This is a genomic window from Enterocloster sp. HCN-30185 (assembly GCF_037890305.1).
In the GTDB taxonomy this organism is placed as follows: Bacteria; Bacillota; Clostridia; order Lachnospirales; family Lachnospiraceae; genus Enterocloster.
Window position 1 is genome coordinate 1 of record NZ_JBBKBT010000007.1, and the last position, 115343, is coordinate 115343.

General features: G+C 48.7%; 110 protein-coding genes, 3 tRNA genes, 2 pseudogenes and 1 riboswitch (1 of these 116 running past the window's edge). Of the genes and pseudogenes, 23 read left to right on the plus strand and 92 right to left on the minus strand.

Annotated features, from left to right (window positions below; genetic code table 11):
• Positions 1-142: 142 nt before the first annotated feature.
• Positions 143-430: a hypothetical protein gene (locus WKT10_RS09070; RefSeq protein WP_340276781.1), complete on the minus strand. Its 288-nt coding sequence runs from the start codon at positions 428-430 to the stop codon at positions 143-145.
• A gap of 268 nt (positions 431-698) precedes the next feature.
• Between WKT10_RS09070 and WKT10_RS09075 the strand changes: the two genes are divergently transcribed.
• Together WKT10_RS09075 and WKT10_RS09080 are read left to right on the plus strand one after the other, a co-directional pair.
• A complete protein-coding gene (locus tag WKT10_RS09075; protein WP_337933866.1) occupies positions 699-1028 on the plus strand; it encodes an AAA family ATPase in 330 nt (109 codons plus the stop codon).
• Between the two features lie 40 nt (positions 1029-1068).
• A complete protein-coding gene (locus WKT10_RS09080) occupies positions 1069-1485 on the plus strand; it encodes a DUF3592 domain-containing protein (protein ID WP_337933868.1) in 417 nt (138 codons plus the stop codon).
• Positions 1486-1612: 127 nt separating this feature from the next.
• Here the strand turns inward: WKT10_RS09080 and rlmD are convergent, their stop codons facing one another.
• From rlmD to WKT10_RS09095, 3 genes are all read right to left on the minus strand, one after another.
• Positions 1613-3016 carry a 23S rRNA (uracil(1939)-C(5))-methyltransferase RlmD gene (rlmD, locus tag WKT10_RS09085; RefSeq protein ID WP_337933869.1) on the minus strand — a complete coding sequence of 468 codons (1404 nt, stop codon included), beginning with the start codon at positions 3014-3016 and terminating at the stop codon, positions 1613-1615.
• A 106-nt stretch (positions 3017-3122) separates the two neighbouring features.
• On the minus strand, positions 3123-3464 hold the full coding sequence (locus WKT10_RS09090; protein ID WP_066550662.1) for a hypothetical protein: 342 nt from the start codon (positions 3462-3464) through the stop codon (positions 3123-3125).
• Positions 3465-3640: 176 nt separating this feature from the next.
• Complete coding sequence (locus tag WKT10_RS09095) at positions 3641-6001, minus strand: ATP-dependent helicase (RefSeq protein WP_340276784.1); 2361 nt, start codon at positions 5999-6001, stop codon at positions 3641-3643.
• Between the two features lie 163 nt (positions 6002-6164).
• On the opposite strand from WKT10_RS09095, the gene WKT10_RS09100 reads away from it, so the two are divergent.
• Complete coding sequence (locus WKT10_RS09100; RefSeq protein ID WP_066547144.1) at positions 6165-6788, plus strand: DUF1836 domain-containing protein; 624 nt, start codon at positions 6165-6167, stop codon at positions 6786-6788.
• 115 nt (positions 6789-6903) lie between these two features.
• On the opposite strand, the gene xdh is transcribed toward WKT10_RS09100, so the two are convergent.
• The 4 genes from xdh to ssnA form a co-directional block, all read right to left on the minus strand.
• Complete coding sequence (gene xdh / locus WKT10_RS09105; protein ID WP_066547142.1) at positions 6904-9582, minus strand: selenium-dependent xanthine dehydrogenase; 2679 nt, start codon at positions 9580-9582, stop codon at positions 6904-6906.
• Entirely contained in the window at positions 9566-9805 is a 240-nt protein-coding gene (locus WKT10_RS09110; protein ID WP_337933513.1) for a DUF3343 domain-containing protein, read from the minus strand. Before WKT10_RS09110 ends, xdh begins: the two co-directional genes overlap by 17 nt.
• A gap of 153 nt (positions 9806-9958) precedes the next feature.
• Entirely contained in the window at positions 9959-12946 is a 2988-nt protein-coding gene (gene ygfK, locus WKT10_RS09115; protein WP_340276790.1) for a putative selenate reductase subunit YgfK, read from the minus strand.
• Positions 12947-13099: 153 nt separating this feature from the next.
• Positions 13100-14431: a putative aminohydrolase SsnA gene (gene ssnA, locus WKT10_RS09120; protein WP_340276792.1), complete on the minus strand. Its 1332-nt coding sequence runs from the start codon at positions 14429-14431 to the stop codon at positions 13100-13102.
• 234 nt (positions 14432-14665) lie between these two features.
• Here ssnA and WKT10_RS09125 point away from each other — a divergent pair, with 234 nt between their 5' ends.
• The 6 genes from WKT10_RS09125 (at position 14666) to WKT10_RS09150 (ending at position 21771) form a co-directional block, all read left to right on the plus strand.
• Positions 14666-15319 carry a helix-turn-helix transcriptional regulator gene (locus tag WKT10_RS09125; RefSeq protein WP_066547132.1) on the plus strand — a complete coding sequence of 218 codons (654 nt, stop codon included), beginning with the start codon at positions 14666-14668 and terminating at the stop codon, positions 15317-15319.
• A gap of 28 nt (positions 15320-15347) precedes the next feature.
• Entirely contained in the window at positions 15348-16556 is a 1209-nt protein-coding gene (gene dpaL / locus WKT10_RS09130) for a diaminopropionate ammonia-lyase (RefSeq protein WP_066547130.1), read from the plus strand.
• Positions 16557-16587: 31 nt separating this feature from the next.
• A complete protein-coding gene (locus tag WKT10_RS09135; RefSeq protein WP_066547127.1) occupies positions 16588-17904 on the plus strand; it encodes a YgeY family selenium metabolism-linked hydrolase in 1317 nt (438 codons plus the stop codon).
• A 91-nt stretch (positions 17905-17995) separates the two neighbouring features.
• Positions 17996-19189, plus strand: coding sequence for a knotted carbamoyltransferase YgeW (ygeW, locus tag WKT10_RS09140; RefSeq protein WP_337934212.1), 1194 nt, complete (start codon positions 17996-17998; stop codon positions 19187-19189).
• A 168-nt stretch (positions 19190-19357) separates the two neighbouring features.
• Positions 19358-20320, plus strand: a complete 963-nt coding sequence (gene arcC / locus WKT10_RS09145; protein WP_066547119.1) for a carbamate kinase — start codon at positions 19358-19360, stop codon at positions 20318-20320.
• Positions 20321-20439: 119 nt separating this feature from the next.
• Complete coding sequence (locus tag WKT10_RS09150; protein WP_337934062.1) at positions 20440-21771, plus strand: uracil-xanthine permease family protein; 1332 nt, start codon at positions 20440-20442, stop codon at positions 21769-21771.
• 109 nt (positions 21772-21880) lie between these two features.
• Here WKT10_RS09150 and WKT10_RS09155 read toward each other — a convergent pair whose 3' ends face one another.
• The 7 genes from WKT10_RS09155 to WKT10_RS09185 form a co-directional block, all read right to left on the minus strand.
• A complete protein-coding gene (locus tag WKT10_RS09155; RefSeq protein ID WP_445293009.1) occupies positions 21881-22615 on the minus strand; it encodes an SIMPL domain-containing protein in 735 nt (244 codons plus the stop codon).
• A 159-nt stretch (positions 22616-22774) separates the two neighbouring features.
• Entirely contained in the window at positions 22775-23641 is an 867-nt protein-coding gene (locus tag WKT10_RS09160; RefSeq protein ID WP_066547113.1) for a TrmH family RNA methyltransferase, read from the minus strand.
• A gap of 129 nt (positions 23642-23770) precedes the next feature.
• Entirely contained in the window at positions 23771-26161 is a 2391-nt protein-coding gene (locus WKT10_RS09165) for a DNA internalization-related competence protein ComEC/Rec2 (RefSeq protein WP_340276801.1), read from the minus strand.
• Positions 26162-26170: 9 nt separating this feature from the next.
• Positions 26171-27127: a GerMN domain-containing protein gene (locus tag WKT10_RS09170; protein ID WP_066547109.1), complete on the minus strand. Its 957-nt coding sequence runs from the start codon at positions 27125-27127 to the stop codon at positions 26171-26173.
• Positions 27124-28593, minus strand: a complete 1470-nt coding sequence (locus WKT10_RS09175; RefSeq protein ID WP_296038372.1) for a sensor histidine kinase — start codon at positions 28591-28593, stop codon at positions 27124-27126. Before WKT10_RS09175 ends, WKT10_RS09170 begins: the two co-directional genes overlap by 4 nt.
• Before the next feature lies 1 nt (position 28594).
• The gene (locus WKT10_RS09180) at positions 28595-29464 is read right to left on the minus strand and encodes a DegV family protein (protein WP_337934055.1); all 870 of its coding nucleotides are present in this window, start codon (positions 29462-29464) and stop codon (positions 28595-28597) included.
• A gap of 14 nt (positions 29465-29478) precedes the next feature.
• Complete coding sequence (locus WKT10_RS09185; RefSeq protein WP_340276806.1) at positions 29479-31254, minus strand: ABC transporter ATP-binding protein; 1776 nt, start codon at positions 31252-31254, stop codon at positions 29479-29481.
• Positions 31255-31430: 176 nt separating this feature from the next.
• Between WKT10_RS09185 and WKT10_RS09190 the strand changes: the two genes are divergently transcribed.
• Positions 31431-32315, plus strand: a complete 885-nt coding sequence (locus WKT10_RS09190; protein WP_066547103.1) for a DMT family transporter — start codon at positions 31431-31433, stop codon at positions 32313-32315.
• A gap of 106 nt (positions 32316-32421) precedes the next feature.
• On the opposite strand, the gene gpmI is transcribed toward WKT10_RS09190, so the two are convergent.
• The 4 genes from gpmI to gap form a co-directional block, all read right to left on the minus strand.
• A complete protein-coding gene (gpmI, locus tag WKT10_RS09195; RefSeq protein ID WP_337433460.1) occupies positions 32422-33963 on the minus strand; it encodes a 2,3-bisphosphoglycerate-independent phosphoglycerate mutase in 1542 nt (513 codons plus the stop codon).
• Positions 33964-33985: 22 nt separating this feature from the next.
• Positions 33986-34741, minus strand: a complete 756-nt coding sequence (gene tpiA, locus WKT10_RS09200; RefSeq protein ID WP_066547098.1) for a triose-phosphate isomerase — start codon at positions 34739-34741, stop codon at positions 33986-33988.
• Between the two features lie 95 nt (positions 34742-34836).
• Positions 34837-36060: a phosphoglycerate kinase gene (locus WKT10_RS09205; RefSeq protein ID WP_066547096.1), complete on the minus strand. Its 1224-nt coding sequence runs from the start codon at positions 36058-36060 to the stop codon at positions 34837-34839.
• Positions 36061-36144: 84 nt separating this feature from the next.
• A complete protein-coding gene (gap, locus tag WKT10_RS09210) occupies positions 36145-37176 on the minus strand; it encodes a type I glyceraldehyde-3-phosphate dehydrogenase (protein ID WP_296038380.1) in 1032 nt (343 codons plus the stop codon).
• 267 nt (positions 37177-37443) lie between these two features.
• On the opposite strand from gap, the gene WKT10_RS09215 reads away from it, so the two are divergent.
• Positions 37444-38253: a histidinol-phosphatase HisJ family protein gene (locus tag WKT10_RS09215; RefSeq protein ID WP_066547092.1), complete on the plus strand. Its 810-nt coding sequence runs from the start codon at positions 37444-37446 to the stop codon at positions 38251-38253.
• A gap of 33 nt (positions 38254-38286) precedes the next feature.
• Here the strand turns inward: WKT10_RS09215 and WKT10_RS09220 are convergent, their stop codons facing one another.
• Together WKT10_RS09220 and WKT10_RS09225 are read right to left on the minus strand one after the other, a co-directional pair.
• On the minus strand, positions 38287-39039 hold the full coding sequence (locus WKT10_RS09220) for a peptidoglycan recognition protein family protein (protein ID WP_334302654.1): 753 nt from the start codon (positions 39037-39039) through the stop codon (positions 38287-38289).
• 137 nt (positions 39040-39176) lie between these two features.
• Complete coding sequence (locus tag WKT10_RS09225; protein ID WP_340276813.1) at positions 39177-40757, minus strand: glucose-6-phosphate isomerase; 1581 nt, start codon at positions 40755-40757, stop codon at positions 39177-39179.
• A 271-nt stretch (positions 40758-41028) separates the two neighbouring features.
• On the opposite strand from WKT10_RS09225, the gene WKT10_RS09230 reads away from it, so the two are divergent.
• Both WKT10_RS09230 and WKT10_RS09235 read left to right on the plus strand, forming a co-directional pair.
• Positions 41029-41529 carry a sigma-70 family RNA polymerase sigma factor gene (locus tag WKT10_RS09230; RefSeq protein ID WP_066547090.1) on the plus strand — a complete coding sequence of 167 codons (501 nt, stop codon included), beginning with the start codon at positions 41029-41031 and terminating at the stop codon, positions 41527-41529.
• Between the two features lie 13 nt (positions 41530-41542).
• Positions 41543-42430 carry an RsiV family protein gene (locus WKT10_RS09235; protein ID WP_337433458.1) on the plus strand — a complete coding sequence of 296 codons (888 nt, stop codon included), beginning with the start codon at positions 41543-41545 and terminating at the stop codon, positions 42428-42430.
• 83 nt (positions 42431-42513) lie between these two features.
• Here WKT10_RS09235 and WKT10_RS09240 read toward each other — a convergent pair.
• The 10 genes from WKT10_RS09240 to yqeC all read right to left on the minus strand — a co-directional run bounded on the left by WKT10_RS09240 (position 42514) and on the right by yqeC (position 50486).
• Positions 42514-42602 (minus strand) — tRNA-Ser (locus WKT10_RS09240).
• 94 nt (positions 42603-42696) lie between these two features.
• Positions 42697-44046, minus strand: a complete 1350-nt coding sequence (locus WKT10_RS09245; protein WP_066547085.1) for an MATE family efflux transporter — start codon at positions 44044-44046, stop codon at positions 42697-42699.
• Between the two features lie 158 nt (positions 44047-44204).
• Positions 44205-44561, minus strand: coding sequence for a 50S ribosomal protein L20 (gene rplT / locus WKT10_RS09250; RefSeq protein ID WP_021869087.1), 357 nt, complete (start codon positions 44559-44561; stop codon positions 44205-44207).
• 29 nt (positions 44562-44590) lie between these two features.
• Positions 44591-44788, minus strand: a complete 198-nt coding sequence (gene rpmI / locus WKT10_RS09255; protein ID WP_021869086.1) for a 50S ribosomal protein L35 — start codon at positions 44786-44788, stop codon at positions 44591-44593.
• A 31-nt stretch (positions 44789-44819) separates the two neighbouring features.
• Positions 44820-45314, minus strand: a complete 495-nt coding sequence (infC, locus tag WKT10_RS09260) for a translation initiation factor IF-3 (protein WP_066547082.1) — start codon at positions 45312-45314, stop codon at positions 44820-44822.
• Positions 45315-45623: 309 nt separating this feature from the next.
• The gene (locus WKT10_RS09265; protein ID WP_066547079.1) at positions 45624-45938 is read right to left on the minus strand and encodes a DUF1540 domain-containing protein; all 315 of its coding nucleotides are present in this window, start codon (positions 45936-45938) and stop codon (positions 45624-45626) included.
• 104 nt (positions 45939-46042) lie between these two features.
• Entirely contained in the window at positions 46043-47686 is a 1644-nt protein-coding gene (locus WKT10_RS09270) for a hypothetical protein (protein WP_340276821.1), read from the minus strand.
• Positions 47670-49046, minus strand: coding sequence for an MATE family efflux transporter (locus WKT10_RS09275; RefSeq protein WP_340276822.1), 1377 nt, complete (start codon positions 49044-49046; stop codon positions 47670-47672). Before WKT10_RS09275 ends, WKT10_RS09270 begins: the two co-directional genes overlap by 17 nt.
• Complete coding sequence (locus WKT10_RS09280; protein ID WP_340276828.1) at positions 49030-49653, minus strand: nucleotidyltransferase family protein; 624 nt, start codon at positions 49651-49653, stop codon at positions 49030-49032. Before WKT10_RS09280 ends, WKT10_RS09275 begins: the two co-directional genes overlap by 17 nt.
• A gap of 26 nt (positions 49654-49679) precedes the next feature.
• Positions 49680-50486 (minus strand): selenium cofactor biosynthesis protein YqeC, encoded by an 807-nt coding sequence (yqeC, locus tag WKT10_RS09285; protein ID WP_340276830.1) that lies wholly within the window; start codon positions 50484-50486, stop codon positions 49680-49682.
• 550 nt (positions 50487-51036) lie between these two features.
• On the opposite strand from yqeC, the gene WKT10_RS09290 reads away from it, so the two are divergent.
• On the plus strand, positions 51037-51333 hold the full coding sequence (locus WKT10_RS09290) for a DUF2325 domain-containing protein (protein WP_066547061.1): 297 nt from the start codon (positions 51037-51039) through the stop codon (positions 51331-51333).
• On the opposite strand, the gene WKT10_RS09295 is transcribed toward WKT10_RS09290, so the two are convergent.
• The 5 genes from WKT10_RS09295 to WKT10_RS09315 are packed head-to-tail and all read right to left on the minus strand — an operon-like array spanning position 51330 to position 55403.
• Complete coding sequence (locus WKT10_RS09295; protein ID WP_337433453.1) at positions 51330-52481, minus strand: aminotransferase class V-fold PLP-dependent enzyme; 1152 nt, start codon at positions 52479-52481, stop codon at positions 51330-51332. The genes WKT10_RS09290 and WKT10_RS09295 overlap by 4 nt on opposite strands.
• Positions 52482-52493: 12 nt before the next feature.
• On the minus strand, positions 52494-53318 hold the full coding sequence (gene yqeB / locus WKT10_RS09300) for a selenium-dependent molybdenum cofactor biosynthesis protein YqeB (protein WP_340276833.1): 825 nt from the start codon (positions 53316-53318) through the stop codon (positions 52494-52496).
• 10 nt (positions 53319-53328) lie between these two features.
• On the minus strand, positions 53329-53964 hold the full coding sequence (gene yedF / locus WKT10_RS09305; RefSeq protein WP_337934064.1) for a sulfurtransferase-like selenium metabolism protein YedF: 636 nt from the start codon (positions 53962-53964) through the stop codon (positions 53329-53331).
• A 28-nt stretch (positions 53965-53992) separates the two neighbouring features.
• Positions 53993-55015 (minus strand): selenide, water dikinase SelD, encoded by a 1023-nt coding sequence (gene selD / locus WKT10_RS09310; RefSeq protein ID WP_340276835.1) that lies wholly within the window; start codon positions 55013-55015, stop codon positions 53993-53995.
• The gene (locus WKT10_RS09315) at positions 55008-55403 is read right to left on the minus strand and encodes a winged helix-turn-helix domain-containing protein (RefSeq protein ID WP_340276837.1); all 396 of its coding nucleotides are present in this window, start codon (positions 55401-55403) and stop codon (positions 55008-55010) included. The genes selD and WKT10_RS09315 overlap by 8 nt, the downstream gene beginning before the upstream one ends.
• 194 nt (positions 55404-55597) lie before the next feature.
• On the opposite strand from WKT10_RS09315, the gene WKT10_RS09320 reads away from it, so the two are divergent.
• Positions 55598-56434, plus strand: a complete 837-nt coding sequence (locus tag WKT10_RS09320) for a dipicolinate synthase subunit DpsA (protein WP_337433449.1) — start codon at positions 55598-55600, stop codon at positions 56432-56434.
• Positions 56435-56467: 33 nt separating this feature from the next.
• On the plus strand, positions 56468-57055 hold the full coding sequence (locus tag WKT10_RS09325; RefSeq protein WP_337934040.1) for a dipicolinate synthase subunit B: 588 nt from the start codon (positions 56468-56470) through the stop codon (positions 57053-57055).
• A 12-nt stretch (positions 57056-57067) separates the two neighbouring features.
• Here WKT10_RS09325 and WKT10_RS09330 read toward each other — a convergent pair whose 3' ends face one another.
• The 11 genes and pseudogenes from WKT10_RS09330 to WKT10_RS09380 form a co-directional block, all read right to left on the minus strand.
• Complete coding sequence (locus WKT10_RS09330) at positions 57068-57829, minus strand: 4Fe-4S binding protein (RefSeq protein WP_340276841.1); 762 nt, start codon at positions 57827-57829, stop codon at positions 57068-57070.
• Between the two features lie 4 nt (positions 57830-57833).
• Positions 57834-58973 carry an XdhC family protein gene (locus WKT10_RS09335; protein ID WP_337433446.1) on the minus strand — a complete coding sequence of 380 codons (1140 nt, stop codon included), beginning with the start codon at positions 58971-58973 and terminating at the stop codon, positions 57834-57836.
• Positions 58970-59914 (minus strand): NTP transferase domain-containing protein, encoded by a 945-nt coding sequence (locus tag WKT10_RS09340; RefSeq protein ID WP_340276844.1) that lies wholly within the window; start codon positions 59912-59914, stop codon positions 58970-58972. Before WKT10_RS09340 ends, WKT10_RS09335 begins: the two co-directional genes overlap by 4 nt.
• Before the next feature lies 1 nt (position 59915).
• Positions 59916-61067 carry a sulfate/molybdate ABC transporter ATP-binding protein gene (locus WKT10_RS09345; protein ID WP_340276846.1) on the minus strand — a complete coding sequence of 384 codons (1152 nt, stop codon included), beginning with the start codon at positions 61065-61067 and terminating at the stop codon, positions 59916-59918.
• The gene (gene modB / locus WKT10_RS09350) at positions 61057-61734 is read right to left on the minus strand and encodes a molybdate ABC transporter permease subunit (RefSeq protein WP_340276848.1); all 678 of its coding nucleotides are present in this window, start codon (positions 61732-61734) and stop codon (positions 61057-61059) included. The genes WKT10_RS09345 and modB overlap by 11 nt, the downstream gene beginning before the upstream one ends.
• 27 nt (positions 61735-61761) lie before the next feature.
• Positions 61762-62652: a molybdate ABC transporter substrate-binding protein gene (gene modA, locus WKT10_RS09355; protein WP_296038417.1), complete on the minus strand. Its 891-nt coding sequence runs from the start codon at positions 62650-62652 to the stop codon at positions 61762-61764.
• Between the two features lie 55 nt (positions 62653-62707).
• Positions 62708-63205 (minus strand): annotated as a pseudogene (locus tag WKT10_RS09360) (MogA/MoaB family molybdenum cofactor biosynthesis protein); the annotation flags it as partial.
• A 31-nt stretch (positions 63206-63236) separates the two neighbouring features.
• Positions 63237-64292 (minus strand): GTP 3',8-cyclase MoaA, encoded by a 1056-nt coding sequence (gene moaA / locus WKT10_RS09365; protein WP_066547021.1) that lies wholly within the window; start codon positions 64290-64292, stop codon positions 63237-63239.
• Positions 64293-64295: 3 nt separating this feature from the next.
• Entirely contained in the window at positions 64296-64784 is a 489-nt protein-coding gene (moaC, locus tag WKT10_RS09370; protein ID WP_066547020.1) for a cyclic pyranopterin monophosphate synthase MoaC, read from the minus strand.
• A 5-nt stretch (positions 64785-64789) separates the two neighbouring features.
• A complete protein-coding gene (locus tag WKT10_RS09375) occupies positions 64790-65848 on the minus strand; it encodes a molybdopterin-binding protein (protein ID WP_066547017.1) in 1059 nt (352 codons plus the stop codon).
• A gap of 140 nt (positions 65849-65988) precedes the next feature.
• Positions 65989-66120 carry a hypothetical protein gene (locus WKT10_RS09380; RefSeq protein WP_278283996.1) on the minus strand — a complete coding sequence of 44 codons (132 nt, stop codon included), beginning with the start codon at positions 66118-66120 and terminating at the stop codon, positions 65989-65991.
• Between the two features lie 84 nt (positions 66121-66204).
• Between WKT10_RS09380 and WKT10_RS09385 the strand changes: the two are divergent.
• Positions 66205-66615 (plus strand): annotated as a pseudogene (locus WKT10_RS09385) (transposase); the annotation flags it as partial.
• A 263-nt stretch (positions 66616-66878) separates the two neighbouring features.
• Here WKT10_RS09385 and WKT10_RS09390 read toward each other — a convergent pair.
• The gene (locus WKT10_RS09390; RefSeq protein WP_066547016.1) at positions 66879-67187 is read right to left on the minus strand and encodes a YerC/YecD family TrpR-related protein; all 309 of its coding nucleotides are present in this window, start codon (positions 67185-67187) and stop codon (positions 66879-66881) included.
• Positions 67188-67382: 195 nt separating this feature from the next.
• Between WKT10_RS09390 and fumC the strand changes: the two genes are divergently transcribed.
• Together fumC and WKT10_RS09400 are read left to right on the plus strand one after the other, a co-directional pair.
• Positions 67383-68747 carry a class II fumarate hydratase gene (gene fumC, locus WKT10_RS09395; protein ID WP_296038708.1) on the plus strand — a complete coding sequence of 455 codons (1365 nt, stop codon included), beginning with the start codon at positions 67383-67385 and terminating at the stop codon, positions 68745-68747.
• A 47-nt stretch (positions 68748-68794) separates the two neighbouring features.
• A complete protein-coding gene (locus WKT10_RS09400; protein WP_337934029.1) occupies positions 68795-69964 on the plus strand; it encodes an NAD(P)-dependent malic enzyme in 1170 nt (389 codons plus the stop codon).
• Positions 69965-70066: 102 nt separating this feature from the next.
• Here WKT10_RS09400 and eutM (WKT10_RS09405) read toward each other — a convergent pair whose 3' ends face one another.
• From eutM (WKT10_RS09405) to WKT10_RS09520, 24 genes are all read right to left on the minus strand, one after another.
• Positions 70067-70351: an ethanolamine utilization microcompartment protein EutM gene (eutM, locus tag WKT10_RS09405; protein ID WP_066547012.1), complete on the minus strand. Its 285-nt coding sequence runs from the start codon at positions 70349-70351 to the stop codon at positions 70067-70069.
• Between the two features lie 84 nt (positions 70352-70435).
• Positions 70436-71086 (minus strand): phosphate propanoyltransferase, encoded by a 651-nt coding sequence (locus WKT10_RS09410; protein WP_066547009.1) that lies wholly within the window; start codon positions 71084-71086, stop codon positions 70436-70438.
• An 11-nt stretch (positions 71087-71097) separates the two neighbouring features.
• Positions 71098-72729: an acetaldehyde dehydrogenase (acetylating) gene (locus WKT10_RS09415; protein WP_066547006.1), complete on the minus strand. Its 1632-nt coding sequence runs from the start codon at positions 72727-72729 to the stop codon at positions 71098-71100.
• Between the two features lie 35 nt (positions 72730-72764).
• A complete protein-coding gene (locus WKT10_RS09420) occupies positions 72765-73511 on the minus strand; it encodes a BMC domain-containing protein (protein WP_340276858.1) in 747 nt (248 codons plus the stop codon).
• A 12-nt stretch (positions 73512-73523) separates the two neighbouring features.
• Positions 73524-74162, minus strand: a complete 639-nt coding sequence (locus WKT10_RS09425; protein WP_066547000.1) for a cupin domain-containing protein — start codon at positions 74160-74162, stop codon at positions 73524-73526.
• A 26-nt stretch (positions 74163-74188) separates the two neighbouring features.
• Positions 74189-74458: a EutN/CcmL family microcompartment protein gene (locus WKT10_RS09430; protein ID WP_066546992.1), complete on the minus strand. Its 270-nt coding sequence runs from the start codon at positions 74456-74458 to the stop codon at positions 74189-74191.
• A complete protein-coding gene (locus WKT10_RS09435) occupies positions 74452-74757 on the minus strand; it encodes a BMC domain-containing protein (protein ID WP_296038710.1) in 306 nt (101 codons plus the stop codon). Before WKT10_RS09435 ends, WKT10_RS09430 begins: the two co-directional genes overlap by 7 nt.
• A 5-nt stretch (positions 74758-74762) precedes the next feature.
• Positions 74763-75605 carry an ethanolamine utilization protein EutJ gene (gene eutJ, locus WKT10_RS09440; protein ID WP_066546984.1) on the minus strand — a complete coding sequence of 281 codons (843 nt, stop codon included), beginning with the start codon at positions 75603-75605 and terminating at the stop codon, positions 74763-74765.
• Positions 75590-76294, minus strand: coding sequence for a hypothetical protein (locus WKT10_RS09445; protein WP_066546981.1), 705 nt, complete (start codon positions 76292-76294; stop codon positions 75590-75592). Before WKT10_RS09445 ends, eutJ begins: the two co-directional genes overlap by 16 nt.
• A complete protein-coding gene (locus tag WKT10_RS09450; protein WP_066546978.1) occupies positions 76291-77433 on the minus strand; it encodes a 1-propanol dehydrogenase PduQ in 1143 nt (380 codons plus the stop codon). The genes WKT10_RS09445 and WKT10_RS09450 overlap by 4 nt, the downstream gene beginning before the upstream one ends.
• Positions 77434-77435: 2 nt before the next feature.
• Entirely contained in the window at positions 77436-77915 is a 480-nt protein-coding gene (locus WKT10_RS09455; protein ID WP_066546975.1) for a EutP/PduV family microcompartment system protein, read from the minus strand.
• Positions 77912-78247 (minus strand): BMC domain-containing protein, encoded by a 336-nt coding sequence (locus WKT10_RS09460; protein WP_066550651.1) that lies wholly within the window; start codon positions 78245-78247, stop codon positions 77912-77914. The genes WKT10_RS09455 and WKT10_RS09460 overlap by 4 nt, the downstream gene beginning before the upstream one ends.
• Before the next feature lie 31 nt (positions 78248-78278).
• On the minus strand, positions 78279-79205 hold the full coding sequence (gene cutD / locus WKT10_RS09465; RefSeq protein WP_296038712.1) for a choline TMA-lyase-activating enzyme: 927 nt from the start codon (positions 79203-79205) through the stop codon (positions 78279-78281).
• A gap of 30 nt (positions 79206-79235) precedes the next feature.
• The gene (gene cutC, locus WKT10_RS09470; RefSeq protein ID WP_066546971.1) at positions 79236-81791 is read right to left on the minus strand and encodes a choline trimethylamine-lyase; all 2556 of its coding nucleotides are present in this window, start codon (positions 81789-81791) and stop codon (positions 79236-79238) included.
• 29 nt (positions 81792-81820) lie between these two features.
• Positions 81821-83191 (minus strand): aldehyde dehydrogenase family protein, encoded by a 1371-nt coding sequence (locus WKT10_RS09475; RefSeq protein WP_340276865.1) that lies wholly within the window; start codon positions 83189-83191, stop codon positions 81821-81823.
• A gap of 25 nt (positions 83192-83216) precedes the next feature.
• A complete protein-coding gene (locus tag WKT10_RS09480) occupies positions 83217-83528 on the minus strand; it encodes a BMC domain-containing protein (protein WP_066546963.1) in 312 nt (103 codons plus the stop codon).
• A 35-nt stretch (positions 83529-83563) separates the two neighbouring features.
• A complete protein-coding gene (locus tag WKT10_RS09485) occupies positions 83564-83860 on the minus strand; it encodes a BMC domain-containing protein (RefSeq protein WP_066546960.1) in 297 nt (98 codons plus the stop codon).
• 17 nt (positions 83861-83877) lie between these two features.
• Complete coding sequence (locus WKT10_RS09490; RefSeq protein WP_066546957.1) at positions 83878-84162, minus strand: hypothetical protein; 285 nt, start codon at positions 84160-84162, stop codon at positions 83878-83880.
• A gap of 1 nt (position 84163) precedes the next feature.
• Positions 84164-85165, minus strand: a complete 1002-nt coding sequence (locus WKT10_RS09495) for a DMT family transporter (protein ID WP_296038720.1) — start codon at positions 85163-85165, stop codon at positions 84164-84166.
• Positions 85166-85183: 18 nt separating this feature from the next.
• Positions 85184-85471, minus strand: coding sequence for an ethanolamine utilization microcompartment protein EutM (gene eutM / locus WKT10_RS09500; RefSeq protein ID WP_066546952.1), 288 nt, complete (start codon positions 85469-85471; stop codon positions 85184-85186).
• A 333-nt stretch (positions 85472-85804) separates the two neighbouring features.
• Positions 85805-86641 carry a MerR family transcriptional regulator gene (locus tag WKT10_RS09505; protein ID WP_066546949.1) on the minus strand — a complete coding sequence of 279 codons (837 nt, stop codon included), beginning with the start codon at positions 86639-86641 and terminating at the stop codon, positions 85805-85807.
• Positions 86642-86661: 20 nt separating this feature from the next.
• A complete protein-coding gene (locus WKT10_RS09510) occupies positions 86662-89067 on the minus strand; it encodes a DUF4125 family protein (protein ID WP_340276869.1) in 2406 nt (801 codons plus the stop codon).
• Positions 89068-89167: 100 nt separating this feature from the next.
• On the minus strand, positions 89168-89872 hold the full coding sequence (locus WKT10_RS09515; RefSeq protein ID WP_337433437.1) for an LrgB family protein: 705 nt from the start codon (positions 89870-89872) through the stop codon (positions 89168-89170).
• 4 nt (positions 89873-89876) lie between these two features.
• A complete protein-coding gene (locus WKT10_RS09520; RefSeq protein WP_066546927.1) occupies positions 89877-90239 on the minus strand; it encodes a CidA/LrgA family protein in 363 nt (120 codons plus the stop codon).
• A 192-nt stretch (positions 90240-90431) separates the two neighbouring features.
• Between WKT10_RS09520 and WKT10_RS09525 the strand changes: the two genes are divergently transcribed.
• Positions 90432-91169, plus strand: a complete 738-nt coding sequence (locus WKT10_RS09525) for a GNAT family N-acetyltransferase (RefSeq protein ID WP_337934010.1) — start codon at positions 90432-90434, stop codon at positions 91167-91169.
• 16 nt (positions 91170-91185) lie between these two features.
• Here WKT10_RS09525 and WKT10_RS09530 read toward each other — a convergent pair whose 3' ends face one another.
• The 10 genes from WKT10_RS09530 to nifS all read right to left on the minus strand — a co-directional run bounded on the left by WKT10_RS09530 (position 91186) and on the right by nifS (position 102755).
• The gene (locus WKT10_RS09530) at positions 91186-91899 is read right to left on the minus strand and encodes a GTP pyrophosphokinase (RefSeq protein WP_066546921.1); all 714 of its coding nucleotides are present in this window, start codon (positions 91897-91899) and stop codon (positions 91186-91188) included.
• Between the two features lie 23 nt (positions 91900-91922).
• Positions 91923-92759 (minus strand): P-loop NTPase, encoded by an 837-nt coding sequence (locus WKT10_RS09535; protein WP_340276873.1) that lies wholly within the window; start codon positions 92757-92759, stop codon positions 91923-91925.
• A gap of 130 nt (positions 92760-92889) precedes the next feature.
• On the minus strand, positions 92890-94014 hold the full coding sequence (gene fliB / locus WKT10_RS09540; RefSeq protein ID WP_340276875.1) for a flagellin lysine-N-methylase: 1125 nt from the start codon (positions 94012-94014) through the stop codon (positions 92890-92892).
• 42 nt (positions 94015-94056) lie between these two features.
• Entirely contained in the window at positions 94057-96786 is a 2730-nt protein-coding gene (locus tag WKT10_RS09545; RefSeq protein ID WP_340276877.1) for an NYN domain-containing protein, read from the minus strand.
• Entirely contained in the window at positions 96783-97601 is an 819-nt protein-coding gene (locus WKT10_RS09550) for an SseB family protein (protein ID WP_066546911.1), read from the minus strand. Before WKT10_RS09550 ends, WKT10_RS09545 begins: the two co-directional genes overlap by 4 nt.
• A 138-nt stretch (positions 97602-97739) precedes the next feature.
• The gene (locus WKT10_RS09555) at positions 97740-98576 is read right to left on the minus strand and encodes a DUF6612 family protein (RefSeq protein WP_066546905.1); all 837 of its coding nucleotides are present in this window, start codon (positions 98574-98576) and stop codon (positions 97740-97742) included.
• A gap of 156 nt (positions 98577-98732) precedes the next feature.
• Positions 98733-100031, minus strand: coding sequence for an N-acetylmuramoyl-L-alanine amidase (locus WKT10_RS09560; RefSeq protein ID WP_331624589.1), 1299 nt, complete (start codon positions 100029-100031; stop codon positions 98733-98735).
• Entirely contained in the window at positions 100028-101104 is a 1077-nt protein-coding gene (gene mnmA / locus WKT10_RS09565) for a tRNA 2-thiouridine(34) synthase MnmA (protein WP_081422916.1), read from the minus strand. The genes WKT10_RS09560 and mnmA overlap by 4 nt, the downstream gene beginning before the upstream one ends.
• A complete protein-coding gene (nifU, locus tag WKT10_RS09570) occupies positions 101101-101538 on the minus strand; it encodes a Fe-S cluster assembly scaffold protein NifU (protein WP_066546899.1) in 438 nt (145 codons plus the stop codon). The genes mnmA and nifU overlap by 4 nt, the downstream gene beginning before the upstream one ends.
• Before the next feature lie 32 nt (positions 101539-101570).
• Positions 101571-102755: a cysteine desulfurase NifS gene (gene nifS, locus WKT10_RS09575; protein ID WP_066546896.1), complete on the minus strand. Its 1185-nt coding sequence runs from the start codon at positions 102753-102755 to the stop codon at positions 101571-101573.
• Positions 102756-102911: 156 nt separating this feature from the next.
• On the opposite strand from nifS, the gene WKT10_RS09580 reads away from it, so the two are divergent.
• Complete coding sequence (locus WKT10_RS09580) at positions 102912-104492, plus strand: oligosaccharide flippase family protein (RefSeq protein WP_340276883.1); 1581 nt, start codon at positions 102912-102914, stop codon at positions 104490-104492.
• Between the two features lie 74 nt (positions 104493-104566).
• Here WKT10_RS09580 and WKT10_RS09585 read toward each other — a convergent pair whose 3' ends face one another.
• The 3 genes from WKT10_RS09585 to WKT10_RS09595 form a co-directional block, all read right to left on the minus strand.
• A complete protein-coding gene (locus WKT10_RS09585; protein ID WP_066546891.1) occupies positions 104567-105418 on the minus strand; it encodes a sugar phosphate isomerase/epimerase family protein in 852 nt (283 codons plus the stop codon).
• Between the two features lie 14 nt (positions 105419-105432).
• Positions 105433-106002 carry a folate family ECF transporter S component gene (locus tag WKT10_RS09590; RefSeq protein ID WP_066546889.1) on the minus strand — a complete coding sequence of 190 codons (570 nt, stop codon included), beginning with the start codon at positions 106000-106002 and terminating at the stop codon, positions 105433-105435.
• Between the two features lie 72 nt (positions 106003-106074).
• A riboswitch (THF riboswitch) is annotated at positions 106075-106191 on the minus strand.
• A 132-nt stretch (positions 106192-106323) separates the two neighbouring features.
• On the minus strand, positions 106324-106554 hold the full coding sequence (locus WKT10_RS09595; protein WP_337433428.1) for an HPr family phosphocarrier protein: 231 nt from the start codon (positions 106552-106554) through the stop codon (positions 106324-106326).
• A 280-nt stretch (positions 106555-106834) separates the two neighbouring features.
• Here WKT10_RS09595 and WKT10_RS09600 point away from each other — a divergent pair, with 280 nt between their 5' ends.
• Positions 106835-108382, plus strand: coding sequence for a response regulator transcription factor (locus WKT10_RS09600; protein ID WP_337933989.1), 1548 nt, complete (start codon positions 106835-106837; stop codon positions 108380-108382).
• Positions 108382-110226, plus strand: coding sequence for a sensor histidine kinase (locus tag WKT10_RS09605; protein WP_340276888.1), 1845 nt, complete (start codon positions 108382-108384; stop codon positions 110224-110226). Before WKT10_RS09600 ends, WKT10_RS09605 begins: the two co-directional genes overlap by 1 nt.
• 27 nt (positions 110227-110253) lie before the next feature.
• Here WKT10_RS09605 and WKT10_RS09610 read toward each other — a convergent pair whose 3' ends face one another.
• The 7 genes from WKT10_RS09610 to WKT10_RS09640 form a co-directional block, all read right to left on the minus strand.
• Positions 110254-110379, minus strand: a complete 126-nt coding sequence (locus WKT10_RS09610) for a hypothetical protein (protein WP_337433425.1) — start codon at positions 110377-110379, stop codon at positions 110254-110256.
• Positions 110380-110479: 100 nt separating this feature from the next.
• The gene (locus WKT10_RS09615; RefSeq protein ID WP_340276890.1) at positions 110480-111355 is read right to left on the minus strand and encodes a MerR family transcriptional regulator; all 876 of its coding nucleotides are present in this window, start codon (positions 111353-111355) and stop codon (positions 110480-110482) included.
• A gap of 145 nt (positions 111356-111500) precedes the next feature.
• Positions 111501-111584 (minus strand) — tRNA-Leu (locus tag WKT10_RS09620).
• A 3-nt stretch (positions 111585-111587) separates the two neighbouring features.
• A tRNA-Leu gene (locus tag WKT10_RS09625) sits at positions 111588-111671 on the minus strand.
• 100 nt (positions 111672-111771) lie between these two features.
• Complete coding sequence (locus tag WKT10_RS09630) at positions 111772-112905, minus strand: hypothetical protein (RefSeq protein WP_337433423.1); 1134 nt, start codon at positions 112903-112905, stop codon at positions 111772-111774.
• A complete protein-coding gene (locus WKT10_RS09635) occupies positions 112902-114089 on the minus strand; it encodes an ABC transporter permease (RefSeq protein ID WP_340276892.1) in 1188 nt (395 codons plus the stop codon). Before WKT10_RS09635 ends, WKT10_RS09630 begins: the two co-directional genes overlap by 4 nt.
• 13 nt (positions 114090-114102) lie before the next feature.
• Positions 114103-115343, minus strand: the 3' portion of a protein-coding gene (locus WKT10_RS09640) for a hypothetical protein (protein ID WP_066546871.1). Its footprint extends 397 nt past the window's final position; 1241 of the gene's 1638 nt are visible here — the last part of the coding sequence; its start codon lies beyond the right edge, outside the window — the gene reads right to left on this strand; it ends in the stop codon at positions 114103-114105.

The following is a 115343-nucleotide window of genomic DNA, read 5'->3' on the forward strand; positions in this document are numbered from 1 at the left end:
ACACTTTATTCATTCAGGATGACAGCATCTCAGATGCGAAAAAGAAAAATCTGACTCCCTTATCTTCGGCCGCCACTTTCAAAATCCGATGCGTCCTCTTTTGTGATTCGTCCAGAAGCCCCCTGCAGTCAGAATGTTCCGTCTAATGCCCGTCCCAGGTTATTACAGTAAACCTGACCGCAAATATCTGCCTCATAACTTTCACTTCCCATCCAAAGCTGTGGCCGTTCCCATAGTACAGCTTGCTTGTTCCTTTATTGATGAACTTCGCATTATATGCAATCAGGTTGTCTTTCGACTGCCGAAAAATCTGATCCAAAACGGCAACTGGAATCAGCCCGCACTGGATCAGTTCATGAAACACATTGCCAGCCATATATCCACCATAGAAAATCGCACAGAGCCGTACAACTGCTCCCCATTTCTGCAATCATCCGCTTGGATCTTATCATCGAGTAAATAAAAGCGGCTGAGGGCGTGACAAAAGGAATGAAGCCACAAAATCAGATGACATGGAATAGAGAGCCATAAACAGTATCCGTAAGCCGGCTGGCCAATGCTTGATTTCTTATGCTATGAAAAATCGAAATTCACGCTTTATTCACCGTAAAAAGCGTAATTATTCTCCTAAAACTCGTTGTAATTTTTTGTAATTATACATTATACTATATTTGCATTATAAGGACGAAGGTGTGTATATGTACCGAATTGCTATTGAAAAGCTATTAAAATGGAAACAAAGCAAATACCGTAAGCCTTTGATGATCGAAGGGGCACGTCAAGTCGGTAAGACCTGGCTTATGAAAGAGTTTGGCCGACAGGCATATGCGGATACCGTATATATCAATATAATGGAAGTTTTAGAAGAAAAAACCTATCCCTTTCAGGTAAATCAGGATAATCCGAAAATATTCTTTATAGAAAATCAGCGGATAATAATGCAGGAAACAACGTGGTTTGTTATAGGCAGTGTAGTCCTGATTTTAAGTTTCCTGTCAGGACTGCTCTCGCATTTTACGGGGGATTAGAACATTGAAGAAAATTTGAATACAGCAAGGAGGGAAACGTATGGCAGGTTATATTTGTGCCCTTGCAATCAGCTTGTTTGCAGTTATAACAGGGATCATTTTCATGATTTATCCGCTGTATCACAAACATGTCTGCAACGAACCGGCAACGGCAAACGTAATTGATATTCATATGGAGTGGAGGGATGATCACTGGCACTCCTATCCAGTATTTCAATATCAGGCCGATGGAAAAACGGTCATAATACAGCACAATGTCAGCCCCACCTCCTATGAGATTGGGGATCAGGTCGAACTGCGGTATAACCAGAAAAACCCAGAGCAGTATTACATTCCCCATGCGTCCGGTGGGAATTGGATGTTCCTGTTTGGCGGGTTGTTTTTCTTTTTGATGGGGTTTGGCTTTACCGCACTGATCATAAAGGTATGGCTGCTTCCGCTGATTTTGAGAATTTAAACTAATGTAAGATCAGACAAAACAGTTCACTTTAAAAAAACAGCAACCATTTGTCAACCGCTCAAAAAAGGGTTGACAAATGGTTGACAAATCGACAATTATGTATTGCAGCTTCCCCTGTAAACACTTATTTTACGTGGGAAAGGAGGCACACAGTTTCTATCCCGCTCGTAAATGGAAACATATCCACGCAGCACACCTTTTCAACCTTATATCCGCCCTCCTGAAGAGGCACCAGATCTCTGGCCAGGCTGGTAGGTTTGCAGCTGATATAAACCATCCGATCTACCCCAAATTCAATGATCTTTCCAATAGCCTTTGGGTGAATGCCATCCCTTGGCGGATCCAGGATAATAATATCCGGGCGGTCGGTAAGTTCATCAATAACCTTTAATACGTCTCCTGCAATAAATTCACAGTTTTCCAGACCATTGAACGCCGCATTTTTTCTGGCAGCTTCCACTGCCTCCTCCACGATCTCCACACCTACTACCTTGTCAGCCACCGGTGATGTGATCTGGGCAATGGTTCCGGTTCCGCTGTAGAGGTCAAATACTACCTTGTCCTTTGTCTCCCCTATGTAGCTTCTGGCTGTTTCATAGAGAACCTCGGCCCCCAGTGAGTTGGTCTGGAAGAAGGAAAAGGGGCTGATGCGGAAGGTAAGGCCCAAAAGCTCCTCATAAAAATAGTCCTTTCCATAAAGTACCTGTGTTTCATCGCTCTGAACCACATCTGCCAGACTGTCATTGCGGATATGGAGAATCCCTGCAAAGCTTCCCTCTAAAGGCAGTTCCTTAAGCGCCTCCATCCATCCCTTTAACAGTTCCTGCTCCTGAGCCCGTCCGTCTCCCTGAGTATCCCCGGCAAAAACCTCTGTCTGGCCTGAGGTTACAAGAGCGGTAAGGATTTCTCCTGTTTTTACAGCCCTGCGCACCAGCAGATGACGCAGATAGCCTGTATGCTGCAGCTTTCTGTAATATCCGATCTTTCGACTGGAAAAATATTCCAGAGTCGCCTCCAGAATCTGGCAGAAATCAGGATGTACGATTCGACACTCTGGTGTAGTCACAATATCATAAAAGCTTCCTCTGCGGTGCATTCCAAGAGCCAGAGGCCCATCCTTATACTCATCCCCAAAGGAAAATTCCATCTTGTTGCGGTAGCCTTCGTATATGGGACTTCCCTTAATTCCCTGAAATTCGTAGGAATCACAGACCTCATCAATCAGCCCCTTTACCTGCTCTGCCTTAATCTTTAGCTGCTCCTCATAGGGAAGCCCCTGATACAGGCAGCCGCCGCAGATGCCGCCATGGGGACAGGCCCTATCCGGCTGCTCAATCGGTGAGTGCTCCACCACCTCCAACAGGCGGCCTTCACACTTTCCCTTTCTTTTTTTATTGATCACAAAACGAACCTTCTGACCGGGAACTGCATTCTTTACAATGACCCGCTCTCCATCCACATGAAGAATCCCTTTATTTGGAAAATCAATTTTTTCTACAACTGCTTCGCAGATATCTCCCTTTTTCAATACGTTTACTCCTTACTTCTTATGTCTGTTTCAAAGAAACAGCCGGAAACGGATCCGGCTCTTTTCGCCTTTTGTTCCCGGCTGTTACGCGCTGTTTGGAGGATAATTATGCTTCCTGATCCTCTTCTTTTTCTTCCTTCTTTTCCTCTGCCTTCTTTACAGACTCCTCATCCTCGAAGAAATCATCGTCGAAATCGTCGTCGAAATCATCCTCAAAATCTTCCAGATAATCAGGTGTAAAGAAACGGTATACGGCATAGGCAATACCGGCTACGGCAGCTACAGCTCCGATAATAGCCAGAATCCAGAGAATGCAGTTTCTCTTTTTTTCATCCTCTTCTCTTTTGTGCATCAGTTCGTTGATCCGGCTGGTATTCATCAGCTCCTCTACACGGCTTAATGCTTCTTTTCCCATGGCATCCAGTCTGTCTCTGTCAAAACGATTCATGGCATATCCGTCCTTTCTTGCAATAACGGGAAGCCGGGATTTAGAACGGTTCATCCGCACGCAACCCCATTTTAGCTGCCCGGCGCTTCGCTATAACTTATTATAGCATGGAATCATTGTTTTTACTATCCCATTTCTTTTCAGTTTTTCCAATTTTCTGCCAGATATCTGAACATTTATATTTTTTTCAGCTTTGCAAAGCAGGCCATCATTTTTCTCTGACCACCTGTATCAAATTCTACTGTCACCTCGTAATCTCTGGCTCCGTCCACAATTTCCTTTACTGTGCCGTCTCCGAACCGGTCGTGGTGAACCCGGTCGCCCTCTTTATAATCCAGTGACGCTGCCTTTTGAACTGTAAATGACTTTCCAAAGCCGGGGTTCGTCCCAAAGCTCTGACCGCTGCCAAGGCCGCCTTTACCACCTTTAAAGCCCGCATTTGCCGTTCCAAAACCTGTCGTTTTTGAAGCATAGGCATTGTACCCCTTTCCAAAGGTGCTTACCGTGCCGCTTCCCGGCTGATTCCAGGGAAGTCCCTCTTCTCCAGCTCCAAATCGTCCTGACGCTCCGCCAAAACTATCTGCCCCTCTCGCACTTCCAAGCACCGGCTCCAGCCTCTCCTCCTTAAGAAGCTCTGCCGGGATTTCCTCCACAAAACGGCTGGGTTTACAGTAGCGCGTTTCTCCGTGGGTCATCCGCTTTCTGGCCGCAGTAATCACAAGCTCCTTTTTGGCTCTGGTAATCCCCACATAGCACAGCCTCCGCTCTTCCTCCATATCCGTGGGGTCATCCGAAGAAACGGCCATCATTCCCGGAAACAGTCCGTCCTCCATACCTGCCAGATATACTTTGGGAAACTCCAGTCCCTTGGCGCTGTGAAGGGTCATAAGCGTTACCCTGTCTTCTGAGGAATCTACATTATCAATGTCAGCCACCAGAGCTACCTGCTCTAAAAATTCATCCAGAGAAGGATGCTGTGAATCCTCCTCATAGGCGGCTGCCTTATTGATCAGCTCCTGGATATTTTCCATACGGGTCTCCGCTTCAATCTCACCCTCTGCCTTCAGCTCCTCCTCATATCCCGTTTCCTCCAGAATCGCCTCAATCAGATCCTGAATGGAATATTCTTCCGACTGGGCCATTGCCCGAAAGCACTCCATCTGAGAAATAAAACGACCGATTTTCTCAACTGCTTTTCCAAGCCCAGGCACCATTCTCGCTTCCCTAAGAGCACTGTAAAGGCTCATGCTATGTTCTGAGGCAAACATCGTCACCCTTCCCATGGATGTTGCTCCAATTCCTCTCTTCGGCACATTAATAATTCTCAGAACGGAAAGATCGTCTACACCATTGGCAACCGTCTTTAAATAAGCCAGAATATCCTTGATTTCCTTTCTCTGGTAGAAATTCACGCCTCCCACCAGCCGGTATGGCACATTGTAAAAAATACACCGCTCCTCTAACAGACGGGACTGGGCATTGGTACGGTAAAGTACCGCCTGATCCTGATAGGAAAACTCACTGTCTCTGATCTGACGGGCAATATAATCCGCCTCATCCCTTGCATCATCAAACTGTTTAAACAGGATCTCATCTCCTGTTCCGTTGGCTGTCCACAGGGATTTTTCCTTTCTTCCTCTGTTGTGGCGGATCACACCGTTAGCCGCATCCAGAATATTCTGGGTAGACCGGTAATTCTGCTCCAGCTTAATCACTCTGGCGCCGGGAAATGTCTGCTCAAAGCTTAAAATATTTTCAATATCCGCCCCTCTGAACCGGTAAATGGACTGGTCATCATCACCTACCACACACAGATTCCCATATTTGGATGCCAGAAGGCTGATCAGCTTAAACTGAGCCGTATTGGTATCCTGATACTCATCTACCATAATATATCGGAACCGTTCCTGGTAGTAATCCAGAATCTGGCTGTCATTTTGAAATAACTCCACTGTTTTTACAATCAGATCATCAAAATCCAGAGCATTGTTCTTTTTCAGCTGATTCTGATATTCCCTGTAGATCTCCCCTACCTTTTTCTGGCGGAAATCCTGTCCTGCATTCAGAAGAAATTCCTCCGGAGAGATCAGCTTATCCTTGACAGAGGAAATAATTCCCAGTACCGAACGTTCCTTATACTGCTTTGTATCAATATCCAGCGTCTTAAACACCTGCTTCATCAGCGTCTTCTGGTCGTCGCTGTCATAGATGGAAAAGCTGGTGGTATATCCCAGATGTTCAATATAGCGCCGCAGAATCCTCACACAGGTAGAATGAAAGGTGCTGACCCAGATGTTTTCCGCTCCAAAGCCCACCAGAGAATCCACTCGCTCCCGCATCTCTCCCGCTGCCTTATTCGTAAAGGTAATAGCCAGGATATTCCAGGGATTGACCTCTTTTTCCTCGATCAGGTATGCAATCCGGTGGGTCAGTACCCGGGTCTTCCCCGATCCGGCTCCCGCCAGAATAAGGAGAGGACCTTCGGTGTGAAGCACTGCCTCCTTCTGCATGGGATTTAATGTATCATAAATACTCATAAATGTACCGCCTTTTTATTTCTGTCATTTTCGCCTCCAAACAGTATAGCATAAGTGATGACCCAGGAAAAGTCCTTTCGCGATTCCTCTTGCCATCTGGTTTTTAATACTATATAATAGATACAGCAATACAACATCATGTGTCAAACCGAGGTGAATATAGATGAAATCAAACGCTGAACAGCTCTCAGGCCTTATGGAATTTCTAAACTCCCAGACTCATGTAACGCCTGAGGAAATTCCGAACATTGACCTGTATATGGATCAGGTAACTACCTTTATGGAGGAGCATTTAAAGGACTCCAAGCGCTATGAAGAGGACAAGGTCTTAACAAAGACCATGATCAACAATTACGCCAAAAACAACCTTCTGCCTCCTCCGGTAAAGAAAAAATATTCCAGAGATCATATGCTGATGCTGATCTTTATCTACTATTTTAAAAGTCTTCTGTCCTTCCATGATATCGAAACCTTTTTCGGCCCCATTACGTCCAGACATTTTTCTTCCGGAAGCCAGTCCTCCGGGCTTTCTCTGGAAGATATTTACCGTGAGGTCTTTTCTTTGGAGGAGCGTGAGATGGAGCACTTAAAGGCAGATGTTTCCGCCAAATTTTCCCGTGCTATGGACACCTTTAAGGACTGTCCCGCCAGGGAAGGAGAACAGGAGTATCTGCGTCTTTTTTCCTTTATATGCGAACTGTCCTTTGATGTATATCTGAAAATGCGCCTGATCGAAAAAATTGCAGATCAGCTCCGTGAGGACGAACCGCCTCTGAAAAAGAAATAAACCACAGCCGAAAACCGCCCCGGTCTTTGACGGATCATTCATCCGACAGCAAGACCGGGGCGGTTTTCCTATCATCACATATTCACATCATTTATCTGCATCATATTGCAGGATTTCACTTCTTTTTTGCATATGGCGTATTCTTAAGGGGCAGTTCTGTCTCAAAAATCTGATTCCACTTATAGTAAGCGCCTGCCACTGCGGGAGCTGTAGGAATAGAGGTAATCTCACCGATACCGATGGCTCCGAAGGCTACATCCACTCCCGGTTTTTCAACAATTATAGACTCTACCTCAGGAGCCTTATCTGCACGGAACAGTCCCAGAGTTCCATACTTGGCTGTAGGTACGCAGTCTTTTAAGGGATACTGCTCTGTCAGCGCATAGCCGCAGCCCATAACGATTCCGCCTTCTACCTGCCCCTCTGCACTCTTTGGATTTACAACTTTTCCCACATCATGGGCGCCCACCATTTTTTCAATGGTTCCGTCCTCTTTTAAGATGCACAGCTGGGTCGCATAGCCGTAAGCCACATGGGATACCGGATACTCTACATCAGCGCCCATCTTATCTGTCTTTGCCAGATATTCGCCGTAGAATTCTTTTCCATTTAACAGAGCCACTTCTTCAGCCGTAAAGGTAACAGCCGCCGTCTCCGGGCTTTCCTTTGCCACCATTACATTGGACAGGTATGCGCTTGGCATCTCCGTTGCTTCATAACTGCGTCCGGTTGCCTCAAAAAGAGCCCTTCTTAAATCCTTGGCAGCCCTTCTGCAGGCTTCTCCTGTTACCAGTGTCTGTCTGGAACCTGAGGTAGTTCCCGAATCAGGAGCCATGGAGGTATTTGGACGGTGATACTCAATCTCATCCATACTGATGCCTGCACTTTCTGCCAGCATCTGTACCAGAACCGTTCCAACGCCCTGTCCGATACAGGAGGCGCCAGAATGGATATGAACCTTTCCGCCCTCTACGATCAGACGTACACGGCCTGTATCCGGAAGTCCCACTCCTACGCCGGCATTCTTCATGGCACAGCCGATTCCCACATAAGGATGGCTGTAGTAAATATCCTTTACTGCCTCCAGGGTCTCTGCCAGACCGGTAGAAGGATCTGCAATCTGTCCATTCGGCAGCACCTGTCCCGGACGGATTGCATTCAGGTAACGGAACTGCCAGGGATCCATACCGCACATCTCTGCCAGAAGATTGATATTCATCTCCGTTGCAAAACAGGTCTGTGTCACGCCAAAGCCTCTGAAAGCTCCCGCAGGCGGATTGTTGGTGTAAACTGCCTTTCCGTCAATGTCGATCACCTGATAATTATACGGTCCTGCTGCATGGGTACAGGCTCTCTGGAGCACCGGCCCTCCAAGAGATGCGTAAGCTCCCGTATCAGCCACTACCACAGCCTTCATAGCTGTAAGACGGCCGTTTTCATCACAGGCAGTTGTCAGGTCAATGCTCATGGGATGACGCTTTGGATGCACCAGAATACTTTCCTTACGGGTCAGCTTTACCTTAACGGCCCTCTTTGTAATATAGGCAATCAGCGCTGCCTGATGCTGAACCGTTACGTCCTCCTTGCCGCCGAAGCCGCCGCCTACCAGCATATTTTCTACGATTACCTTTTCCGGAGGAAGGCCCAAAAGGATAGAAGTTTCATGACGGGTATCGTAGGTACCCTGATCGGTAGAATAAATCAGCACGCCGCCGTCAAATGGCATGGAAACTGCACATTCAGGCTCCAAAAATGCATGCTCTGTCCAGGGAGTCTCATAATGGCGGGTTACTTTGTATTTGGATGCAGCAATCACTTCATCTGCATTTCCCCTCACCAGATGCTCATGGCTTAAAATATTTCCTGTGGAATGTACAAGGGGAGCTCCCTCTTCCATAGCCTCTGCCGGACAGGTCACAGGTTTTAACTTCTCATACTCCACCTCTACCAGAGCCTTTGCCTGCTCCAGAATCTCCGGTGTCTCAGCCGCTACGAGGCAGATTGCGTCTCCCAGATACCGTGTGGTATCTCCCACTGCGATCATGGTATCCCAGTCCTGCTTTAAGTGACCTACCTTGTTCTTTCCGGGAACGTCATCAGCTGTCAGCACGCAGACAACGCCGGGAAGGGCTTTTGCCTTCTCCGTATGAATAGCCTTTACAATGGCTCTGGGATATTTGGAGCGTACAGCACTTCCGTAGATCATTTCCGGAAAATCCACCTTATCCAGATCATCTACATATTTTCCTGTTCCCAGTACCTTTCCCTCAGCATCGATCCGGTGGACCCTGCTTCCCACCCTGATCATCTTCTCCTGCTCCGCCGGAGCGATATCCTCCCGCAGCATCTTAGCTGCCAGCTGGATCGCATCTATAATCTTTTTATATCCGGTACACCGGCAGTAGTTATTGCGGATCGCATAGGCAATCTCCACACGGCTGGGATCGGGATTTACATCCAGAAGCCCTTTGGCGCAGATTACCATTCCCGGAATACAGAAACCGCACTGAACCGCTCCCGTTTCTCCAAAGGCATATACATACACATCCTTTTCTCTCTGGCTTAAACCCTCTACCGTTAAAATGTGTTTTCCCGCCAGACGGCCCATCTTCTGTACGCAGGACTTGGTAGCTTTTCCGTCAATCAAAACAGTACAGGTACCGCAGGCGCCCTCAGAGCAGCCGTCCTTTACAGATTTCAAACGAAGATCATTTCTTAATACGTCCATCAGCTTCCGCTCTTCATCCGCTTCCACTTCCTGGCCATTAATCCATACTTTACAATAAGAGCTCATAAACTCCCTCCACTTCTACATCTGACAAACGAATTTCTTCATCTGTTCTTGCTTTTGCTTCAGCCGGAGCCGCCCATGCCATCCCGCAGCCTGCGCTGATCTGCCGGGGAACAGGGATCAGACGGCCGGGAATCCCATGCTCCCTGGCGCACTGCTCCATTTTCATGGCTTCTGTTGTAGTGTGAAATGTATACACTGCCTTTAATGTCCTTTCCCTTGCCATGGCTTCTCCTTTCTTTCGTTATATCCTCTCGAATATAACGTTACTTTTTTAACAAACGTCTTGTGTATCAGGCCCGGAGGGAAATCCTCCTCCCCTCCGGGCCTGCTTTCAGCTTTACATCGAAGCTCTGTCCTTTTTCCCAAATATCACGAATTACAGAATCAGATAGCTGTAATCCCGGATTACAGTTTCAATGATCTTTGCAATTCCCTCAGGAACTCTCTCATCTGCTGTTCCGGTCTGGTAAGCAAACTCATTTCCCTGAAGCCGTACCTTACATGCTCCCTTTTCAGCATCTAACACAGCAAAGCCCTGATTGGTGCTGTCTGCCATGTCGGCCTCATTTGCAAAGAGAGTAAACTTGTCAAGATATGGAGCGCTGTCCCATGGACAGAAGCTGCGGCAGTTTCCGCACTCGTTACACATATAGTCCACATGGATAATCTGATGCTTCTCCATGCCCGGAACTACAAGGGCAATATTTGCACGGTTGGGGCAGACCTCCATACAGTTCTCACAGTAGCTGTTGCAGGAAAGGCATCTTCCGCTGTCTGTTCTGCTTTCATCCTCTTCTGCCAGATTTCCCTTACGGTACGTGATAACCTCTTCATCAGACATCTTAAAGATATCCTCGGAAAGATCTCTTCCGATAATAGCCTCTGCAGCCTTCTTTCCGTCCCGGATGCCTTCTACTACAGTAGCAGGTCCGAAGAGGCCGTCTCCCACTGCATACACGCCCTTAAGGGAGGTTTCCAGTGTATCCTGATTTACCTGAGGACGCTTTCTGGAATCCAGGGCAATACCGTTTGCTTCATAGAAGCCGGAAGGAACCTTCTCGCCTACTGCTGCGATTACAGTATCTGCCGGAACCTCTACGATCTCATCTGTCTCAACAACGCCTCTGCGGCCGCTGGCATCAATATCGCCCAGAACCATCTTTTTACAGATGAGTACACCGTTTTCCTGACGGACCGGAGAGAGAAGCTCTGCAAACTCTACGCCGTCCTCGATTGCCATTACCAGCTCTTCCTCATCCGCAGGCATATAGCGTCTGGTTCTTCTGTATACCAGAGAAACCTTTTCAACGCCTGCGTTGCGCTTTGCAGCTCTTGCTGTATCCATAGCTGTATTTCCGCCGCCGATCACTACTACGTTTTTGCCCAGGTCAACCTTTCCGTCGGTTGCCTTAAACTGTGCTAAAAATTCAAGGGCATTAACCGGCTCGCCTGCCTCTAACTTCAGTACGCCCGGCTCAGAAGCTCCCAGAGCCAGAACCACATAGTCGTAATCCTTCTTAAGCTCTTCAACAGACTGGATCTCCCTTCCGGTTACCAGCTCTGCTCCCATAGCCTTAACGATCTCTACATCATTGTCAATGGCGCTGTCAGGAATACGGAAGCCCGGGATTACGTTGCGGACAACACCGCCCATTTTCTCTTCCTTTTCAAATACAGTTACCTTCATTCCGCCCTTGGCTAAGAAGAACGCTGCTGCCAGACCTGCAGGGCCTCCTCCTACTACAGCCGCCTTCTTATCAGAAGAAACAGCCGGAGCCTTAAGCTCTTTCATCACTGCCTCATAGCCGCCCTCGGCGCACTCTAACTTGGTTCTGCGGATATTGACAGCTGTCTCATAGAAGTTTCTGGTACATTTGCTCATACAGTTATGAGCACAGATCGTACCTGTGATAAAAGGAAGAGGATTCTTATTTAAGATAACCTTCAGCGCTTCCTCATGCTTGCCCTCTCCTGCCAGCTGCAGATACCGGGTAATATCCTGATGGATGGGACAGCCCTCCTGACAGGGTGCAATAAAGCAGTCTACCAGCGGAACCGGACTGTTTACCTTTCTGGACGGAAGAGGCTTTACAGCCTTTACATGATGCTTATCGGTTCTTGCACCCTCTACCAGAGCTCTTACCTTTGCGGCATCCACGCCCTCAAATACAGGAGCCTGCTTTGCCTCAAAGATTCTTCCGATCTGCTCCAGTCTCTGATAGCCTCCGGGCTTTAACATGGTGGTTGCCATGGTTACAGGCCAGATACCCGCATCCACGATCTTTTCAATATTAAAGTAATCCGCACCGCCGGAATAGGAAATCCGAAGCTTTCCGCCAAAGTCATCTGCCAGCTTTAATGCTACGGACAGAGACAGGGCATAAAGAGATTTTCCGGACATATACATCTCTTCGCTTGGAAGCTCGTTCTGCTTTACATCTACCGGGAAGGTGTTGGTGATCTTTACGCCGAATTCCAGTCCCTTCTCATCTGCCAGAACCTGCAATCTCTTTAACATGGGAACTGCATCCTCATACTGAAGGTCATCCTTGAAATGGAAATCACCGAAGGCTACATAATCATAACCCATCTCATCCATAATGCGTCTTGCATATTCATATCCAAGAAGCGTAGGGTTGCATTTGATAAAGGTATGTACGTGCTTTTCCTCGATCAGATATCTGGCAATGCGCTCGATTTCCTGTGGAGGACATCCGTGAAGGGTAGAAAGGGTAATGCAGTTGCACACATTTGGAGAGATTCCCTCTACATCTTCCTTGGTCAGGTTTTCAAAGCGGTCCAGATTGTCTAAGAGCCACTGGCGGCATTCTGCAAAAATCGGAGCCTCAGAAGCATCCTTCATGCCTTCGATAAAACGGTCGATTTTCTCTGTCTTAATGCCCTCTAAGTCATATCCCACAGACATATTAAACTGGAACCCGTCCATAGAGCCAAGGCCGTACTCCCTTGCCAGCACCTTGCAGGCGAACCACGCCTTGATATACTCATCATATGCCTGAGGCACATAGAGCTCTGTAGACCACTCACAGTTATAGCACTCATCATCTGCCTTGATACAGGGTTTGGATACGGGAAGATCCTCGCCGTCTAATTTCTGCACGGTCTTTAACTCAAAGAAGCGGCTGCCGGACACATAGGATGCCACAATATTCTGTGTAAGCTGCGTATGGGGACCTGCTGCAGGTCCGAAGGGAGTTTCAAGACCTCTTCCGAAAATAGTGCTCATCTTCTTTGGATCAGCGGCAAAGGGCTTTTTAATTCCGAAAATGGAGCCCTTCTTATGCTCTTCAAGAATCCAGTTCATCAGTTTTCCAAAAGGAATGGGTGTCATAATGTCGCTCATATTTTTCCTCCTTCACACGACCAGGTCCCAGCACCGGAAACATCCATTTTCCTTCTCTTGTCCGGCTCAGCCGCCCGGCCATAAAAGACCGGGGTGCTGCTTTCCCGCCGCCCTGTAATCGGCACTTGTTTTATTTTCTTTGATGGATTATAATCAGCCGTTGATGGATTTTGCCAGATCTGCGGCTGCGTTCCTTACTTCATAGAGAACCTTCTCTTCATCAATGCCAAGCAGCTCCCTGTCCTTCATCAGGATCTTTCCGTTGCAGACCGTAGTCACAACGCTGCGTCCGGTCATGCCGAATAAGATATGGCTGTTTACATTGGATGCGTTCATTGGGGTTCTTGGTATGTAATCTGTTACGATCACATCTGCGGCTGCGCCCTCCTTTAATACGCCCAGCTGCTTTTTAAAATAGCGGTTGGCAATCTTTGCATTGCCCTCGAAGAGCATCTGCGGAACCTCGCCCCAGGCCGCGTTAGCGTCACAGAGATGATGCTTGTGAAGAACATTTGCCACCTTGTAAGACTCTAATATATCCTGAGTATAGCCGTCTGTTCCAAGTCCTGTCAGGATGCCTCTGTGAACAATCTCCATGGTTGGAGGACAGCCACAGGCATTGCCCATATTGGACTCAGGATTGTGCACTACCATCGTATCCGTTTCCTTAATTAATTCCATTTCATGAGGATTTACATAGATGCAGTGGCCCAGAAGGGTTTTGCTTCCCAGAATATTTTTGTCCATCAGACGGTCTACAATGCGCTTTCCGTATTTCTTTAAACAGTCATGGAGATCCTCAATTCCCTCAGCTACATGGATGTGATAGCCTATCTCCTCAGGCTTGTTGGCAGCTGCCAGATCCATCGTTTCATCAGAGATGGTAAACTGTGCATGCATGCCCATCATACCGGCAATCATATCTGTATCATCTGCAAGGGCATGGCGGATCCATCTGGCATTTTCCATCACAGACTCTCTTGCCTTGTCCATGCCGTCACGGTCTGAAATCTCATAGCACAGGCAGGTACGCAGACCAAACTCCTTCGCAGCGTCCTCGATGGCAAACAGGCTGTCCTTGATCTCGCCAAAGCTTGCGTGATGGTCAAATACGGTAGTCACGCCATTTTTGATGCAGTCCATATAGGTAACTCTGGCACTCTGGCGTGTCTGCTCATTGGTCAGATGGCGGTCGATGGTCCACCACATTCCGTCCAGGATATCTAAAAATCCTTTTGGATCATATCCGTTAATGCTAAGGCCTCTTGCCATGGCGCTGTAGATATGCTCATGGGTATTAATGAAAGCCGGCATGATGACGCCCCCCTTTGCGTCAACAAACTCGGCGTCAGGGAACTCTTTTTTCAGGGTTTCCAGATCGCCCACCTTCTTAACTGTGGTTCCGTCGATCACTACTGCCCCGTTCTCAAAAAATGGCTGTTCGGCGTCTCTTGTAACAAGACGTCCATTTCCGATCATCAGCATATGGTACTCTCTCCTTTTTTGTTTTGTTACCCTTATAGTAACACTATAAAAGTCCATTTGCAAGGGTAAAATACAATTTTTTTTAGTTATACAAAATTTTTTTGTAAAAACCTCTTGCAATTACATTTTTTTGTGCTATGATGGAATCATAAACAATGCGGTTGCATTTTGCAAAGTATCATTGTACAAAGTAACCATATACACATCATCTAGAATATGACGGGAGGTAAGGCTATGGCATATACTCTGAATCTGCTGAAGCAGATCGCCGACGGCCTTGCAAAGCAGTTCGGACCTGACTGCGAGATCGTGATCCACGACTTAAAACGGCACGATCTGGAACATTCGGTCGTACATATCAACAACGGCCATGTGACAAACCGCAGGGAAGGCGACGGCCCTTCAAAGATCGTCCTGGAGACGCTCCACAAGGACCCTGCTTTGTTAAAGGATCATGTAGGCTATCTGACGCGCACATCAAATGGAAAGATTTTAAAATCCAGCACATTCTTCATAAGAAATGAAGAGGATACCGCTATAGACTACATTTTCGCCATCAATTATGATATCACCGGCCTTATGACCGTTGACCGCTCCATCCGCTCTCTTATTGATACCGAGCAGGGAAGCAGTCCAAAGCAGCAGCCGGAACAGATCGTACATAATGTAAATGATCTGCTGGATACACTGATTGAACAGTCCGTAGCACTGGTGGGCAAACCCGCCGCTCTGATGAATAAGGAAGAAAAGGTAACAGCGATTCAATTTCTCAACGATGCAGGCGCTTTTCTTATTACAAAATCAGGCGACAAGGTTTCAAAGTATTTTGGGATCTCCAAGTTTACCCTGTACAGCTACATCGATGTAAACAGCCGCAAATCATCTTAAACCACACAAATAAGGAGGACAAAGTATCATGGATCAGAAAATTCTGTGGGCGGTCAACCACATGCCGAAGACAGAAGACAAAAATCTTCCCATCATGGGATTAGAGGAGATTAAAAAGGCAAGAGCGTTCCACGAAAGCTTCCCGCAGTACAGCCAGACTCCTCTTACAAAACTTCCAAACATGGCTTCCTATCTGGGAGTAAAGGAAGTTTATGTAAAAGATGAGTCTTACCGTTTCGGCCTTAATGCATTTAAGGTACTTGGCGGCTCCTTCGCAATGGCGCGCTACATTGCAAAGGAAACAGGAAAGGATGTTTCCGAACTTCCCTACTCCGTTCTTACCTCTGAAAAATTAAGAGAGGAATTTGGTCAGGCTACCTTCTTTACAGCTACCGACGGAAATCACGGACGCGGCGTTGCATGGGCTGCAAACCGTCTGGGTCAGAAGGCTGTCGTACATATGCCAAAGGGCACCACACAGACCCGTCTTGAGAACATCGCAAAAGAGGGCGCTCAGGTAGACATTCAGGAAATGAACTATGATGACTGTGTTCGTCTGGCTGCCAAGGAAGCAGATGAGACTCCAAGAGGCGTGATCGTACAGGATACCGCATGGGACGGCTATGAAGAGATTCCCGCATGGATCATGCAGGGCTACGGCACCATGGCAATGGAGGCCGGCGAGCAGTTAAAGGCTCAGGGCTGCGAGCGTCCTACCCACATCTTCGTACAGGCCGGCGTTGGTTCCTTAGCAGGCGCTGTCGTAGGCTACTTTGCAAACCTTTATGCAGATAACCCTCCAACCTTCGTAGTAGTGGAAGCAGAAGCTGCTGCCTGCCTCTACAAGGGCGCTGCTGCCGGAGACGGCGACATCCGCATCGTTGACGGCGATATGCAGACCATCATGGCAGGTCTTGCCTGCGGCGAGCCAAATACCATTTCCTGGGATATCTTAAAGAACCATGTAAAGGTATTTATTGCTGCTCCTGACTGGGTAGCTGCAAACGGTATGCGTATGCTGGCCGCTCCGATCAAGGGCGACGCTTCCATCACCTCCGGTGAGTCCGGCGCAGCTCCATTCGGCGCTCTGGCAGCTATGACTACACTGGATGAATACGAGCAGTTAAAGAAGGATATCGGACTGGATGAGAACTCCAGGGTTCTTCTCTTCTCCACAGAGGGCGATACCGATCCCGACCGCTACAAAAACATCGTATGGAAGGGCTTAGACAAATAATTTTAAAATCAATTATGGAGGATGATATAAAATGAATCTGGATTACGCAAAAATCAAAGAAGCTGCACAGAACTATCAGAAAGATATGACCAAGTTCTTACGCGAGATCGTAAAGAACCCAGGCGAGAGCTGTGATGAGAAGGCTCACATCGAGCGCATCGCAGAAGAGATGAGAAACCTTGGCTTTGACAAGGTAGAGATTGATCCCATGGGCAACGTACTGGGCTTTATGGGTACAGGCGAAACCCTTATCGGCTTTGACGCACACATTGATACCGTAGGCATCGGCAACCGTGACAACTGGACCTTCGATCCATACGAAGGCTATGAGACCGAAACTGAGATTGGCGGCCGTGGCGTTTCCGACCAGTGCGGCGGTATCGTATCCGCAGTATACGGCGCTAAGATCATGAAGGATCTGGGACTTCTCTCTGACAAGTACACCGTTCTTGTAACCGGTACCGTTCAGGAAGAGGACTGCGACGGTCTTTGCTGGCAGTATATCATCAATGAGGACAAATACCGTCCTGCATTCGTTGTTTCCACCGAGCCTACCGACGGCGGCATCTACCGCGGACAGAGAGGCCGTATGGAGATCCGTGTAGATGTTAAGGGTGTTTCCTGCCATGGTTCCGCTCCTGAGCGCGGTGACAACGCAATCTACAAGATGGCAGATATCCTTCAGGATGTCCGCGCATTAAATGAAAATGACGCAGCAGATGACAAGGAAGTTAAAGGACTTGTAAAGATGCTGGATCAGAAGTATAATCCTGAGTGGGAAGAGGCTAACTTCCTCGGCCGCGGAACCGTAACCGTTTCCGAGATCTTCTTCACCTCCCCAAGCCGCTGTGCAGTTGCAGACTCCTGCTCTGTATCCTTAGACCGCCGCATGACTGCAGGCGAGACCTGGGAAAGCTGCTTAGACGAGATCCGTGCTCTTCCATCCGTTAAGAAGTACGGTGATGACGTAACTGTTTCCATGTATGAGTATTCCCGTCCTTCCTACAAGGGTCTGGTTTACCCCATCGAGTGCTACTTCCCAACCTGGGTAATCCCGAAGGATCATGAAGTAACAAAAGCGTTAGAGGAAGCTTACACCAACCTGTTCGGCGAGAACCGTATCGGTGCTGAGGAGACTCTGGAGATGAGAACCGCACGTCCTCTGACTGACAAGTGGACCTTCTCTACCAACGGCGTATCCATCATGGGCCGTAACGGCATCCCATGCATCGGCTTTGGACCAGGCGCTGAGGCTCAGGCACACGCACCAAACGAGAAGACCTGGAAGCAGGATCTGGTAACATGTGCTGCCGTATACGCTGCTCTTCCAACCGTTTACTGCAAGTAATTTCATATCATCTGCCGTCCGCGGTCTGAAACGATCGGGCTGCGGGGGCATTTATCTCATACTCATTCTATCAAAAAGGAGAACAAAACACATGAAAACTTTACAGGATTACATTGATAAGCTGAATTCCTTAAACTTCAAGGAAATGTATGAGGGCGATTTCTTCCTTACCTGGGAGAAGACAGATGACGAGTTAGAGGCTGTATGGACTCTGGCTGACGCTCTTCGTTTCATGAGAGAAAACAACATTTCCACAAAGGTATTTGAAAGCGGTCTGGGAATCTCCTTATTCCGTGACAACTCCACCCGTACACGTTTTTCCTTCGCTTCTGCCTGCAACCTGTTAGGTCTTGAGGTTCAGGATCTGGACGAGGGCAAGAGCCAGGTAGCTCACGGCGAGACTGTCCGCGAGACTGCAAACATGATCTCTTTCATGGCTGATGTAATCGGTATCCGCGATGATATGTACATCGGCAAGGGAAATGCATATATGCATGAGGTTGTTGACGCTGTTACCCAGGGCTACAAGGACGGCATCCTGGAGCAGAAGCCAACTCTGGTTAACTTACAGTGCGATATCGACCATCCTACCCAGTGTATGGCTGATATGCTGCACATCATCCATGAGTTCGGCGGCGTAGAGAACTTAAAGGGCAAGAAGCTGGCTATGACATGGGCTTACTCTCCTTCCTACGGAAAGCCATTATCCGTTCCTCAGGGTGTGATCGGCCTGATGACACGTATGGGTATGGAAGTTGTTCTGGCTCATCCGGAAGGCTACGAGGTTATGCCTGAAGTAGAGGAAGTTGCAAGAAAGAACGCTGAGAAGTCCGGCGGTTCCTTCCGCGTATCCCACGACATGGCTGACGCATTCAAGGATGCTGATATCGTTTATCCAAAGAGCTGGGCTCCATTTGCGGCTATGGAAAAGAGAACTAACCTGTACGCTGAGGGCGATTCCGATGGCATCAAGGCTCTGGAGAAGGAGCTGCTGGCTCAGAACGCAGAGCACAAAGACTGGTGCTGTACAGAAGAGCTGATGAAGACCACCAAGGACGGAAAAGCTCTGTACCTGCACTGTCTGCCTGCTGACATCAACGATGTAAGCTGCAAGGACGGCGAGGTTGAGGCATCTGTATTCGACCGCTACCGTGATCCTCTGTACAAAGAAGCAAGCTATAAGCCATACGTAATCGCTGCTATGATTATGTTAGCTAAGTTCGCTGATCCTGCCGACATCTTAAAGAAACTGGAAGACAGAGGTACTCCAAGAGTATTCAAGTAATTTTCTGAACTAATATTGCCAGGCTGCCGGACCGGAGCGCGCCTTTACATTGCTTGTGTCAGACGCAATTTCAGGCGTACGCCGGGACCGGCAGCTCTTTTTAACCCATATTTCGTTTTTTGATCAGCAAAGATACTAATTTTTGGTACTACGAGGGGAATTTTAACTATGGAAAATAAGAAGAAAAAACGCATTGTCATCGCCCTGGGAGGAAATGCACTGGGAAATACCCTTCCGGAGCAGATGAAGGCCGTAAAGATCACTGCAAAAGCGATCGTAGACCTCATTGAGGAAGGCTGCGAAGTAATCGTTGCCCACGGAAACGGTCCTCAGGTCGGCATGATCAACAACGCCATGGCTGCCTTAAGCCGTGAAGACGCCAATCAGCCCAACACACCTCTCTCTGTCTGCGTAGCCATGAGCCAGGCTTACATCGGCTATGACCTGCAGAACGCCTTAAGAGAAGAACTTTACAACCGCGATATCTATGATATTCCGGTGGCTACCATGATCACTCAGGTCCGTGTTGATGCAGATGATCCTGCTTTTGATACTCCCTCCAAGCCAATCGGGCACTTTATGACCGAGGAGCAGGCTAAGGTTGCAGAAGAAAAATACGGCTACATTATGAAGGAAGACGCAGGACGGGGCTACCGCCGTGTAGTAGCTTCCCCAAAGCCTGCTGAAATTGTTGAAATCGGAGCCATCCGCTCTCTGGTAGACTCCGGTCAGCTTGTAATCGCCTGTGGCGGAGGAGGTATCCCCGTAACCCGTCAGGGCAATCACTTAAAGGGTGCCAGCGCTGTTATCGATAAAGATTTTGCAAGTGAGCTGTTAGCAGAAAATCTGGATGCAGATTTCCTCATCATCCTCACTGCTGTAGAAAAAGTTGCGATCAACTTCGGAAAGCCGGAAGAAAAATGGCTGAATGAGCTTGATACGGAAGAAGCAAGAAAGTATATGAAAGAGGGTCATTTTGCTCCCGGTTCCATGCTTCCTAAGGTTCAGGCTGCTGTTAAATTCGCTGAATCAAAACCAGGACGCACTGCCCTCATTACCCTGCTTGAAAAGGCAAAGGACGGTATCCAGGGCAAAACCGGTACCCACATTCACTTAGGGCAGAATAACTAAATAATTTTGCATACAGATAACCTGTTCATCCGGCTGCTGGGATGGACGGGTATTTGTGGGGGGTCAAAAGTCTGCTATGGCAGCCTCCTGTATACTAAAAAGTAAAGGAAAACAACATTATGAATACAGCAAAAAAACATGCGTCTCTTTTTGAACTGGACGGAATACCAAAGATGAGCCAGGCCATTCCTCTGGCTCTGCAGCACGTTGTTGCTATGATCGTGGGCTGTGTAACGCCTGCCATCATCATTTCCGGCGCAGCCGGTATTGACACTGCCGACCGCGTGCTTTTAATCCAGGCTTCCCTTGTGGTATCCGCTCTGGCAACGCTTTTGCAGCTCTTCCCCATCGGAAGCAAAAACGGCTTTCATCTCGGCTCTGCCCTTCCCGTTATCCTGGGAGTAAGCTTTGCCTATGTACCCAGTATGCAGGCGATTGCTGAAACAGGCGGTATTCCCGCCATTCTGGGCGCTCAGATCGTAGGCGGTATCTGCGCGATCCTGGTAGGTCTGTCCATCAAAAAGATCCGCAGATTCTTCCCGCCTCTGATCGCAGGAACAGTTGTATTTACCATCGGCCTCTCACTCTATCCTACTGCCATCAATTACATGGCCGGCGGAACCGGCCAGCCCGGCTACGGCTCCTGGCAGAACTGGACGGTTGCCATCTTCACTCTGATCGTTGTAACCGTTCTCAACCATTTTGCAAAGGGATTTTTAAAACTGGCTTCTATTTTAATCGGAATGATCGCAGGCTACATCTTTTCCAGCTTTTTCGGAATGGTAAGCTTTTCCAACGTGGCACAAGCCGGTGTATTCCAGCTTCCCGAAGTCATGCACTTTGGCATCGAATTTGAGCCCTCTGCCTGCGTAGCCTTAGGTCTGCTCTTTGTCATCAATTCCGTACAGGCCATTGGAGACTTCTCTGCTACTACGGCCGGCGGTTTAGACCGTGAACCAACCACCGGCGAGCTTCACGGAGCCATCCTCGGATACGGTGTTTCCAATATACTCGGTGCATTTTTAGGCTGCCTTCCCACCGCTACCTACAGCCAGAATGTAGGTATCGTAGCTACCACAAAGGTCGTAAACCGCGTGACTCTGGGGCTTTCTGCACTGATCATCCTGACCGCAGGACTTTTCCCAAAATTTTCCGCCCTTTTAACTACGATTCCCTATGCGGTTTTAGGCGGCGCTACCGTATCTGTGTTCGCATCCATCGCCATGACCGGCATGAAGCTTGTTATGACGGAAAATATGAACTACCGCAATACCTCCATCGTAGGTCTTGCAGCCGCTCTGGGAATGGGTGTTTCACAGGCCTCTGCCTCTTTGGCTTCCTTCCCGGACTGGGTAACTACCATTTTCGGTAAATCGCCGGTAGTTATCGCTACTCTGGTTGCTGTTTTCTTAAACGTAACGCTTCCAAAAGACAAGGCGGCAGAGAAATAAATTGAATCTGTATACAGCCTGCCGGCTGAGCAAAAAAGGCTCCGTCCATCCGCTTTGAATGGCCGGAGCCTTTTTTTGCTCAGTAATCCTCTTGTCTCTTTCGTTATCGTTACTCCCGCCCATAGGTCACTGTAACCTGGGCCTCTACGCTGACCTCTCCGGGCATTACCGCCATGTCTGAGGCTGCAGCCGTTTCTTCCACTGCCATCTTGGCTGCTGGGGCATTGTAGGAGGAATATCGGGCCTGCGGATTGTAGCCGTATTCCTGAATATCTACCACAGAAGAAAGCTTCTTTCCGGATGCCTCCGCCATCGCTTCTGCCTTTGATCTTGCCATAGCGACAGCGCCCTTTAACGCTTCCTGATAGTTCTCATCATATTGGCTTGAAAAATAGGTGACAGACTCGATCTGATTCACACCTGCTGTCACAGACTGGCTGAGGATCTCTCCTGCCTGGTCAATGGGAATATCCGATACCGTGATCTCTGTATTCATCTCATAGCCTGTGATCGTCCGGTTTCCTGAGTTCCAGTCATAAATGGGACTCAAGCCATAGGCAGATGTCTGAATAGAAGTTTCCTTCACCCCCAGTCCTTTTAAGGTTTCAATGGTCTGATCCAGCTGTTTTGCATTGTCCTCCTGGCACTGGGAAGCCGTCTGGGCCTGACTGTAGACTCCATAGCGGATCTCGGTCATATCCGGAACCACCTTTACCTCTTCCTTCCCTGTAACTGTGATTCCCTCTGAATCATTTACATCCTGAACCTTAATCGTGTCCGGGAACTGAGCCGGAGCTGCGCAGCCACCTGCCATTACAGCCGCAAACAGTACAGCCGCCGCCATTCCTGCCCGGTTCCGGATTTGTTTTCCGCTCAAACCTCTCTTTTTTCGCTCTGCAATGTATCTATCTCGTTTCATCTAAGTCTTCCTCCCGTCATTGGCACGCCTCTTCTTTCTGCCTTTATTCTACCAGATTCAGGGAAAGATGGTATTTCTTTTCGCTTAAATTGTCTTACGATTTTTCCTGGAACCTCTGTCAGCATCCCTTTTTCCCAGTTCCCAGAATGCCACTGCACTGGCGCAGCTGATATTCAGCGAATCCACCCCATGACTCATGGGGATCATCACCGTGTAATCACAGTCTGCAATGGTATCAGACGCCAGTCCGTCTCCCTCTGTTCCAAGGATCACCGCCAGCTTTTCTTCTGCTCTGAGAGACGGATCATCCAGAAAAATAGAATCCTGCTTTAAGGCCATAGCCGCAGTTTTAAATCCCAGTTCCTTTAAAAGTTCCATTCCTCCTTCTGGCCATGGCTCTTTTTTCTCATCAAATTTTGTCCAGGGAACCTGAAATACCGTTCCCATGCTAACTCTGGCCGCACGGCGGTACAAAGGGTCGCTGCAGCCGGGAGTCAAAAGCACCGCATCCATATTTAACGCTGCAGCAGAACGGAATACAGCGCCTACATTGGTAGGATTTACCACATTTTCAAGAACTGCAATCCTTCTGGCTCCGGCACAGATCTCACGGACAGACGGAAGGGATTTCCGCTTCATAGCACATAAAAGTCCTCTTGTAAGCTTAAAGCCCGTAAGTCCCGTAAGTACATCCGGTTCTGCCATATAAACCGGAATATCCCCGCACCGCTTAATGACCTCATCAGCCTCACCTTCCATTTTCCCTTTTTCTGCCAAAATAGATATGGGCTCATAGCCTCCGTCCAGAGCGCGCTGGACTACCTTTGGACTTTCTGCGATAAAAATCCCCGGATTTGGCTCAAACAGACGCAGAAGCTGAACCTCCGGCGTCCTGGAGTACACATCCAGAGCGGGATCCCTTATATCCGTTATCATTCTAATATCTGCCATGTTAAATTCTCCTGTGTTCTAAGGTAAAATAGCGATTCTTTGACCAGGATATTTTCTGCTCCCGGTTCAATCATACGCACCGTTTTATTATGGAAAATGGAACCTTTTTTGTCAACTGCCATTTCGGTTTTATGGAACCCAGATCCGGATGCTCCCCTTTCCGCCGGTCGTAAGTACCTTAATTCCCAGATGCTCCATCCTCTTTACGACTCCCGGATCCGGATGGCCGTAGGAATTTCCTTTCCCGTAGGAAATAACCGCCAGCCGGACGTTCGTAACAGCTTCCAAAAAGGCCAGACAGGATGAGCCGGAAGAACCGTGATGAGCCGTCTTTAATAGATTGATATGGGCCAGATGCTCCCTGATCCATGCTCCCTCTCTGCGGTCTGCCTGGATCAGAAGCTGCTCCTCTTCCCTTTTTCCCATATCCCCCGTAAACAGCATATGAAAATCTCCACTGTCTGCGCATATCACCAGCGAGTGGGCGTTACGGTCTGTTTGATCGCTGCCCTCTCCACTGTAAACACAGGTAAGCTTAAGCTCACCTACACGGAGCACGTCTCCCGTTTCCATATACTGGGTTTTCCCTCCTGCTTCTTTCTGAAGCCGTTCCAGACGTTCATAGATCTCCTGTCCTTTCCCTCCGGCAGGAAGAAGGAGAAGCCCCGGACAAACCGTTTTCTGCTCCAAAAGATACATAAGGCCGCTTATATGGTCATTATCCCCATGGCTCACTACAGAAACATCCAATCGTTTGATTCCCATACTGTTTAAACAGGGTTCCAGCGTCATCTCTCCCAGTTTCTTTTCACTGCTGCTTCCTCCGTCTATAAGCACGCTGTGGGTTCCTGCCTGCAAAAGGAATCCGTCTCCCTGTCCCACATCCATACACAGAACGCCAATTCCCCTTACAGGCATAGGGATAAAGATTACAAGGCTGAAATAAAAGGCGCAAAAAAACAGCGCAAGCTTCACTGACCTGCCAGTCTTCCCCTTCTTCCCGTTCCAAACCCGCAGTCCCGCAAACAGAACGATCGTAAAGAGCACATACACCGCTATCCTTTCCCATCCGGGTCTTCCAAGTACCAGACTGTATCCCGGAAACTTCCGGGACTGGCTGCACAGCCAGTCATAATACCCCAGTATATAATGACCTGCCCCTCCAGCCCCTCTTCCCAAAGCTGTGCTGAAGCCTCCAAGCCCGATGACCAGAAGACCCGAAACCATCAGCATCGGCACAAAGGGAAGAATCAGTACATTTAACGCCATACCATAAAAAGGATATTTAAAATAGTGCCACAGCATCACAGGTGTAAGGATCATCTGAATGCACAGGCTTACAGCGGCGCCCTTCTGCCAGCCTTTTTCCAGCCCCAGAAGCCTGCAAAGCCCCATTCCCGGCCCGGCAATGGCCCATACGGCAAGAAAGGAAAGCTGAAATCCGCTCTGAAATACCAGATAGGGCTGCTGCCACAAAAGCAGCACTGCCGCCATCCCCAGTGCAGAGAGGGTGTCATAGGTCCTTCCCTCTTTTTTAGCCAGCCACAGACAGAGGATCATGATCACAGCACGCATGGCAGAGCCGGAGCCTCCGGTGAGAAGGCCATAGTTCAGGACCAAAAAGGCCCCAACAGCTCCGGCTCCCGTAAAGCCAAATCCAAGCTTCCTTAAGATCAGATAAACCCCGCCGCCGATCACGGACAGATGCTGTCCGCTTACAGCCAGAAGATGAGCGATCCCGCTGTCCCGATACAGCTCCCTCTGCTCCTTTTCCATTTCGCCTGAATCGCCTAACAGCATGGCCATAAACACAGCCGCATCTTTCGGAGTACAGCACTTCTTCAAGACCTGAGCACAGTGCTCCTTTATCCGTTCAAGCATGGCCGGACAGGGATACGCCGAACCCTCAGAGCCAAAATATGTTTTCCCATATATCTTTACGGCAATTCCTTTTGAACGGTAATAGTTACGAAAATCGAACTCTCCCGGATTGAGAGGCCCTTTTACCACCTCAGGCCGTCCTGAAATCTCCACCGTTTTCCCTGCTGCCAGTTCATTTTCCCAGTCCGGCACATTGCCATAATCCATATACAACAGTATACGGCGAAACGTTTCCTTCCTCTCTCCGCTTTGGAGCTCTGATTCTTTAAGCTCCAGTGTCAGCCGTTCTTCCTTCCAGCTTCGTTTTTCCACAGTGCCTCTGATCCGGCACTGTTTTCCCTCAAAGGGCTTTACAAGTCCTTCCTCATGATCCAGCCGGTTCTTTACCATACCTCCTCTGCCGCTTCCCGCCGCCATAGCCAAACTAATTAAAAAAACAGACAGGAGCTTTTTTTTAATACCACTCCTGCCTGTCCGTCTTTCTTTTGCCGTCCCCCATTTTAAAACCGCACAAAAAAGTGCCGGTATCAAAAGGACCACCGTCAGCCACACATTCACAGCCTCCTGCATCTGCAGGACCAGCACCTCTCCAAGTACGAAACCTGCTGCAATACCTGCAATCGGCCGTTTCATATTCATTTTACCTCATTATTCTTCTTGGATATACTCATGGTTTAACTCAAAGGTCTGGTTTAAGGATACCACATCCCGAAACATCACATCCTGGGAACCGTTTACCATGATCTGAACCCTTGTAATACTTGTCATCTCAGCCAGAGAAGAGACAATGGCATAAATGGGAAGATATTCATTTACTGGATGCCCCATTTTCAAAAAAGAGGAATCAAAGTTGATGTAGCATACATTATCCGTAACAGAAATGCTTAAAATCTTGCAGTCAGATGGGAGCACCGCCAGATGGCCTTCTTCCTCCGGACCTGCTAAAAGCTGTTCCACTATCAGCTGCTCCATGGAGGTATTTATATTGTGGACAACCTCTCTTGTCTCAGAGATCAGCTTTGTTCCCGTTTTATCTGCAAAATACAGCTTCAGCTCTGTTTTTTCATAGGAATTTACATTACTGGTATTTAATATAAAATCGGAGGCAGACACAGCGCCTACCGGATTTCCCTGACCATCCATCAGCGGCTGATCTCCACAGTAAATACTGATATAATCCACGCCCGGTATCTGGGTAAGCGTCCTCGCCAGAGCCGCGCGGCATAAAATTTCCTGCTCTGGCTTCATATTTACATAACTCACATCAAAATACAGCGACAGTACCCCTGCGTCCAGACGGCTTTCCCTGAATACTGCCTTGTCTCCCAAAGCAGTCTGGCAGTCCAGATCCTTAGGGACGTAACGCAGCTGCTCCATCAGCTCATCAGACAGGGCAAGCGGATCTGTTTCCTCCGTTTCATACACCCTGGGAATCAGATTTACCCCGGAACCATTCAGATAGTAAACCAGATATCGTCCTTCCTTCGGAGCTGCCACAGGCTCCTTCTCCAGATGACAGCCGGAAAGGAATAAAATCCCTGTCAGACAGAACAGTCTCAGAAGGATCTTTACTGAGAACCTTCCCTTTTTTCCTGTGGTACTCATGGTTTTTCCTCCTGTCTGGACACATAATTTAGGGGAATGCGCACGCTGAAGGTTGTCCCTTCTCCCGGTGTACTTTCCGCATCAATGATCCCATGATGCATCTGGATCACATTCAGCGTAATGGCAAGCCCAAGGCCTGTGCCTCCCACCTCTCTGGATCTGGCCTTGTCCACGCGGAAAAAACGTTCAAAAATATGATCCATGCAGTCCTGAGGAATCCCGATTCCGGAATCCGCTACACGAATATAAAAATATTTATGATCTGCATCCAGAGTGACCCGCACCCAGCCGGAATCCACATTATACTTAATAGCATTTTCTACCAGGTTCGATACAGCCAGGGAAAATTTCACCCGATCCACATCTCCTGTTACCTCTCTGATACTTTCTAAAATCAGCTCTACATTGCTTCGCTTGGCAATGGGACGCAGGCGCTTTAAGATCAGCTCCAGCTCTTCATTTATATTCGTCTGTGTAATATTCATCTGGCTCTGGGCAGATTTATCCATTTTCACAAGCGTTAACAGATCAGTGATGATCTGATTTTCCCGGTCTACCTCATCCGAAATATCTGCCATAAACTCCCGGTACAGCTCTGCCGGCACTTCTTCCATGCTCATAAGCGAATCTGCAAGCACCCGGATAGAGGTGATCGGGGTCTTCAGCTCATGGGATACATTGGAAACAAACTCCTGTCTGGACTGATCTACTGCCTTAAGCTTTCTGAGCGACTTCTGTACTGCCTGTGAAAGCTGGATTGTTTCCTTATAGGCATCCTCCATGATATCGGTGTCCAAATCTCCGTAGGAAACACGCTCAAAGGAAGCCAGAAGCCGCTTAAAAGGCCGTATAAGGAAAAACACGGCTGCCATGGAACAGACCACCACCACCAGGATCATGCACAGCAAAAACAGCTGGGTGCTTCCCTGAACCCGGTCGGTCAGTGCGGAAATATTTTCCGTAGAAGCCATAACCACCATCACTCCCGTAACTTTCTTTTTATCGGAAGCACTGTGGATGGGAATAGTCTGGGTCAGATAACCCATCTCCTGATTCATACGGCTGTTTGTCTCCCCGTTAAAGCAGCGGATAACCTCTTCTGAAACATAATACTTCCCTGCCGCCAGGTTAAAAGTATCCTTTATAATCTTAAAGCTGCTGTTTACAATTACAATCCGCCCGTTATAAATATCTGCGATCGTCTGCATACGGGTATCCAGCTCCATGGTATTTCCCTTATCCGAGGTCATATAACCTGAACGCATGAGGCGGCTGCTTAAGATCAGACACTGATTCTGTATCTCAATGCCCTTCGCCTCCAGCTGGGTCTGGTTAAAGGCCCTGCGGCTGATCATTGCCTGCAAAAGCATGGGAACCAAAGCAGTAAGGATCATCAGAATCACCATAGGGATCATGACGCTTTTTCCCCTTAGCTTAAACCGCTCAAGCCATTTCTTCTTTTTCAATCTACTCCAGCTCCTTTAAATGGCCGCTGCAGGCCACAGCAAGACAGCCCGGTCCGATATGGCAGGCAATGCTTAATGACAACGGCGCTATGCAGATATTGGCATCCGGATAGATTTCTGCCACTGTTTCCTTAAATTCCTGAGCCATCTCATCGCTGCAGGTATAAGCAATCTCCAGCCAGGTATGACGTGCCTCAGGATCGTGAAAACGTGTTTCCAGATCCTTTTTAAGAGCGGTCATCATAATGGTCTTTCCCTGCTTTAAGGTTCTGGCCTTGGAAAATGCATCCAGCTTTTCCCCCTGGATGGTGAGGACAGGCTTAATCTGGAGAAGAGTTCCCAACATAGCGGCTGCCGGAGTGATGCGTCCTCCCTTTTTAAGATATTTTAAAGTGGTCACTGTAACATAGATGGAACTGTCAAACTTTGTTTCTTCCAAAATATTGCGGATCTGTGCAGCCGCATATCCCTTTTTTATCAAATCTCTGGCATCCAGCACAGACTGCATCTGGGTCACGGAAATGCGCTGGTTATTGACTACATATACCTTTCCCTCGTAATCCTCTGCTAAAAGCATGGCGGTCTGACAGGAACCGCTTAAACCGCTGGACATGGGGATATACACCACTGCATCATACTCCTCTAAAAGTTTATCCCAGAAATCAGTCACCTCACCGGGGGACGGCTGAGAGGTGGTAATATCCGCTCCCTCCTCCATCCGTCTGAAAAATTCCTCGTGGGTAAGATCCACACCCTCATAGTACATCTGCCCGTCAATAATAAAGGGCATGGGAAGCACATGGACTCCCAGCTGCTTTGCCTGATCCTGGGTAATGCCGCTGTTGCTGTCCGTAGCTGCTGCTATTTTCATAACATATCCTCCTTTCAGTTAAGCCCCTGATTCAAACGGTTGGCTGTCATATAAAGCTGGTAATACATCCCCTTCTTTTCAAGAAGTTCCTTATGATTTCCTTCCTCCACGATCTCATTGCCGGAAAGCACCAGGATCCGGTCTGCCCCCTGAATGGTCGTCAGGCGGTGGGCGATAGTTAACGTAGTGCGGCCCTCAGCCAGCTTTTCCAGAGACTGTGATACCAGATACTCGCTCTCATTGTCCAGAGCTGAGGTGGCCTCATCCAGAATGAGGATTGCCGGATTTTTAAGAAATACCCTGGCAATACTGATGCGCTGTTTCTGCCCGCCGGAAAGCTTTACGCCCCGTTCGCCCACATAGGTATCGTAGCCGTCTTTTAATTCCGTAATAAACTCATGAGCCCCCGCCATTTTTGCAGCCTTGATCACATCCTCTCTGGAAGCGCCGGGGCGTCCGTAGAGAATATTTTCAAATACAGTGCCGGAAAACAGGTATACATCCTGCTGTATCACTCCGATATTGGAGCGCAGGCTTCTCAGGGTAATATCCCTTACATCCATTCCGTCAATGGAGATAGTTCCCCCTGTTGTGTCATAAAATCTGGGCAGCAGATTACAGAGTGTAGTTTTTCCGCCGCCGGAAGGGCCAACTAAAGCAATCCTCTCGCCTGGACGGATTTTTAAACAGATATCATTCAGTACCTGGGTATGATCGTCTGCATATTCAAAGCTTACATGGTCAAATTCGATTGTTCCCTTTACATCGGAAAGAGGCTTTGCTCCCTTTTTATCCCTGATATCGGGAGTCACATCCATAATCTCCTGAAAACGCTCAATCCCGGTCATTCCTCTCTGGAACTGCTCCGCAAACTCGATAATCCGGCGGATGGTTGTCAAAAGAGTGGTCACGTACATGGTATAGGCGACCAGATCTCCCGGCGCGATCTTTCCGTTAATCATGAAAAGGCCTCCGGCCACGATCACCAGCACATACATCAGGCCGTCAAAGGAACGGGTGGTAATCTGAAAGGCCGCCATATACCGGTAGGTATGCTTTTTGATCTTCATAAACTCCCGGTTGCCTTTTCCGAATTTTTCAATCTCCACCGGCTCATTTGCAAAGGCACGAACCACCCGGTTTCCTAAAAGCGTATCCTCAATCTGGGCGTTCAGCTCGCCGATCTGATTTCTCTGAAGCCGGAAGGCCGCTTTTACCTTCAGATTAAACCAGGTACAGGAAACGATCATGATCGGGATCATCAGGAAAATGAGCAGCGTCAGCTCCAGATTGATTCCTGACAAAATCACAAAGGATACGATTCCCTTTAAAATGGCAATAAAAAATTCCTCCGGACAGTGGTGTGAAAATTCCGTCACGTCAAACAGATCGCTGGTGATCCTGGACATGATCTGTCCAACTTTGGTATTGCTGTAGTAGCTGTCCGAGAGCATCTGCAGATGCTCAAAGGCATCCTGGCGCATATCTGTTTCAATATATACGCCCATCACATGGCCCGTATATGCCATATAATAGGCAGCCAGCGAATCGATCACCCGCAGGATCAGATATAAAAGGCCGATTTTTACCACAAGCCCTGTGGTTAAGGAAGCCAGATCCTGCATTCCCTGATTGGTGATAAACCGAAGGATCAGAGGAAGCACCAGCTCTCCCAGCGTGGTCAATGCCGCACAGAACAGATCCAGGATCAGGATCTTTTTGTACTTTCCATAATATGGAAGAAAGCTTTTTAACAGCTTTGCCGCTTTCATTCCCTTTTTCGTATTCATATTCCTTTCTCCCCTGTTTTGTTCTTGCCATCAGAGTAATTTCTCCGGGCAGTTATCTTTTTATTGTAACGTATCTGAATGGAAAATGGAAGAGGCAGGGGAAAGAATTTTTTCCTACCCTTTTTTCCAGATTTTGCTATAATAGTGTCAAATAGATTTGAAGGAGAAAATCAGCTATGGGATATGTCTATCTGCTCTGCGTTGCCCTGATGTTCAGCTTCGGCGGTACCTGCGTCAAACTGATCAGCCCTTATTTTAATGCTTCATGGATTACCTTTTTCCGTTTTTTCATTGGAGTGGTGTGGCTGCTCATCTTAAAGTGTATCCTGAGGCAGCCATTTCAAAAAAACTTAAAACAGGCCCTCTTATCCTGCTGGAAATGGATCCTGTTCGGAGCCTTTATCAAATGGATGGCCTATCTGACAGAAAACTACGCCTTAAGCCACGGACTTTCCTATGGAAATATTGTGACCCAGCCTGCCCAGACCCTGTTTCTGACGCTGGTAAGCGTACTGTGCTTTAAGGAGAAGCTGTCCCCCAGAAAGGGATTCTGTATCTTTCTCTGCATCGGCGGCGTTCTGTGCATCTCTTTAAACGGCCGTCCTCTGGATGTATTTTTTAAAGAAAATCTCCTTTTTACCGGCCTGTTTATCCTGTCCGGTATCTGTGCAGGCTGCCATGTGCTTTCCCAGAAAATGGTAGCTGGACGGCTGGATATTATCGACAGCAATCTGGCTATATTTACCCTGTCCGGTCTTTTTTCCCTGATCCCGGCCGCAGAGCCTGTATTTACAGGGAAAATAGCTTTTATCCGTCCGGATCTGGCCTGCATCCTTGCCATCCTTGCCTTCGGCTTTATCACGGGAATGGGCTTTTACCTCAATGCCAAAGCCATCCCCCTGGTGCCCTTTTATATGGTTCCCGTGATCCAGAGCATGATGGCCGTATTCGCCATTCTCTGGGGCGTATTCTTCTTTCACGAAACGGTCACTGGCTGGATCATCGGCGGAACAGCCGCTTTTATGATCGGGGTCATCGGGCTGCAGATGAAGAATAATTAAAGTCTGAGTCCTCAGGCGTACTACTGCAAAACCCCCCGGAAAAGCTTCTGATATGCTCTCTCCGGGGGGGGAATTGTCAGCCACTCTCAAGCGGTATCATTTTATCTTATTTCACCAGCAGAGACTTGCCAGTCATCTCCTTAGGCTGCTCCAGTCCCATCAGCTCAATCAGGGTAGGTGCGATATCGCAAAGAGCGCCGCCTTCACGAAGTTTAAAGGATGGATCTGCATTTACCAGGATAAAAGGAACAGGATTTGTGGTATGAGCAGTGAATGGCTCACCTGTCTCATAGTCTACCAGCTGTTCTGCATTTCCGTGGTCTGCGCAGATAAACATTACACCGTCCACTTCTTTTACAGCCTCTACGGCCTTTCCTACACAGGCGTCTACCGTCTCAATAGCCTTGATGGCTGCATTTTCAACACCTGTATGTCCCACCATATCCGGATTTGCAAAGTTAATGATCACTACATCATACTTTCCTGAGCGAATAGCCTCTGTCAGTTTGTCGCATACGCCGTTTGCACTCATCTCAGGCTTTAAATCATAGGTAGCCACTTCCTTTGGAGAAGGCACCAGAATACGATCCTCTCCTTCATTTGGCTCCTCTACTCCGCCGTTAAAGAAGAAGGTAACGTGAGCGTACTTCTCTGTCTCGGCAATGCGTACCTGCTTCTTGCCGTGAGCAGCCAGAAACTCTCCGAAGGTATTGGTGATCTGCTCCTTCTTAAATGCCACCAGCTTATTTGTGATGGTCTCGTCATAGTCTGTAAAGCAAACATAAACCAGATCCAGTTTTTTCTCTCTTGCAAAGCCGTCAAACTCATCGTCACAGAATGCATGAGTAATCTCTCTTGCACGATCAGGGCGGAAGTTAAAGAACACAACAGAGTCGCCATCTTTGATGGAAGCTCTGGGAGCACCGTTTTCGGTTACAACGAAAGGAACTACAAATTCATCTGCCTTTCCATCATCATAAGACGCCTGAATACCGGCTGTAGCGCTCTCAGCTGCCTTACCTTCACCCTTTGTAAGTGCTCTGTAAGCCAGCTCTACGCGATCCCATCTCTTATCACGATCCATTGCATAGTAACGTCCCATAACGGAAGCTACCTTTCCAACGCCGATCTCAGCCATCTTTTCCTCTAACTGAGCCACAAAATCCTTACCGGATTCCGGAGGTGTATCACGTCCATCCAGGAAGCAGTGTACATATACCTTCTCCAGGCCATTTCTCTTTGCCAGTTCTAACAGGCCATAGATATGGGTTAAATGGCTGTGTACGCCGCCGGTAGATACCAGACCGAACAGATGAAGAGCGGAATCATTCTTTTTACAGTTTTCTACTGCCTGTAAAAATTCAGGAACCTGGAAGAAATCGCCGTCCTCAATCGACTTGGTAATGCGGGTCAGCTCCTGATATACCACACGTCCTGCACCCATATTTAAGTGGCCTACCTCAGAATTACCCATCTGTCCATCAGGAAGTCCTACAAACAGGCCGCTGGCCTGACCTTCCACAAAAGGACACTGGCTCATCAACTGATCCATAACCGGAGTCTTAGCCTCGCAAACTGCATTGTGATCGCAGTTTTTATTCAGACCATATCCGTCCAGGATCATAAGAACTACTGGTTTCTTATTCATAATCTTTTATCTCCTTATTGGCTTACGCCTGCTTATAATTTACAATCTTTCCAAAATCAGGCTTTAAGGAAGCGCCGCCTACCAGACCACCATCGATATTTGCCTGTGCAAACAGCTCGGGAGCAGATGCAGCAGATACAGAACCGCCGTACTGGATGCGGATAGCTTCTGCAGTTGCCTCGTCATAAATCTCACCAATGCAAGCGCGGATGGCTGCACATACCTCTTCTGCCTGCTCTGTGGTAGCTACTTTTCCGGTTCCGATGGCCCAGATTGGCTCATATGCAATTACTGCAGTTTTTGCCTGATCTGCTGTTACATTCAAGAAAGCGATCTTGATCTGCTGACGGATCCAGTCAATAGTAATCCCTTGCTCTCTCTGAGTCAGAGACTCGCCGCAGCAGATAATCGGGGTAATACCGTGTTCAAATGCCTTTAATACTTTTTTATTTACAGTCTCATCTGTCTCTGCAAAATACTCTCTTCTCTCGGAATGTCCGATGATCACGTATTTTACACCTGCGTCTGTCAGCATATTGGGTGAAATCTCACCTGTATAGGCACCCTTTTCCTCAAAATACATATTTTCAGCACCGATATTGATATTGCTTCCCTTTGCAGCCTCCATTGCCGGGATAATATCAATAGCAGGTACACAGAACACTACATCCACCTCATCATTGGCTACTAAAGGCTTTAACTCGTTTACCAGTGCTACTGCCTCAGAAGGGGTCATATTCATCTTCCAGTTGCCTGCAATGATTTTCTTTCTTGCCATGATTATCTCTCCTTTACACACATTGATTCTGTAAATGGACCGCCCGGACCGCAGGCTTATCTCCGGTCCGGGCGGTATACTTATGCTATACAGCCTTATTTGTCATCTGCTGCTGCTACACCTGGAAGTACCTTGCCCTCAAGGAACTCCAGAGAAGCGCCGCCGCCGGTGGAAATGTGGCTCATCTTATCAGCAAATCCCAGCTGATTTACAGCTGCTGCAGAATCGCCGCCGCCGATAATAGTAGTTGCATCTGTCTCAGCCAGAGACTCGGCAACTGCGATGGTTCCCTTTGCCAGAGTCGGATTCTCAAATACGCCCATCGGTCCGTTCCATACAACAGTCTTTGCAGACTTTACAGCCTCAGCATAGATCTTTGCAGTCTCAGTGCCGATATCCAGCCCCATCTTATCAGCAGGCATAGCATCTACGGATACGTTCTCTGCCTCAACAGGAGCATCAATTGGATCCGGGAAGGAAGCTGCTACTACTGCATCTACAGGAAGAAGGAGCTTCTTGCCAAGCTTCTCTGCCTTTGCCATCATTTCACGGCAGTAATCTAACTTGGTATCATCTACTAAGGACTTTCCGATTTCCTTGCCCTCTGCCTTTAAGAAAGTAAATGCCATACCGCCGCCGATGATCAGAGTATCGCACTTCTCTAACAGATTAGAGATAACATTTAATTTATCAGCAACCTTTGCACCGCCAAGAATTGCTACGAAAGGTCTTACAGGATTTTCAACTGCATTTCCCAGGAAATCGATCTCTTTCTGCATCAGATAGCCAACTGCATTTGTGCCTCCCTTGGCAGAAATGAACTTGGTTACGCCCTCTACGGAAGCGTGTGCTCTGTGGGAGGAACCGAATGCGTCGCATACATAATCGTCAGCTAGATCTGCTAACTCTTTGCTGAATGCCTCGCCGTTCTTTGTCTCTTCAGCGCCGCGGAAACGGGTATTCTGAAGAAGAACCACATCGCCTTCGTTCATGGCCTCTACAGCCTTGGTTGCCGCCTCGCCGGTTACGTTGTAATCCGCTACGAATACAACTTCTTTGCCTAACTTCTCGCTCAGTCTCTTTGCGACAGGAGCTAAAGACTCACCCTCGTTAGGGCCATTCTTTACCTTGCCTAAGTGGGAGCAGAGGATTACCTTTGCACCGTCAGCGATCAGCTTGTTGATGGTTGGCAGAGCAGCCACGATACGTGTCTCGTCGGTGATCTCACCATTCTTTAACGGCACGTTGAAATCGCAGCGCACCAGCACTCTTCTGCCTTTTACGTTCATATCGTCGATAGATTTCTTATTTAACATAATGGATGTACCCCTTTCATACTGCGTAAAAAGGGCCCGGCCCTGACGACCGGACCCTTTTTATGAGTCTACTAAAAAACTGAATAATTAAGCCAGCTCTGCAAAGTACTTAATGGTTCTTACCATCTGGCTTGTGTAGGAGTTCTCGTTGTCATACCATGAAACAACCTGAACCTCATACAGATCCTCAGCAATCTGAGCTACCATGGTCTGAGTAGCATCGAACAGGGAGCCGTACTTCATGCCGATAACGTCAGAAGATACGATCGGATCCTCGTTGTAGCCGAAGGACTCGGAAGCTGCTGCCTTCATAGCTGCGTTGATGTCTTCCTTTGTAACGCCAGCCTTCTTAACAACTGCTGTTAAGATAGTGGTAGAACCGGTCGGTACAGGAACACGCTGTGCAGAACCGATCAGCTTGCCGTTCAGCTCTGGGATAACCAGGCCGATAGCCTTAGCAGCACCTGTAGAGTTAGGAACGATGTTTGCAGCGCCTGCGCGTGCTCTTCTTAAGTCGCCCTTTCTGTGTGGTCCGTCAAGGATCATCTGATCGCCTGTGTAAGCGTGGATGGTGCTCATGATACCGCTCTGGATAGGAGCGTAATCATTCAGAGCCTTAGCCATTGGAGCCAGGCAGTTTGTTGTACAGGAAGCTGCGGAAATGATAGTATCCTCAGCAGTCAGAGTATCCTCATTTACGGAGAATACGATAGTCTTTAAGTCATTGCCTGCGGGTGCGGAGATAACTACCTTCTTAGCGCCTGCATCGATATGAGCCTGAGCCTTATCCTTAGAGCAGTAGAAACCGGTACACTCTAATACTACGTCTACACCGATCTCTCCCCATGGAAGGTCAGCAGCCTTTGGCTCCTTGTAAATCGTGATCTTCTTTCCGTCAACAGTGATGGAATCCTCACCAGCCTCTACAGTGTGCTTGCCCTCGCCGATGTGGCCAGCGTATCCGCCCTGAGCGGTATCATACTTTAACAGATGTGCTAACATCTTAGGATCAGTCAGATCGTTAATAGCAACTACTTCGTAGCCCTCTGCGCCGAACATCTGACGGAATGCCAGACGGCCAATACGTCCGAAACCATTAATTGCAACTTTTACTGCCATGATTCAATTCCTCCTAGTTGTTAAATTGTATTATTGTTAAATAATAATCAACTTGTACTCATTGTAATCAATTTTTTCCAAAATAGCAAGCGTTTTTTTTAATTCTACCTTTTCGTTAATTTTATAACAATTTGTGCGGGAAATTACAGCATTTTACCTCTTTCCCCTAAATTTGTTTGTCAGCCTTGAACTTTTTATCTGCCGCAGGTATAATATTTATCATCAAACGCCGCGCCTTTGGCATCCGGCCTGAAAGGAGGAGCCTGCATGATCTGCGACTGTCATCTGCATACCGCTTTTTCCGGCGATTCAAATACACCCGCCCGTGTTCAGATTGAACGGGCCGTTTCTATGAGAATGAAGGAAATAACCATTACGGACCATCATGACCGCGACTCATCCTTCTGTGAGGATAACTTTGAGCTGGATCTTCCCTCGTATCTGTCCGCCCTGAACACTCTTAAAGAAGAATACCGGGATAAAATCCGCATCAATATCGGCATCGAACTGGGGCTGCAGCTTCACATCTGCAGGTACCTGGAAAAATTTCATAAGGATTTTGGCTCTGAATTTGATTTTATCATCGGTTCCAGCCATTTTATCCGCTCCCATGATCCCTTTTATCCCTCCTTTTGGGAAGCCTGCGGTTCCAGGCAGGGACTTGAGGAGTTTTTCACCCTTTCCTTTAAGCGCGCCAGAGCCTTTCATCCATTCTTTGACTCCTGGGGCCATCTGGACTATGCCGCACGCTATGCTCCGGACAGTGCTTCTGTCTACAGCTATTTTGCCTTTAAAGAGCAGATTGATTCTATTTTGAGGGTTTTGGCTGAAAATGGAAAGGCTCTGGAATGCAATACGGGCGGCTTCCGCAGCAGGCTGAGTCATCAAAACCCCGATACAGAGATTTTAAAGCAATACCGCAGGATGGGCGGCGAACACATCACCATCGGCTCTGACGCCCATGCTCCGGAGCATCTGGGATATGGATTTACCCGCGCAAAGGAGCTTTTAAAGCAGTGCGGCTTTCATTACTATACGATTTACCATAATCGAAAAGCGGAGATGATCCCCCTGTAGGGATCTCCCCGCTTTTTTATGCAGTATCGCAGATCACAGCTCCTTCATGGCCGCATCAATGTCCTTTCTCAGCTGCTTCCACTCTTCCTCATGCTCCACATAATATTTCGGACACAGCTTACCGTTGATATCATAATGGCGCACCACATCGCTGCTTTTAAGCTTTAACTGGGTACACAGCCAGGCTGTAAGCCTCACGACAGACTCATATGTAGCATCGCTGTATTTTCCCGTATCGTCCGGGTGACAGACCTCAATGGAAAGAGTATCCTCGTTTCTGGGAGCATTTGCGTAGGCAATCTCATTGATCGGGATACACTGGATCACCTCTCCTTCCAGGCCCACAATAAAATGGCTGCTGGTAGAGGTGCCACCTTTCTGGCTGTCCTGATCCGCCAGGCTGTCAAAATAATTTCGGTTGCCCTCTGCACTGGAACCGGGATTTGCCACATAATGAAGCACAATATTGTTGATCTTCCTGCGGCTCACATCCGGCCTTGAAAAAATATTTTTCCGGATAAACTCCTGCTTTACCCAATCCGGAACCTCTACTGCCTTAAGATCTACCGTATAGGGCCGTTCCCAGCCCCATACGTAGTAACCGCCGCCCAGTCCTGCCAGAACGCCTACCACAAGAGCCATAAATACGGCTGCAAAGGGAAATCCCCTGCGTTTTGCCGTTTTTTTGCGGCTTCTGCGGCTCTTTTTCTTTTTTCTGTCATTTTCGTCTATGGGAACCTGGCGCAGCTCCTTGAGCTCTTCTTCCAGTCTCTTATCTTCATCCATGATATCCTTCATATCTGTAACCCGTCTTTCCGTGAAAGACAGGAATGGAATCCCCAAACCAGACCTGCGCCCTCACTGATACTATCAGTATAACGGACGGTTTTTCTCTTCGCAAGTATATTTTTTCTTCTGTTTGATCAGATGTTCAAAAGCTCGCTGTAAACCTGAAGCGCTCCGTCTGTTTCATGGGCCAGTACGCGCTTTGCAAGTACCTTGCCCAGCTGTACGCCTTCCTGATCGAAGCTGTTTACATTCCATACAAAGCCCTGGAACATGATCTTATTTTCAAAATGTGCAAGGAGTGCTCCAAGTGCCTTGGGATTTAACTGCTCTCCAATGATAATGCTGGAGGGACGTCCGCCCTCAAACTTCTTATTCAGATTCTCATCATCTTTGCCGCAGGCAAATGCAACGATCTGAGCAGCCACATTGGCACAGAGCTTCTGCTGGCTCGTGCTGTCCTCGATCACAACGTCTGTTCCGATCTGGCTATTCTTAAATCCCACAAACTGGATCGGCACAATATCGGTTCCCTGATGGAGCAGCTGGTAGAAGGAATGCTGTCCGTTTGTTCCGGGCTCGCCGAAGAGGACCGGGCCTGTGACATAGTTTACAGGCTCACCAAACCGGTTCACGGACTTTCCGTTAGACTCCATGTCTGCCTGCTGCAGATGCGCAGGGAAGCGGCTTAATGCCTGTGAATAAGGCAGAACGGCTGTTGCCGGATAGCCTAACATATTTCTCTCATATACGCCGATCAGCGCATCCAGCATATCCGGATTCTGGAGCAGGTCTTCCTTTGCTGCCAGCTTATCTTCCTCTGCCGCACCCTCTAAGAACTGAGCGAACACCTCCGGTCCGAATGCCAGTGACAGGACTGCCCCGCCTACTGCGGAAGTAGATGAGAAACGGCCTCCGATATAATCATCCATAAAGAAGGCTGCCAAGTAATCATCACTCTTTGCCAGAGGTGAGGTCTCGCTTGTTACTGCAACCATATGTTTGGAGGCATCCAGACCTGCCTTCTTTAAAGCATCCTTTACAAAGGACTCATTTGTCAGAGTTTCCAACGTAGTACCCGACTTGGAAACCAGCACAAACATAGAATGAGCAACATCAATCGAACCAAGCACTGCAGCCGCATCATCCGGATCTACATTGCTGATGAACTTTGCTTCCATTTTAAATGTATTATGTTTCTTTGCCCAGTTCTCCAGTGCCAGATACATTGCGCGGGGGCCTAAATCGCTTCCGCCGATTCCAATCTGTACAACCGTTGTAAACTTCTCACCTGCTGCATTGGTGATCTCGCCGCTGTGTACCTTCTTTGCAAATTCAGCGATTCTCTCCTGCTGCTCTACATAGAAAGCCCGCTTGTCTGTGCCGTCTGCCACAACCTTATCTCCAAGCTGTCCGCGTGTGAGCTGGTGAAGCACCAGGCGCTTCTCTCCTGTATTGATCATCTCCCCATTGTACAGGGCTTTGTATTTTTCTGACAGCTGCGCTTCTTTTGCCAGCTTTTTTAATACTGCAAGCACATTTTCATCCACCTGCTTTGCCGCATAGTTATAGACCATGCCTGCTGCCATGGGAACGCTGTATGCTTTTACACGCTCTGCACCGCTCTCTCCGGACATTACTTCTGCAAGCTTAACACGCTCTGCTTTGGCAAGCTCCCCGTAGGACTCAAGATTGTCAAAATTCTTCCACTCGATCATTTTCTCATTCTCCTTACCCTTTTTTTCAAATGCAGCATTTTATCTGATACACTCTTACTGCTTAAATATATCAGTTATGTTAATTATACCCTTTCCCTTATAAAAATTCAATACAGGGCGAATCAGAAAATTTCCTGTACGGGCGTTGATTCTTTCGCTCCTTAACGTATACAATAAAAGCAGCCATGCAATAAATTCATTGTTACTGAATGCAACTTTTTCACCATTCCCGCCGTCTAACAGACAGAAACCAAGAAAGGAGAAGTTTAACGTGGATACCAACCCCATCACAAAACAGACCGAGCAGATACTGATCGATGGATATGAGCGCTTTTACCGTCTGGCCTACAGTTATGTACAGAATCGGGAGGATGCTCTGGATGTCGTTCAGGAAAGCGCCTGCAAAGCCATCCGGGACTGCGGCCAGGTAAAAAATACAGACTTTTTATCCACATGGATCTATCGGATCGTTATAAATACCTCTCTGGATCTTCTGAGAAAAAATAAAAAGGAAATCCCCGCAGAGGAAATGCCAGAAATCCCATGGGAGGACAAATATCAGGAGCTGGATCTTAAGACCGCCCTAAAGCATCTGGATGAAAAAAGCAGAACCATTGTCATGCTGCGGTACTTTGAAGATATGAAACTGGAAGATATTTCCAGAGTTGTAGATGAAAATTTAAATACTGTAAAAGCCCGTCTTTACCGAGCCTTAAAAAAACTGAGAATTACCATGGAACCTGAAGAACCGAAGAAATCTTACGCAAAATGAAAGGAGAATCTTTATGGAGCAGAAAGACCTTAAACTTTCCGGATACAGACAGTTAGAACAGCTCAGACAGGAATATGAGTCACTTCCCGTTCCCCTGGAAGCCAGAGACCGGATTCTTGCCGGAATCGCGCAGGGAAAAAAAGAAACAGACAAAGCTCAAATGAAAGGAGTCATTTTTATGAAATTAATGAAACGTACAGGCATGACCGCAGCAGCCGCTATGGTTGCCATTACTCTTCTTACCAATCTGCATCCGACCATCGCCAATGCCATGGAACAGATCCCTGTTATCGGCCCGATCGCAAAGGTTGTAACCTTTCGTACCTACGAAAATAAGACAAACAACTTTGAGGCCAACATCCAGATCCCGCAGATTGAAGCTGCACCCGAAACTCTGAATAAATCCATTGAGGAATATGCACAGGAGCTCATCGCCGCCTATGAAGGCGAACTGTCCCAGTCTCAGGGAGAAGGCAGCTATTCTCTGGACTCCTCCTATAAAGTTGTAACGGATAATGACCGCTATCTGTGCCTGCGCATCGACACCACCATTGTCATGGCAAGCGGAGCGCAGTCCACAAAGATCTTTACCATTGATAAAACCACCGGGAAACAGCTTTCCCTGAAAGAACTTTTTAAGGACCGGCCGGAAATGCTCTCCTCCATCACAGCCAATATTAAAGAACAGATGGCTTCCCAGATGGCAGCCGACGATTCTGTAAGCTATTTTTACAACAGCGACATGCCGGAGGATGACTTTAAGGAGCTTACCGGCGATGAGAGCTTCTACTTTAATGAAGAAGGCCTTCTGGTCATTGCCTTTGACGAATATGAGGTTGCTCCCGGATATATGGGCGCTGTGGAGTTTACAATCCCTTCCTCTGTAGCCGGAACCTTCTGATTGCAAAGCCCATTTATGCATAAATAAATACCGCTTCCTGCAGGATACAGCACGAGTCTGCAGGAAGCGGTATTTTGCAAAAACGGAGGAAAAGGGATTTGAACCCTTGCGCCGGTACTGCCGACCTACTGGTGTTCGAAGCCAGACCCTTCAGCCACTTGGGTATTCCTCCAAAAAACACGGCTTTAATTTCAAGCCGTGTTTTATTATACACTAAAATGCAGGATTTGGGTAGTGGGATTTTCGATTTTTTTCAATCTCCAGATTTACTCCTCCTTTGGCAGCCAGTCCACCTTAAAATAATAAACCAGCATTCCGATGGCGCAGACCACCCAGGTCACAGGCCATCCTGCAAAAACAACGGAAACATTTTTTGTCATAGGAACGGCGATCATCAGATAAATCTGACGCAGAAGCACAAAACAGCCTAACATGAAATACATGGGAACCTTGGAGCGTCCTGCGCCGCGCAGGGCGCCATTTAAAATCTGGATGATGGGCAGGAACAGATAAGCGCTTCCAAAAATACGGATCATACTGCTTCCCACGCTGATCACAGCCGCATCCTCTGTAAAAATACCGATGATGGACGGCGCCTTCAGGAACATGATGACAGAACCCACTAAAATAATACCGGAGCACATAAGCCAGGAAGTAAAAATCCCCTTCTTTACCCTTTTATATTCCTTTGCTCCGATATTCTGCCCCACAAAGGTAGTGATCGTCATATTAAAGCTCTGAAGGGGCAGCTGCAAAAAACCGTCTACCCGCAGTGTAGCAGAATACCCGGCCATGGCTGCCGTACCGAAATAATTGATATAGGACTGAACGATCACATTGGAAAATGAGGTGATGCTCTGCTGGATCGCTGCCGGAAGGCCAATATCCACAATACGCCGGATCATTTTCCTGTCAAAACAGATTTCTCCAAGCCGCACACGGTAAATCTCACGGGTCATAAGAAGCTTTCCCATCACCAGCGCCGCGCTGACCGCCTGCGCAATAATGGTGGCAATCGCCGCTCCCTCTACTCCCATTCCAAACCCGCAGACAAATAAAAAATCCAGGACAATATTTACCAGACTGGCTGCAATGAGGTAAAACAAAGGGTTTTTAGAATCACCGATCGCACGCAGAATACCGGAGCCCATGTTATAAAAGAGCGAAAATGTCATTCCCCAGAAATAGATGGATAAATACAGGGCAGAGTTAGGCATTACATCCTCCGGTACGCCGATGGCGTGGAGCAAAGGCTTTGTAAAGCTTAAGCCCAGTGCTGTAAACAAAACGCTCAGGATTGCCGTAAGAGCCAGGGAACTGTGGATGGCCCGGCGCATCTGCTCCGTCCGGCCTCCGCCAAAATACTGGGATATCACCACCCCCGCACCGGCTGCCAGACCCGTAAAGAAACCTACCAGCATATTTACGATCGGCGTAGATGCTCCGACCGCCGCCAGCGCACTGGTATTCACATAATTTCCCACCACATAGGCGTCTACTGTATTGTAGAGCTGCTGGAAGAAATTTCCAACCAGAAGAGGAATGGAAAACAGCAGGATGGATCTGGCGATGCTTCCGTGGATCATGTCTGTACTGTCTTTTACATTCTGTGCCATAACTTTCGTTTCCTTTGTGTGTATTTTTATACAATTATAACTCTGCAAAACAGCCTTGTCCATGTTGCTTTATCCATTTTTTTACACAAAAAAACCTGCCCCACGGCTGAATCTGTATCATCAGCCATAGAACAGGAGCTCTTATCAATATATTTTAATTAAGCAAGCTTGGACTTTGCCAGCTCAGCCAGCTTTGCGAAGCCTTCTGCATCGTTAATCGCCATATCGGACAGAACCTTGCGGTTTAAATCAACCTCAGCCAGCTTTAAGCCGTACATGAACTTGCTGTAGGACAGGCCGTTGATACGTGCTGCAGCGTTGATACGTGCGATCCACAGCTGTCTGAACTGTCTCTTTCTCTCTTTTCTGCCTGCGTAGGAGCTGGTCAGTGCGCGCATTACGGACTGCTTAGCTACTCTGTACTGCTTGGAACGGGCTCCTCTGTAGCCCTTAGCCATCTTCAGGATTCTATTGTGCTTCTTTTTTGCGTTTAAGCCGCCTTTAATTCTTGCCATCGGTAATTCCTCCTAATTTAATCTAAAACTTACAGATATGGTAAAATCTTCTTCATTGCCTTTACGTTAGTAGCATCGGTAACGATATCTTTTCTAAGATTTCTCTTTCTCTTTGTAGACTTCTTAGTTAAGATATGAGACTTGTAAGCTTTATTGCGGACTAACTTACCGGTTCCTGTCTTTTTAAAGCGCTTTGCTGCTGCTCTGCTGGTTTTTAACTTTGGCATTGTAAATTTCCTCCTTGAAAACTTTCTATTTTTAACGTTTTGCAGTTAAAAACATAACCATGCTTCTTCCTTCCACCTTTGAGGGCTTATCAACAACTGCGATGTCAGCCAGACTCTCAGCGAAATCGTCCAGAATGTACTTTGACTTGGACATATGGGCCATCTCACGGCCACGGAAACGAAGAGTTACCTTTACCTTATCCCCCTTTTCCAGGAACTTTCTGGCAGCTCCCACCTTGGTGTTTAAGTCATTAGTATCAATGTTCGGGGACAAACGAACTTCTTTGACGTCAATCACTTTCTGTTTCTTTCTGGCTTCCTTTTCCTTACGGGCCAATTCGTAACGGTACTTTCCATAATCGATGATCTTGCATACCGGCGGCTTTGCAGTAGGAGCGATCTTCACAAGATCCAGCTCTGCCTCCTGCGCCATCTTGTAGGCGTCTCTTGCAGACATAATACCTAACTGTTCGCCGTTCTCACCGATCAGACGGATCTCTCTGTCTCTGATTTGTTCGTTGATCATTAACTCGCTAATAGTCGTACACCTCCATAGTCATGTTTGTTTGAATGAAGAGCCTTTGCCTCTGCTTGGTAAATGTAAAAAGCGGACAGCTTATGCCATCCGCTAAAAAATCATACTCGTCTGCTGCTCTGGTTTTAAACCGAAAAAGATTCTTTATATAAAAAACCTTTTATACAGCTTCTGATATAAACCCGGGTCACTGACTCGTGCCAAGGTGAGGCGGATAACCTGCTTTCCTGTGCGTTGTTTTCACAACTTCTAAAATGATACCATATGATTCCGGGAATGTCAACTATTTTTTTAAGTTTCCTATTTTGCCTTATAAGTGGCGCATCTTGTATTTTCACAGTCGCAGGCTCCGTTTCCGCAGATACAGATTCCGGACGCCGTACAGCAGCAGTCCTCATTGTAGACGCAGTTTACGGCATCACAGTCTACCTCCAGACGGGTTTCCGGGGTTTTAAAGAGATTTTTAAAAGACCCGCCCTTATTTTCCTCAAAGCTGGCACAACAGGTACCCTCTGCATCCCTGGCTCCGTGTCCGTCTACCAGGATCGAGCCTCTGCAGCAGCACTGATCTGCATTGTGCACACAGTTTTCCACTGAACATTCCAATTTTGTCATATTTGATTTCCTCCTGTCACATAAATTTTCCCAAAACGTAAGGTTTCAGGCGTCATGACAGGATTTAGTATGCGCTCTGGTGGCTTTTCTCATGCAAAAATACCTTAATCCTCTGCCCCCAGAGCCTGGTTCAGCTGCCGGATCCCATCCGTACATTCCCCCTCGGAGCCATCCATGCGGTATATATCACCCTCTGTCACAAACGTATACAGATTCAGATCGTCAATCCGTACGCTGCCTCCTCCGGTGCAGGAAATGGTCAGTTCTTCTGCCAATGCATTCTCAAATACCAGTTCTGCATCCGTTCTTTCTCCTGCCTGAAGGGTCTTAGTCCGCTTCCCCACCCGGACGCTTACCATACTCCCGGCTGTTCCTTCCAGAGAAAAACGCACATGGACATCCGGGCCAGTTCTGCCGGTGACTCTGCCCCGCATCTCCTGGGAAATGCTGCTTCCTGAAGGAAGAACCGCTTCTTTTCCATTCTTCCCCTCTTCGATATAGCTTTCTCCGGTTACCTTCCAGCCTCTCAGTCCCAGGGCAAACTGGGGGTTATAAAGCTTGTTATCTCCGTAATCCCTGTAAGTCCACACGCCGTATCCTATGGTCATGGTGCGAAACAGCTCACCCATTCCGGCCAGATAGGCGTTTTTCTCCTCCGGCTTTAAACGGGCATTCCTTTCAAAACCAGGAGTATTGTCCGTAAAAAGGAACTGGTCCACATACACCGGTTTATTTCCATTATACCGGCTGACCTGGTCAAAAAATACAGGCGCCATGTTTAATGCCTGATCGGCTGTCACCCACTCGCCTTCATTAGGAAACCCCATAGGGACACTGTACATAATACTGGTGCAGGATGCATTTCCACAGCCAAAGGTACTCTGATGAGAAACACCTTCCAGCGTTTTGTCCGCTTTTTTTACCGGATCTGCGTCCAGCCGAACTTCCATGGAAAGATCTGGAAATACCTTCTGAGTTTCCGTCAAAAGCTCTGCAAGAAACGCATCATAAAATTCATAAAAAAGCTTTCTTGCATAAGAGTCCTTCTCCGGAAGCCATATTTCCTCATAATTTTCAAAGGAAGTTCCATAATATTCCTTTAGCTGCTCCAGCGTATATTTTTCCTTCAGGTAATCCGTATATCCGCACAGCTTTGCCATTCTGCGTCCGGCAATCCCATTTCCATATCCGGCTGCATTTTCCGTGAAATTCCAGAAATCTTCCCAGGTGAGAAAGCCGCCGCAGAAGTTTTCATAAGCAGAAACCTGTTTATACAGACGTTCTGCATAGGAAATCCATGCGGCTTTTAGCTGCGGATCATATAAAAGTCCCTCATACCGTGACAAAGCAGACTCCGGTGACGCATAATCCCAGGTATAACCCACTCTGAGGATCACTCCCAATCCCTGTTTTCCGGCTGCTTCCATAACATGCCCCAGCTTCTTCCAGGCATACTCCTCATACATGACCGGAGCTGTTTCCACCTGAAATTCCCTCCACGGAACTGCCAGGATAATACTGTTAAAGCCGTCTGCCGCAATACGTGCCAGTTCCTCCTCCATATGGACACTTTCGCTGTTCCAGAAATTGATCACCCAGTCATCGGAATAATAGGTTGCCGAACGCAGATGACCCCTTTCTCCAGAAGAATACTCCGACATTCTGCCAAATCCGCATGTAAAAAGAATAGCAGCCCCCACAAACAGGACTGCTGCCACCCATGTCCTGCTCTTATGTTTCCTGTGCATTTGATTTCTCCTTCTTTCCCAGTTCGCGCCATACCGTACACAGCATGGTCCCGAAACAGGCCGTTCCGCCGATAAAATTAGATATGGGTTCTGCCATAAGGATACCGTCTGTGCCCAGATGAAAAATTGTCGGCAAGATCAATATCAGCGGGATTACGATTATCACTTTCCTGAAAATGGAAAAGAATACGGCATATCTGGATTTTCCCAGACCTACAAATACGGACTGGCCTGCAAACTGCAGGGACATCATAAAAAAGCCGAAAAAGTAAATCCGCATAGCCGGTATTCCCGCCTCCACCAGTTCTCCGCTGCGGTTAAACATCCGGATAAAAAATCCAGAAAAACCATGGATCAGCCCCCAGGCAGCCAATGTATATAAAACAGAAACAGAAGACATAAATACAATGGCCTTTTTTACCCGTCCATACTCCTTTGCCCCATAATTATACCCCATGATCGGCTGAGCGCTGTTGGTCACGCCCTGAGCCGGCATGGAAATTACCTCACGGACAGAATTGATGACGGTCATAATCCCCACATAAAGATCACCTCCGGCCCTCTGCAGCATGGTGTTGTACATGATCTGCACCGAACTGTTGGTGATCGCCATGGTAAACCCGCTCATTCCCAGACCCATGATACGGAAAATCCGTTCCCGTTCCAGCCGCATGGATGAACGGCGCAGCCGTAGAGTGGCCTTGGGCCCGGTGAGGAACCGGAGGATCCAGACAGCTGAAAGAAACTGGGAAAGAATGGTAGCCAGAGCCGCTCCCTGAACCCCCATATGAAATCCAAATATAAATACAGGATCCAGTAAAATATTGGCGGCTGCTCCCAAAAGAACCGTCATCATGCCAATGGTTCCAAAGCCCTGAGAATTGATAAAGCTGTTCATACCCAGTCCGACCATCACAAATATATTTCCCAGAAGATAAATCGTCACATAGTCATCCGCATAGCCAATGGTATCGTCGCTGGCCCCAAACAGATATAAAAGCGGCCGCTTAAACAGAAGGCCCACAGTGGTAAGGAGCAGCCCCACCAGTACCATCATTACAAAGGAATTTCCCATAATGGCCTCTGCCTCTTCCTTATTTCCTCTTCCCCGCTCAATGGAGCATAAGGGTGCACCTCCCATTCCAAAGAGATTTGCAAAGGCTATTACGATGGAAATAATAGGAAGACACAGCCCAAGACCTGTGAGAGACAGCGTAGCATCCTCAGGAAGCTGGCCGATATAGATCCGGTCTATGATATTATAGAGTACATTGATCAGCTGGGCCAGCGTCATAGGAAGAGCCAGCTTTAAAATATTTGAAATGATACTGCCCTTTGAAAAATCATGCTCCTGTGCCATACTCTTTTTTCCCCCTCTTCAAATCCTCCGGCAGATCCACATCCCACAGCTGTTTTTCCTCTGTTTCCATGATCCAGAGTTCCTCCGGATGGTTCTTCATAACCTGACGGCCACCCTTATCTCCTGAAATAGCCAAAAGCTCAGAGCGGTAACAGACTCCAAACGCAGTAGGACTTCCCCTGCGTCCCTTAAATGCCGTACAGCCGAGCTTTTTTCCGCTTTTAAAATAGCCCTCCGCAAAAGAAGCGATCATTTCTCCTTCCGTATAGGGCTGATCTGCCACAAAAAAAAGGAATGCATCCGTATCTTCCCAGGCGGCGGCTACCCCAAGGCGGATCGACGCCGTTATCCCCTCTTCACTGAACGGATTTTCCAGCACCTTTCCTCCGGAGATCAGGCAGCGGGCACTTTCCAGGATCTGGGGATATTGACTTACCGTAATTATCTCACAGCTTATCCCCGATTTTTTTTCCAGAATCTGCGCCCCTTTTTCCAGAGCAGACAATCCGTATGTATAAAGAGGACGTCCCTCAAAGGATGCCAGAAGCTTATTGGAACCAAATCGCTTTCCAAAGCCGGAAGCCATGTAAATCATCGAAAGTTTCATTGTATAAAGTCACCTTTCTATCCTGTTTAAAACAACTCAAATGACGGTTCCTTCCACAGGTTTCCCGTGATCAGACCCTCTGTATGTCCGATCTGCTCCAGGATCCGCTTTCCTGCCAGAACAAGCTCCCCTGTATCTGCCTGATTGAACACAGGAAGGATCCTGGCCTGAGGAAATGACTGCTTCAGCGGACTTAAATATCCCTGTTTCATCAGACAGGCCATATATTTCTCCTCCATTGCCCATTCCCTGTCCTCTTTATCCAGACTGAAGCTCTCTCCCAAAAGCGTTTTTGCCTGTTCCATGCGAAAGCAGCATTTCTCTCCCTTTTGTCCCAGAGCCTTAAGACCGTACACGCAGAGGATCAGATCTGTATCTCCCGGTATCACCGGCTCTGCCGGTCCCGGCACCTTCACCGGAAGCCTCTTTGCTCCATCGGCCTCCACTAAGACGAGATCCGCTTTTTCTCTGGCCTGCTGGTAAAATTCCCAGCCCCAGAAGGATATCTTTTTCTCTCCGGGCTTTCGTTCCTCCGGATTTCCCGCAACCGCAATCCCACTGTCTTTTAATGTCCGCTCCAAAGCCCCCACCGAAGGTTCCGGCACAAAAAAATGCTCCGGAAGGGCCATATGGGTTGTAGGAATCACAAGAACCTTAAGTCCCAGTTCCCGCCCTTCCCATGCCATACGACGGATCAGGGAGGTTTTTCCTCCTCCGCCGGTGAATGAGATCACAAACGGACAGCCGGATAACCGGTATTTTTCTATTTCCAGCGCCTTGAAAATACTGTGAACGGCCTGTGTCAAACATGCTCCGTAATAATATGCTTCCACGTTCTGTCCCCCATCTTCTCCCATTGTTCTGTTTTATTTTATCATGGAGCAAATGACCGCACAAGGAATTTCTATGCATCTGCCGCATCCACAGACGCAAAAACAGCTGTATATAAAAACAGCCCGATTCCTGCAGGCAGAACCCTCTGCCCCCAAAAACCGGACTGCTTCCTTTTCAAAATGTATGTTTCATCAGACATTCTGCATTTCTATCTCAATTGTTTCCATGACTACGGATCACACGGTACATATCATAGCCAAGGCTTGCAAATACGATTACTACGGCAATAAATCCCATTTTCTTTCTTCCTCTCCTGTTTCTTATGATGGAATTATTATAGCCCAAGAAGGATATAACCGCAATCTGCATTGTTGACAAAAATTTTTAGTTAATCTAAAACTTTTTGTATTAAATAGTTTTCTTTTTGGAATGAACCATTTTCCTGTAAAATTTCTATGGACATTTTGCCGGATTTGTTATATGATACTTTTAGTTAGTATATGCTAACCTATATATTTCCAAATACATACCTGCAAGGGAGGATATTTCATGAGTGTTGTTATCATCGGAGGTCATGACCGGATGGTCACCCAGTATAAAAAAATATGCAAAACCTACAACTGCAAAGCAAAGGTTTTTACCCAGATGAGTGCCAGCCTGGACAAGCAGATCGGAACACCGGATCTGCTCGTACTCTTTACGAATACGGTATCCCACAAAATGATCCGCTGTGCTCTGGATGAGGTCCGTCCGGACACAACCCAGATCGTGCGGAGCCATACAAGCAGTGCATCTGCCTTAAACGAAATTCTGTCTCAGCGTACCGCTGCCTGTTCTTCTATTTAAAAATGCTTCAGGGCATCAATGGCTTCGTCGATCTGTTCTTCTGTATTAAAATGGGAAAAACTGAACCGTACCGCCCCCTGCTCCACGGTTTTAAGCGCCTCATGCATCAAAGGAGCACAGTGACCTCCAGAGCGGGTGGCAATGTCATATTCCTCAGAAAGATAGTCGCTGACCTGAGCGGAATCCTCTTCTCCCAGATTCAAAGATACAATAGCAGCCCTGTCTTTCTGGGAAAAATCCCCATAGATACGGATATCCGGAATTTCCAGCGCCTGCTCATAAAAACGCCGCATAAGCTGCTGTTCCCTCTTTCTCAAATGCTCCATACCCTGTTCCTTAATATACAGAAGGGCGGCCCGCAGTCCTGCAATCCCATGTCCGTTCAAGGTACCTGCTTCCAGCGCTGTCGGCATCTGTGACGGATGCTGCTTTTCAAAGGTCATAATACCGCTGCCTCCGGATAAAAGAGGCCGTATATTCACTCCTGTGCCAAGGCAGATCCCGCCAGTTCCCTGAGGCCCCATCAGGCCCTTGTGACCGGTAAAGCAGAGGACATCGATCTGATCTCTCTCCATATCAATCGGAAAGAGGCCTGCGGTCTGAGAGGCATCTACAATAAAAAGAGCGCCTGCCCTGCGGCACCATTCTCCCACCTGAGCCAGATCCTGGCAGTTTCCGGTGAGATTGGAGGCATGAGTCATAACCACAGCCTTTGTGCCCGGAGTAATGGCCTTCTCCATGGCTATCATATCCAGCCTTCCTTTTCTGGAAGTCCCGTTAGAAGAATCCTTCTCACAGCCCACAATGGTCAGCACAGCGCCCCTTTTTTCCATCTCATACAGAGGTCGGAGCACGCTGTTATGTTCAAGCACGGTAGTCACTACCCGGTCTCCCGGATCGATCAGGCCTTTGACCGCCATATTTAAACTTTCTGTGGAATTAGCTGTAAATGCCACCTGCTGCGATCCGGGAGCATGAAACAGCTCTGCCAGAAGCTGTCTTGTCTCAAAAATGATCCTGGCTCCCGTTAAAGCTTCTCTGTGCGTTCCCCGGGAGCAGTTTCCCATGGAGTTCATCGCCTCTGCCACTGCCCGGGCCACCACAGGAGGACGGTAAAAGGAGGTAGCCGCACTGTCAAGATAGATCATAATGCGCCTCCCTTAAAAGCCCTGTTTCTGTTCCAGATATAAAAGGGCTTCTAATACAGAACCGCCGATCGCCCTCGCTTTATCTGAAATGGTAAAGCAGTTTTCATACTCGCTCTCTCTTGGATCAATATCCGCGATCTTAAAGCCCTTTGCCACCGGATAACCGTCCCGGATCAGCCCACGCACCAGGCCTGTAAGAGAAGCTTCTACCACTACCTCTCCCTGCCCCGTAACAATGACCGCGACGGGCTGTCCCTTTTCTACCCGGTCTCCGATCCTCACTTTTCCAAAAAGGATCCCCATAGCCGGCGAATGGATGACCCGTTCCTTTCCCGCGCCTCCGATCAGCCCCGGAGTTCCTGTATTCGGAAGGGCCGTTCCCCTGGAAATGATCCTTCCCAGGTTGTGGCCCCGCATGGTCTCGATCACCAGATCCACATCTTCCCCGGCTGCAAAGCCTGGCCCCAGGCCAATAGTCTTATCCGCCATATTCCGGTTCGTTCCTAGGTTCTTTTTTGCCAGGATCGCATCCACCAGAGCCCAGGGACGGACTTCCTTTAATATTTCACACGTCTCATCCATCATCATGGGGATGGCTCCTGCCTCTAAGACAGCCTTTGCCTCTGCAAAATCGGATACCTTTAAGCAGGTCACACCCTCAATTTCACTCTGTCTGTCATAGATTGCTTCGGAAAATGCCACCTGCCTGCGGATGGCAGAAGGACTGCCTGTTTCCAGCACCAGCACCGGATAACCGCACCGATGAAGGCGGTGGATGGTTCCTGTGGCAATATCCCCTCCGCCTCTTACTATGATCAGCTGCTTTTGTCTATTCATGCTCCCCACCTTAAGGCCGTATCAGCACAGCTGCCCCGGTCATCCTTTCTGCAATCTCATACATATTGGTAACGCTGCCTACTCTCAGCCGGTCCCCGATCCCATAATGGTTTAAGCAGGTGCCGCAGGTAAGAATTTCTACGCCCTGAGCCTCCAGCGTCTTAAGATCCTCCAGATTATCCGAGCCCTCACAGGAAAGGAAGGCGCCTCCATTATAGAGAAGAATGGTTTCCGGCAGTACGTCCTGCTGTGTAAGAGCATAAATAAATCCCTTCATCAGAAGGGTTCCCAGCGCCGGATCTCCCTGCCCCATTTCACGGGAAGAAATCACAACCACCATTCCCTTCCTGCGTCCGTCCGGATGGCAGACTTCAGGCTCTTTTTCCGGTAAAGCATCTGCCTGCGGTGCGCTTTCTCCTTCTTTTACTCCCTCACCAGCTGTAATAACAGCCACATATTCTCTGCTGCTCTTTTTTTCAGATGCAAAGGACAGCCCCTTGTGATCTGCCAGCTTCTTTAAATTCTGTACTGCGATCTCATTATCCACGACCACCTCTACTGCTTCCCCCGGCGCCGCTGCCTCCAGGGCCCGTTTCGCCTCAATCACCGGCAGCGGACACTGCTTTCCCCTTTCATCCAGTCTTATCATAGCCTGTTTCCTCCTCACTTCTCTTTTATTCTACAATCACGGCCTTTTCCTGCCGCGCTTCGATCCTTCCCACGATCCCGCAGGGAAGCCCCAGTTCTTCCAGTTCCTTAAGTGCTGCTTCGGCATCTGCAGCATCAATGGATGCAAGCAGTCCGCCGGAGGTCTGGGGATCAAACAGGATTTCCTGCATGGAAAAGCCACAGCTTCCAAAATCAATCTTATCCTGCACATGGTTGCGGTTTCTCTGAGCCGCTGCTGTGATATAGAATTCCTCTGCCAATGCAGGCGCCTCCGGAATAACCGGAATGCGATCCTTATAGATGCGGGCTGTGGCCTGATCCGTTACCATTTCACACAGGTGCCCTAAAAAGCTGAAGCCTGTTACATCCGTACATCCGTGGAGCCTGTATTTTTTAAGAATCTCGGATGCATATTTATTAAGGGTTGTCATGGACTGGACCGCCAGGTCATACGCCGCCTGAGGTGCCGCCTTCATCCTTGCTGCCGTGCATACAATCCCTACACCCAGAGGCTTTGTGAGGATCAGGGCATCGCCCTCTTTGCAGTCGCTGTTGGCAAATACACGGTCAGGATGGATAATTCCCGTAACAGAAAGGCCGTATTTTACATCGCTGTCCGCAATGGAATGGCCGCCCGCCAGAACACCTCCTGCCTCTCGTACCTTTTCGCTGCCGCCCTGCATGATCTTTCCCAGAATATTCAGATCCATCTCTTCCGGAAAGCATACGATATTTAATGCAGTTTTTACCTCTCCTCCCATGGCATAGATATCACTCAGCGCATTGGCAGCCGCAATCTGGCCGAATATATAGGGATCCTCCACCATGGGAGGAAAAAAATCAAGTGTCTGCACCATGGCCAGATCATCTGTAAGCCGGTATACGGCCGCATCATCGGAACCGTCATATCCGATCATCAGATTGGGATCCTTTGTTTTGGGCAGCCGATTTAACACACGGGCCAGTACCCCCGGCCCCAGCTTGGCCGTACAGCCTCCTCCCCTGCAAAATACGATTTCCTCACTCATTTTTTTCATTTTCTCCCATCTCTCTCATATGATTTAACCATTCATCCGAAAAATACGTTTCAAACAGACGGTCCAGTTCCGCTTCTGCATCTCTTCGAAAGCTTAAATAAGCTTCCATCAGCTCCTTCGCCTGAGGCGTAAGGGTGGAACCTCCTCCGTCTCTTCCTCCGGTCTCCCGGTCTGTCAGCAAAAACCCCCACTCCTTTTCCGCCACCCGGAGCATTTTCCATGCCTTACTGTAGGCCATATTCATAGAGCGGGCCGCTCTCTGCAGAGATCCTGTTTTCTCTACCGCTCTCAGCAAAGCCACCATCCCCGGACCAAAGGCCTTTTCCTCAAAATACAGGCGCAATGATAAACCGTAATGAAGCTTATTGTTATCTTCCATCTTCTGCCCTCCCGTTATACTCTTTTGTATATAACGATTTCTACAAAAAAACTGGTCTCTGTCTTTTTGGATCCAGCCATAAAAGACGCAGCCAGTATTTTGTGTGCTATGTGTAATAGTATACCATGCTTTCTCACGCTTTTCCAGCCCTTTCATATATATAAATTACAGACAGAAATAAGGCAGGAACAGCCATGAGAACATTTTTTGCAGTCGGGGGCGATATGCGTCTTCGATGGATGGTACAGATTCTTTCCAAGGAAGGATATCCCGTATCTTTTTTTACAGGAACGGATTCCCCGCTGATGAAATCGGCAGTCAAAGAGGCCTCTGTGATCCTCGGCCCCGTTCCCTTTACCCGCGACGGGGTTCATCTGTTCCAGCCTCCCTCACACGGTATGGAACTCTCTGCCCTTCTTTCCTGCCTTATGCCCGGACAGTATCTTTTTGGCGGAAATCTCCCGGATCCTGTAAAAGAGTTCTGCGATAATAATGACATTCTATGGAAGGATTTTATGGACATGGAAGAAATTTCCCTGGAAAATGCCATTGCCACCGCAGAAGGCGCCATCTCTCTGGCAGTCAGCCAGTGCCCCATCAATCTCCATCGCTGCCGCTGCCTGATCCTTGGATATGGGCGCTGCGGCCAGGCGCTGGCTGACCGCCTGAGAGGAATGTTTGCAGATGCATCCGTCTGTGAGATAAATCCCATCCGGCAGACACTTGCCAAAACGCGTGGCTTTGACACCTTTGATCCCCAAAAACTGGAAAAATATCTTCCTCAGGCAGAGCTTATTTTTAATACAGTTCCCGCTCCTATCCTTACAGATCCCCTGCTTATCAAGCAGATCCGTAAAGACGCGGTACTTTTTGAACTAGCTTCCGGCTCCGGCTGTATTTCTGAGGAAGCCTGCCGTCAGGCCGGACTTTGCCGGATCGCCTGTCCGGGGCTTCCGGGACGTTTCAGTCCCAAAGCCTCTGCCAGGATCCTGTGCCGGGCAGTACTGCAGGTCCTTGGAGAGGGACGTTAAAAACTACTACATTTATAATAGAGGGAAATTCTTATGTCTCTGAAAGGAAAAACGATCGGCCTGGCTGTTACCGGGTCCTTCTGTACCTTTGATAAAATAAAACAGACCGTACAAACTCTCATACAGGAGGAAGCCGAGCTGTACCCCATCTTTTCCTCCCATGTGCAGACCACCCGTTCCCGTTTCGGAAGCACGGATGAATATATCCGGACCATCAGCGGTCTGGCCGGACGGGAACCCATTCTTACCATTGAGGACGCGGAACCCATTGGCCCCAAAGGCTATCTGGATCTTCTGCTCATCGCCCCCTGTACGGGAAATACCCTTGCCAAGCTGGCAAACGGCATCACGGATACCCCCGTACTCATGGCTGCCAAAGCCCATTTGCGTAATGAAAAGCCTCTGGTTATCTTCCTTTCCACCAATGATGCCATGGGAATGAATTTTAAAAATATCGGACTTCTCTTTCCCTGCAAACATGTATATTTTGTTCCATTTTCCCAGGATTCACCGCAAAAAAAGCCCTGTTCCCTGGTTGCGAGAACAGAGCTTGTAATTCCAACCATAAAAGCTGCTCTGAAGGGTGAACAGCTCCAGCCTGTTTTATATGGTCCGGACTAATTACCCCAAATTTTACAAAAACAGCTCATTTTCCTTCCGGATCCCCTTTAACGGCAGAAGCTTCTGGTTTAACATCTCCTGAACACGTTCCGGAAGCTTTTTTGCACCGGAAGGACAGACAGCGATGCAGCGCAGGCACAGGATACATTTCTTTGGATCTGTCACTGATGGATTTTCTTTTGAAATAGCTCCAGAGGGACAGAGTCCGGCGCAGAGTCCGCACCCGGTACAGCCGCTGCCGTTTACCGGTACTGCAGGCATCTTTTTCCATTCCTTATATGGGCGGTTCCCCGGCACCTGGGGCCTTGTAATTTCTGCCGCTTCAAGCTTTTTAAGGATCTGTGCTCCAAAACCGGAAAGCTCCTCATGATCCTTCGCATCCGGACGTCCTGCCGCCACCTCCCGAACCATGGAATGCTCCGCAAGGACAGCCACAGAAGCGAAAGGCTCAAAGCCCTGCTCCTCCAATGCATCATTTAACTCCACCAGAGCATCCTCATAGGCCCTGTTTCCATAAACGGCAGCCGTAACAGCAGCAGCGCCCTTTCCTGCGGTGCACTTTAACCGCTCTGCCATCAGTGCCGGGATCCTTCCTCCAAATGCAGGAGCAGCCACAATCACCAGATCATCCTTTTTAAATTCTGCGCCATTAAAATCAGGAGCAGAAAGATCCACCTCTTTTACCTCTTTTCCAAGGCTCTCTGCCAGATAGAAGGCCGCTTTTTTTGTTCCTCCGGTGGGACTGAAATATATTGCCCATACACATTCCTTCATGCCTTTACCTCCTTGTCTTTCCCAGTCTCTCGGCCCGCACAGAGATCATCTCCGCCGCAACGCTGACTGCAATCTCCTGGGGTGTTTCCGCATGGATTCCCAAACCGATCGGCATATGGCAGGCCTTGATCTCCTCATTTGAAAATCCATCTTCAAGCAGCCGTTCCGTCACCACACGGATCTTGTTTTTGCTTCCCATCACGCCCAGATAGCAGGGCTTTAAAGCCAGAGCCTGCTTCTGCACATAATAGTCAAACTGATGGCCTCTTGTCATCACGCATACGTAGTCTTGAGGCCGGATAGACACATAGTCGCCAATCCTCTCCATATCTCCCACGATTACCTGATCGGCATCGGGAAATACCTGCCGGTTGGCAAACATCTCTCTGTCATCCATGATCACACAGCGAAAGCCCACTTTTTTTAATACAGGAACCAGCTCCTGAGCCACATGGCCTCCGCCGAACACATACGCCGTACCAGACTGAACCAGAGGCTCCACATAGTAAAAATGATCGTTTTCTCTGGAAATGACCGCCTGGGAACCAAAAAGCGCTGTAAACTCAGGCCCAAATACCGTCTCCGGCAACACCCGTTCACATACAGAAGCGTCCCTTCCATCTTTCATTTCTGCGGCTCCCGAAGGACAGCTATGCTTCATCCACCCTGCTCCTGCCGTTTCATTTCCAAGGCCCAAAACACCTGTCTTTTCACTGTAAAGCCCCATTTTCCACGATTTTTCCACAGTGAGGTCAAAAATCAGCCAGCTGTCCTCATCCACATCAAGAACACTCAGAACCTGATCGATAAGCTCCTGGATACCTGGCATTTCAGGATCCACATACTGGATGTACACCGTCACATCTCCCCCGCAGACCATACCGATATCGGCTTCTTTCCCACGGGTTAAAGTAAACTCTCGAAGACTGGACTCTTTACTTTTAACTGCTTCCCTGCAGGCCAGAGTTACCTGATACTCCACAGCTCCTCCGCCCACAGTTCCAAGAGCCGTTCCATCTGCTTTTACCAGCATCCGCGAACCCGCGCCTCTGGGTGTGGAACCCGCGCTCTCTATGATCGAAGCAAGTGCTGCTCCCTCTCCTCTTAAAAGGCATTTTTTCAGTTCTTTAAATAACTCTCTCATTTTGACACCTCATTTTCTTCCGGAAAATACCGTTTAAACAGCCGTTCGCTTTCTTTGCGCAGTTCTTCTTCCATGCACAGATATCGTCTTAGAAAATCTTCCCCCTTCTCTGTAAGACGGGAAAATCCCCCCTCTGTTCCTCCTGACCGGGATACAAGGAGGCCATAGCCCAGCTGATGCTCCGCCTCCTTTAAAAGCTTCCAGCCTTTGGTATAGGATATGTGCAGCTGCCTGCAGGCCGTCTGCATGGAACCTGTATGACAAACCACGGTGAGAAAACGGGCAAGCAGCGGCCCAAAGAAGGGATCATTTCTCCGAACGACCAGACGCACCTCCGGATGCACCTGGATCTTCTGTTTTTCCATTTCCCGTTCCGTACTGTCTTCATCCGTTTCCACTGCAAAGATAATTCCCTGATCTTCCACAGGTACTTCCTTTGTCACAAAGCACTGCTCCGCTTCAAAAAGTGCTCCCCGCAAGCCCCGATTTCCCGTGTATTCAAGCACTTTCCCGGCTGCGTGCTCCGATATAAGAACCGGATGGCCTCTTTTTCCGTCAAAAACCGGCCGGATAATATCGCCCTCTTCTGAAAGCATTTTTTCCAGCGTATCACGCAAAAGAAGCGGAAATTTAGCAGGAAGGATCAGTGTCTGTGTACACAGTCCTCTGATGTAGCGAAGACCCATGGAAATGCTGTCGAACATCTGTTCCATTTCGTAATCGGGATTGCGCAGGGAAATAACCTCCAGATCGCTTATATGCTTCTCCAGCTCATCTCCCTGTTTTCCCGTCACTACCACAATAGGATCAATCCCCACCCGCCTCATCGTAATAATGATCCGACGGATCACGGTGCTGTCCCCTACCGGGAGCATGGGCAAAAAGGCCGTTCCTCTGTTTTTATGGCCTGCCGCCACAATGACTGCTCCTGTTTTTTTCATATCAGAGTTCTCCTTTTAACAGTAAAATAGCCGACGGATCTACCCGAAGATACTCCGGGATCACTCCGGCAGAATTGTGGGTATGAATCGTCTTTTCTCGTTTCCACCACAGGCCGTTTTTCAGGGTAATATACCACTCAAAGGGCATTTCAGACACCTGGGGTTCTTCCACAGGAATACAGTTTTCATATGCGTATGCAGCTGCCTTCTGTCTGCTTAGCGGCTCAAAATCATGAGCCCGGATCCCCACTGCAGTAATCTCCTCCCCCACCAGACGGTCTGCCATCAACTCTAAGCCGCCCCAGTCCAAAGCGCAGATATGCCGTTCACCCATCCGCCTGATCCTGGAAATATTTTTGCAGCCCGTAAGTCTTGCAGCCTTGCAGGTTTGGGGCCAGGCAAAAATATCTCTCGTCTTTCCCCTGGCCAGAACCTTTCCCTGATCCATCAAAAGTATCTCCGGACAGAGCTGGTATGCCTCGTCCCTGTCATGAGTTACCAGAATGGAAACGCCGTCATAATCCTTTAATGCTTCTGCCAGCTCCAGACGCAGCTTTTCCCTCAGATATGTATCCATTGCTGAAAACGGTTCATCTAAAAGCAGGATTTCCGGTTCATAGGCCAGAATCCGGGCCAGTGCTGTTCTCTGCTGCTGGCCGCCGGACAACTGAGCGGGATAATGCTTTTCCAGTCCGATCAGCCGGAAACGCTCCGTCATCTCCTGCACCTTCTGCTTAATGGCCTGAGGGGAGCAGACCTGGGACTTCCTGCCCCCCGCTGCAGCCCTTGCGCCCTTTCCCTTTAAGCCTGCGGCAATATTTTCCTCCACCGTCATATTGGGGAACAGGGCGTAATTCTGGAACAGGTAGCCTACCCGGCGGATCTGAGGCGTTTCATTGATCTTAAGGGCAGAATCAAACAGAACCCGTCCCCCGGCTGCCTCCCCCTGAGCATATTGAAGGGCAATCCGGCCGGAATCCGGCGTCACAATGCCTGCAATGGATTTTAAAGTCATGCTCTTTCCACAGCCCGAAGGTCCTAAAATACCCAGACAGCCTTTTTCCGCCTCGAAGGAAAGCTCCAGAGAAAATTCCTTCAGCTTCTTTTTGATTTCAACTCCCAGCAAAAGCCTGTGTTCTGTCTCAAGCGCCATGCTTTCTTCCTCCTGCCCTTAAGGCTCCCAGATTCATAAGCAGAATAGAGATAAAGGCAATGACCACAATGACGGCCACATACCGGTCTGCAGCCCCCATATTGCCTGCGGCCACCTCTGAATACACTGCCATTGGTAGGGTTCTTGTCTTTCCCGCAATATTACCCGCGATCATAGAAGTGGCTCCAAATTCTCCCAGACCTCTGGCAAAGGCCAGGACACCGCCGCTTAACATGCCGGGAGTGGCATTGGCAAAAAGCACCTTCCAGAAAATTTCCCACTCACTCATCCCCAGAGTCCTTGCAGCCGCAGTCAGATCCGGATCCACCTGCTCGAATGCACCCCTGGCAGAGCGGTACATCAGCGGAAATGACATCACCACCGCCGCCAGTACCGTAGCTCCCCAGGAAAAAGCAATCTTTACTCCGAAAAAATCAATAAAAAACTGTCCAATGGGGCGTTTTACCCCAAACAGATAGAGCAGAAAAAAGCCGGCCACCGTAGGCGGAAGCACCAGGGGAAGAGTCAGAATACCGTCACATATGATTTTTGACGTCTCATTTTTCAGACGGATCACAACCCCCGCTGCAAAAATACCCAGAAAAAAGGTGATAAAGATGGACAGGCTGGCTGTCTTCATGGATATCAGAACCGGTGACCAGTCCATAATACGTCCTCCTTTTCATTTACAGATTTAAGGCAGGATTTCATTTCCCTTGGAGAAGCCATAAGCCTCAAATACCTTCATGGCTTCCTCTGTTTTTAAAAACTCCACAAAATCTGCCGCTTCTTCAGAATGCGCGCTGCCTTTTAACACAGCTACAGGATAAATTACCTTCTTTTTCAGACTTCCCTCGGGAGCCTCAGCAATTACATCGACCTGCTCTGCCATGCTGGCTGCATCTGTGGCATATACGATACCTGCGTCTGCACTGGAAGCCGCTACCTGGTTTAAAACCTCTGTTACATTGGTTCCAAAGCTTACCTTATCCTGGATCCGATCCCAGATCCCAAGACTTGTGAGCGCTTCCTCTGCATACTGACCGGCCGGTACGCTGGCCGGGTCGCCCAGTGCGATAGAGGATGCTTTTTCAATATCTTCAAAAGCTTCAAGCCCTGCTTCATTTCCTGTGGGAACAATCAGAACGATCTTATTTTCCAGAAGATCCGCAATCGTATCCTCAGCAATCAGCCCCTTTTCATTTAAAGCATCCATCTGCTTTGTGGCTGCGGACATAAATACATCTGCCTCCAGTCCTTCTTCGATCTGGGTCTGAAGCTTACCGGAGCTGTCATAGACGCCTGTTACTATAACACCCGGATACTGAGCCTCAAACATGGGGATCAGTTCCTCTTCATAGGCATTTTTTAAACTGGCGGCAGCTGCCACTAAAAGCTCTGTCTCTTCTTTCTCTGAAGCGGCTTCTGTTTCTGCCTCAGCGGCTGCCGGAATCTTCGCGGTCTCTGTTTCCTTCTCTGCCTGAACACTTGTCTGTTCCTCAGTCTCCTTTGCTCCTCCTGAGCATCCTGCCAGCATCCCTGCTGCTAAAATTGCTGCTGCCACTGCATAAAGCTGTTTTCTCATTTTCCACTCCTCTTCTTTCTGATTTTTTCCAGTTATTTACTCATTCCTATTGGCCTTATCTGGCACATTCTGAGGCACTGCCTCTTAAAATCCGAATCCCGTGGTCAAGAGAATCCAAAATATAACCCAGACTCTCCCTTACCGCCTTCGGACTTCCCGGAAGGTTGACGATTACGGTCTGTCTGCGGATCACTGATACTCCACGGCTGAGCATGGCCCGGTTCGTCACTGCCATGGACTGATACCGGATGGCCTCGGCAATTCCGGGAGCCAACCGGTCTGCCACTGCCAGAGTCGCCTCCGGAGTCTGATCCCGCATGGAAAATCCTGTACCGCCGCTTGTAACCACCAGATCTGCCCGGACTTCATCTGCCAGACGAATCAGCTCTGTCTTAAGTTCCTCCGGCTCATCAGGAATGATCAGCGTCTCCACTACCTCATAGCCTGCCTCCTCCAGCATCTCTTTTGCTGCAGGGCCGCTTTCATCCACACGCTCTCCCCTGGCTCCCTTATCACTCACCGTAATAACAGCTGCCTTAAATGACTTTTCCTCAAATCCGTTTCTCTCCTTCGCATCCATCCTTTTATCCTCCGATCGAGCTCATATTATGTGATTCCGTAATCCTTCCCGGTGTTTCAAAGCAGTGGGCCATGGGCTTTTTAAGGATCGTTTTCTCCATCACAGTCCTCAAACGGCTCTGAAGCCCTTCGTCACGAACATCCAGCCCTTCCGGCCAGATGAAGTGGCTTTCCTTTTCCGGCCGGGATATCTCCTCTCTGAGCACCTGTTTCAGATCCACGCCATCCTCATAACACAGACAGGTTTTCAAATATCCCTGAGCGGTCAGACGCACCCGGTTGCAGGAAGAACAGAACTTTCCGTGAATAGCGCTGATCAAGCCAATGCTGCCTTTAAACCTTTGGGATTTATAATAAACAGCCGGGCCAAAACCATGGACTTCATGGTCTGTTTCAAGATCCGGATACATTTCCTTCAGCTGCAAAAGCAGCGTTCTGTGATCAATGCCCTGAAACTGCTTTCCATAACCAATGGGCATCATTTCAATAAAGCGCACATCAACCGGATACTGCTCTGCCAGTGCTGCCATGGCCCGCCAGCCGTTCTTGTCCCGCTCTTTTCCATCCTTCCAGTTGTCGAAATCAATGGATACCGCATTGACCTTCACCGGGATGGGAAGCCTGTCTGCCCTGCTTATGATTCCCAGAACCTTATCCAGCGCATCTGCCCCGGTAATGGTCTCATAAAGCCCCGGATCCAGAGTATCCAGACTGATATTGACCGCATCCAGCCCCGCATTCAAAAGCTCACCCAGATACTGTTCCAGAAGAACACCGTTGGTGGTGAGAGTTACCTTCTCAATACCGGGGACATTTTTGAGCATCCGTACTAACTGGGGGCAGTCCCTGCGCACCAGCGGCTCTCCACCTGTAACCTTAATCTTCCTGATTCCCAGATCCGCCGCACAAACGGCTATCGCCTCCAGTTCTTCCAGGGAAAGGATCTCCCACCGGGGCATACACTGGATCCCGTCCGGCATACAGTATTTACATCTCAGATTACAGCGGTCTGTAATGGAGATCCGCATATAATCGATTTCTCTTCCCGTCTGATCCCTCATTTTTTACCTCTGCCTTCTTACCTCATTATAAAATTCCCCGCTCTTTCCGCCGGACTTATGCTCTAAATAGATATGGCTCATTTCCATAGACTTATCCACTGCCTTGCACATATCGTAGATGGTAAGGAGGGCCACATTCACTCCGGTCAGCGCTTCCATCTCCACGCCGGTGCGTCCGGTGGTACGGGCCGTACAGACTGCTTCAATCTCATTTGTCTCCTCATGGATCGTAAAGTCCACAGTCAGCTTGGTCAGGTTCAGCAGGTGGCACAGAGGAATCAGCTCAGAGGTTCTCTTGGCCCCCATGATCCCGGCCACACGGGCCACGCCCAGAACATCGCCTTTTTTCATAGAACCCTCTTTCACCATTTTCAGGCACTCCGGGCTCATAAAGATACTGCCCCTTGCAGTGGCCTCCCGTTTTGTTTCTTCCTTTCCGCCTACATCTACCATCCAGGCATTTCCCTGTTCATCAAAATGTGAAAAATCCATTTTTCCTACACTCCTTTTCCAAAACCGCAGTTGGGGAATGTGCAGACCGGGCAGTTCAGACACAGGCCGCCCTGTCCCAGAGAAGCCAGATTTTCCTCTGTCACCTCATCATCTGCCATCACCCTTGGCAGCACCAGGTCAAAAATCGTACGCTTTGCATACATCACACAGCCCGGAAGCCCCATCACTGCCACTGTACGGCTCTTTCCTTCCTCCTCTACTTCCAGATAAGCTAATAAAAACATAGCTCCCGGAAGCACAGGAGCCCCGTAGGATACCACCCTGGCTCCTGTATTTTTGATGGCAAGGGGCGTCTTATCGTCAGGATCCACGCTCATGCCTCCGGTGCAGACTACTACATCCGCACCCTTTTTCACCATATCAAGGATAGAAGCAGTCACCTTTTTATCATCATCATTCCAGGTCACATGATCAATGATCTCCGTGTCAAACTGCGCCATCTTTTTCTCGATCACCGGGGTAAAGGTATCCTTGATCCGCCCGTAGAACACCTCATTTCCCGTGGTAATGATTCCTACCTTTTTATGTACAAAAGGCATTACATCCAGGATCGGACGTCCCCCTGTGGCAGCCAATGCGCTTTCTTTGGCCCGCTCCATCTTCTCCTCTTCGATCACCAGAGGGATGATACGGGTTCCAGCCAGCTTGTCCCCCTTCTTTACGGCAAAATTTCCGTGACGGGTGGCGATCATCATCTGTCCGAATCCGTTCACTGCCTTTAAGCCTCTGTTATCCACCTTTAAGAGACCGTCACAGTCAGCCGTAAGCTCAATCTTTCCCTCTTTTACCTCAGAGCGCTCCATATGGTTTCCCTTGCACAGGCTGCACAGGATCTCGGCTGCCTCATTTTCATGAAGCATCCCCTCCTCCTTTTCCCAGACATACAGCTGATCCTTTCCCACACTTAAAAGTACCGGTATGTCCTCCTTTGCGACAATATGCCCCTTGCGGAATACGGCGTCCTTTGTCACGCCCTTGATGATCTGTGTAATGTCATGGCAGAGTACAGCACCCTCTGCATCTACTGTTTTTATCAGCTTCATTTTGCAACCTCCACCGTTATTGTTTTTTTGAAATAACGCTCTTATGATGATACCACGAATGGGGGAATTTGTAAATGGTTTGCGGGGCAGAAAAGGATCATGTATTTCTACACGATCCTCATATTTGCAGTGTCTTACCATTACTGGATTTGCAGGCTTTCCGCATATTTAAATTGTATAATATCTCTTGGAGCAGTTTCAACATAGGCTTGCTCTTTATGCATAAAGAATTCTCCTTCCAGAGAAAAATGATATGCATTCGTTTCTCCCATATCAACTTCTTCACAGGGCACATCCTTTAAGTCTATTATGGAATTATGCCCTACAGGAACCGCCCCCATCGGAAGTGCCTGATAAACCAAATGGTTTACATGTACACATTTGTTGTCACAAACATGGATTCCTCACCAGAGTATCTCATCAAATTTTACTGCAAGCGAGGGCTGATGGAAAACTTCATTAAAGAAAGCAAATCCGGTTTTGATTTTGCGTCCGTAAGCAGTCATACCAGAATGGTAAATGCCAATAGACTGCAGGTACATGCTCTTGCGTATAACATATTTAATTGGTTTAGAAGATTGGTGTTATCAGCAAATATGCGAAAGCAACGCATTGATACCGTCCGTTTAAAATTGCTGAAGATTGCTGCAAAAGTAGTTCATTCAGCAAGATATATCACATTCAAACTGTGCAGCAGTTGCCCCTATAAGAATGAATTCTATGAGACACTTTCAAATATCGGCAAGCTGAATGTACAGCTGGAATAGCAACTATTAACGAACATTGACAGCTTAACAACTGCTCTGAACTCTGCCACAGGGATTTTATACCCTTTTGACGGGTTAATTGAGTGATGTTATGGCTGCATGGATCAATTTTCAGATTCATGGTACTGTTATCAATTCAAATACTGTTCCGTGAATAATTTAGGATAATCCTGCAGTTTCCGCAATCTCCAACAAAAGAAACAGCACGTGCCCGTCACAAAAGAAAGCCCGTGCTGTTTTTAACCCACTTTATAAGTGACCCCCTACTCCCCGTCCGTATCTTCTCCCAGATGCAGACGCCCAAACACCATATCATAGCCGTCACTTCCGTAATTTAAAGAACGGTTTACACGGCTGATGGTAGCGGTAGAGGCTCCGGTCCTGTCCGCAATCTCCAGATAGGTCTGCCCTTCCCTGAGCATTTTTGCCACCTCATAGCGCTGGGAAAGGGACAAAAGTTCATTGATGGTGCATACGTCTTCAAAGAACTTATAGCACTCATCCGGTGTTTTCAGGGTAAGAATCGCATCAAACAAATGATCCACTGCTTCTGTTTTAATTTTTTTATTCATATCTATATTCTCCTTATTGCTTTATGACTTTTTATTTATATAATCTGCACTCAGTTATTTTAACATATTAAAGTTTGAAAGTCCATATCTTGCGAACAGTTCGAGAAAATAAAGTAAATTATTTTCAAACAACTTCATGTGTGGTATACTGTTATCAAAAATATTACGACGTACACGCAAGGAGGCTAACAAATCATGCAGTACCGTACTGAACACGATTCCATGGGAGAAATCCAGGTTCCTGCAGACCGTTATTGGGGGGCTCAGACCCAGCGCAGCTTTGAAAACTTTAAAATCGGAGCAGAAAAGATCCCTATGGAGATAATACGGGCATTTGCGATCCTGAAAAAGGCAGCGGCCATGGCCAATCACCGTCTGGGAAAGCTGGATGAAACACGCCTTTCCCTCATATCTGCAGTCTGTGATGAGATTCTGGCAGGAAAGCTTGACGGTCATTTCCCTCTGGCTGTATGGCAGACCGGAAGCGGCACCCAGTCTAATATGAATGTAAACGAGGTCATCGCCAACCGGGGAAATGAAATCGCCGGAAAGAAGCTGCTCCACCCCAACGACCACTCCAATATGTCCCAGAGTTCCAATGACACCTTCCCCACTGCCATGCACATTGCTGCGGCGGCCGAAATCGAGGACAGGCTCTTTCCTGCTCTGGATCTTTTAATCTCCACCTTTGACCGCCTGATGAAGGAAAATGAGGGTATCATCAAAACCGGGCGCACCCATCTTCAGGACGCCACTCCCATCACCTTTTCCCAGGAGATCAGCGGCTGGAAAAATATGCTGGAAAAATCAAAGGAAATGCTTGCCTTAAGCCTTAAGGGACTTCGGGAGCTGGCTCTGGGCGGCACTGCCGTAGGCACCGGCTTAAACGCCCCAAAAGGCTTTGATACGGAAGTGGCAAAAGCAGTTTCCGAGCTCACAGGAAAAGAATTTGTCACCGCAGCCAACAAGTTCCACTCTCTCACCAGCAAGGACGAGCTGGTATTTGCCCACGGCGCCTTAAAAGGCCTGGCAGCCAATCTGATGAAGATCGCAAATGATATCCGCTGGCTTTCCAGCGGCCCCCGCTGCGGACTGGGTGAAATCTTTATCCCGGAAAATGAGCCCGGAAGCTCCATTATGCCGGGAAAGGTAAATCCGACTCAGTGCGAGGCTGTCACTATGGTGGCGGTTCAGGTTATGGCAAATGATACGGCTGTAGGCATTGCTGCCTCTCAGGGAAACTTTGAATTAAATGTATTCATGCCCGTATGTATTTACAATTTTCTCCAGTCTGTCCGTCTTTTAACCGACGCACTGATTTCCTTTAATAATAACTGCGTATCCGGCATCCGGCCCAACCGTGAAAAGATGGATGAAAATCTCCGTCGTTCCCTGATGCTTGTGACCTGCCTTAATCCGCATATCGGCTATGAAAATGCGGCTAAAACCGCAAAAAAAGCCTATAAGGAAAATATTTCCCTGAAGGAAGCCTGCGTATCTCTGGGCTTTCTCACGGAAGAGGAATTCGATCAGGTATTCAAACCCGAAGCTATGGTATAAACACTCTGCTCCCAGAGCACATTTTATTTTACAGGAGGAACAAAATCATGGATATCAATCAGGCATCCCTGCAGATGCATTACGACCTGAACGGAAAAATCGAGGTCGTTTCCCGCAAAAAAATCGAAACAAGAGAGGATCTTTCTTTAGCCTACACTCCGGGCGTAGCCGAGCCCTGCCGGGTGATCGCAAAGGATTACGAGCAGTCCTTTAAGCTGACCCGCCGCTCCAACCTGGTAGCCGTCATCACAGACGGTACGGCTGTTTTGGGTCTGGGAGATATCGGCCCTGCAGCCGGTATGCCGGTTATGGAAGGAAAATGCGCCCTGTTTAAGGAATTTGCAGATGTGGATGCATTCCCTCTCTGCATTGACTCCAAGGACACAGATACCATTGTACAGACCATACATCTGATTTCCAAAAGCTTCGGCGGCATCAATCTGGAGGATATTGCCGCTCCCAGATGCTTTGAGATTGAGCGCCGTTTAAAGGAGCTGTGCGATATCCCTGTATTCCATGATGACCAGCATGGTACTGCTATCGTTGTGGCAGCCGCCCTGTTAAACGCCATCAAGGTAACAGGAAAGGAAATGGGAACGCTTCGTGTGGTAATTAACGGAGCAGGAGCCGCAGGCATTGCCATCGGAAAACATCTGATCAATATGGGCTTTGGAAATGTGATCCTCTGCGATATCAATGGTATTATCTGCGAAGGCGACGAGGGCTTAAATCCTGGCCAGGAAGAAATTTCCCATATCAGCAATCTGGATCACGAGCATGGCACTCTGGCCGACGCTTTAAAAAATGCGGACGCCTTTATCGGCGTATCACGTCCCGGACTGGTGACAAAGGAAATGGTTGCCTCTATGAATAAGGGTATCGTCTTTGCCATGGCAAACCCCACACCGGAGATTATGCCCGACGAGGCCTTGGCAGGAGGCGCTGCAGTCGTAGGAACCGGCCGCTCTGACTTCCCCAACCAGATCAACAATGTACTGGTATTTCCGGGCGTATTTAAAGGTGCTCTCTCCGTCCGTGCCAGAGAGATCACTGAATCCATGAAGCAGAGAGCCTCCTATGCCATTGCCGGCATGGTTTCTGATGAGGAGCTTACAGAAGATAATATCATTCCCTCCCCGTTAAACAAGGCGGTAGCCGACGTAGTTGCAAAAGCGGTAGCTGATGTGGCTGTAGAGGAAGGGATCGCACGGATTTAAAGAATACAATCTATTTAAAAGCCATATAACATCAAAACACAGGCGCAAAAAGGCCGCAGCCAGGACTCATCCGGCTGCGGCCTTTCTTATCTTTAATACGTTTTAGTTCTCCTTTACGGAAGGAAGAATGGTCTCTACCTCTGCATGTGGACGTGGGATTACATGAACGGAAACAAGCTCGCCTACTCTCTGAGCTGCTGCTGCGCCTGCATCTGTAGCTGCCTTAACTGCGCCTACATCGCCGCGTACCATAACAGTTACAAGGCCGCCGCCTACGAATTCCTTGCCAATCAGGGTAACATTTGCTGCCTTTACCATAGCATCTGCTGCCTCAATAGAGCCTACCAGTCCCTTTGTCTCGATCATTCCTAATGCATCATACTTCATGATTATTTCCTCCTGATTTATCTTAATTTTTTAGTTCACATGATTACAGTCCGGCCATTTTCAGCCGAAGACTTCCAATATAGTTTAGCAATGGATATGTACCACGGAAGTTCCTCCCAGACCGAAAGCATTTGCCTCCTCCATATCCAGATGGCATTCCAGCTGTGACTGTGCGGTCACACGGATTGCCGTATTTCTTAAAATACCTCCTCTGGGACCTTCTGCCTCCAGATCTACAACCTGTCCGTCATGGACACCAAAGCGCTCTGCGTCAGCCGGAAGCATATGAATATGCCTCTGAGCAACCATTACGCCTTTTTCTGTCTGTACAGAACCTTTCGGGCCCACCAGGGTAATTCCCGGTGTTCCATCCAGATCTCCGGAAAGCCGTACCGGAGCTTTTACTCCCAGCTTAAAGCCGTCTCCTGCCAGTATTTCTACCTGTGTTTCCCGGCGTACCGGACCCAGGATGCGTACCTTTTCGATCGCTCCCTTAGGGCCGCAGACCGTAACCATTTCCTTGCAGGCATACTGCCCCGGCTGGGAAAGATCCTTCATCTTGGTCAGCTCATATCCCGGACCAAACAGGCGGTCTAAGTCAGCCTGAGACAGATGGACATGGCGGTTGGAAACACCTACCGGAATCCCCCCATTGGCACAGGGTTCTTCCTTTTTCTGCCCTTCCTGCTGTACCGCTTCCATTAAAAGCTTAAGCAGTTCTTCACACTGATTCATGTTCTGCCTCCTTATTCGTTCATGGATGCAATCAGCTGGCGTACCAGATCAGCCAGATGGGCGTCATCTGTAAATCCCTTAACAGAGGCCTCTTTTAACTGTTCTGCCGTATCAATGCTGGATTCCTGAACAGCAGCCCCACAGCAGCACCCGCCCTGGCGGCGTTCAAAGGATGCCACGATATCAGCCGGGCTAAAGCTCTGGGAAGAAGCTGTATTCTGAGAGCAGCTGGCCTGTACTTCCTGCGCCTTCTCCGGATTGCGGAAGGTTCTGTCATCTTTAAGAAGGGTAGAGCAGTTCTTTAATCCATAAGCAACCTTCTTTACATTGATCAGATTTAAGGGGCTTACATTTTCGGAAACAGAGCTTCCGCCGCAGGTTCCGCAGCCTAAGGTAAAGGCTACATTCAGTCCTGTGCTGATTCCGGTTCCGCCCATGCTGCCCCCGGTATTTACAAGGATACGGGAAGCCGGCTTCATGGCAAACTTGCGAACCAGTTCCTGATCATTGGTATGGATGCTCATGGTATGACCGATACCGTTCTGTAAAAGGTCAATGCTGAGCTTACAGGCTTCTTCCCAGTTTTCTACGGTGTAAAATGCCAGAACTGTTGTAAGCTTCTCATAGGAAAGAGGATATCCCTCGCCTACGCCGCCCTGTTCTCCGATCAGAACCGTGGTTCCTGCCGGAACAGAAATCCCGGCTGCCTGTCCGATCACCTCCGGACTGCGTCCTACGAACTTGGCATTCATTGCATGGCCGTTCTTAAAGAGCAGACGGCATACCTTGTCGGTCTCTTCCTTCGTCATAAAGTAAGCTCCATGGCGTTTTAACTCTGCAACCACCTCATCATGGTTACAGCGCTCGCAGATGATCGACTGCTCAGAAGCACAGATGGTTCCATTGTCAAAGGTCTTGCTGGCAATAATAGCATCTACTGCCGCCTTAACGTCTGCTGTACGTTCAATGTATGCAGGGGAGTTTCCTGCGCCTACGCCGATGGCCGGCTTTCCTGCACTGTAGGCTGCCTTAACCATTCCCGGGCCGCCGGTTGCGATGATAAGAGCCACCTCTTTGCAGTGCATCAATTCATTGGTTGCCGCCATGGTAGGTGTTGTAATGCAGCTGATCACGCCCTCCGGAGCGCCTGCCTTAACAGCTGCGTCACGCATTACCTCTGCTGCCCTTAAAGTACACTTGGCTGCGGATGGATGGGGAGAAAATACGATTGCATTTCCAGCCTTAATAGCAATGATGGATTTGTAAATTACGGTAGAGGTAGGATTGGTAGATGGAACAATGCCCATGATCAATCCTGCCGGAGCAGCTACATCCATGGTACCTCTGGCACGATCCTCGGAGATAATGCCTACGGTTTTCATATCACGGATATCTTCATATAATAATGTAGACGCCGCATGGTTTTTATATGCCTTATGAACTGCATTTCCGAAGCCGGTCTCTTCCACTGCCATTCTTCCCAGACAGGCCGCATGCTCTTCTGCTGCTTCTACCATGCTTTTTAAAATTTTGTCAATCTGCTCACTTGTATAAGTGGCCATTTTCTTTGCTGCTTCCTCACCCTGACGGGCCAGATTTCTGGCTTCCTGGATGGAACGCAGATCTAAATCAAAATTCTCCATTATCGGTTCCTTTCTCCGGTCAGACACCGGATGTTTTATTTCTGTCGCGTTTCATACCATTGTCTCAATTCCTTTAAGAGACGGGACCGGTTTGCTCTGGAAAGCTCCCTTCCGGCCATTCCCAGCTCCGGATAACTTCTGGCAAGCTTACGAAGCTGCGTTACATGACAGTTTTTAAGAGCTGTCATCACTGCCTCTGCTCCTGAAACATCATAAAGGCCATCGCACCATGCCCGTGTAACAGGATTGGGAATGCTTATGTCCGGCTCCTGTACGGCGGTATTGCCCACTTCTGCATCCAGCTCCTGTACCGCTGTGCCGTCTTCCCCAGTCTCTGCATTAGCCTCTTCAGCCCCGGTATCCTCCGACAGCCCTGCTGCCACAGTCTCCGGCTCATCCTCAGATGCAGTTTCCAGCTCTTCGGCCGCTTCCTCCGGCTCATCCTCAGATACAATTTCAGCCTCTCCGGCCGCTGCCTTCGGTTCATTCCGTTTTCCCGGATCCTCCGGCTCTGGCCCGAAAAATCCCTCCAGCTCTTCATGAGGCCTTGGGATCACATGGCGGCTGACCAAAAGTCCTTCACCCAGATGCTCTGCTGCCGATGCGCCTGCATCTACAGCTGCAGTTACGGCTGCCACATCACCTGTTACAGTAACCGTCACCAGACCGCCGCCGATCTTTGTCTTTTCTACAAGGGTTACATCTGCTGCCTTGAGCATCACATCTACCGCTTCAATGGCTGCCAGGGTTCCCCTTGTTTCTATCATACCCAGCGCCTGCATTTATGTCCTCCTTTACAGAAGGTCCGCCCAGTTGGCCGGATAGGTTGCATAGAATACTCTTGCCTTGTCCGGAGAACCCCAGATTACCTTGGAACCGGATGGAACAAAAAGAACATCTCCTGCATTTGCCGTATATTTCTTTCCGTCAATGGTAACGGTCAGCGTTCCCTCGATTACATAGTCGATTTCCTCATACGTCAGCTCCCAGGCAAACTCAGAATGATCGATCACAAGGAATCCTGCACTGATATGAGATTCCTCTTTGCTTACCAGTTCCTGGAAATAAGCAGTGGCATTTGGATCGCCTGTGTCAAATACATCCATTTTCACTGTATTTCCGCGGACTACCTTTAATCCATTTTCATGGGTTACGCACTGATAGGGGCGGCTGCCGCATTTTGTCAGCAGTTCTCCTAAAAGTCCCTTGTCCATCAGAGCTTTTAAAAGCTGATAGATCTGTTCGCTGTCAATGCCTTCTCCGTCGCAGGTACATGCTGCCTTCTCCGGCTCCTTGTCTGAAAATGTGATTCCAAGGGCTTCTGCAGCATCCTTAGCAGAAGGTGTTACGATCACATCCGGTCCTGTCACGCATACTGTTTTTCCTGCCTGCTTCAGTGCTTCTATATCCGCAGCACAAATCAGCTGTTTCATTTTTCCACATCCTCTCCTGATCCGCCTTATGAATCCTCAAAGGCGCAGTCTTCGTCAATAATTCCCACTACTGCCGCATCAGCCGGAATTTCGTCGCTTCCCAGCATCCGTCTGGCAGAAGATCCGCAGGCTACGATCACCCGGTCCCCGATCCCGGCTCCGATGGTATCGATCACTACCATGCTCTCACCGGCTCTTGTGCCTCCGATGACCTCAGCTAAAAGGAGCTTATATCCGCTTAGAAGGTCTGATTTTCGTGTTGCCCAGATATTTCCTGTCAGTCTTGCTGTTACCATTCCTCCGCTCCCTCCTTTTCTCTCCGTCGAATTTCTTCCAGGGCCGCTTCTACCGAAGCCGTATCCCCAAAGATTGCCAGCATGATCATATGCTGGGGGCAGCTGCCCCGGATGTCTTCCACCGTAACGCCCACTGCTTTTTCTGCTACATCAGCGGCGCAGACCATTTCGATCAGACGTCCCTGAACCAGGCCTACGGCATCCACATCCTCCAGCTTTACTGCATTTCCCGAACCCTTTCTCCGGGCCAGGATCTCTAATGTACCCCGGCTTGGGGATTTAATGATCCGGTACTCCATATGCTTTACTCCATTTCCTGATCCGTACAGCTCATAGCGATTCCAAGAGGCGTAACGAACATGGGATTTTCCGGTTTATAGGTAGGGATCCCTGTTTTCTTTCCTATGATATCCTCGATTCCGGAAAGACAGCAGGTTCCTCCTACCAGATACAGTCCCTGCACATTATAGCCCTCGATCTGGCGGCTGATGATGGAAGCCACTTTTTCAATCACCGGCTTCAACACCGGAAGGATTTCTTTGTGATTCTTCTTATCCCTCTTATAAATCTCCGCTTCTGAGAAGGGAAGCTTATAAGCTCCGGCTAATACCAGAGAAAAATGGGTTCCTCCGGTGGCCTCATCATCTACATTGATCACTTTTCCATTTTCTAAAATGGAAATGCCTGTGGTTCCGCCTCCGATATCTACTACAGCTCCGTTTTGGATCTTTAAGATCTGATTGGCGGCTGTGGGTTCATCTAACAGGGCTGTGATTTCAAATCCAGCGCCCTGCACTACATTTTTGATTGCTCCCCCGTCCAGAGCGTCGGTTCCCGGAGGAATGGCTGCGGCTGCATAGATCAGTTCCGTACCCAGCTTTTCCTCCAGCTCTTCCTTCATTTCACGCACCAGACGGATGGCACCGATATAATCTACTACCATGCCGTCACGAACCACATCTGCATACCGGTAAGCGCCTGCTACCGGCCGGCGGTTCTCATCCAGAACAGCTAAAACCACACAGGCTGTTCCCAGATCCACGCCGGTATAATAAATGGAAGAGCGCTTCTTTACCGGCTTTTTTACCACCTGTTCAAATTCCCTCACCAGGCGGTCACATTCTGCAAATGCTAATTCTTCTGACATATTTTTCCTCCAAACCCATGGCAGATCATCTGTGATAATCGGTTGATGATACAGTGTGCCATTTCCTTTCGATCGTCGGGAAGCTCCCGTTCCAGCTTTCTTAATCTGCTTCTGAGCACATGAAGCCGGATCACAACCCGGCCATTGGGTGACTGGGCATGAAATCCTGTGATTTCAAAGCAGTCTGCCAAACACTTTCTGCAGTTTTCAGGACCGATTCCCGTACAGGCCGGACAGAGCATTTCCCAGCGCCTTTCTCCTTCAGCCATCTCTTCCCCGGACGCAAGCCTGGCAAGATTCCGTTCCAGTTCAAAGATTTCCTTTGAAACAAGAACATCCTCTCTTTGAAGATCCAGTCCTGCCTGAAGAAAATCAGCCTGAAGGTTTCCAAGCTCAAGCTGCCAGCAGGGCAGTTCTTCTGCCGGATGAGCTCCCTGTGAACGCTCCTCTGCTTCCGTTTCCCTTGGCTGTTCATTCTGTTTCAGACTGCTGCCGGCTTCTTTTTTTCCAAAGCCGGTCTGTCCGTTTCCTGGACGAACGCCATTTTCTGTCTCTGTCAGGCGGATACCGCGGTCACTTAAAAACTGTCTTGCTCCCGGTGTAAGCCGCGTTCCCGCTTCTGGCTCATATTCTGTAAACCGTTCTCTGCGAAACCGCTGCCTCAAATCCTCTTCTGTGATAAATCTCATACGATTCCCCCTTTACAAAGCTTCTTGTAAAGGTATTCCAGCTCCTGCTTTTCAGGCACTCTGGGATTGGTAGCCGTACAGTTATCCTTTAACGCCTGCTCTGCCATCTGGGGAATGGCTTCCTCAAATGCCTCCCGTTCAACGGACAGGTCTGTCACATAAGCAGGACTTCCAATCCGCTTCATCAGATTCCGGATGTGGCGGATCAGGCCGTGTACTGCCGCTTTGGGAGTACCGCCTCCGATTCCCAGCATATCCGCAATCTTTTCATACCGGAGCAGTGCTTCATTTTCTCCATTCTCCTCCAGTCCCGCATTATATGCGATCACATGGGGAAGGATTAAAGCATTGCTTCTGCCGTGAGGAATATGGAAATGTGCTCCCAGGGCATGAGCCATACTGTGGCAGACGCCTAAGGAAGCATTGCTGAATGCGATTCCTGCCAGACAGGAGGCATTATGCATATGCTCTCTGGCTTCCATATCAGAACCGTCCAACACGGCCCGTTCCAGATATTCCCATACCAGCCGGATCGCTTTTTCTGCACAGGCATCTGTAAAATCATCCGCCTTTGCGGAAACATAAGCTTCCAGTCCATGGGTCAGCACATCCATTCCTGTATCTGCCGTAATCGCCGGCGGAACGGAAGCTGTCAGCCTTGGGTCTAAAAACGCTGCATCCGGTACCAGAGCCTGATCCCGCAGCGCATATTTTGCCTGAGCCTTTGTATCCGAAATCACCGCAAAGGATGTTACCTCGCTTCCTGTTCCGCTGGTAGTGGGAACGGCTGCCAGAAGAGGCCTTCCCTCTCCGTTCATGGAGCCATAAAGATGACCGGCTGCCTTGGCGGTATCAATGGCTGAACCGCCTCCCAGAGCAATGATCCCATCGGGTTCAAATTCCTTCATCCCCTGAATGGCCTTTGCAACCACCTCGATGGATGGATCCGGTACGACCTCTGAGAAAATCCTTGTTTCTGCTCCAGCCCCATTCAGCATGGCAGCAAGCTCTCCGGCCCGTCCGCACTTCTCCATAAAAGGATCGCAGATAATATATGCTCTTTTAAGTCCCAGATGTTCAATTTCTTCCAGAGAAGCTTCCCCTGTATAGATCCGGGTACTCATTAAAAACTGTCCCATCATCATTCCCTCCTTTCTTCTGATTTTTCCGGCTCCGAAGCATCCGGCCTGTATGGATCCAGAATTCTCCGAAGCTGCTTCATACGTTCTGTATCATAGATGCTGATCTCATAAAAGGGCGGCTGGATCCCGGCTCTTATCAGCTGGCGTACCGCTCCTTTGCAGTCTCCCTCTGCGAGGTCGCAGCGTGTGACCACTCCGATGACAGGAACGCGGAAGGCTTTTGCAAATCCCGGAGGATATACCTCCCGTTTTCCCTTTGCATCCGCAGTCATCACCACACAGGAGGCGTCCTGAGCCGCCGCAATGAGATGATGGTGCATCCATGGGCTTTCCAGATACGCTCCCGGCGTATCCAGTGTATTCTTTCTGTAAACCATATTCTGGACCCTGCGGATATCGCTGCTGTCTTCCAGCCAGGCAGCCAGCGTTGTTTTTCCGCTTTTTCCGGGCCCTATGATCATGATCCGTTTCTTTCTCACGTTCTCGTTATCTCCGCGGCCGCAAATCCCAGCACCCGTTTCAGCGTATCCGTCACAGCCCTGAGGGCCGTATCTACGCTTTCCACATCTCCGGAAATCACTACAGAACCGGTAAAGCGGTCTAAAAATCCGATCTCCACATCAGACGCCTTGGCTGCAATATCCGCCGCGATCATGGCTGTCTCAAAGGGAGAAAGGGTCAGAATGCCAATGGCTCCTCTGCCCTCAATTCCAAGACATTCATAGATCTCCGGCACCGGAGAAGCGATCACATGGGCGATCGTCACCTGTTTGCCCGGAACCGATTCTTCAATCACCCGTCCGGCAGGCATAATTCCTTCTGTCACGGCTCCTCCTTACCTGTCAGTGGCGCACTACGGTTACAGGGAAATCATAGGCTTTCATCCAGCCCTCGATCCGGTCTAAATCCTCCTGGCTTAAGCTGGGGTCTCCCTCAATGGGGTAGGGCTTATCCAGCTGCCCGTATTTTCCCACGCCCATTTTATGATAAGGAAGAAGATCCACTCCCTTAAAGTTTGGATCATCCCGGAACGGAAGCAGAAACTGGATCACCTGATCAATTTCTTCCTTGCTGTCATTGATACCCTTTAACATCGGCATACGCACCTTCACGTTATAGCGCCTTGTCAAAAGCTCTTTTAAATTGGATAAGATCAATTCATTTCCAATTCCTGTCAGCTCATTATGACGTTTGGGATCCATATGCTTAATATCAAACAGGAACAGATCCACATATTCCGCAATGGCAAAGAGCTTGTCCGGCTTCGTGTGTCCGCAGGTTTCAATGGCCGTATTGATTCCCTGGCTCTTGCAAGCCATAAGGAGCTCCCTGGCAGCTTCCGGCTGTGCCGTACATTCGCCGCCGCCCAGGGTAACGCCGCCGCCTGACATACTGTAAAATGCAGCGTCCTCCTCTACTATCTCAAGAAGCTCGGATACAGTTTTTACCTGGCCGTTGACTTCCAGAGCAGCCTGAGGGCATACGGATTTACATTTTCCGCAGCCGGTACAGTCAATATCCCGGCGCACCCGGTGGATGCCCTCCGGTGTGATCTCATGGATCCCCACCGGACAGGCGTCCACACAAAGGCCGCAGTTGACGCAGGAGTTTTTCTTAAACATAATCTGGATCTTCCGCTCCAGACCTTCCGGGTTGGCGCACCATTTGCAGCGCAGCGGACAGCCTTTGAAGAATACGATGGTGCGGATTCCCGGTCCATCATACATATTGTATTTCTGAACATTAAAGATCAGAGCTTTTCTTTCCATGATATCTCTCCTAACTGCCCCACGCCCGGATTAAAAATGAGTCAGCATGGTACGGCTGATGATCTCATCCTGTACATCCTTGCACAGCTCTACGAAGAAAGCACTGTATCCGGCAACACGCACGATCAGGTCGCGGTACTGCTCTGGATGCTTCTGAGCCTCGATCAGGGTCTTGTTATCCAGATAGTTAAACTGCATCTCGCCGTTTCCAAACATGCAGGCTGTTCGCAGCAGGGTGATCAGGCTTTCCTCGCCCTCAGGAGTATCAAGAAGGCCTGCCATGATCTTGAAGTTATGTACCATACCGATGTTCATATTATCATTGGACATCTTGGATACAGACTTGATAATAGCGGTCGGGCCCTTGAAGTCAGCGCCCTGGCTTGGGCTGATTCCGTCAGACAGAGGCAGCCATGCATGGCGTCCGTTTGCAGACGCACCGGTCATCTGGCCGAATGGGGTATTATTGGAAATGGACAGAGTACCATGGCTCAGGATAGAGTAAAGAGTCTTGTACTGTCTGTGCTCATGCTCGGTAAAGTTGATCAGATCTGCCGCAATATCATCTGCGTAATCGTCATCATTTCCATACTTAGGAGCGTTCAGACAGTCGGTGCGGATCTGCTCATATCCATTAAAGTCTGCTTTTAATGCTTCATTTAACTGCTCCAGCGTATATTTCTTATCGTCAAATACCAGCTTCTTGATGGCTGCCATGGAGTCTGCATAGGTAGCAAGTCCGGACCATACAACGCCTGGTCCAAAGTTATACATAGCGCCGCCGGAGGATACGTCCTTTCCCTTTTCCATACAGCCCTCGTACATAATGGACATCAGAGGCTTCGGAGCCAGCTCTCTGTGAACTCTCTGGGAAATAACCGTAGCAACGCTGGTCCACTTTGTGATGTATTTGATCTCTTCCTTAACGGCAGCTTCAAACTCTTCATATGTCTTAAAGCTGTTTAAGTCACCCATATCCGGGCAAACCTGCTTGCCGTACCACAGCGGAACACCGTGATTTAATACAAGCTCGATACAAATGGGCCACTGTGTATAAGCGGTAGAGGTCCACTGATAGAGACGGCCGGCCTTCTGAGGCTCTACACAGCCCATCAGGCAGTAATCTCTTGCATCCTCGATGGAAACGCCCTTTGCCAGCATCATCTTGATATGTGTATCATCAAAGTGGCAGGCAGGGAAGCCCATTCCGGAACGTACTACATCTACGATCTTCTTTAAGTACTTTCTCGGGGACTTGTTGTGGATACGGCAGGCTAAAGACGGCTGGTAAATCTTTACATGACGTACTGCATCCATTAACAGATAGGTCAGGTCATTGGTTGCATCACGGCCCTCTCTTGTAACGCCGCCTACGCACATATTTACGAATGGCTGATAGCCTGCAAAGAACTTGGAACCGCCCTCGCTGGTGATCCACATCATCTCAGACATCTTGATCAGCATACAGCCTGCAAGCTCAAATGCCTGGAAGTCATTCATTCTGCCGGACTCAATGTCTGCCTTGTAGAACGGGTACATATACTGGTCTACACGGCCGATGGACATACCGGTCTGATTCTCTTCCACAACAAGCAGGGACTCGATGGTCCATACTGCCTGGATTGCCTCCCAGAAGGTCTCAGGCTTGTGAGCAGGAACCTTTGCATTAATCTCGGAGATCTTGTAAAGCTCTGCCTTTCTCTTTGGATCGGTCTCTTTGTCAGCCAGTTCCTTTGCATATTCGGACATTCTTCTGGCATAGATCATTACACCTTCAGTTGTCTCGATAATGGACTTGTAGAAGTAGATCTTCTCAATATCATCTGGATTCTCGTAGTGAAGCTTTGTTAAATGCTCTCTTGCTTCATTCTGGATATCCAGCATACCCTTCTTCATCAGGATTACATCATAGCCGGGGTTGGAGTCGCCGCCGCCGTTTAATGCATGGTAGGAGCAGTCGGATACGAAGGACTCGCCGGATAACTCCCATACGCCTGCCTCACGGTACTGATCCTCGCAGTACTCATCTACGGATTTGCCCTTCCAGAATGGGAACAGCTCCTCACGCATGATCTTCTTGTCTTCCTCGGAAATGTAGAATGGATCCTGAGGTCTTGTTCCGATGGTATCAATCTCATCTACCATCCATCTCCATGCGATATCTGGTGAGAATGCGCCGGCTCTGGGTGCGCCGCAGGGTGCGCCTACGATCAGCTCGTTATCCTGAATAACCAGAGGAGCTGTCTCACAGCAGTAGCGGAAGCACTTTGCTCTTAATTCGATCTTTGGCATACCGGGATTTTCAGCAGCAATCTTTGTGATCGCTCTTGCACGGTAGGTCGTGATGGATGGCTTCTGCTTTAAGTAATTCTCCTTTAACAGCTTTAAACGTCTTGTCATGCCGTCCGGAATCTGAGTTCCCTCAGAAGGATACTCGCACAGATCCTTTGCGGTCTCTTTTTTTGTATCTTCTTTTCCAATTTCCTGTGAAACAGATTCAAACATCTTCATCAGAGAAGCTTTCTCTTCAGGAGACATATTTTTTGTCGCTTCTGCAAGCTTATTTGAAAATTCTCTAATATCCAAAATAAATCCCTCTCTTTCTGGCTGCCTGTTTATGAACAGAGTCCATGGATCCCAAATGCTGCCTTTCTTCTATAGATCATGTGAAGAGGCGATACATTCTCTGCAGTGATCCCCTCTTTTGAGGTCACGCTTCCAAGGATCACTGTGGGGAACAGGTCTGTTGTAACTCCCATGGCGCCCCATACAGCCGGCGTATTGATCAGCACACGGCCTACGGGCTTCTTTAAGGCAAACTGCCGAATGACTTCCGGATCCTGCGAATGAATGGTAAGCGTATTGCCCCGGCTTTCTCCCACCAGAAGCTCAATACATTTTTCACAGGCATGAATCCAGTCTTCTTCAATGTAAAATGCCAGTACCGGGCATAAAAGCCCTTTGGCATATGGATTAAAATCCGTTATATAAGACTGCTCGGATACAAGGACCTTTGTATGCTCCGGCACTGCAAATCCAGCTTTCTGAGCCAGCCATGCTGCCGTTTTTCCGATGAACTCCTTATCCGGAAGCCCCGTTCCTTTTTCCAGTCCCAGAAACGCAGTCAGCTGTTTCTGTTCTGTCTCCGTCATAAAATAGGCCCCGTGACGGATCAGTTCCTCCTTTACCTGAGTGGCGATCTGCCGGTCTGCCACCACATACTGCTCGCTTCCTGCTCCGGTTCCGCAGTTAAAGCCCCGGCTGTCCGTAATACATGCCGCCGCCCTGCTTATATCTGCTGTTTTTTCAATAAATACCGGTCCGGGAGCGATCCCTCCGTATAAAACCGGGCATCCGGTGCGGCTGCAGGCTTCCAAAAGCGGCCGTTCACCCATATTCAGGATCAGATTTGTCTCCGGGTGTGAAAGAAGCTCGATGGCCCCTTCCTTTGCCGCTGTCTCACTGCAGGATAAAGCTCCCCGGACCAGTCCGGCCTCAAGAGCCGCTTCCTCCAGGATATGTACGGTACGCACCGTGGTCTTCACCGCTCTGGGATGGGGTGCAAAAACAATGGCGTTTCCTGATTTTACCGCGCATACGGCAGCGCTCAGAACCGCAGCCACCGGGCTTACAGCCGGTGCAGCCGCAGCGATCACGCCCATTGGAACGCCGATTTCCAAAACGCCCTGAGCCTCATCTGTGCTGAGAACGCCTACGCATTTCATAGGTTCCAGAGTTTTCCGCATTTTCTTGATCAGGAGCTTTGCCTGAAGCAGCTGATCCTTTGCGTCTCCGTATCCCGTTTCCCGAACCGCCTCTTCTGTAAGCTGTTCCAGCTTAAGCTCTAAAGCATCCATCATGCAGGCTGCGATCCGGTCCAGTTTCTTCTGTTCAAAAAGAGCCAGTGTTTTCTTTGCTTCGGCCGCCTCTTCCATCAAAACTCTTGCTTCCTGGACTGCCTTTAAGTCTTTGTCGATAAACTTCATTTCACTGCTCCCTTCTGCCTCTTATTTACTCTTCCTGAGGCAAAAGATTGGTCAGACTGTAGCGGGTAACGATCTTGCCCAGATCCTGATGCGGTCTTGGGATCACCACAGAGCTGTATACCTCTGCTCCCATATTTTCTACTGCCTTCACCCCGGCATCTACCGCTGTACGGCAGGCTCCCACATCGCCCTGTACAATAACGGAAATATAACCGGAAGCAACATTTTCATAGCCGATCAGTTCTACATCAGCCGCCTTGCACATCGCGTCTGCAGCCTCCAGAACAAATACCAGGCCGAAGGTCTCAATACATCCAATGGCTTCATATCTTTCCATATTTTTCCCTCTCACATCTCGGTTTATAGCAGCGGTCACGCGTCAATATCGTGTACCGAAACGATCTCTCCAACGGCACGGATCGGTCTTGGCATTACATTCTTTGCTGTCAGCTTTCCGATCGCGGCTGCGGCTGCGGCGCCGGCCTCGACAGAGGAACGCACAGCGGCCACATCGCCCTTTACCATGATTGTTACCAGAGTCGATCCAACATTCTCATAAGAGATGAGCTCCACATCTGCGGCCTTTAACATCTTGTCTGCCGCTTCCAGAGCCGGAACCAGTCCAAGGGTCTCTACCAGTCCGAGAGCCTCTTCACCATAATATCTCATATGCCGTTTCTCCTTTCCTATCTGCTGCGGTATTTAGCAGGAACGTATTTTTCCACGGTTGTGCGGCCGTCGTCTGTAATGGCAAACCGGAGAGAAAGATCTCCGTTTACATCCAGCTCATGGCTTACCAGAGTGCACATTCCGTTGGCCTCTAAGGACATCGTATGATCCAGATACATATCCTTTGTAAACTGTTTCTCATGTCCGTACTGGGGCTTCATTGCCTCCATGATCTCGTTGATATCAGCATTTTTCACAGTGCTTAAATAGTTGAGCACCGCCATTCTTGCGGGCAGCAGCATCTTACACCTCTCCCTTCTTGAAAAAGTCCAGCGGGTTCATGGTAACCAGGATCGCACCAAAGATGATTACAACAGAACCAACTACGATGGTAGTTGTTACAGGCTGTCCCAGGAACAGGATACAGAATAATACGCCCCAGAATGCATATGTAACGTTTAAGCTCATGCCGATGGCACAGCCGACTGTGGAATTTGCCTTGTACCACAGAAGGAAGGAAGCGCCTGCGCTCAGTCCGGATACTGCCAGCCACAGAGCCGGAATACCAGCTGACATGGTGCCGCCTAAAAGTCCAAGTCCGCCTACTAAGGGAACGATGATCACCAGATCTACCAGACCGGAGAAGAGCTGACGGATATTGGTTGCCACATCTGTATCGATCATGGCTCCGCCGTAGCTGGAAAGCATTCCCTCAAGTCCCCAGCACACAGCCGCGATCAGTGCGCAGATAATTCCCAGTGTAAAGTTCGGGCTGCCTTCCGGTTTTACCCAGTTGATGATGATAGCGCCTGCCACACAGGTAAGCATACCTGCTACCACACGCTTGGTTGGACGCTGCTTTAAGAAAATCCATGCAAACAGAGCGCCGAACAGGCCGCAGGTTGCAGAAATGGGGATCGCATAAGCACCGGCCAGAGCCAGGCCTACCAGATAAGCGCCGTTAGCGATAGGGCCGCCCAAAAGTGCTCCCAGGATCATCATCTTTCCTGGGAAGGTATTGGCTGTACGTCCAATCTCTGCCAGACGTCCCTTTTTTGCATTGTAGATCGTAAGCCAGATACCGGCGAACAGATCGTTCAGTCCGGAACATACATAAGGGGCTGCCAGGATACCAACCGCACTTACAAGTGGTTCATAATAGCCCGCAACCAATACCAAAGTCGTATAGATTCCGTATGTAAGGCCGGAAAGAGCTCCTGCTGTAAGGCCTGTTACGCGGAATTTTTTGCTCAGCTGCTTCATCTTCATATCCGCAGCAGATGTGTTTGTCATATTGCCGCTCATTGCGTTTCTCTCCTTTGATTATTCTGCCTTTCCGCCTCCCGGAAGGATGGTCTCCACTTCTCCGTGGGGACGTGGGATTACATGAACGGATACCAGCTCTCCGATCCTCTGGGCTGCAGCAGCGCCTGCATCTGTAGCTGCCTTAACCGCGCCTACATCGCCTCTTACCAGAACTGTGATCAGGCCGCCTCCTACTTTTTCCTTGCCGATCAGAGTTACATTGGCAGCCTTTACCATGGCATCTGCTGCTTCAATAGATGCTACAAGTCCCTTTGTCTCGATCATTCCTAATGCATCGTACTTCATGTTTCTTCTCCTTCTTTTTCTTCTTTTTTACAGCCAGCGCGCGCAGTATGCATGATCTTTTCACAAAAAGCATACATTTTCTGTACATTTAGTATAATCCATTCCCATATGCGGAAGGTCAAGTGTAATTTATCGATTTTTCAACAGACGATTTCTCCATCTTTTATTGTATATATCGCATAATATCGTTACTTTTTTCACAGCAATATGACGAAGAAACCGGCGTACACAAAAAAGCAGAAGGGTTTTCCTTCTGCTTTTTATCCCTGAAAGAAGTTTTCCTGTAAGTGAAAGCTCTTTCCATTCTTTTCCCCTATGGGGAAGGTTTTTGTTTTATTCCTCTAAAATTCGTATGGGCAGAATAATCTCTGTCACAAATTCATCCTCATTTGCAGTGGTCCAGTAATCTACCACATACCGTTCATAAACATTCGGCCCCAGGGATGCCCCCTTTGCTTTCGCCCATTCCGCCAGCTTCTGATAGCTTTCCTCGATCCGGTCATGGGAGCCCACATGATAGATCGTCGCTGCCAGAAAGCCGCCGAAATTGATCTCATTCGTTCCGCAGCAGCAGGGATGGATGGGTTTCTGCATGATCCTGGCCTGTCTGCAGGTTCGTTTCATCTTTTCCTTCCAGGATGGAAATTCCAGGATTACCGGCCCGGTGATCTCATTTTTTACCGTGTCCAGATAATTGACCCAGGGAATATTGATAATCGAATCCATGTAGTGATATTCAAACTCCTGATCCATATAGCAGTAATGATCCTCACTTACATAGCGCATTCCCACTTCCTGGATTTTATTGTAAAGCACTGCCCTTGCCTCCTGGATCAGTTCATACCAGTCCTTTACAGATACATAGCTGTTGTGGATCGCATGTTCCTGCTCCCGCAGCTCATTGATCTTGCTGCGAAAGCAGGAGCCTACCACATAGTAATCTCCGCCCTTTACCAGCCCCTGCATCTCCTCCAGCCGAAACCCCATCTGCTTGTAATATTTTAAAATAGGGATCCGGAGAATGGTATCCAGGGTGTAATAACGGTAACCGTTCTCACCTACCTCATCCGGCGCGATCACGCCGATCTTATCATAAAAGCGGAGAGCCTTTGTAGAGATATTGCACAGCTTGCTTACTTCTCCGATGGAATACAGTTTGTTTGCCGCCATAACCCCTATACCTCCTTTTCCTATCTCCTGCCAAGCTTCTGCTCCGCTTCCTCAAGGGAAGGATATCCGTAAAAAGCCACTGTATGCTCCAGCGTTTCCCGGACCGGATTGCGCCCATCCTTCATCCGCTTTAAAAGCATGGCTGCATAAAGCTTTAAGGTTTTGTCGGAATATGTACCAAGCTCGCCTTTTAAATACGTTTCACTTGAAGTATTGAACATCCCGTCCTCTGATGCAGAAAGGCTGCGCCCCATAGACATAACTGAGGGGAATTTTTCTGCTGTTTCCCTTGTCCAGTCCATCATAAGGGAAACGAGCAGCTCCTCCAGGACTTTTCTTGCCGGATCCCTGTAAGGCAGACGGTCCTTTAATGCATCATATTCCTCCGGCGCAGTATGCTCCATCATCCTGGCATACTTTTCCGTCAAAAGGTTCCAGCCTGATTGTTTGGCCTCTTTTAAATCTTCCTGATAACTTTCCAACACCGGCAGATCCCAGGTATAAAACTGGCTTTTGCGCATAATGTCAAAAGTGTAAGGATCTTCCTGACAGGAAGCCCGTCCGCCCTGATTTTTCACCTGTGTAAACTGCTGCCACTCCATAGCGGTAATCTCATCTGCCAGAGTCCTGATTTCCTTTGACGGAGCAGCATCAGATTCAGAAGATTTCTCCTCTTTTTGTGTTTTCTCCCCAGAAAGTTTTTCCATCCGCGATAAAACTTCCGCCTTCTGGCGCTCTAAAAACAGCTCGTCACTGTCTGTCAGCCCCTGCTTCTTCAGTTCATCTAAAATAATCCCGCAGACATTCTCAATCCGCTCCTCTGTTTCCTCCTCGTCCGGACGGCTGCCTGCCAGCTGTTCCAGCGCTCCCTTAAGCTTCCGCACACAGATAAACGCCTCCATAGCCCGCAATCTCCACTTATAAAAGGGCATATACTGGCGGTTTAAAAGATATCCCGCCTCTGCAGAAGCCTGAATAAACTCTGCAAGGCTGGCCTGCATCATCCCGATATCCCTTCTGCGGCGGCCCCGCTCATAATTATACTGTCCGGACTGGGCCATTTTTCCCAGACAAAGTCCCAGACGGTACAGGCGTACCTTTTCCGGACAGGCTTCAAATTCCCTCCTGCGTCTGGTAAATTCTCCCAGTTTATCTTCAAAAATAGCTCCGCTGACCGCAGTTCTTAACTGCTCCGGAGGGATCCTGTTCCATGCGGCCATGTCCTCAGCCGTTTTGCAGTCTGGAGCATGTTCCAGACCGGTAAGCCTTTTGTAAAAAGCACCGATTTCGATCACTCCCACGCGGCCCGCTCCCTCTTTTGTCGTATTTCGCACGGGAATCCCCTTAAAACTCTCTGCCAGCCTGTCATAATCTGCCTGAAGCTGTTCTCCGATTGCTTCATAGTCCTCTTTTGTAAGCCAGAAACAGAAGCCGGGACCAAAATCGTGATCTGTAGAATATACATCATCCAATCCCAGACATTCTGAGCCTTCTCCCGCCAGGCCTGCGGCAATCCGGTCCGCGTAGGCAGGATATTTTTCCAGCAGCATAGGACGGCCCTTCTGTTCATAAAAGCTCCTTGCCAGATCCAGTCCGCAGATCCCGCTCTTTTCAAAGGCCTCTCTTCGGGCTTTCACATCAAGAACCTGCTCCCGGTTGCGGTTTAACGTCTGCCATCCGTCATTTTTTCCGTACAGACGGTTGATGAGCTCCATAGCCTGTCTGTAATACGCTTCCGCCTCATCCAGTTCGCCCCGATGAAAACAGGCTTCCGCCAGACCGGCCAGAGCAGAAGGGTAATGGGGATCCGGATTTCCGGGAAGGTTTTCAAAAAGCGCTGCCGCCTCCTTCATATACCGTGCGCCTCTGGCTGTGCGGTGCATCTTAAAGCAGATATTTCCCAGATTGGTCAGCGTTGTAGCACACTCTGCCTGAGCGTCAGGAAGACGGCGGATCATATCAAGCGCCTTTAAGCCCCTTTTCTCTGCCTCCGAAAGCCGTCCGGTTTCCGCATACAGAAGGCTCAGATTATTGTGAAGGCCCGCCAGACGGTAATCCGGCTCCTTTAAAAGAGAGGCGTATACCTTCTCGGCTTCCCTGTAAGCCGCTTCTGCCTCCTCATACCTTCCCGCCGCACGAAAGCCGGTGGCTGCGTTCAAACAGGTAGTTCCGTGATGAAGTGTTCCGGAAAGCCCCAGTTCCCTCACCAGCTCCATCGCCTCTTTCGCACAAAGCACACATTTTTCATACTCTCCCCTTACACGATAATATCCTATCAGTTCATTTAAAACAGCCAGAATGCCCCCCTTGTCATCTGCCTGCCTCGCTGTTTTCATGCCTTCTGTAAGATATTCTTCTGCCAGATCCATACGTCCGTTCTCATACAGACGATCCAGCCCATTCATAAATTCATCTAATTGGAACACGCCGCAGCCCCCTCCTTTGTATGATTTGTATAAAATATATTTGTTTTGTGCGAATGTTTGTTTATTTTATCACCACCAGACGAGAATTGCAAGACCAACCCTATATCAGATTTGCTGCAATCGGAACTGCGATCACGGTCATCAAACCTGCCACAGCGATGGAGAGACTGCTCATAGCCCCTTCAATCTCCCCCAACTCCAGCGCCTTAGCGGTACCAATGGCATGAGCGCTGGTGCCTAAAGCCAGCCCCCTGGCAATGGGGTGGCGCACCCCCGTGATGCGAAATACCAGTTCTCCCAGTACATTTCCGATCACACCTGTGAGGATAATACTCATAACAGTCAGGGTGACGATCCCCCCCGCCTCCTCACTGACTCCCATTCCGATAGCCGTGGTAATGGACTTTGGAAGCAGCGTGACATAATTTACATGGGAAAGCCCCATCAGCCGGCACATGAGAAAAATGCTCACCACGCTGGCTGCCACTCCTGATCCAATGCTTGCAAATACAGCCGCTCCGTATTTTTTCAGCAGATGGAGCTGCTTATAAAGAGGGATCGCCAGGCACACCGTGGCCGGTGTTAAAAGCCAGCCCAAACCGGATGCACTTTGACTGTAGACCGCATAATCCACGCCTGTTCCCAAAAGAAAAACAATGATAACAGCCGCTGACACCAGAAGCGGATTTAAAAGAGCAAGCCTTGTCTTTTCTTTCAGCCAGCAGGCAGACAAATACGCTCCGACACTGAATACAAATCCCCAATACTGTGACTGTTCCAAAAATTCCTTCAGTATTTCCTTCATCCTCTTAGTCCTCCTCTTTCTTATTTCCGCTCTCCACCATTCTCTGGGCCACTGTTCCCGTAACTGCCATGACGATCACCGTTGACGTGGCAATAATAAGCAGAAACGGCAGGAGCACCTCCCGCAGCTGGTCTGCACTTTCAATAATCCCTACGGTAGCCGGAATAAACATCATGCTCATGGTATCCATGAGAAAATTTCCGGTCCCCTCTACGCTTTCCAGCTTCACGATCCCGCTCATCAGGGCTGTCAGCATTAAAAAAAGGCCGTATACGCCTGCCGGTACTGGAAACGGAAGAAAGTGGCTGAGGGCCTCTCCTGCCAGGGTGACCCCCAGGATAATGCCAATTTGTTTTACATACTTCATATGGATTCCTCCTACTGTTTTATATGTACTCTCCCAACCATCCTATACGCCGTCCTATTCTATCACCACCCATTTTCAGGCGCAAGGTCTGAATTCATAAAATACAAAGGAAATACAATCCACCCGGTCTTGCATTCCGGACAATGGCCGATTACAATAAAAGAAAACATATCCGGAAAGGATCTGAATTCTATGAAATTTTTTTACGCTGACGCACTGGAGCATAGGCGGCATTTAAAGCTTTCCGCTCTTTTTGATCTCTGTTTTCCGTCCCCCGGCCTTCCCGGCGCTTTGCCGGCAGATGCAGACGGCCTCTGGCTGGCTGCTGATGAAAATGACGAACTGACCGGCTGCCTGCTCCTGTTCCAAACGGATCTTCATTCCTGGGAAGGAATCCCTTTCGTTCATCCAGCTTACCGCAGGAAGGGGATTTTTTCCGCTCTGCTGGCAAATGCCTGCCAAAAGGGGAACTGTCCCGGAGAGGATGACCTTTTCTTTTCCGTCCGTCCCACGCAGACACTCTGGCTGCAGGTTCTCAACTCCATTGAAGCCGAAAAAGCCTTTGATGAATACATGATGGAATACTCATTTCAAAACCTTCCATCTGCCCGCCTGAAAACAGAAGCCGATTTTTCAGACGAGCTTACCGTTTCCTTTCAGGGAACAGAAGGAATGGCCTCTTGCCCTCATGTATCCTGCCTTCTCTCCGCTCACGGCTCCTCGGTCTATCTGTATCAGCTCCTTACCGAAGAGGCGTTTCGCGGACAGGGACGGGCTTTGGCTTTTCTGCACCATCTTTTTCCCCGGCTGAAAGCCCTTGGATTTTCCTCTGTCCGTCTCCAGGTATCGGGAGAGAATCTTCCTGCCATGGCCCTGTATAAAAAAACAGGGTTTCATATCACTGAAACCCTGTCCTTTTATCTTTATTAAACGGAATACACCGCGCCTAATCCCGGCGCACCTCTACTCCCTGAGCTTCAATGCGCTTTCGGATCTCCAGCATCTTTTCATCTGTCTGGGCAATCACATCGGCGCATTCTTTTAATTCCCCGCTGATCTCCCCGTCTGTATCTACAAATGACTTTTTGTATTTCAGCTCATGATCCAGACTGGCCCAGAAATCCATAGCAATGGTGCGGATCTGAACCTCTACGCGGATAAAACGCTTGGAATCCGTAAAAAATACGGGAACCTCCACGATCATGTGATAGCTGCGGTAGCCGTTGGGCTTTGGATTTTTGATATAATCCTTTACCGCGATCACCTTTACATCATCCTGGCGCACCAGCATCTCTGCCACTTCGTAAATATCATCTACAAAAGAGCAGATAATCCGTACTCCCGCCACGTCATCCAAGTTTTTAACCATCGATTCCAGAGATACCTCCAGTCCCCGGCGCTGCAGCTTTTCCACAATACTCAACGGCTTTTTCACACGAGACTTGATCATCTCAATGGGGTTTCTCTGGTTCTTTACCGAAAGCTCGTCATTTAAGACCTCCAGCTTCGTTTTTACCTCCCGGATGGCGCAGGTATAGTGCATCATCACCTGCTGGAACTGTCTTGCCTGATCCAGCCAGATATCCGGAACCTGGGCCACATCCGGAACACGGACGATGGACTGGTGAAGTTCGCTGTTGGGGCTAAGATTCGTATTCATTGATTTTGCCACCTCATATTGTCCTACAGAGCTTCCACTGCTTCTGCAGCCTTTTCAAACCATGGCATCTCGATGTACTCTACCCGTCCGCCGTCAACCATCTGAGCGATCTTCGGATCAATCGGGATCTGAGCCAGAACCTTTAAGCCATTTTCCTGTGCTGCCTGCTCCACATGGCTTTCGCCAAATACATGGATGTGTTTTTTGCAGTCCGGACATTCCAGATAGCTCATGTTCTCCACTACGCCCAGAATGGGGATATCCATCTTCTTTGCCATATTAACAGCCTTTGCCACGATCATGCTTACCAGCTCCTGAGGAGAGGTAACGATGATAATTCCGTCTACCGGAAGAGACTGGAAAACCGTCAGAGGCACGTCGCCGGTTCCCGGAGGCATATCCACAAACATATAGTCCACGTCCTGCCACAGGGTTTCCGTCCAGAACTGCTTTACAGCGCCTGCGATCACAGGGCCTCTCCAGATCACGGGATCTGTGGCGTTTTCAAGAAGCAGATTGGCAGACATGATCTCCACGCCCTCTAAGGATTTTGCCGGAATCATCAGACGTCCATCCAGAGTCACAGCCGGTCTCTCGTCTGCCACGCCAAAGGCCATGGGGATCGAAGGGCCTGTAATATCCGCATCCAGAATGGCTGTGTGGTGGCCCTTGCGGTTCATGCTTACAGCCAGCATGGAGGTTACAAGGGATTTGCCCACGCCGCCCTTTCCGCTCACAATGCCGATGACCTTTTTCACCTTGCTTTCCGGAGCCAGAGCCTCTAAAAAGCTTGTTTTATCTGTTGTACGGCTCTCACAGTTTGCGCTGCAGGAACCGCAGTCATGATTACATTCGCTCATGATCATATTCTCCTTCCAAATTTCAGTTTCCTTTTCTGCCAGAAGCAGACACTCTTTTTATTATAATCCTTTCCTGGCGGAATGTCCATTCCTTTGAACGTTTGTTTCTGCATTTTACAGGCTTAATCCCTTACAGCATGGCCCCCAGAAAATCCCTCAATCCAAACCGCGGATCCTTTGTAAGGCGCTCCTCCAAGAGCAGGCGGTTTTCGTCTGAATGCTCCACCTCTCTGGAATAGGTGTGTGCTGTATCCGCCATGGCCTTTACATCCAGGCTTCCCTGCTCCATAAAACGCTCTAAAGCCATATCCTGAATGATCAGTACAGAGGCCAGGGCCATTTTAAGCTTTCCATAAGGATTTTCATTGTAAACGCTTCCGCAGAAGTAGGTAAATACAAAGTATACCATCAGCTGCTCAGTCCATAATTCAAGTTCAGGACAGGCCTTTAAACATACGTTCCAGGCCTTTTTATAAGCCTCTTCCCCATTTCCGTAAAGAGAGCCTTCGATTTTCCCCCTTCTGGAAGGCCATTTGAGGTTTAAGGGCTCCATTTCCCCCAAAAGGGAAAACAGCTTTTTAAGAAAATCATACCGGCTTCCCTGAATTTTCTTTTCTTCAAAATACCTGATCCGATCCTCCCGTTCATATCTGGCAAACAGGGCGTCGGCTTCATAAAGCCGGTTTCTCCGAATCCTTCCCTGAAAGTCATGGCCCAAAGCCAGCACCATGGAAAGCCGCAGGGAAACCGGCGTCTTCCGGTCCTGGAGCAGTTTAAAAATAAGGCTTCTGGCATCTATGAGCTTTGTATACAGGAAAAAATCAAAGTCCTCATAGGTTTCCTCCCGCTCATCCTCCTTTTCCAGAAAGCGGACCGGTTCCTTACAGCCAAGGATCAGTTCTGCAGCCACCGGACAGGAAAGACACAGAGAAATCTCTCGGCAGCCCTCAAATTCCTCTGTATGGCGGGGATACTGCCTGCAGGTCCGGCACAGGCTGTCCTTTCCCTGTTCAATATAAAGATCGCAGAGATTTTCCTCATTTAAGAAGGCACAGCGCCCTTCATAGCGCAGAAAGGAACCCTCCTTCCAGTCAATGGAATTATGCAGGCGGTTTCCAAAGGAACCCTCTGTCTTCCGGTACCGTTTTAAGGCCTTATCATCAATCATAATTGCCCATCCGGAACAACAGGTATCGGGACATTTTGACCCGATACACTGAAACATTCTGTAATAATGGGGATATGTATACAGCATTTCTTATCTCTCTTTTCCGAATATGTACGTCTGAGGCGCACACTACTCCTGTGTTTTTGTTTCCTTTCGTCCCAGCCGGATCTCTTCCAGATAATCATTCAGCTCTTTATCTGCTCCCTGAAACAGGTAATGTTTGCCAGGTGCTCCCAGGCGTTTTTTCTCCTCGCGGATCAGCTGCTCCGTCCACTCAATATCCTCTCTCAAATCTTTTGCAGACATCAGGCGGCAGCCCTGTCCGTAAATGATCAGCTGCTCTAAACCGTCTGAGGTAGCCACGGTCACGCTGTACTTCCGCCCAATGCGGTGAGCCAGCTTTTCAATATATTGATCCGCTGTTTCCGCCTCTTTGGTGTATACTACATGGATGTTGTTGTAGTCCAGCGCTTCCCCTGTATTCCCTGAAACCTTGTAAGCGTCAAATACCAGGATCAGCGTACATTTCTTATAGCCCTGATAATTGCACAGAATATCCATCAAACGGTGGCGGGCGCCCTCAATGGTCGTTTTCGACAGCTCCCTGAGTTCCTCCCAGGCGAAAATAATATTATAGCCATCCACAAGAAGGTACTCTGTTTCCTCCTCCTTTTTTTCCTCCGGCTTTCTTTTCTTTTCACTGGCAAAAACCCGGCTTCTCGCTCCCTCCTGGCCAGGATTTTTCCGGCGTACCGGGCCGAAGGTGCGCTCGAAAATAGCTTCCAGCTCCTTATCATCCGTCCAGGAGCCTCCTGCACCGCCCAAAACACGGCCCGGCTCCGAACCGTTGGAACGGACATCCGCGGCAGATACTTTCCTTTCAGCCTCATTCTCCGCCTGTTTCTTCTTTAAAGGACTTTCCAGATGCATATAGTCCTCCACCTGATCCCAGGGTACCACAAAACCGGCTCCATGGGAGCAGAATACAGAACCGGTTGGATTTTCCAGGTCTGCCTCCGGATCATATCCTGCCTGGCCGATGATCTCCTCCTCATTGTGGCAGGGCTCATAATCCCTGTACCACAAGGACAGCCGTCCTCTTCCCTTTGTATAGGCAGTGACCTCTCTCTGATAATCCCTCAGATTCACCACCGGCCCTTTTCCTGTAAGAACCGCCATATCCCCTTCGGTTTCCGGAGGATCAAATACGCCGTTTTTCCGCTCTATATCTGCCATTGCCCGTCCCAGATTCTCCGCAGGAATCTCCATACGGAACCCATAATACGGCTCCAGCAGGCGGCATTTTCCCGCACGCAGCCCCTGGCGCAGAGCCCGGTACGTCGCCTGGCGGAAATCCCCTCCCTCTGTGTGCTTAATATGGGCCCGTCCGGTTAAAAGGGTAATCCGCATATCCGTAATCTCAGCCCCTGTAAGAACGCCTCTGTGACGTTTTTCCTCCAGATGGGTCAGCACCAGCCTCTGCCAGTTCCGGTCCAGCACATCCTCGCTGCAGACTGTGTCAAACTGCAGGCCGCTTCCCGGTTCCCCAGGCTCCAGAAGAAGATGCACCTCCGCATAATGGCGCAGAGGTTCAAAATGGCCCACGCCCTCTATGGGCTCCAGGATTGTTTCCTTATACACGATATTTCCCGTGCCGAACTCTGCCTCAAGACCATATCGCTCACGGATCAGCGTTTTTAAAATCTCGATCTGTACTTCGCCCATAACCTGAGCCTTGATCTCACCGGTCGCCTCTTCCCAGAGGATGTGAAGCTCCGGCTCCTCCTCCTCCAGCTGGCGCAGATCCCGGAGGCTTTTATGCACATCCGTACCTTCCGGAAGAAGAATGCGATAGGTCAGCACCGGTTCCAGTACCGGAAGCTCAGAAGCAGCCTCTGCTCCCAGCCCCTGTCCCGGAGCAGAGGAAAGAAGGCCGGTAACTGCGCAGACCGTACCTGTCTGCGCCTCCTGAACCGTCTCATACTTTGATCCGGAATAAATCCGGATCTGGTTGACCTTTTCTTCCCCGATCAGCGCATCCTTCACACGAAGGACTCCTCCGGTAACCTTTAAATGGGTCAGACGGTTTCCCTGACTGTCTCTGGATATTTTATAGATTTTGGCACCAAAAGAAGAGCTTCCCTCCGGAGCCCGGACAATTTCAAAAAGCCCCCTTAAAAAGCTCTCGATCCCCTTCATCTTAAGGGCTGATCCGAAAAATACAGGAAAAAGCTTCCGGCCGGCTGTCATGCGGATAATCTCCTCCCTGCCAATCTCTCCTGTCTCCAGATATGTTTCCAGCACCGCCTCATCACAGACCGCCAGGTTCTCTGCAAAGCTCTCCCTCTCGTCTGTTCCGGGATTCCATTCTCCCCCATCTGCCTGCCAGCCTCCGAAATCCACACAGCCCTCATCCAGACGATCCTTTAGCTCTGCCATCAGGCGCTCCTTATCCGTACCCGCCTGATCCATTTTGTTGACAAACAAAACGGCCGGAATCTGATAGCGCTTTAGCAGCCTCCACAGCGTTTCCGTATGGCCCTGGATGCCGTCCGCTCCATTGATCACCAGAACGGCATAGTCCAGGATCTGAAGGGTGCGCTCCATTTCTGCTGAAAAATCCACATGGCCCGGCGTATCCATAAGGGTCACTTCCGTATCGCCCATGGAAAAAACGGCCTGTTTGGAGAAAATGGTAATCCCTCTGGCCCGCTCCAGCTCAAAGGTATCTAAAAACGCATCCCTGTCGTCCACTCTCCCCAGCCTGCGGATGGCTCCGGCGCCGTAAAGGATAGCCTCCGACAGGGTAGTCTTTCCGGCGTCTACATGGGCCAACAGACCTACAACTGTTTTTTTCATGCCTGCTCAGGCACAGCCTCAGCCGCAGGTGCTTCCGGTCTCTGAACCCCCGGACGGTTTACAGTCAAAGGAAGGTTTACTCCCAGCACATTTAAAATAATGCCGCCTGCTTCAGCCGCCAGTACGGTAGGCACCTTTTCTGCCTCCACCACAACCGGGCGCAGCTTATTGTCGCGGTTAAATTTCTGGAACTCCAGAATATCTGTAAAAGCAGGCTGGAACAGCTGTCCGTCCTTCATCTTTACAAGAGGAATCCCCTTCTCCTCTTTCTGAATGGCAAAAATATAGCTGCCCTTGCGGAAATCGGCTGTCAGCTCCTCATTGAGCTCTTTGATCCGTTCTGCCCGCGCCTCTGCTTCTGCCTCAGCTGCCGGCCGTCTCATCTCCTGAGCCAGATAGATGGCAGTCAGATGAAGGGATGGATTTTCCACCCACACGGTTCCCTGGGGCATATCATCCGGAGACTTGCGCTTTACAATATCTCCTACCTGCATGGAAGCCTTTTCCCCGTTCATCTCCACGATCAGGGCATTCACGCCCATAGCATAAAGACTGGTAAAAAATACCAGCATATCCTTACCGTTTACCTTTGCAACGGAAACAGGGATCTTCTGCTCTGCGAGGCCGGCTGCTGCTGTTTTTGCCTCCTCCTCATTTAAGTATAAGAATACCTCGTCATCAAAGGTTTCCGGATCACATACCACATACGGTTCCCTTGTGCACAGGGAAATCAGTACAAAAATATCAGCGTCATGTCCCAGCCGGGTAAGAAGCTCCTTCTTTACAGCTGCAACGGTGTTTTGCGTATCACTCATTTTCATTTTCTCCTTATCAACACATTCTTGTAAAATTGTACCACATTCCGCAAAAGGGTGCAATTAGTTCAGGAAAAAGAACCGGCGCTTTTGGTCTGCGCCGGTTCTTCATAACCTGCTTTTAAATTTCCTGTCTTTTTACTGTTGCTCTGCCTGTACAGCCTCTGCGATCAGAGTTTCAAAATCCTGATATGCCTCCGGATCAGGAACTGTGGGAACCTCTACGGGCTGGCCCGGGTCTGCGATGCCGATATCGCCGTCCAGCTTCATGGTGATGCTTTCACCATCTGCTTCCATTGCCATATCCATCTTCATGCGCATCTTAATGCAGTTTCCTGCCGGATCAATCACATATTCATAGATCACATCGCCCATGGTAATGCCTGCCGTATCTAACAGTCCGCTCATGCCGGTAGAACTCATCACCATCTGGAAATATTCATTCATCTGGTCGGCTTCAGCCACAAAGCCGATCACCTTATTTTCTCCCTCATCCCATAAACGGAAATTGGATAAATAATTCTCAAACTCATCCTCAAAGGCCATAGCGGATGCCATGCTCTGCTCCATCATAGTTCCTATATCCATAGGCATCTTTACCTTCTGTCCCATGGAATCCTGATAGTAGCAGCCGTCCTGATAATATGCGGAAATGATCATCGGCTCTTCCATGCCGTCCATAGTCGTACGGGAATACATCATGTAGCGCATCTGCTGAGGCTCTGTCATATGGTTCATCTTCATATTCATTTCCATACGCAGATTCATGGCATCTACGCCTGTATCCTCCAGGATACTGCCTCCGATGGAAATCTTAAAATCAGCAAAGGCGTTCATGTCTGTAATGGATTTCTGAGTTTCGGATACCTGGTGATAAAGAGCTTTTGCATCCTCAGAATTATCTGCGTAGGCGGTCATAGGGCAAAGCAGCGCGGCTGATAGCAGGACAGCAAAGAAACGTTTCATTTTTCTCATAGCGTAACCTCCTCGGTAAAGAAATTCCTCTTAAATTGTCACTGATGATACTGCTATTGTACTCCAAAACAGCTCTGCTGTCCATGTAAAACGCAAATATATTTCTTACGATTTCATCTTTTCTCTTAAGAATTCTGATATTTTTTCATCTGTTCCCTATCCGGCAAAATACTGGTCTATACCGGCTGCCAGGCCATCCGCCAGCTGTTTTAACGCGGCCTGGGAATGGTCAGAGGCCTTATCTCCCAATTCAATGTCCACAGACGGAACGGTAGAATAGGAGGTCTGGGTCAGATCCATCTCCATGGAGCCGCCGGAAAAGATCTTAACCCCCTTTTCCTTTAACCCCGCAACCAGGCTTTCTCCCAGCGCGTTATGCTTCTGCCAGTTTGATTTTACCGGCTCCATATTCCGGTAAGCGGCATTGTTTGGAACACTCATGTAAAAGGCTCCCTTATTGCTGGAGGTGGAATCCCAGTGAAGCGCAATGTGGCAGTCGCTGGCATTATTGGCGATAAGTGTTCTGGCGATATTATCCAGCTGGACATCCTCTGTTTCACGGATCATCAGCACATCATAGCCCTTTGCCAGCAGCTTATCCTTTAAAATGAGCGCCATGGAAAGGGTAACGCTGCTCTCAGGCGTACCGTCGTCAAAGGTCATGCCGCCGGATACCGCCGCGGCTGTCACAGCTCCCGCTCCCGTAGTGCCTCCTGTGACCTTGGGGCTGCCGTCTGGATGACACTGAGTCTTTACAGAAGCGCCTCCTTTGGTACCATGACCTGCATTGACGCAGATGGTAAGGTTCTTTCTCTCTGCCGTCTGGCTCTGATAGAGAACCGCCGTTCCGGAGGTAATCTTTGCAAACTCTGCATAATCCCAGTTCGGATCCAATAAAACCTGCCTGCCATTTTCAGCTATGGCGCCGCCCTGAGAGCTGCTGCCGGCAGAAATCTGAGTTTTTTTCTGTTTTGCTGTCTCAGAAATATACGCAGTAGAAATGTATCCTGTCTTCCCCTCCCACTGTATCCTTGTCCAGTCTGCATTTTTACCCGTTCGGGAAAGGGATGTGCCATCGGGAACATTTGCCAGGATATTAGAGGCGTCCGCCGTATCACAGGCGCTGCGGATCCGCACAGAGCCGCCCTCTGTATTTACATAAACCCGATCGGAAACCGTTTCAAATTCCGGCACTGCAGCCCGTGTTCTGGACTGGGAGCGGCCGGAAATATCCGCTCCGGTCTCCGTCTGTTTGGATGTCCGAACTTCTGCAGCAGCCTGTACTTCTCCATCAGCCTGCGCCTCTGTACCGGCCTGTGCCCGCAGTTCTTCACTGGACTCATACTCTGAACAGCCTGATAAAATAAGCGCGGCCATTGCAGCGGCTAAAACACCTCTCTTCCAGAAAAACATTCGGACTGTTTTTGCGCGTTCTGCTCCGCCCCTCTGCCTCATAGGATAGTTCCTCCTCCCACTACATAGCCATTTTCATAAAATACCACAGCCTGTCCCGGAGCCGCAGCCCGTACAGGCTCATCGAACCTGCATTCTACCTCTCCATTTTCTATTTCGCGGATAGTGCACATAGCTCCGCCGTGATTGTAGCGGATTTTGGCCTTCACTCTCGTCTCTCTGCCGTGAAGCCCGTCCACAGCCATCCAGTTGAGCCTATTGCAGCGCACGGTACTGGTAAATACATCCTGACTGTCCCCGATCACCACCTCGTTTGTCTCCGGACGCAGGGCCGTGACAAAGACCGGATGGCCCATAGCCAGATTTAAGCCCTTTCTCTGGCCGACCGTATAATGGGTAATGCCCTTATGGCGGCCGATCACATTTCCCTTAAGATCTACAAAATTTCCGGGCTTTGATTCTTTGCCTGTATAATTCTCAATAAAGGAGGCATGGTCGTGATCCGGAATAAAACAGATTTCCTGGCTGTCCGGCTTGGATGCCACCGGAAGGCCCAGCTTCTGGGCCATCTGGCGGATCTCATCCTTTGTGTAATCTCCTACCGGCATCAATGTCCTTGACAGCTGATCCTGGGTCAGATTATAAAGGGCATAGGTCTGATCCTTTGCCGCCGTCACAGAGGTTTCAAGGGCAAAACGGCCGTTTTCCAGCTTTGCAATCCTTGCATAATGGCCTGTTGCAATGCAGTCCGCCCCGATCGCAAGGCTTCTCTGCAGCAGGGACTCCCATTTCACATAGCGGTTGCAGGCGATACATGGATTGGGGGTGCGCCCCGCCAGATACTCCTGGGCAAAATAATCCATTACCCTGCACTTAAATTCCTCTTTAAAATTCATAACATAATAAGGGATACCCAGTTCCATGGCGACTCTGCGGGCGTCATCTACTGCGCTCAAACCGCAGCAGCCTCCCTCTGCCTCCTGGACCTCGGTATCCTCATCCTGCCATATCTGCATGGTTACTCCGATCACATCATAACCCTGCTCCTTTAACAGCCAGGCTGCCACGGAGGAATCGACTCCTCCGGACATGCCTACTACAACTTTTTTGCTCAATAGTCTTCCTCTTCTTCCTCTTCTTCGATATTATCCTTGGGCTTTTCCAGACCCTCAATGGTAATACCGTTTTTCTGTGCATAATCCCAGAGGGCGGCGTGAATGGCCTCCTCTGCTAACAATGAACAGTGTACCTTAACAGGAGGCAGTCCGTCAAGTGCTTCCATCACAGCTTTATTTGTAACCTGCATGGCTTCCTGCACCGTTTTTCCCTTTACAAGCTCTGTTGCCATGCTGCTGGTTGCTACGGCAGCTCCGCAGCCAAAGGTTTTAAACTTTACATCCCGGATGATCTGGTTTTCGTCAATATCCAGATAAATACGCATGATGTCGCCGCACTTGGGATTTCCCACCGTTCCTACGCCGCTTGGATTCTCAAGCTCTCCTACGTTTCTGGGATGTTCAAAATGATCCATTACTTTTTCTGTATACATCGTCTCTTCTCCTTGTTCGTCATTTTCGCCCTTTAACGGCTGTGTTTTCTCATATAATCCTCATACAGAGGGGAAAGCTCTCTTAAATATGCTACGATTTCCTTAATCTTATCTGCTGTTATATCCATTTCCTCCATGGTATTTTCCTCACTTAAGGTCAGACGCAGAGAGCCGTGGGCAATCTCATGGGGAAGACCAATGGCAAGAAGCACATGGGAAGGATCTAAGGAGCCTGAGGTACAGGCCGATCCGCTGGAACCGCAGATTCCGGCCATATCCAGCTTGATCAAAAGGGACTCACCCTCAATAAACTGGAAGGCAAAATTGATATTATTCGGCAGACGGCTGGTACGGGAACCGTTGATCCGGGTAAAGGGAACCTCCCGCAGCACTTTTTCCATAAGATACTCCCGCATCTCAACTTCCTTTTTGGTCCGCTCTTCCATCTCATCCATGGCAAGCTGAACCGCTTTTCCAAAGCCCACAATGCCTGGAACATTTTCCGTTCCCGCCCTGCGTCTGCGCTCCTGGGCTCCGCCGTGGATAAAGGAACGGATCTTTACGCCCTTTCGGATATACAGAAAGCCGATTCCCTTGGGGCCGTTTATCTTGTGGCCGCTGGCGCTGAGCATGTCGATGTTGTACTCGTCCGCTGAAATGGGCACATGGCCGTATGCCTGTACCGCATCGGTATGAAACAGGATACCGTGCTCCTTTGCAATGGCTCCGATCTCCTTAATCGGCTCAATGGTTCCGATCTCATTGTTTGCAAACATGATAGAAATAAGAATGGTATCCGGGCGGATGGCCTTTTTCAGCTCATCCAGCTTTACTACGCCATTTTCATCCACATCCAGATAAGTGACCTCATACCCTCTTTTTTCCAGATATTCACAGGTATGAAGGATGGCATGATGTTCAATTTTACTTGTGATAATGTGCTTCCCCTTGGCTTCATAAGCCTCTGCCGCAGCCACCAGGGCCCAGTTATCCGCTTCGCTTCCTCCTGCTGTGAAATAGATTTCATTGCTCTTTACTCCCAGGGAGTCTGCTATGATCTCTCTGGCTTTTGTTACAGCCTCTTTGCTTTTTGCTGAAAATGTATATACAGAGGAAGGATTTCCATAGAATTCTGTAAAATAGGGAAGCATGGCCTCTACTACCTCAGGACGGGTCTTTGTGGTTGCCGCATTATCAAGATATATCATTTTTTCCATATTAAAACGCTCCGCCTTTCTGTTTCTTTCATTCTGTCCTTACTATACCATAGTATTCCTACAATTTCAATAGGAATACTATAAAATAATTCGGTTCTGATATTCTTATTCTTTTCATATAGTAATAATAATTTTCCGGTTTCGGAGGCCCCGACCATGCTCCAGCTGACTCCCCGCAAAAAAGCCTTTCTTACCGGCACCCTTCTTCTGACCTTTACCGGCCTGATCTGCCGGATTCTGGGATTCTTCTACCGGATCTATCTCTCCCGGACCATTGGGGCGGAAGGTCTGGGACTTTATCAGATGGTACACCCGCTTTTTGGCATCTGCTTTGCACTCTGCGCCGGTTCCCTCCAGACCGCACTAAGCCAATATGTGGCTGCCCGTCAATCTCAGGGCAAAAAGGCTCTTATGGCTGCCCTGTCCGTATCTCTAAGCCTTTCTGTCCTCTTAGCCTGGCTCATCACTTCCTTTCGCACTCCCCTGGCCCGGTATGTGCTTTTAGAGCCCCGATGCGCCCCATTTCTTCCTGTTATCGCTCTGTCCGTTCCTTTCTGCGCCCTTCACGCCTGTATTAACGGATACTATTATGGAATGCAGAAAACAAGGGTTCCTGCTCTTTCCCAGGTGGCTGAACAGGGAATACGCATGGTGACTGTGTGGCTGATCGTCTGTGTTTGGACAGAAAAAGGCCGGCCTGTTACGGTAGATTTGGCTTTTTACGGCCATCTGGCCGGTGAAATGGCCTCTGCTCTCTTTACCCTTATGTGTCTGGGAGCATTTCCGCCCCGGTCTGAAAAACGTCCTGCTCCAGGCTTCCAGAATCTTCCCCCTTTGTCACAGGCTCCTTATTCGTCTTCCCCCGAGACGGAACACTCCTTTGGGACGGAACACTCCTTTTTTCAGGTACTGTCCTCTCTTTTAATCCTGGCTCTGCCCCTGATGGGGAATCGTCTTGTATTAAATATCCTTGGAAGTGCGGAGGCCATCTGGATCCCGGACCGTTTAACCGCATTTGGCCTTTCAGATCCCCAGGCCCTGTCCCTTTACGGCGTCCTGACCAGCATGGCCATGCCCTTTATCTTCTTTCCCTCTGCCATCACAAATTCCATGGCAGTTCTGCTGCTCCCCTCAGCGGCAGAAGCCCAGTCGCGCGGAAATAAGGAGCGCATCTCTTCCATGCTGGCGCTTTCCATCCGCTGCAGCTGCTATATGGGAATCCTGTGCATCGGCATTTTTACCCGCTTTGGCAATACGCTGGGAATCAGCCTGTTTCACAACCAGCAGGCCGGAGCCTTTATCACCACCCTCTGCTGGCTCTGCCCCTTTATGTACCTTGCAACCACGCTGGGAAGCATACAGAACGGCCTCGGAAAAACCTCATCCACTTTTTTCCAGAATGTAGCCGCCATGATTCTTCGACTGCTCTTTGTCCTCTTTGCCATTCCCTCCTTTGGAATCCGGGGATATCTATGGGGGCTTCTGGCAAGCGAACTGGCTCTGGCTCTTATGTGCTGCTTAAGCCTTAACCGCATCGCCCCTATTGGCTGGGACGTTTTTTCCATGGTTGTAAAACCGGTGCTGATTCTTTTGATCGCGTTTGGAATCAATTTCGCCTTATGCGCTTTTATTCCCGCTCTGTCCTCCCTTCCTGTTTTTCTGAATGCTGCCGTGCAGATCGGCTTTATCAGCCTGGTGTATGGAGGGATGCTGGTGTTGTTTCACAAAAAGAAGTGAAAAATCCCGGCCAACTCTGCCCTTTCCAGCGCGCAGAATTGTCCGGGATCATCCGTCTGTTTCTATTCTTTTTATTATGCCCGGTCATAAATCTCCTGCAGGAAGGCCACATCGCTGTGGAAACGTTCTCTGCTGGAGTTTTCAAGCAGCACCGGGATATGAGTTTTTTTCTCCTTAATGAGCTTCATCAGAGGCTCATAGCAGAACAGGCCCTCGCCAACGTGCCTAAACAGCTGATTCTGGCCATCAAACACAAAGTCCTTCACATGAAGGGCGCTGATCCGGTCGCCGTAATACTCAAAAGCCTGGCGAACGACTCTTTCCTGAGCCTCAGGTGCCACCTCATCCGGATGGATCAGGTTCACACTGTCTAAAATTACCTCTACGTTCGGGGAATCAATGTCATCCAAAAATCGCTTCATCCGCGCCGGACTGTAAAGGGTATGGTCGAACACGCCCTCTACTCCTACGATCACTCCCAGCTTCTCAGCAGCAGAGACAATCTCTCTCATGCTCTTTAACAGAAGCTGATAACCGTCCTCTGAATACGTTTCAGGAGTCACACGAAAATCCGAGGACAGACGGCCGGTTTCTGTTCCTACCATATCTGCTCCGATGATGCGGGCATATTTTAAATGTTCAATAAACCGGGCTACCTCTTTTTTGCGCAGCTCTTCTACAGGGTTAGTAGGGTTAATATAGCAGCCGAGAACAGCCACATGGATCTCGTTTTTATCCAGCTGTTCTTTAATGTAGCGGGCAAATCCAGGGTTGTAATGACCGGTGGTAAAGTCATAATTGCTGATGGATTTGGCAAAAGCAAGCTGGATCTGGTGCACTCCATTTTCCTTTGCCAGCTGGAACACCTTTTCCATCTCCATTTTTTCACACAGGTCATGGCAGCGCATACCGGTATTTAATTTCATGGCAACTCCTCCTTTTATAAACGGTTCTGGTCCCTTCCGCCCAGGAACCTGAATATTCCTGCTGCTTCCAGGAGCTTTGCAATATGAAAGAAGATCAGGGAATCAATGGGCCACATGATAAGATTTTTAATCACTCTTGGCGGCAAAAGCACCATAAATGCCTTTCCGTAAAGCAGAGACAGGCACAGCGTATTAAGCAGTACATTACAAACCAGGCTCACAACAAGGTGAGCGGCAAATACTCGCCCCAGACTTAAGGGCTTTCTGTAATAGAAAGAACCGTAGATCACACCTGCCAGCATCGCCACAAGGGTAAAACCGGGGAAAAATCCGCCCACAGGCTTGATCATATATTTTAAAATATCAAGCGCCCCCGCAAACAGGCTTCCTGCCGCAGGACCAAACAGATAGTGGACCAGTTCATTTGGAATACCTGAAAAGCCAATACGGACAGACGGTCCCAGATCAATGCTTAATGACCCCAGCACGATAGCGATAGCCCCGAGCATGGCACAAACGGTAACGGTCCTTACCTCTTTTAACCGGCGGAAGGAACAGGTAAACAAAGTTGCTAATCTTGTCATAAAAAAATTACCTCCTTTGCAGACCTCTCAAACTACAATCGGAGATAATCAAATCCCTATGATCTTCTCTGATGCAGCGGGATGCGGCCCATGCACCGCAGAAGGATCGGCACAAAGCCGCTCCTTACTTTCGTCTGACTGGCAACTCCCTGTCCAGCCGGCACTTAACGCGCATAAGCCTACTCTGCTTATTTATTTTTTCATACATAACTATACACGTTTTTGGAAGATATGCAAGTTTTTTTTAAGAAGCATAACACGCACTCAAACAAAATACGCCCATTCTGCTTATATTTAAACAGAACGGGCGCAAGCCTCCTATTATGCCGCATATCTGGAAATTTCTTCCATCAAATCTTCACAGGATTCATCTGTGTGAACAATCACCTCCACTGTCCTGGATTTGGCCAGAGCCAGCACACCTACGATTGACTTTGCATCTACGATCCTGCTTCCACATTTTACATCTACATCATATTCATACCGATTCATAATTCGCACAAAATCAATGATCTGATCCGGCTGATTGAATTTAACTGCAACGCGCTTCATATTCATTACCTCCATCATCTGCGCAATACTCTCATCACAGAGAGCAGACATTTATAAAATTCATTGCCGGATACACGGGGATGACGCTTACGGTAAGCAATATCCGGCAATGCATGATAACATCTTATATTTCATATGATAACAGCTGAAGTTGAAAAAAACCATGGTAAAATCCTTTCATTCGCTGTAATTTTTTTGATTTCCATTGCATAAGTGAAGGCTTTCAAATAAAATAAAGGCAGAGCGATTGTTGAATCAAAAAATGGAGAACCTATATCCTATGAAATTACTGATTGCTGATGATGAAAAACTTACCCGTGAAGGTATATGCAGCCTGCTGGATCTGAAACAGTACGGCATTACAGAGGTAATCCTGGCAGACGACGGGGTCAACGCCCTTACAGAGGCTAGAAAGCACCGCCCAGATATCCTGCTTACCGATGTGCGGATGCCCCGCATGACTGGGGTTGAGATGGCTTCTCTGTACCTGGAAGAGGCTCCGGATACAGCCGTCATCTTCATGAGCGCCTACTCAGACCGCGAATATCTGAAAGCGGCAATTAAATTGAAAGCTGTAAGCTACATTGACAAACCGGCAGAAAAAAAGGAACTTGAGGATGCCATAAAGGAAGCAGCCGACCGTTTCCGTACCCTGAGAGCCGCAAAAGCCGGCGCTATGCTGGAGGAAAAGGATCTGCGCGGTCACCTTGCCTTGGCCCTGACCAATTCTTCCAAACTGGAGGAAGCCCTAGAACTGGCAGCCCGCGTTTCTCCGAAAGTCGAAACAGATTTCTGGTTTACCTGTGTGATCACAAGCTGTCTCACCCCCCTTTCCGAGCTTCCCTCAGAAGATCTGATCCAGGAAAATCAGCTTTTTTCTTCCTATTTGAAAAAAATGGGGATCGTGCGGATTCTGGTGCCCAAGGCAGACCGCTATATCGTAAGCTTTCTGTGCAGTTCCAACCGCCAGGAACCAGAAACAGTCCGCGCTTTTACCAGCTTTCTCAAAGAGCGGATCACACCCTACTGCCGTTTTTTTATTGCATCAGGCCCCTCTGTACAGGGCATGGATCAGGCTGCATTTTCGTATAAAAGCGCCATGAGCCTATTAAGCGAAAGCTTTTATCATGATTACAATTCCATCTTAACACAAACGCCTCCTGCCGGCTCTCTGCAGCCTGCCGAAGATCCCTTTGCAGACTTTACAGCAGCCCTTGCAGCCCAAAGAGAGCTGGAAGCACTAAAAGCCGCCGGAAACTTTTATAATGCTCTAAAAAACAGCCCTCCTCTTCCGGAAGCTCAGGTAAGAGACCGATATTTCCGATATCTGAACAAGCTGGATGAGATCAGTCTGGCTAATCACATTTCTCTGTGGAAAAGAGAAGGTATCGAATCAGAATCCATCTGGGAGGATGTAATAAGCTGCGCCACCTTAGGAGAGCTCCATGATTTTCTCTGCCACAGGATCAGGCACTATTTTCAATCCCTGATCTTTAATCAGTCCGAGCATCCGGTCGTCTTTCAGATCAAGGAATATATACGCCAGAATTTTGCGGTTCCTACCCTGTCTGTGCTGGATATCAGCCAGTATGCAAACCGCTCCTCCAGCTATATCTGCACTCTTTTTAAAAATGAAACCGGCCAGACGATCAACCAGTATCTGACCGATTACCGGATTAAAATGTCCAAGCAGTTTTTGAGCGATCCCAGATACCGGATCACGGACATCTCCGCAAAAGTCGGCTACAGCGACGGCAATTACTACAGCAAGGCCTTCCGCAAGATCGTAGGCCTTTCACCATCGGAATACAGGGAGAAAATACTCTGATGAAACGTCCCATAAAACAGTTTTTTCATTATTACATTTATGATATGAAGCTGAAAAAGAAACTGGCATTGTCCTTTGCCATCCTCTTTATGCTTCCCACGCTGACTGTGACCTTCTTTTTATTTACCCGGATTTTCCGCATTGTGTTAAATGACACGCTGCGCTCCGAAGAGGCCTTTCATTCCCAGTCCGCTCTTGCGGCAGAAAATCTTATGATCCATGTAGCTCATGCCTCTGATACACTCACCTATTCCCTTCCGATCCAGCGGCTCTTTTCCATCACAAAAAAACAGGCGCCCGGAGCCGCCCTGTCACGCACGCATCTGAACAATCTGTATCAGCTGGCAGATATGGCTGCGGAACCCTCTTTAATCCGCACCATACGGATCTATTACGATGACAGCTCCTATCCACAGCTTGACATTTTAAATAACGGCCGCCAGCGCCTTTTTATCCCTCTCTCTGCAATAGACAGCGGATGGCTCGACCGTTTTGAGTCCTCTCCGGAGGACAGACTGTTGTGTGCAGCTCCGGATCTGTCGGAAAATGAAAAAAAATACTGCGGGAATCTGGCCTATCTGGTTCGGCTTAATTATCTTTCCGAAGATGAAAGGGCAGAAAAAGAAGCGGCTGCCTATGTGGCTGTTTATTTTTCCCGCAGTTCCCTGCAGCAGCTGATCACACACACGCATTTGATCCAGGGAGAAATCAATTTTTTTATGAACGCCTCCGGTGAACCGATTGATATGAAAGACGAGCGGCTCTCCAGTTCCATTCCCCAAATCCCCCACTCATTATTTGAACAGTTAAAACAAAAAGAACAATTCATTCCGGCTGATCTGGACGGTTCTCTTGTATATGCGGCATCATTTTCCATCAATGGATCCGACTGGTATCTTATGTCTGTCATCCCCAGGCAAAGCCTAAAGACAGCAGGCGTCTCTATGATCCTCCAATTTATTGCATTCTATGGCGTTATCTCCCTGTTGGCCCTGTTTCTGGCTTACCGCCTTTCAAAGTCCTTTGCAGACCGCATTATTCATGTTGCCCTGCAGATGGAAACCATCCGCTCTGGACGTCCCAGACCTCTTCTTCTGAAAAATGCCGGGAATGACGAAATCGGTATTCTTTCCGGTGCCTACAATTTTATGACTGCAGAGATCAATGAACTGCTAAACCAGAAGGAGCTTGCTGCCAAAGAACTGCAAAAGGCTGAATTTCGCGCCTTGCAGGCCCAGATCAATCCTCATTTTCTCTATAATACTCTGGATATGATCAACTGGCTGGCAAAATCTGGCCAGATCAGCCAGGTAAGCCAGGCAGTTCAGGCTCTCACCCGCTTTTACCGTCTGACGCTTGGACAAAAAGAGCTTTTCGGTACTATTGATGATGAAATTACCCATGTAACGCTTTATATGCAGCTTCAAAATATGCGTTACAATCACTGTGCCGACTTTATAGCAGACATTCCCCCAGAGCTTGGCAGCCTGACGATCCCCAAACTGACCTTCCAGCCAATTGTAGAAAACGCCCTTCTGCACGGCATCTTAATGAAGGAAGAAAAAAAGGGCTGTATTCTTCTTACCGGCTGGCGCGAGGGAGAAGATGCAGTCCTTGTGATCAGCGATGACGGGGCCGGGATTGCGCCGGAAAAGCTGGATACGCTTTTAGACAGCCTCTCAGCAGATAATGGCTTAACTTCTCTCAGGCACATCGGCGTGTCCAACACCAATCTGCGTTTAAAAAGCCTTTACGGAGATGCCTACGGTCTTTCCTTTACCAGTACTCCCGGTCAGGGTACTGAGGTTACTGTACGCATTCCTGCCCGGCCGGTATCCCTTTAGCAGCGTCCTCAGCATCATCATTCACACTCAAAGCTGCATTGTGAGCTGTTCCAATACCTCCGGTGCGAAAAGCTGAAACCGAAGCGCTGTTACTCCAATTATCACTGCTGCCATACACAAAAATGCCTCACACTTTTTTACTATCTTTTTCATTGTCAATTCCTCCTCATGTTTTAACGTTGTCCGTATCATAGCACCAAAGGAATTAAGATAGCACTCAGGTGTGAGGCATTCGTACTAAAATTGTATTAAATTATCCTCTGAAATTTTTTCCGCAGCTGTAGTACAAAAAGCACAGATCTGCCAATAACACCACTGCCAGAACAAACAGTGCCAGCCAAGTGAGCGGAGAGCCAAAATCCATCTGTTTGAAAATCCACAGATTAGAAGCAGCAAACAGAATGAGCGGAAGGACTGCAATAGAAATCACGCGAAGCAGGCGGTATTTCCTTCTACTCATTCCTTCGGGCACATAGTCTTCCGGATGAACCAGTTCACAGTGCACCACGATCCCAAATCTTGAAGAAGTTCTGTACGCTCTGTACTCCTTTCCATCCATCATAAAATGCGGCGACCTGCTTTTCTTTGTTATAATGATCGTTTTTCCATTCTCTTTTCCGTACTTTAACAGCTCTCTCTCAAAGGTATCTGGCTCATCACACCGGTCATCAGGCATAAAGGAAAACTCCCGGATTGCTTCTGATCTTACAACTCTAGCATAATCATTGACGAAATCCATAAATACCGATCCCCGCTTTTCCTCCTGTTCCATTTCTTCCAGATAAAGATCGGGGTCTACATCTGCAAGCTGATTTTCCTTTATCCTTCCGCAAAATTCCAGGGCTGCCGTCAATTCCTCCTTCTGGGACTGCAGGCGGCTGATCTGATCCCCAATGGCTTCTTCCAGAGAAATGTCCCCTTCAAACATCCGGCGGATTTCTCCTATGGGCATCCCCAGCTTGCGAAACAAACGTATAAGCTTTAAGCGGCTGATCTCCTCCTCTGAATACAAACGATATGAATTTTCTTTATCTCTTTTGGGAGCCAGCAGCCCCTGCTTTTCATAATACCGGATATTCTGACTGGTCACCTTTGTCAGTTCCTCTGCTTCTTTGATGGTTCGTGACATATACACTCCTCCTTACCCCTATGGCTTAGGGAAATATTCTTTATTTACACAGTAAGCATAAGGCTTATACCTGGTATAATGTCAAGATTTTTCCAACAAAAAAATCCGAAACTCAAGTTTCCTTAAGTTTCGGATCATCATCCAGTGCAGAAGAAGGGAGTCGAACCCTCAAGGTATTACTACCACACGGACCTGAACCGTGCGCGTCTGCCAATTCCGCCACTTCTGCATATGCGGGAGATGGGACTTGAACCCACACGAGCATACACCCACAAGATCCTTAGTCTTGCCTGTCTGCCAATTCCAGCACTCCCGCAGCACGTGTTATAATATAGCACAGACTTTTCGATTTGGCAATACCTTTTTTTCAATTTTTTCAATTTTTTTCAAAAATAATTTCAAAGGGTATTTTCTCCCTAAAAACACCTGAGATAATAGTACGGCAAAAAGAGTCTTCCAAGCTGCTCCATCCCCGGAATCCATCTCCCTGGATCTACAAACACCGGACAAAATAAAAGACTTCCTATGATAAAAAACGGAATCATACAGCAGAGAAGCTCCGGTGAACGCACAATCAGCTTTAGCCCAAAGGCAAATACCGTACAGCCGCATCCATATAAAAGCAAAAGCCCCAGCTCTCTTCCCACAGCCCCAAAGCTTCCTCCCTCTGCCATGCCGCCCAGAAAAAGCGCACAAAAAACAGATAAACAGGCCAAGGCTCCGGGCGCTGCTGCAGCTGCCAGACGACAGGGCAGACGCAGTCCGATCCCCAAAGGCATAAACAATCCCCTTCTCTCGTCTTCTCCTGCCATCACGCCGCCGTAAAGAGACAGAATAAAAACCATGACGGCCCCCAGACCGCGAACCGGAAAAATACTGCCTGCTGCATCAGATTTTGGACTCTGTGTCTCCACCCCGTCCTCTGATCCTCCCCCTCCGTTCGTTTCATATATATATTGGAAATGAAACAGGCCCTCTTCCTGATTCCAACGGTCATACCTTTCTCCCGCTTCTTCTGCTGCTTTCGCTCTGGAGCTGCTGTTAACAGGCCCCATCCCTGCAAAAGCCTCCCCTTCTTCCACATAATCCATAAGCAGATTTCTGTTATAAAGAGCTGCCAGCTCTGAAAATACCGTTTCTGTAGAAATAGAGCCGGCTACCGTAGAAGGAGCCATATACAAACGAATTACCCGTTTCCACTGCTTTTGATCCAGCTTCTCTTCCAGCCCTGAATCAATCACATATCCGCACTCAGCTCTTCTGGACGCCACCTCATCCCGTACCTGGGCTTCATCCGAACAGATATAAAAATCAAACATCCCATCCTTCCTGTCTGCCAGGCGTTCTGCAAGTCTCCAGGCCAGCGATCGTTCAGATACATCCTCCTCTCCTGAAACGCTGACAGCAACTGGAATCTCCCCCTCTTCTTTATCTGAAAGCCTTCCGGCCACAAAGGCCGCCAACGGCATAAGAAGCAAAAGAAGAGGAAAAATCCCCTTTCTCAGGCAGCGTTTGCAGGAAAGAAGAAACCAGATAACTGCTCTTTTCATGCTTCTTTCACCTCCGCTGCAGCTGCAATCAGCCAGCCGCCCACCCCAAGAGCTGCAAGTTCCACTGCTGTAACCAGGCTCTCATTTCCTGTCACTGCCATCTTCACACCTTCCATCAGGATATGGGTAGGAAGAAATGGAGCAGCTCTTTGTATGCTTTCCGGCAAAAACACTTCCGGCAGAAAGCCTCCCGAAAGAAAATGAAATGCCGTCACCAGAAAAAACTGCAGAAAAATGCCGCCGATCCTACTTCCTGCGGTCTGAAAAAGACACACACTAAAGGATGCCGCCCCCAGACAAACAAGAAATCCTGTAAGAATCGTATTTAATCCAATGGAAATCATTCCTGTCCAAGCAGCTGCCGCAGCAGCCAGAACGGAAATCACGCTCAAAAGCACCGATACTCCCAAAATGCGGCTTCCCGCCGTCGTAAAAGGTCCGATCCCCATCAGAGACAGCTTCTGCCTCATAACAGCAGGCTCTCTCTTTAAAAGGTCAGATACCGAAATCACGGACAAAAGCAGCACCAGAACAAACGCACTTATTCCATAAAATACTGGAACAGATACATCCTTTGCCGCATTTACCATTACTTTTCTGAAATAATCCATTCTTGGAAGACTATAAGTTAAATAAATCTGATTCATATCCCGCTCAAATACCGCCATTTTATCTGTAAAACCGTACTCGGATAAAAGTTCATCACCACTGTAGATTCCGGCCTGCGCAGAACCCAGTATTTCTGCTCCCGCATCCGTCAGCTCCTTAAAAATGCGGCTTTCTGCTCCTGCATTTTCCGGCAGAATGACGGTTACCGGGGTGTTTACACCACTCATAATATCCTGTATAAACCCATCCGGCATTTTAAGAACTGCAAACAGCTCGCCCTTTTTCAGCTTTTCACCGGTCGCTTCTTCCTCAATATAGGTAAAATCGCAGAGGCTTTTTACACTTTCCAGAGAGCTGACCATCCGCATGGCCTGCCCTGCCAGCGCATCTTCCTCAGGCAGAACGACTCCCACCGGAATCCGTTCCACAGCCTGTCCGCCGTAGAGCAGTTTGCCTGCCAAAAGGGCGGCTGCACCCATGAGTACCACAAGCACCGCCGCTCCTGCCAGAATATGAGGAAGCCGTTTTAATGCCCGCTTTAATTCCATTCCTGCATAGCACAGATATCCACGCATATTATCCTGTCCTTTAATTTCCTGTATCCATCTGGCCGCTGAGACTTATAAAGCTGAACAGCACCTCCATAAGCACGCTGTTCCACTCTTCCTCTCCTGCTGCCAATACATCCATGGTGTCACCCTCTAAAGGAACAACCTCCTCCGTCAGCGGTCTTATATAATATTCGCCGCTTAAAACAGCATTTCCCGTGTCTCCCATTGCAGAAACATCCAAAGAATCAAGAGTCAAATGAATATTCTTTCCCTTTTCCAGTTCATCCACAACACCCTGAGCTGAAAAACCTAAAAGTTCCATTCCATCCTGGGCCGCTGCTGCCTGGACATCAAAACCGCCTCCCTCGCTGTTATAGGAGCTGTCAAGGGTGATATCCCATTTTTCAGCTATCTCTCCCTGATTTTCTATGGAAAGCTCGAAACCGGATGTGAGTTCTTTCCCATCATAAGCGCCCTCTTTCACTGCCTCAATCTGTACAGATGCAGCCCCATTTTCCAGCACTGCCTGAGCGCTCATATTCTGAGTCGGATAAGCGCCTCCCTTTAATTCACAGCCAAACTGCAGCTGAACCGGTTCAGCCTCCGACCCGGTACTGTTAAAGGAAGTCGTTCCCTTTACAGATGCCAGACATCCTTCTTTATCCACGTAAACCGTCATGCTCACATCATTTAACGAGCTGTCTAAAAATGCGATCATCCCGTCAATTTCCGTTCTGGCCTCCTCATAGGTCTGCTCCTGCATCTCCTGAGCGGTAGGGAAATCCTGTCCTTCCATCTGCGCACCTGCCAGCTGGCTTAATTTCACGCTCAGTTCCAGACGCTTTAAGAAATCCTTCTTTAAAACCTCATCTTGAAGAAAGAAATCAGAGGAGGTTCTCAGAAAGTTGATCATCGCTTCCTTGCTGACTGTAACCTCATATCCTCTGCAGGCCTGCTCCTTTCCGTCTATGGTAAAAGAAGCCTTCTCTCCCTTTTCCACAGTGAGTGCTGCCTTAAAGTCATCTTCCGCCTTGCAGCCTTCCCGGTAGCGTTTCATAAGAGCCTTCAGATCAAAGGAAGCCGCCTGCCCCTCCTGCGTCTGTCTGGCCTGCTCTGCCAACAGCTCCATATACTCTGCCATCACCGACGCATCTACTCCACTCTGCTCAAGAGCCGATCCGAGCATAGGAGAATTTTTCAGCCGTTCTTCCAGTCCTTCTCCAAAATCCAGAGTAAAAACTTTTGGACTCAGTTCCGGCACAGCAGCCATAACTGTAT

Excerpts from the sequence above, each read along its gene's own strand:
- WKT10_RS09075 (WP_337933866.1), top strand. The coding sequence starts at position 699 with ATGTACCGAATTGCTATTGAAAAGCTATTAAAATGGAAACAAAGCAAA.
- WKT10_RS09080 (WP_337933868.1), top strand. The coding sequence starts at position 1,069 with ATGGCAGGTTATATTTGTGCCCTTGCAATCAGCTTGTTTGCAGTTATA.
- WKT10_RS09090 (WP_066550662.1), bottom strand. The coding sequence starts at position 3,464 with ATGAATCGTTTTGACAGAGACAGACTGGATGCCATGGGAAAAGAAGCA.
- WKT10_RS09095 (WP_340276784.1), bottom strand. The coding sequence starts at position 6,001 with ATGAGTATTTATGATACATTAAATCCCATGCAGAAGGAGGCAGTGCTT.
- WKT10_RS09100 (WP_066547144.1), top strand. The coding sequence starts at position 6,165 with ATGAAATCAAACGCTGAACAGCTCTCAGGCCTTATGGAATTTCTAAAC.
- xdh (WP_066547142.1), bottom strand. The coding sequence starts at position 9,582 with ATGAGCTCTTATTGTAAAGTATGGATTAATGGCCAGGAAGTGGAAGCG.
- WKT10_RS09110 (WP_337933513.1), bottom strand. The coding sequence starts at position 9,805 with ATGGCAAGGGAAAGGACATTAAAGGCAGTGTATACATTTCACACTACA.
- ygfK (WP_340276790.1), bottom strand. The coding sequence starts at position 12,946 with ATGAGCGACATTATGACACCCATTCCTTTTGGAAAACTGATGAACTGG.
- ssnA (WP_340276792.1), bottom strand. The coding sequence starts at position 14,431 with ATGCTGATGATCGGAAATGGACGTCTTGTTACAAGAGACGCCGAACAG.
- WKT10_RS09125 (WP_066547132.1), top strand. The coding sequence starts at position 14,666 with ATGGCATATACTCTGAATCTGCTGAAGCAGATCGCCGACGGCCTTGCA.
- dpaL (WP_066547130.1), top strand. The coding sequence starts at position 15,348 with ATGGATCAGAAAATTCTGTGGGCGGTCAACCACATGCCGAAGACAGAA.
- WKT10_RS09135 (WP_066547127.1), top strand. The coding sequence starts at position 16,588 with ATGAATCTGGATTACGCAAAAATCAAAGAAGCTGCACAGAACTATCAG.
- ygeW (WP_337934212.1), top strand. The coding sequence starts at position 17,996 with ATGAAAACTTTACAGGATTACATTGATAAGCTGAATTCCTTAAACTTC.
- arcC (WP_066547119.1), top strand. The coding sequence starts at position 19,358 with ATGGAAAATAAGAAGAAAAAACGCATTGTCATCGCCCTGGGAGGAAAT.
- WKT10_RS09150 (WP_337934062.1), top strand. The coding sequence starts at position 20,440 with ATGAATACAGCAAAAAAACATGCGTCTCTTTTTGAACTGGACGGAATA.
- WKT10_RS09155 (WP_445293009.1), bottom strand. The coding sequence starts at position 22,615 with ATGGCGGCGGCTGTACTGTTTGCGGCTGTAATGGCAGGTGGCTGCGCA.
- WKT10_RS09160 (WP_066547113.1), bottom strand. The coding sequence starts at position 23,641 with ATGGCAGATATTAGAATGATAACGGATATAAGGGATCCCGCTCTGGAT.
- WKT10_RS09165 (WP_340276801.1), bottom strand. The coding sequence starts at position 26,161 with ATGAATATGAAACGGCCGATTGCAGGTATTGCAGCAGGTTTCGTACTT.
- WKT10_RS09170 (WP_066547109.1), bottom strand. The coding sequence starts at position 27,127 with ATGAGTACCACAGGAAAAAAGGGAAGGTTCTCAGTAAAGATCCTTCTG.
- WKT10_RS09180 (WP_337934055.1), bottom strand. The coding sequence starts at position 29,464 with ATGAAAATAGCAGCAGCTACGGACAGCAACAGCGGCATTACCCAGGAT.
- WKT10_RS09185 (WP_340276806.1), bottom strand. The coding sequence starts at position 31,254 with ATGAATACGAAAAAGGGAATGAAAGCGGCAAAGCTGTTAAAAAGCTTT.
- WKT10_RS09190 (WP_066547103.1), top strand. The coding sequence starts at position 31,431 with ATGGGATATGTCTATCTGCTCTGCGTTGCCCTGATGTTCAGCTTCGGC.
- gpmI (WP_337433460.1), bottom strand. The coding sequence starts at position 33,963 with ATGAATAAGAAACCAGTAGTTCTTATGATCCTGGACGGATATGGTCTG.
- tpiA (WP_066547098.1), bottom strand. The coding sequence starts at position 34,741 with ATGGCAAGAAAGAAAATCATTGCAGGCAACTGGAAGATGAATATGACC.
- gap (WP_296038380.1), bottom strand. The coding sequence starts at position 37,176 with ATGGCAGTAAAAGTTGCAATTAATGGTTTCGGACGTATTGGCCGTCTG.
- WKT10_RS09215 (WP_066547092.1), top strand. The coding sequence starts at position 37,444 with ATGATCTGCGACTGTCATCTGCATACCGCTTTTTCCGGCGATTCAAAT.
- WKT10_RS09220 (WP_334302654.1), bottom strand. The coding sequence starts at position 39,039 with ATGGATGAAGATAAGAGACTGGAAGAAGAGCTCAAGGAGCTGCGCCAG.
- WKT10_RS09225 (WP_340276813.1), bottom strand. The coding sequence starts at position 40,757 with ATGATCGAGTGGAAGAATTTTGACAATCTTGAGTCCTACGGGGAGCTT.
- WKT10_RS09235 (WP_337433458.1), top strand. The coding sequence starts at position 41,543 with ATGGAGCAGAAAGACCTTAAACTTTCCGGATACAGACAGTTAGAACAG.
- WKT10_RS09245 (WP_066547085.1), bottom strand. The coding sequence starts at position 44,046 with ATGGCACAGAATGTAAAAGACAGTACAGACATGATCCACGGAAGCATC.
- rplT (WP_021869087.1), bottom strand. The coding sequence starts at position 44,561 with ATGGCAAGAATTAAAGGCGGCTTAAACGCAAAAAAGAAGCACAATAGA.
- rpmI (WP_021869086.1), bottom strand. The coding sequence starts at position 44,788 with ATGCCAAAGTTAAAAACCAGCAGAGCAGCAGCAAAGCGCTTTAAAAAG.
- infC (WP_066547082.1), bottom strand. The coding sequence starts at position 45,314 with ATGATCAACGAACAAATCAGAGACAGAGAGATCCGTCTGATCGGTGAG.
- WKT10_RS09265 (WP_066547079.1), bottom strand. The coding sequence starts at position 45,938 with ATGACAAAATTGGAATGTTCAGTGGAAAACTGTGTGCACAATGCAGAT.
- WKT10_RS09270 (WP_340276821.1), bottom strand. The coding sequence starts at position 47,686 with ATGCACAGGAAACATAAGAGCAGGACATGGGTGGCAGCAGTCCTGTTT.
- WKT10_RS09275 (WP_340276822.1), bottom strand. The coding sequence starts at position 49,046 with ATGGCACAGGAGCATGATTTTTCAAAGGGCAGTATCATTTCAAATATT.
- WKT10_RS09280 (WP_340276828.1), bottom strand. The coding sequence starts at position 49,653 with ATGAAACTTTCGATGATTTACATGGCTTCCGGCTTTGGAAAGCGATTT.
- WKT10_RS09290 (WP_066547061.1), top strand. The coding sequence starts at position 51,037 with ATGAGTGTTGTTATCATCGGAGGTCATGACCGGATGGTCACCCAGTAT.
- WKT10_RS09295 (WP_337433453.1), bottom strand. The coding sequence starts at position 52,481 with ATGATCTATCTTGACAGTGCGGCTACCTCCTTTTACCGTCCTCCTGTG.
- yqeB (WP_340276833.1), bottom strand. The coding sequence starts at position 53,318 with ATGAATAGACAAAAGCAGCTGATCATAGTAAGAGGCGGAGGGGATATT.
- selD (WP_340276835.1), bottom strand. The coding sequence starts at position 55,015 with ATGAGTGAGGAAATCGTATTTTGCAGGGGAGGAGGCTGTACGGCCAAG.
- WKT10_RS09315 (WP_340276837.1), bottom strand. The coding sequence starts at position 55,403 with ATGGAAGATAACAATAAGCTTCATTACGGTTTATCATTGCGCCTGTAT.
- WKT10_RS09320 (WP_337433449.1), top strand. The coding sequence starts at position 55,598 with ATGAGAACATTTTTTGCAGTCGGGGGCGATATGCGTCTTCGATGGATG.
- WKT10_RS09325 (WP_337934040.1), top strand. The coding sequence starts at position 56,468 with ATGTCTCTGAAAGGAAAAACGATCGGCCTGGCTGTTACCGGGTCCTTC.
- WKT10_RS09330 (WP_340276841.1), bottom strand. The coding sequence starts at position 57,829 with ATGAAGGAATGTGTATGGGCAATATATTTCAGTCCCACCGGAGGAACA.
- WKT10_RS09335 (WP_337433446.1), bottom strand. The coding sequence starts at position 58,973 with ATGAGAGAGTTATTTAAAGAACTGAAAAAATGCCTTTTAAGAGGAGAG.
- WKT10_RS09340 (WP_340276844.1), bottom strand. The coding sequence starts at position 59,914 with ATGAAAAAAACAGGAGCAGTCATTGTGGCGGCAGGCCATAAAAACAGA.
- WKT10_RS09345 (WP_340276846.1), bottom strand. The coding sequence starts at position 61,067 with ATGGCGCTTGAGACAGAACACAGGCTTTTGCTGGGAGTTGAAATCAAA.
- modB (WP_340276848.1), bottom strand. The coding sequence starts at position 61,734 with ATGGACTGGTCACCGGTTCTGATATCCATGAAGACAGCCAGCCTGTCC.
- modA (WP_296038417.1), bottom strand. The coding sequence starts at position 62,652 with ATGAGAAAACAGCTTTATGCAGTGGCAGCAGCAATTTTAGCAGCAGGG.
- moaA (WP_066547021.1), bottom strand. The coding sequence starts at position 64,292 with ATGAGGGATCAGACGGGAAGAGAAATCGATTATATGCGGATCTCCATT.
- moaC (WP_066547020.1), bottom strand. The coding sequence starts at position 64,784 with ATGGATTTTTCACATTTTGATGAACAGGGAAATGCCTGGATGGTAGAT.
- WKT10_RS09375 (WP_066547017.1), bottom strand. The coding sequence starts at position 65,848 with ATGAAGCTGATAAAAACAGTAGATGCAGAGGGTGCTGTACTCTGCCAT.
- WKT10_RS09380 (WP_278283996.1), bottom strand. The coding sequence starts at position 66,120 with ATGGGAGAAACGAATGCATATCATTTTTCTCTGGAAGGAGAATTCTTT.
- WKT10_RS09390 (WP_066547016.1), bottom strand. The coding sequence starts at position 67,187 with ATGAATAAAAAAATTAAAACAGAAGCAGTGGATCATTTGTTTGATGCG.
- fumC (WP_296038708.1), top strand. The coding sequence starts at position 67,383 with ATGCAGTACCGTACTGAACACGATTCCATGGGAGAAATCCAGGTTCCT.
- WKT10_RS09400 (WP_337934029.1), top strand. The coding sequence starts at position 68,795 with ATGGATATCAATCAGGCATCCCTGCAGATGCATTACGACCTGAACGGA.
- eutM (WP_066547012.1), bottom strand. The coding sequence starts at position 70,351 with ATGAAGTATGATGCATTAGGAATGATCGAGACAAAGGGACTGGTAGGC.
- WKT10_RS09410 (WP_066547009.1), bottom strand. The coding sequence starts at position 71,086 with ATGAATCAGTGTGAAGAACTGCTTAAGCTTTTAATGGAAGCGGTACAG.
- WKT10_RS09415 (WP_066547006.1), bottom strand. The coding sequence starts at position 72,729 with ATGGAGAATTTTGATTTAGATCTGCGTTCCATCCAGGAAGCCAGAAAT.
- WKT10_RS09420 (WP_340276858.1), bottom strand. The coding sequence starts at position 73,511 with ATGCAGGCGCTGGGTATGATAGAAACAAGGGGAACCCTGGCAGCCATT.
- WKT10_RS09425 (WP_066547000.1), bottom strand. The coding sequence starts at position 74,162 with ATGAAACAGCTGATTTGTGCTGCGGATATAGAAGCACTGAAGCAGGCA.
- WKT10_RS09430 (WP_066546992.1), bottom strand. The coding sequence starts at position 74,458 with ATGGTAACAGCAAGACTGACAGGAAATATCTGGGCAACACGAAAATCA.
- WKT10_RS09435 (WP_296038710.1), bottom strand. The coding sequence starts at position 74,757 with ATGGAGTACCGGATCATTAAATCCCCAAGCCGGGGTACATTAGAGATC.
- eutJ (WP_066546984.1), bottom strand. The coding sequence starts at position 75,605 with ATGTCAGAAGAATTAGCATTTGCAGAATGTGACCGCCTGGTGAGGGAA.
- WKT10_RS09445 (WP_066546981.1), bottom strand. The coding sequence starts at position 76,294 with ATGAGATTTATCACAGAAGAGGATTTGAGGCAGCGGTTTCGCAGAGAA.
- WKT10_RS09450 (WP_066546978.1), bottom strand. The coding sequence starts at position 77,433 with ATGGGACAGTTTTTAATGAGTACCCGGATCTATACAGGGGAAGCTTCT.
- WKT10_RS09460 (WP_066550651.1), bottom strand. The coding sequence starts at position 78,247 with ATGCCTGCCGGACGGGTGATTGAAGAATCGGTTCCGGGCAAACAGGTG.
- cutD (WP_296038712.1), bottom strand. The coding sequence starts at position 79,205 with ATGGAAAGAAAAGCTCTGATCTTTAATGTTCAGAAATACAATATGTAT.
- WKT10_RS09475 (WP_340276865.1), bottom strand. The coding sequence starts at position 83,191 with ATGAAGTTTATCGACAAAGACTTAAAGGCAGTCCAGGAAGCAAGAGTT.
- WKT10_RS09480 (WP_066546963.1), bottom strand. The coding sequence starts at position 83,528 with ATGGAAAGATATGAAGCCATTGGATGTATTGAGACCTTCGGCCTGGTA.
- WKT10_RS09485 (WP_066546960.1), bottom strand. The coding sequence starts at position 83,860 with ATGAGATATTATGGTGAAGAGGCTCTCGGACTGGTAGAGACCCTTGGA.
- WKT10_RS09490 (WP_066546957.1), bottom strand. The coding sequence starts at position 84,162 with ATGCTGCTGCCCGCAAGAATGGCGGTGCTCAACTATTTAAGCACTGTG.
- WKT10_RS09495 (WP_296038720.1), bottom strand. The coding sequence starts at position 85,165 with ATGAGCGGCAATATGACAAACACATCTGCTGCGGATATGAAGATGAAG.
- eutM (WP_066546952.1), bottom strand. The coding sequence starts at position 85,471 with ATGAAGTACGATGCATTAGGAATGATCGAGACAAAGGGACTTGTAGCA.
- WKT10_RS09505 (WP_066546949.1), bottom strand. The coding sequence starts at position 86,641 with ATGGCGGCAAACAAACTGTATTCCATCGGAGAAGTAAGCAAGCTGTGC.
- WKT10_RS09515 (WP_337433437.1), bottom strand. The coding sequence starts at position 89,872 with ATGAAGGAAATACTGAAGGAATTTTTGGAACAGTCACAGTATTGGGGA.
- WKT10_RS09520 (WP_066546927.1), bottom strand. The coding sequence starts at position 90,239 with ATGAAGTATGTAAAACAAATTGGCATTATCCTGGGGGTCACCCTGGCA.
- WKT10_RS09525 (WP_337934010.1), top strand. The coding sequence starts at position 90,432 with ATGAAATTTTTTTACGCTGACGCACTGGAGCATAGGCGGCATTTAAAG.
- WKT10_RS09530 (WP_066546921.1), bottom strand. The coding sequence starts at position 91,899 with ATGAATACGAATCTTAGCCCCAACAGCGAACTTCACCAGTCCATCGTC.
- WKT10_RS09535 (WP_340276873.1), bottom strand. The coding sequence starts at position 92,759 with ATGAGCGAATGTAATCATGACTGCGGTTCCTGCAGCGCAAACTGTGAG.
- fliB (WP_340276875.1), bottom strand. The coding sequence starts at position 94,014 with ATGCTGTATACATATCCCCATTATTACAGAATGTTTCAGTGTATCGGG.
- WKT10_RS09545 (WP_340276877.1), bottom strand. The coding sequence starts at position 96,786 with ATGAAAAAAACAGTTGTAGGTCTGTTGGCCCATGTAGACGCCGGAAAG.
- WKT10_RS09550 (WP_066546911.1), bottom strand. The coding sequence starts at position 97,601 with ATGAGTGATACGCAAAACACCGTTGCAGCTGTAAAGAAGGAGCTTCTT.
- WKT10_RS09555 (WP_066546905.1), bottom strand. The coding sequence starts at position 98,576 with ATGAGAAAAATGAAACGTTTCTTTGCTGTCCTGCTATCAGCCGCGCTG.
- WKT10_RS09560 (WP_331624589.1), bottom strand. The coding sequence starts at position 100,031 with ATGAGGCAGAGGGGCGGAGCAGAACGCGCAAAAACAGTCCGAATGTTT.
- nifU (WP_066546899.1), bottom strand. The coding sequence starts at position 101,538 with ATGTATACAGAAAAAGTAATGGATCATTTTGAACATCCCAGAAACGTA.
- nifS (WP_066546896.1), bottom strand. The coding sequence starts at position 102,755 with ATGGAAAAAATGATATATCTTGATAATGCGGCAACCACAAAGACCCGT.
- WKT10_RS09580 (WP_340276883.1), top strand. The coding sequence starts at position 102,912 with ATGCTCCAGCTGACTCCCCGCAAAAAAGCCTTTCTTACCGGCACCCTT.
- WKT10_RS09585 (WP_066546891.1), bottom strand. The coding sequence starts at position 105,418 with ATGAAATTAAATACCGGTATGCGCTGCCATGACCTGTGTGAAAAAATG.
- WKT10_RS09590 (WP_066546889.1), bottom strand. The coding sequence starts at position 106,002 with ATGACAAGATTAGCAACTTTGTTTACCTGTTCCTTCCGCCGGTTAAAA.
- WKT10_RS09595 (WP_337433428.1), bottom strand. The coding sequence starts at position 106,554 with ATGAAGCGCGTTGCAGTTAAATTCAATCAGCCGGATCAGATCATTGAT.
- WKT10_RS09600 (WP_337933989.1), top strand. The coding sequence starts at position 106,835 with ATGAAATTACTGATTGCTGATGATGAAAAACTTACCCGTGAAGGTATA.
- WKT10_RS09605 (WP_340276888.1), top strand. The coding sequence starts at position 108,382 with ATGAAACGTCCCATAAAACAGTTTTTTCATTATTACATTTATGATATG.
- WKT10_RS09610 (WP_337433425.1), bottom strand. The coding sequence starts at position 110,379 with ATGAAAAAGATAGTAAAAAAGTGTGAGGCATTTTTGTGTATGGCAGCA.
- WKT10_RS09615 (WP_340276890.1), bottom strand. The coding sequence starts at position 111,355 with ATGTCACGAACCATCAAAGAAGCAGAGGAACTGACAAAGGTGACCAGT.
- WKT10_RS09630 (WP_337433423.1), bottom strand. The coding sequence starts at position 112,905 with ATGAAAAGAGCAGTTATCTGGTTTCTTCTTTCCTGCAAACGCTGCCTG.
- WKT10_RS09635 (WP_340276892.1), bottom strand. The coding sequence starts at position 114,089 with ATGCGTGGATATCTGTGCTATGCAGGAATGGAATTAAAGCGGGCATTA.